Below are 115,108 nucleotides of genomic sequence, written 5' to 3'. Positions count from 1 at the left end.
GAGGTTGTAGAACCAACAACATTATTGGCAAATCCTGATTATCAGAAACTTGCAGAAAAATATGGGGTAAATTCGCCATACCAATTCAATGACAAAGAGTTGGTTAAGGGCGAAACCACCATCAGTAAGATTTTCGCCCCGACAGGTCAGAAAGCGTATTTTTCCAGTGGCACAGCACGAGGTGATTTTAAACAACGTGTTGATGTCCAGAATCAGGGGCGTGGTATGAAAGAGGGTGAGCTGGCAAAAGCATTGGGCGTAACTTTATTACACGTTAACTACTTAGCCAACTTTGCTGAACCGCATAGTAAAAAACCAGGTGTTTTAGCCTCATTATCCTCAAATGCCAAATCATCAATTGGTTATGTACCTGAGCTGGTGGCTGAGGATACAGCATTTCAGTTTGTGACAGATGCAGGGGCAAGAACTTTTACAACCAGTCGTAGACCGCGTCATACAGGTGCGGTGTACCTTTCAGATAATCTTGAAGCGAATCAGAATATTTTCCAGTCTGTAGAATCAACTTCTGCCGAATCGAAAAAGAAAGAAGCAATAGGCAATGCCACATCCGCAGTGGTTAGTGGTTTATTCTCTTTGGCTACAGGCAGTGGTATTGGGGGGCATAACAGTAAAAAAGCAACTTATGACGTATCACCAAACAGTGAGGAAGCATTTAAACAAACTTACGAAAATCTCATCAGCCAGAGTGCCACAGCAATGGCGGCTAAATTAGCCCAAAATAAATAACAGTAAAAATCCTAGGTTAATGTGAATGAGGTTTTGATCTATAACTCATACATGGCTAAGTTTAGAAAATTAGTGATCAGGATATCTTCGGATGTCCTTTTTTTATTTGACAATTAATATTGTCAAAAATAATATAAAAGCGATTTAAAAAAATGGATAACTGAAATGGAAATAAAAACAATCACCTTACCAACACGCCAGATAGATGTGGAAGTGTATGCACCTGCACAGTCTTCAGAAAAAGTCCCTGCAATTTTATTGCTGCATGAGTTGTTTGGCATACTGGATGTGTATCGGGAAGATGCGCAGGACTTGGCAAATCGTGGCTATCTGGTGTATGTACCCAATTTATTTAGTGGTGGTGCAGTCAAGTATTGTATTCGGGCAATGGTCAGTAAGGCTGGGCGAATCAATGCTGCCGATAGTGATATGAATAAAGAAATTCATGTGTTACTTGATGCGTTAAAAGCTGATCCACGTTCGAATGGTCGCCTGGGTATGTTGGGACAATGCCTAACGGGTGGTTATGTTATTCAAATGGCAAAGCGTGAGGATATGCTGGCACCTGTGGTTTATCATCATTCACTGGGAATTCAAGGTGCAGGTGTACCTAAAAAAGAATCTCTGGATGACATTCGCATTTTGCAGGGGCATTGGTCAAACGTTGATCCATTCTGTCCAGCAACCAAGCGCAACAAATTGATTCAGGAACTGGGTGATCGGGTTGAAGCCTATACCTATAACATGCCGCATGGTTTCCGCAGTGTCAGTCGTGGTCTACCTGAAGCAAAGGTGGTTTGGCAACGCACAGTTGAATTTTTTGATCGTGAATTAAAACAAAATACTGTATAAATGATATGCTTAGGTACATATCATGTATAAATATTGATTCTTATAGAAATAAAATGAGAGGGGAAAATGTCACATACATACGAATATGCAGGTTTTTGGATACGTCTATTGGCTTCAATTATTGACTCGATTATCCTGATCGTTGCTTTAATTCCGATTATGATGATTATCGCACCAAATGCTGCAAGTGGTTTTACAGGCTGGACATGGTCAGATTGGCTTGGTCAAATTATTGGTGCAGTTTTTTATATTGTATGTTGGGTAAAATTTGCAGGAACACCTGGAAAACGGTTATTACGTTTAAAGGTACTGGATGAAAAAACAGGCGAAAACTTGACGGTTGGGCAAGCCATTCTTCGTTATATCGGTTATTTCCCATCTACGCTTGTTTTCTTTCTCGGTTTTATCTGGATTGCATTCGATAGCAAAAAACAAGGTTGGCATGACAAAATCGCAAAAAGTGTAGTTGTACGTGAGCTATAACTTTAGATTTTCAAGATGAACACAAAAAAGTCGTCATGGTTGACGGCTTTTTTGTTTCTATCCGCATGAAAATAAATGAATTGAGAAGCTATGTCTCATAAATGATATATAAGTCTTTTAAGCTTTCACATAGAATAAAATCGCATTGATAAAAATGAGAACAACATGAGTTCAGAGGCACATTCAATCAGCTTAATTGCACCCGTGGTTTTATTGGCCGCGGCTGTGATTGCAGTCCCTATTTTTAAACGAATAGGTTTGGGTTCGGTACTGGGTTACTTAATTGCAGGCTTGATCATTGGGCCATTTGGTTTTGCATTTTTCCATGATTCTGCATCCATTTTACACATCGCAGAATTAGGGATTGTCATGTACCTGTTTGTGATTGGTCTGGAAATGCAGCCTTCACATTTATGGGGACTCAGACGCGAAATCTTTGGCCTAGGGACATTGCAGATTGTAGCCTGTGCGACAGCACTGACAGGTGTGGGACTATTATTTGGCTTCACATGGCAGGTGGCGTTTATTGGTGCGGCTGGTTTTGTACTCACTTCAACAGCAATTGTGATGCAGTTACTGGGAGATCGGGGTGATATTGCCCAGCCACAGGGCCAGAAGATTGTTGCCATTTTATTGTTTGAAGATTTATTGATTGTACCTTTATTGGCTATCGTGGCATTTATGGCACCCAACCATGTGGTGGAAACCACCTCCGCACGTTTGCAAAATATCGGCATTGGCCTGATTGCAATTGCAGGATTGATTGCAGCAGGTTACTGGTTGCTGAATCCTCTGTTTAGGTTATTGGCGGCTGCAAAGGCGCGGGAAGTCATGACGGCGGCGGCACTGTTGGTGGTACTGGGTGCAGCATTGCTGATGCAGGTCAGTGGTTTATCTATGGCGATGGGTGCTTTTCTTGCAGGTGTGTTGTTATCTGAATCAACATTCAGGCATCAAATCGAGGCGGATATTGAACCATTCCGAGGGCTGTTACTGGGCCTGTTTTTCCTCGGTGTCGGGATGTCACTCGACTTGTCCGTGGTTGCGCAAAACTGGCAGCTTATTCTAAGTGGTGTGTTGGCGATGATGTTTGCTAAGGCACTGATGATTTATATTGTTGCCCGTGTCAGCAAAAGCTCACATACCGAAGCACTGGATCGTGCATTGCTGATGGCTCAGGGTGGTGAATTTGCCTTTGTGTTGTTTGCTGCGGCTGTCAGTGCTCAGGTGATTGATAATACAATCAAGTCGAACCTGACCGCAATTATTGTACTTTCGATGGTGTTGACTCCAATTTTAGGGATTGTATTCAAGCGATTTACTCAAACTAAAGACGAAATTAATTTAGACAATGTCAATGTTGCAGAGGGGCTTAATGGCAGTATTCTAATGATTGGTTTTGGCCGTTTTGGGCAGGTGACCAGTCAATTGCTGCTGGCAAGAGGTGTCGATGTCACCATTATTGATAATGACATTGACATGATTCAAAACGCGGAAAAATTTGGTTTTAAAATCTATTATGGTGATGGTTGCCGTCTGGATATTCTGCATGCATCGGGGGCGGCTACGGCACAGGCTATCGTGGTGTGTGTCGATAGTAAAGAAACCACCAATCGAATTGTGGAGCTGGTGACGCATGAATTTCCACTGGCCAAGCTGCTGGTACGTTCTTATGACCGTGAACACTCACTTTATCTAGTCAAGCAAAAAGTTGATTATATGATTCGTGAAACCTTTGAATCAGCAATCAAGTTTGGTGGCGTGATTTTGCAACAATTGGGTGTCGATGAAGATGAGGTACAGCGTATTAGTGAAGAAATTCGTGAGCGTGATAATGAACGTTTCGAAACTGAAATTGCTGCGGATGATGTTTATGCAGGTGTGGGGTTGCAATATACCCATGTACATCCACGTCCAACTGCACCGTTAATTCGACCTAAGCAGGCTGGACGCATTTTAAATGATGAAGAGGCACAGAAAGAGTTAGAGGAAAAATAACGGTTAGCTAATTATATTCTTAAATAAGCCTTAGGATACTAAGGCTTATTTTTTTAGTTTCAACCTGAATAAGATTAAAACAAAAATACCTAAGATCAATCCCCAAAAAGCTGAACCAATCCCCCAGAACTGCACTCCAGAAGCACTGCATAAAAAAGTCAGCAGCGCAGCTTCACGTTCCTCTACATTGGCAAAGGCAATTGCAACATTATGGCTAATGGTTGCGAACAGAGCAATTCCTGCTAAAGCCACAATAAAGATTTGTGGAAACGACATCAGCAAGCTGACCAGTGTTGCTGCAAACAGTCCCATCAAAATATAGAACACACCGCAACTGATGCCTGCAATATAACGTTTGGCTGGGTCGGGGTGAACCTGATCATCCAGACTGACAGCCGCACTAATCGCGGCCAGATTTATCGAAAAACAGCCAAACGGTGCAAAGATGGTATGGGCAACTCCAGTCCAGCCGACCAGTTGATTGACATGCGGTTGATAGCCATAACTCTTGATCATGGCAATGCCTGGCAAGTTCTGTGAGGTCATATTAATCACAAACAATGGTAAAGCTAGACCGAGTAAGGCAGACCATGAAAATGCAGGTTGCATCCAGACAGGTTGTGCCAAAGACCATGTGATGGAATGAAATTGAAAATCGACAAATAATGGGCAAATGATCGCCCCTAAAATTACCGTGAGGACGATGCTGTAACGAGGAAATAACTTTTTCGAGACCAGATAAATCAGTAGCATACTCAGGATAAAGCCCAGATGAGTTTGCATGCTGCTAAAAATCTGGATGCCAAATTTTAGCAGGATACCCGCCAGCATGGCACAGGTCAGGCTTTGCGGAATATGCGCCAATAATTTTTGAAAAATTCCAGAAAATCCGACTATTGCAATCGCAATCCCACAAAGCAGAAAAGCACCAATCGCTTCATATAGATCATAATGGCCTGTAGATGCGATAATCAACGCAATCCCAGGGGTCGACCATGCAGTTGCCACAGGATATTTATATTTCCACGACAGAATTAAGCCTGATAGACCAATCGCCAGACCCAATGCCCAAAACCATGAGCTGATTTGAGCAGTAGTTGCCCCTAGAGATTGAGCACCCTGTATCACCAAGACAGCAGAAACGCTAATCCCGATCAGAAAGGTGATAAAACCAGCAAATACGGCAGGAATGGAAAAATCTTGAATAAGGCGTTGCATCTATGCATCTATACTTGATTAAAATTTGTTGAAAAGTATATCGTTAATATCAGCTAAATCGTAGTTCTAAAATGATTGGATAAATTGATCATTCGACCCAACGTGGCATTAAGTCAGCGTTGAAGTTGCGAGTTTAAGACCAAAACCAAAAAACAGGATGCCAACCAGACAAATACCACTTGCTGCCAGTTTAAGGTTATGTTTAAAGAAAGCTGCCAATTTAATACCAGAAAAGATCAAGGCGGTTAAATAACTAAAGCTAATCAATTGCAGAATAATCGCCAGAATTAAAAAACTTAATGCAGGATAGACATAGTCTGGCTCGACGAACTGCACAAAGAAAGATAGGAAAAATAGGATGGCTTTAGGATTAAGCAGGCTGATACTCAGTGCAGTACGGTAGGGGTGGACTTGATCTAATTGAGGTAAATCAGCCATTTCTGTATGCTGTTGTGGTTTGTTCCATGTTTGATAGGCACCCTGTAACAACTTAAACCCTAAATAAGCTAAGTAGGCACCACCAATTATTTTTAGAATGACAAATAAAATAGGAAAGGTTTTTAAAAGTGAAGCTGCTCCAAAAATAGTGAGCAGGATTAAAATAGAATCGCCTGTTAATACGCCCAATGCTCCCCAAAAGCCTGTTTGGATACCATAACGTGAGGCAATCGACATCACATATAATGAGTTTGGTCCAGGTAATAAGATGATCAACACTGTACCAATGATGTAAGTGGTTAAATCTATTATACCAAACACAATAAACTCATTAAAAACCGATTTTTGCTATAGTAACAAAAATCGGTTTTTTATAGGTGAAAAATCGACTAATTATGGCTTGATTTCAGCATCAATTCCAAATGATTGGCGCAATAGTAGGCTGAGCTGGTCACGCGCCTTGATAAAGCCATCAATACCGCTTTGCAGTAACTGGAAAGCCATTAAATCCTGCTCAAGTTCAGCCTTAAAGCTTTCCTTGGTCTGGGTAGGGCGTTCAATTTTTTCCGCCTGTTGTGCGGCTTCGCTGCTGAGTTGGGCAGCAACTGTTTGTTGATCTTGATCCAGTTGTGCCAATAAATTTGGCGCAATGGTCAATAAATCACAACCTGCCAAGCCTAAAACTTGCACTGTGCTGCGGAAGCTTGCACCCATCACCTGGGTTGGAATGCCGTGTTGTTTGTAGTAGTTATAGATTTTCTTAACTGATAATACACCAGGGTCTTTTTCAATTGGATATTGATCAACGCCCTCAGCTTTTTTATACCAGTCCAGAATACGACCAACAAATGGGGAAATCAGCGTGACTTTGGCATCAGCACAGGCTTGGGCTTGATGTAAGCCAAACAACAAAGTCAGATTACACGGAATTCCCTCAGCTTCCAGCACTTTAGCTGCCTGAATGCCTTCCCATGTTGACGCAATCTTAATCAGGATACGTGACTGCTCAATACCATAGCCCTGATAAAGCTTGGATAATTCACGTGCTTTTGCAATCGTTGCTTCGGTGTCATAAGACAGTGAAGCATCCACCTCAGTTGATACACGTCCATCAATCAGCTTTAAAATTTCAACACCAAATTTCACAGTCAAAATATCAATGGTGCGTTCAATCAGTTCATCACCCTGATAATTTTCCTGTTTTGCCTGTGCATAGGCATCTTCAATCAGTTCTTTACTTTCTGGCTGTTCAGCAGCAGCCGTGATCAGTGATGGATTGGTGGTGGCATCCAAAGGGCGAAATTTTTCAATTGCTTCCAGATCACTACTATCAGCAACCACAGTGGTTAAATTCTTTAATTGATATAATGCAGATTCAGTCATTGGTATAGATTTCTTGCTAAACAATATTATTGGTAACTTCTGTTATAGCACAATCTTCGTGAAAACAAAGCATCGCTTTAATCTCAGATTAAGATTCATACATTCATTATTTATTTTCGAGTTGGCGTTGTGTCCGAATATGCTCAATTAAGAAGCGTGCTGCTGCACCCAAGTCGCTTTCACGACTCCAGACCAAATCCACATAATATTCAAATTTTGGGGTGAAATCATAAAGTTCCATGATTTTTAACTTTTTCTTTAATTCAGGATTTTCATTAAACATTTCCAGTGGTAAAACCCCCCAACCCAAGTTCCGCACAATCATCATACAGGCAGAGTGATGGTTATCAGTACGCCAATAATCTTTGGAAAATAACAGCTCAGGTTTAATGGTATGGTCTCGGCTGGCCACCACAATCTGGCGGGTTTGCACCATTTGCTCAAATGATACTTGTTTGAATTGAGCAAGAGGATGATGTTTTGCAATAACAGGAACCAAAGCCTCTCTTTTTAATTCAACAAACTGTTCACGACTATCTAAATGCTCCCGTTCAAACATCAGTGCCAACTGGGCAGTCTGATCAAGCAGCATTTGTAGGGCATCTTCCTGTGGCGCAGACACAATATTCAGGACGAGGCTGGGAAAGTGTTGCTCAAGCAGGGTGATGTAATCTGTCCAGTTGGTGTGCAGTAGCTCAGAAACCACCACAATATTTAATGTGGATTCCAGTCCAGTACTGAGTGCATGGGCATGTTGTTTCCATTGATTCATTTCAATCAACAGTTGCTGGGTTTTTTCATACAGCACCATTGCCTCGGCCGTAGGCACTGGTTCACGTCCAACCCGTTCAAATAAATTCAGGTTCAGGTCGATTTCCAGATTGGCAATCGACATACTCACCGCAGAGGGAACCTTACCGAGTTTACGGGCAGCGGCAGAAAATGAACCCGTTTCAATGACGGTTTGAAACATGAGAAGTTGTTCTTGATTAATATTCATCTGTCAAAACTAATCTATCAAAGAAAGTGAAAGAACCTGATTGGATTAATCAAAATTATAAAAATAAAATGCACATTATCCAAACAACAGAGTGTTATAGAAATGTTGATCTCCAAGAGAAGACTCGTTCATGCGATGAGCTATGAAGTGATTTTATTGGTCATCATCGCAATTGCGTTAAGTTTTATTTTTAATATGCCTTTAGAAGTGACTGGTATTCTAGGTGTGATTATGGCGGCTATTTCCGTAGTCTGGAACATGATTTTTAACCATTATTTCGAGAAAATAGAATATAAATATCAGTGGCAAAGAACTATTCCAGTCCGTATTTTGCATGCGGTTGGTTTTGAGGGTGGTTTGATGCTTGTGACCATTCCGATCATTGCTTATATGATGAAGATGAGTTTCCTTGAAGCCCTGATTCTGGATTTTGGTTTGACCATGTGTATTCTGGTTTATACGTTTATCTTCCAGTGGTGTTATGATCTGATTGAAGAACGTTTCTTTCCTGATGCCAAATTCGCATCCTAACTATTAAGAGAAGCATTCTTTGAATTTTCAAAGAATGCTTCTCTATATTTATAAATAGCCTAAGCATTAAGTAAAGTTTGAACTCTCTTTAATTAAAATCGCAATAGATCAGACGGAAAAACTCGATCGTCTCATTAAAAATAATCTATAGAATTTTCTATTTAATTAAAATTGATCAAAGTGGCAAATAGAAAAATAATTTTAGGTCAAACCAATAAGATCAAAATCGGTTATATATGGATAGTATAGAGAATGGGAAAAGGTATGAAAAATTTAAAAGGAAAAACCATTGTACTGACAGGTGCATCAGGTGGGATTGGTGAACAGGCTGCCATTCAACTGGCTGCATTGGGTGCCAAAATGTGTTTAATCGCCCGTCGTAAAGATGAATTGGAACGAGTGCAGCAGGTAATTCAGCAGCAAGGCGGTCAAGCATGGATTTATCCTGTGGATATTACTCAGGAAGATGATGCAAAAAGCTGTATTGAACAAATATTAAATGAGCATACAAAGGTTGATGTTCTGGTAAATAATGCTGCTCGCTCGATACGCCGTCCGATTATTCAGGCACTGGATCGGCTACATGATTTTGAGCGTACCATGCAAATCAACTATTTTGCTGCCGTCCGTATGACATTGGGTTTATTGCCACATTTTCTGGAAAATGGTGGAGGGCATGTGATTAATATCTCCACCATGTCCACCCAAGTTCCCATTCCGTTATTTTCAGCGTATTTAGCCAGTAAATCGGCACTAGAATCATTTTCGCGCTCCTTAAAAATGGAACTAGGCGATCAGGGAATTGATGTGAGTATTGTTTATTTCCCAATGGTACGCACGCCGATGTCATCTAAAACAACGATTTATAAACATATGCGAATGCTGGATACCTCTACTGCGGCAGGATGGATTGTCAAGGCAGTACAGCAAAAGTCCTATCGTATCACCAGTACCAGTGGCGCAATTGCTAATGCTTTGCTGAATACTGCACCTGCTACGGTTATGAATTTAACCCGCCCCTTATTTCGTTTGATGGATCAACAGTTAGAGAAAAAATTAAAGGATAAATCCAGTTAGTCTTCTTTCTGGATTCATATCCACACAAAAAGCATCATGCTAAACTAGGTCAATTGTCCTTTAAATTGCACGATTTTCTCTATGTTTCAACAAGAAATCTCTCAATTAAACCTACAACAATTCAAAGCAGGCGAAAAACGCTGGATCGGTTCATTGCTGGGGTCATCTGCTGCATTATTATTTAAAGAAATTGCCACGCAAAGCTCAAATCTCTATGTGATTGTGGCAAGGAATAACCAGCATCTTGCCCAACTGGAAAGTGAACTGGAATTTTATGGCATCAAGCCCACCATTTTCCCTGATTGGGAGATTTTGCCCTATGACCGTTTGTCTCCGCATCAAGATATTGTCTCAGAGCGTTTAGCAATTCTTTCCAATATGCCACAAAAAGGCATTTTACTGATTTCAGCAAGCACACTTGCTCAACGGGTTGCGCCATACTCATGGGTAGTGGGTGAACACTTTGATATTAAAGTGGGGCAAAAGCTTGATTTAGAGACACAGAAAAAACAGTTGGTACAAGCAGGGTATCGGTTAGTTGATACGGTGTATGATCACGGCGAATTTGCGGTTCGTGGCAGCATCATGGATATTTATGCCTCTGGTCAAGAACAACCGATTCGTATTGACTTATTTGATGATGAAATTGATAGCCTAAAATTCTTCGATCCAGAAACGCAGCGCACCACAGAATCCTTAAAGAACTTTACCGTTTTACCAGCTAAGGAATTCCCGCTTAAAGAGGGACGATCTATCTTTAGAGATCGTTATGCGGAAAGTTTTCCAACAGCGAATCCCAAGAAAAATCCAATTTATCAGGATGTCCTAGAGGGTATTGCGACCCCAGGTCTGGAATTTTACCTACCATTATTCTTTGATAAAAAGCTGATGGAAGCGCAAAGCACCCTCACAACCTACTTACCAAAGAATTGCGTTGTCATTACAAATAATGAAGTTGAAGATGAACTCATCAACTTCTGGAAAGAAGTGGTTCGTCGTTATGAGGATCGTCGCCATAACATCGATCAACCGATTCTGCCCCCCGAAGAATTATTTTTGATGCCAAATCATGTATTACAGGCATTAAATCAATTTGCAAGAATATTGGCATCAGCCGAGGCATTTGAAGCCAAAGCAGGTGTGCTCAATCTGGCTGCTGAACAACCACCCAAACTTGCAGTTGATCCTAAAAAGCAACAGCCTTTTGAGGCAGTGAAACATTATGTTGATCAAGCTAGACATCCAGTTTTATTGGTTGCGGAAAGTGCAGGCCGCCGTGAAACTTTAAAAGATGCTTTGCGTGCGGTATTAGGTGAAATTCAAACCGTAGACAGTTTTGCCCAGTTCCAGAAAGACCAGTTACAGGTTGCCATTACCAGCGCGCCTTTGGATCGGGGCTTGTTGCTCAGCCATCAGCTTTCGGTAATTTCGGAAAATCAGCTCTATGAACATCGTGTAGTACAGCGTCGTCGTAAACGCCAGCAGGAAGTGTCTGAAGAATTTTTGATTCGCAGTCTGACTGAACTGAGTATTGGTGCGCCTGTGGTGCATATTGATCACGGTGTTGGACGTTATGCAGGCTTGATGACGCTGGAAATTGATCAGCAGGATCATGAGTTTTTACAGCTTGATTATGCCGATGGTGCAAAAGTTTATGTGCCTGTGACCAATTTACACCTTATCAGTCGTTATAGTGGTGGTGATCCTGATCTGGCACCATTACATAAACTGGGTACTGATACATGGAGCAAGGCCAAGCGTAAAGCACTGGAACAAATCCATGATGTTGCGGCTGAGTTGCTGCATATTCAGGCACGTCGTCAGTCCAAGCCAGGTTATGCATTTGAAATGGATCATACCGCTTATATGCAATTTGCCAGTGGCTTTGCTTATGAAGAAACCCTAGACCAAGCCAATGCGATTGAAGCGACTTTACATGATATGCAACTCGCCAAACCGATGGATCGTCTGGTTTGTGGTGATGTTGGTTTTGGTAAAACAGAAGTCGCCATGCGAGCTGCATTTGTGGCAGTACAAAATAATAAACAGGTGGCTGTGCTGGTTCCAACAACGCTGTTGGCACAACAACATTATGAATCATTTCGGGATCGTTTTGCTGATACAGCAGTGCGTATCGAGGTGTTGTCCCGTTTTGGCAGTAATAAAACCCATCTCAAGATTATTGAGGATTTAGCGGATGGCAAAGTGGATATCGTGGTGGGAACACACAAGATTCTGCAAGAAAATATACAATTTAAGAATCTTGGCTTAATGATTGTCGATGAAGAACATCGTTTTGGGGTGCGGGATAAGGAACGGATCAAGGCATTGCGTGCTGATGTGGATATGTTGACTTTAACTGCGACACCGATTCCACGTACCTTAAATATGGCATTTTCTGGGATGCGTGATCTCTCCATTATTGCGACACCACCTGCACGACGTTTAGCGGTGAAAACCTTTGTACAGGAACACACGGATGACTCGATCAAGGAAGCGATTCTGCGTGAACTGTTGCGTGGTGGTCAGGTCTATTTGCTGCATAATGAAGTGGAAACCATTGAACGAGCAGCTGAAACGATCCGTCATCTAGTGCCAGAAGCACGAGTGGCAGTGGCGCATGGGCAAATGCGTGAACGTGAACTGGAACAAGTGATGCAGCAGTTCTACCATAAGGATTATAACGTTCTGGTTTGTTCAACCATTATTGAAACAGGGATTGATGTTCCAAATGCCAATACCATTATTATTGAACGTGCAGACAAACTGGGTCTGGCCCAGTTGCATCAATTGCGTGGCCGTGTCGGACGTTCACATCATCAGGCCTATGCCTATTTGCTGGTGCCATCGATCAAACACCTGAAAGGCGATGCAGAAAAACGTCTGGATGCCATTCAACGGGCATCAACTTTAGGCGCTGGATTTATGCTGGCAACCGAAGATCTGGAAATCCGTGGTGCAGGTGAATTACTGGGTGAACAGCAAAGCGGCTCGATGCAGGCGATTGGCTATAGCCTATATATGGAAATGCTGGAAAAAGCCACTAAAGCCATTCAAAAAGGCAAGACTCCGAACTTCGATGCGCCATTGTCATTGACGGCTGAAATCAACCTGCACATGCCAGCCTTGATTCCTGATGATTATCTGGGTGATGTACATCAACGCTTATTGTTCTATAAACGCATCAGTAACACCGATACGCAGGAAAAACTCGATAACATCCGTATGGAGTTGATTGACCGTTTTGGTATTCCACCACAACCCGTTAAGCAACTATTCAGCGTTCATCAAATACGTTTAAGGGCAGAGCAACTGGGCATTACCAAAGTGGATATCAATAGCAATGGCGGTTATATCGAATTTTCGCCCGATACACCCGTGCAGGCGATCAGCATTATTCAGCTTATGCAGAAAAATCCGACCTACTACCGTATGGAAGGTGGTCAGCGCCTGAAAGTGATGGTACAACTGGCTGAATATGACAAACGTATTCAGTTTATCGTTGAACTACTGAATAAATTGCTGGGTGAGTTGCATAGTTAGTTGAAAAATAGATTGATGTTTAATTAAGCGAATATAGGTTTGTCGGTGAAAAATAACCATTTTTTGATCGGATGTTGTGCCAATAAATGAGGAAAATCATTGTTATTTGTAATCAAACAGGTTACTAATAATATTCACATCAAAACTGATGTGATAGTATTGATCATCATTATTCTGCATCATTTATAAAGATATGTTTAGTTTGCATCCACAACTTGCTCAAGATACATTTTTTGTAGGCGACTTCCCGCTTTCAACATGTCGTTTAATGAATGATATGCAATTTCCCTGGTTGATCCTTGTACCACGTGTACCAGGTATTACAGAACTATATGAACTCAGCCAGGCAGATCAGGAACAGTTTCTACGTGAGTCAAGCTGGTTATCCAGCCAGCTCGCCCGTGTATTCCGTGCGGATAAGATGAATGTTGCCGCTCTGGGAAATGTGGTTCCACAGCTGCATTTTCACCATGTCGTGCGCTATCAGAATGATGTGGCATGGCCTAAACCTGTTTGGGGTACGCCAGCAGTACCTTATAGCAATGATGTATTGGCACATATGCGCCAGACCCTAATGCTTGCATTACGCGGTCAGGGTGATATGCCGTTTGACTGGCGCATGGACTGAGCCAGAAAGAAAATAGAATAAAAGCCGTATTCTATAATAAGAAAAGGAGGACGGAGTGCCACTAGATAGGTTAATTGATAAAGAACCTAGACAGTTCGCTTACTTTCATCGATTGATGGGATATTCGATCTTGTCGCTGATTTTGGTCATCTATACTTTTACCTCTACCAGTGCTAGCTATCAACTTTATATCCTCCCTTTGTTATTGGTCTATTTCCTGTTCTGTCCTAAACTGGAAAAGTGGCTGCAATATAAATATGACAAAGTCACTGAAAAGAATGTTCTCTTTGCCTGTGAAGCCATTATTGTTGCCATTGTTCTTGCAGGTCTGCATTTAAGTCTTGTCCCTACGTTTACCATTTTATTTGCCTTATTGTATGTTGGTCTGAATAATAAGATTTCCCTACCAATTGGCTGCCTGATCGGGCTGATTGGTGTGCTGGTTTTTTATTTCTGTACTTTTTTTATCTTTGATGCGGAAGAATACTTTGAGCCAACCAATCCTGAACTGACCGTTGTGAGCTTGCTTGGCCTGATGATGTTCATTGTGATTGGTAACTACTATCAGCATCGTCGTCTCAATATTCTGGGACAGCAACGCCAGCATTACCATAATCAAATGACACGCTATATTGCATTTGCCAACCAGCTTAGTCGTTATGCGCCACTTCAGTTATGGCAATCGATTATGCGGGGTGAGGCTGAGGCAAAAATTGAATATAAACGTAAAAAATTAACGGTTTTCTTCTCAGACATTCAAGGTTTCACTGAACTCTCAGAAACACTTATTCCAGATGATCTAGCTTTCCTGCTCAATGATTATCTCAGCCATATGACTGAAATTGCCAAGCAATATGAGGCAACCGTGGATAAGTTTATGGGAGATGCGATCCTCATTTTCTTTGGTGATCCAAACTCACAGGGCGTGGAGCAGGATGCGAAATCCTGTCTGGAAATGGCAATTTCCATGCGCCAGCAAATGAAACTGTTGCGTGAACGCTGGAAGAAAATGGGCTATCCAGCCTTGCATATCCGCATGGGGATTAGTACAGGTTACTGTCACGTTGGGAACTATGGGGCTTCACACCGTATGGCCTATACCATTGTGGGACGTGATGTAAACCTGGCGGCACGTTTACAGTCTGCTGCGGAAGTGGATGAAATCCTGATTGCGGATGACACACATCAGCTGATTAAAAATGAATTTCTTTGTGTACCTAAAGTACCAATTTACTTAAAAGGAATTCAGGGACCTGTAAAAACCTGGCAGGTGATGGAAAAATTCACTGGCAAGAAATCAGATACCCAAAAATGGTTTGATTTTGAATATAAGGGTTTTCATTTAGTGCTTAATTTAGAAGAAGTACAAAATTATGAATATCCTGAATTGGTTGAAATTCTTGAAAAAATGATAGACCGAATTAAAAAGCAGCAGAAGATTACCAATGCACAGGGAATTCCAAAACTGACTCTGGATGATGAAGTAAGATAATAAATTTTCAGGAAATTATATTTTGATCATTGATCTAGTGTAAATGTATTTCACATAAATGATCAAATTGTGCAGCCAGAGACGCGAGCGTTGTTACTTTTAATTGTTGAATCAGGATGTTCTGAGCATCCTGGATCGCATGATCTAGTGCCGCATTAACCACTTGTTCAACCAGACATTCTGGATTCTCTCTTTCATTTCCAATGGCGAAAATCGTAGGTTCACCCACAGCCTGATAAATGTCCCATAAGGTGATTTTTTCCAAGTCCGCTGTCAATTGCCAACCTCCACCTGCACCTTTTTCTGAGTGTACAAAACCTGCCTTTTTTAAACCTGACATGGTACGTCTAACCACCACTGGATTAGTTGAAAGCATCTGTGCAATTTCATCGGAGGTAAAGGTTTTTTTCTGTCTGGCCATGTGTAACAGCACATGAAGCATTCGGGAAAGTTTACTGTCGGTGCGCATGAAATCAATAGATGAAATGGTAAAAAGTAACTGTTAATGTAACATCAAAAGTTGCAAATTAAAATGAAAAGTATTAATGTAACTTTAAAAGTTACATATAGGTGATTCTCATGCAGTACGATGTTGCAATTATTGGTGGTAGTTATGCAGGGCTAGCTGCGGCAATGCCATTGGCCAGGGCACGCAGAAATGTGGTGATTATTGATGCAGCACAAAGACGAAATCGTTTTGCTGAATATTCACATGGTTTCTTAACACAGGATGGTACAAGAGCTAGTGAAATTGCTCAAATCGCAAAAGAGCAGGTATTGCCCTATAAGACAGTTCAGTGGGAAGCTGGAAGTGTAAAACGTATAGAAAAGGTGAGTGATGGTTTTGCTGTGTGTATTGATGCCAATCGTTCAGTCACGGCAAGGCGATTGATCATTGCGGCTGGAATTACTGATCAACTGCCTGAAATTTCGGGTTTGGCTGAACGCTGGGGAAAAACCATTTTCCATTGTCCTTACTGTCATGGCTATGAACTTAATCAAGGTAAAATTGGAATTATCGCAAGTTCAGAACATTCAGCCCATATGGCAATGATGCTTCCAGATTGGGGTAAGACGACCATCTTTATCAATGAGTATCCCGTACCAGATGAGTTGTTTGTTCAACTCAAGGCAAGAGGGGTGCATATTGAAAACAGGGCAATCCAAAAAATTACAGGGCAGAGTGATGTTGTGTTGGCAGATGGCTCAGTTATTCAATTGGACGGTATATTTGCAACAACAAAATGCATGATTGCTCAAGACTGGATATTCAAGCTCGGCTGTGAAATTGAGCAGAATGCAATGGGTGAGGCGATTAAAACCAATAGCATGAAAGAAACATCTGTGGCAGGTATTTTTGCCTGTGGTGATGTTGCACGTTTAGGTAGTTCAGTGCCTTTGGCGGTTGGTGATGGCACCATGGCGGGCGCAGCCGCACACCGATCCCTAATTTTCGGTTAAACAAAAAAGCTAGAGATCAACTCTAGCTTTTTCAGTTCTTTGAAAGCATGTCCGTTTAATGATTTTCCGAAGCGTGGTTGATGGTGTATTTAGGGATTTCGATCTCTAAATCTTCATCAACAATCTCAACCTGACAAGACAGGCGGGAATCAGGTTCCAGACCCCATGCGCGGTCAAGCAAGTCAGCTTCAACGTCATTCATTTCCTCAAGGCTGTCAAAACCTTTACGGACAATCACATGGCATGTGGTACAGGCACATGACATATCACAGGCATGCTCAATCTTAATGCCTTGCTTGAGTAGGCTTTGGCATAAATTGGCATTTTGTTCGACTTCAAATTCAGCCCCTTCAGGGCAGATTTGAGGATGCGGAAGAACTTTAATACGTGGCATATTGATCACCTATACCTTTAATTTGAGTTTGACCAATCTTCAAGTTTTGTACCTTTTAAGGCATGGTCAATATGTCGGTTCATACGAAGTGCGGCAAAGGCATCACTGTGAATTTTAAGCTGTTGAACAGCCTGTTCAATTGCTGCAAGATCATTGGTCTTGAGACGTGCCTTTAGGGCTTCTGCTGCAAGAATGAGATCACGAGCCTGCTGTTGGGTGAGTAGATCGGTATCCGCTTTTAACGCCTGTTCCAAAGCTTCCAGTTCACGTTGGGCTTCAACCTTGGTTTCCTGCAAGTGGCGAAGATTTTTATCTTCCTCTGCATGTTGGAAACCCTCTACCAGTAAACGTTCTGTATCCGCTGTGGATAGACCATAGGATGGCTTGATGTCAATCTGTGCTTGTACACCAGAAGTGGTTTCTTTGGCAGATACAGTGAGTAGGCCATCTGCATCTACCTGAAAGGTGACTTCAATACGGGCCTGACCCGCAGTCATCGGTGGAATACTATGCAATACAAAACGACCCAGTGAACGGCAATGTTCAACCAGATCACGTTCACCTTGTACTACATGAATCAACATGGCGGTTTGTCCATCTTGATAGGTGGTAAATTCTTGACGGCGTGCAACAGGAATTGCTGTATTGCGTGAAATCAGACGTTCAACCAAACCGCCCATGGTTTCAAGGCCAAGAGAGAGCGGAGTCACATCAAGCAGTAATGAACCATCCTGGCTATTCCCAATGAGCTGATTTGCGGTAATTGATGCGCCAATGGCAACCACTTCATCTGGGTTGATAGTACAGAGTGGTTCACGTTCAAATAATTCACGTACCGCTTTCTGTACCGCGTACGAGCGAGTAGAACCACCCACCAAAACCACATGCTCAATCTCATCCAGTTGAAGCTTAGCATCGCGTAATACACGTTTACACACACTCATGGTTTTATCGAGTGCAACCTGAATGATTGATTCAAAAGTAGGACGGTCTAAAGTGAGTTGATCATCCAGCAGCTTTAATTTAGCAGACTCATGATCTGTTAAATATTCTTTGGCCTGACGTGCTGCAACGATAAAAACAGCATATTCTTCATCGCTTAATGCTTCAATATTGAGTTGTTTTTTTGCCCATTTAACAATTAAACGGTCAAGGTCATCACCACCCAATGCTGTGTGTCCACCTGTTGCCAGAACTTCAAACACACCTTGTGAAAAACGCAGGATGGAGACGTCAAAAGTACCGCCACCTAAATCGTAAATCACATAATTACGGTCTGTACTGAGATTGGTGTCCTGATCCAAACCATAGGCAACCGCGGCAGCCGTTGGTTCATTCAGTAAGCGCAAAACATTTAAACCCGCAAGCTGGGCTGCATCACGAGTTGCTTGACGTTGTGCTTCATCAAAATAGGCAGGAACGGTGATCACTGCACCATTCACAGGATTGTTCAGGCTTGCTTCTGCACGGTCTTTTAACTGTTTTAGTATTTCAGCAGAAATTTCAACAGGTGTTTTACGGCCAGCAACCGTTTCAAATGCTGGCATTTCATTTTCTGCACCAACAAGTGTGTATGGATGCTGAAATTTGACATCAGCCTGTGAGCGACCCATAAAACGTTTCACTGAAACGATGGTGTTTTTCGGGTCAGTCAACATAAATGGTTTGGCTTCATAGCCAAATGTGGTTGCATCCTTTGCATAATGAACAATAGAGGGGAGCAGAACCCGACCTTTGTTATCCTGTAGAACTTTCGGTTTTCCCGATAGCACTGTCGCCACTAAAGAGTGGGTTGTCCCCAGGTCAATGCCAATCGCAATACGATGTTGATGCGGGGCAGTCGATTGACCAGGTTCAGCAATTTGCAAAAGTGCCATGCGTGCGGTATCCCTTAAATAATCGGTAATAACGTCCTTGAGGAACGATTGAAGTTCCGCAAAGGACGTCTAAAAATCATCGTCCAGATCGAAGCTATCTTCTTCGTCCAGCATACGATCTTCAGCTTTATCAATATCATTCATCACGCGTTGGAAGAAGCGTAGCTTACGAACGGTATCACGTGCCTCAGCCCAGTCTTCATCCGCATAATCAATCTTGAACTCTCGGACTAGGCCATCAATCCATTGTTGTACATCAACTTTTAATGTGCGTAGCTGGTCTGTTGATGTGGCTTCGTCAAGCTGTTCACGCATTTCAAGTGCGGATTGCAGAAACTCAAAATCATTGATGGATTGGTCAAGATGGTGGTCTTGTTTTTTTAAGGCAAGCAAATACGCAGCACGGCTATCCACTTGTGAGAGCACTTTATAGGCTTGGTTGATTTCACTTGACTTGATCAATGCCTGATCTTTGTCAGTGGCTTTGTCTGGATGATATTGCTGTTGCAAACTTAAAAACTGTTTTTTTAAAGCTGCTAAATCTATATCGAGTGCTTCTGGTAATTGGAACAACTCAAAATGATTCATGGGAGATGAATTCCGCTATTGATAAATACGTTAAAACAGTGCGGAACACACTGTTTTGACGAAAAATAAAGAGGGTGTATAAAGTTAAACAGTAAATGATTCACCGCAACCACATTCACCTTTTTGATTTGGGTTGTTAAACTCAAAGCCTTCGTTTAGACCATTTTTGACATAATCCATCTCTAAACCATTGAGATAAACCAGACTTTTAGGATCAACAAAAACTTTAACACCGAGTTGTTCAAAGACTTGATCATGTGTATCGACATCATCGACAAACTCAAGCACATAAGCCAACCCAGAACAACCCGAAGTTTTCACACCGATACGAATGCCTTCACCCTTACCACGGTTTTGCAGGTAATTGCTGATGTGAGTCGCAGCATTTTCAGTTAAATGGATCATGAAAACTCCAATGTTTGATCAATGGTCAATTTAAGCTTTGGCTTTCTTACCGCGATAGTCTTCAATCGCAGCTTTAATCGCATCTTCAGCCAATACAGAGCAGTGTACCTTGACTGGTGGAAGTGCAAGTTCAGTTGCAATGTCAATGTTCTTGATTGCCTGAGCTTCATCAAGGGTCTTGCCCTTTAACCATTCAGTTACAAGAGAACTGGACGCAATTGCAGAACCACAACCGTAGGTTTTGAAGCGAGCTTCTTCAATTACGCCATTGTCATCGACTTGAATTTGTAAACGCATCACGTCACCACAGGCAGGCGCACCGACCATACCCGTGCCCACGTTTTCCGCATTTTTGTCTAAAACACCAACATTACGAGGATTTTCGTAATGATCAATTACCTTTTCGCTATAAGCCATGTCGCTTCTCCAAACCTCGGGGTCAGCCTAATATTAATATGAGGGTTAAAACACTGTTTTCAATGAAGAGTTCAATTAAAAGCTCAATGAATTAGTGTTCAGCCCATTCAACTGTTGAAAGGTCGATACCTTCTTTGTACATATCCCAAAGCGGAGAAAGTTCACGCAATTTCTCTACAGCAGCCTTGGTAAGGGTCAATACGTGGTCAATATCTGCTTCAGTGGTGTATTTACCAAAACTGAAACGGATTGAGCTGTGCGCCAACTCATCAGATAAACCTAAAGCACGCAATACGTATGATGGTTCTAAAGTGGCAGATGTACATGCAGAACCACTTGAAACAGCGAGGTCTTTCAGTGCCATCATCAACGATTCACCTTCAACGAAGTTAAAGCTGACATTGAGGTAATTTGCAACGTTTTGTGTTGGATGACCATTTAAGAACACTTGTTCAAGGTCTTGAAAGCCATTCCAGAGTTTGTCACGTAATTTGCGAATGCGTTCCTGTTCTGCCTGCATGGTCTTGCCTGCAATTTCAAACGCTTCACCCATGCCGACAATCTGGTGAGTTGCTAAAGTACCAGAACGCATGCCACGTTCATGACCACCACCGTGCATTTGCGCTTTTAGGCGAACACGTGGGCTACGGCGAACAAAAAGGGCACCGATGCCTTTAGGACCATAAGCTTTATGACCAGAGAAACTCATCAGGTCCACTTTCATGGTGGAAAGGTCAATTTCAACTTTACCAGCAGCCTGTGCCGCATCAACGTGCAAGAATGTCTTGTTGGCACGGGTGAGTTCACCAATTGCAGCAACATCAGTCACAGTACCGATTTCGTTGTTGACCATCATCAGTGACACAAGAATGGTATCTGGGCGTAATGCTGCTTTCACCATCTCAGGTGTAATTAAACCTGTACGTGGTTCTGGCTCTAAATAGGTAATTTCGAAACCTTGTTCTTCAAGCTCGCGGCAAGTATCCAGCACTGCTTTGTGTTCGATTTTACTGGTAATAATGTGTTTGCCCTTTGAACCATAGAACTGGGCAATTCCTTTAAGTGCCAAGTTGTCAGATTCAGTTGCACCAGAAGTCCAGACAATTTCACGGGGATCAGCTTTAACTAGGTTTGCAACCTGCTCACGAGCATACTCAACTTTCTCTTCAGCCTGCCAACCATAAGCATGCGAGCGTGATGCTGGATTACCGAATGTCCCTTCGAACGTTAAACATTCCATCATACGTTCTGCAACTTCAGGGAGCACAGGTGTGGTTGCTGCGTAATCAAGATAAATTGGACGTTTCATGTCAAATACCTGTAACCGATAGAAGGGCTGAATCTAAACTTGCTGAATTTTGACGCAGGGCAACGGTTTGAACATTGTCACGTGAAATTAGGTCAGCAAGGGTGATTTTCGCAAGATAATCGGCAATATGGTGGGAGAGTTCTTGCCATAAGTCGTGTGTTAAACACATTGCACCATTTTGGCAGTTACCTTTATGGTCACAACGGGTCGCATCGACAGTTTCATTTACAGCTTCAATAATTTCTAGCACCGTGATTTCACTTGCATGTCGAGCAAGGTGATATCCACCATTTGCACCACGAACGCTTGAAACTAACCCATGACGCTTAAGTTTTGCGAATAACTGTTCTAGATAAGCGACTGAGATGGATTGGCGAGCTGCTATTTCCGCAAGCGTGATCGTTTGTTCAGTTGGCTGCAAAGCTAAATCAAGTAGAGCAGTCACTGCGTAACGACCGCGAGTTGTAAGACGCATGATTCGGTACACATGGTTAGACTAGATGACTAAATTTTATGAATTCCGACTAAAATAGTCAAGTTTTAAATTGTCATTATGAGTGTGAAAAGTGAAATATTATGAAATTATTGTATCCACATATTATAAACAAAAAAGGCAATAAAAATAAAGCTCAATACAGCAAAGCCAATATTGATCAGGCGCTGGCGTTTTTGCATGCGGTGAATACGGTTCTGGTATTGTTTTGTCTCAACCAGTAAAGTGTTGATTTCAGAACGTTGCTGGTCAATTTTATCAAGCAGTGGGGCAATGCGCTGTTGGGAAGCAACGGCTTCGGCATCATTCTCAAAGTGGTTGAACCATTCACGCCAGTTGACCAAAATTCTAGACAGGGTGAGGTGCTGTAATACATCGGTCAGATCTGCGGTAAGTTCGGACTTACCCATAATCCGCATGTTGTATAGACTTTGCTGATTGCTAAAGATGAAAATTTTAATTAGGTCAATCAGTGTGGTGTTGATCTCAATATCAATCAGACGGTCATTGGCGGCAAGGTCGAATAGAATACCTTTTTCTGTGAACTGAATGTAAAAATCAAAGAAAGGGATGTAGCTATTTATCCTGATGGTAGTTTTTTTCTGGATCAGTTTCTGTGCCTGTAAACGCAGGGTGGCATCGTGGGTTAAAATAAAGGAAAAAAAAGTCTCTAAAGCAATCAATGTCACATTTAGCCATAAATGTTTGGATTTTGAGCTTTCATTCATTGATTGATTTTTCCTTACCAATATCGCTATAAAACAACAAGACTTGTAAGCCTGAGCATCCTTACTCAATTATTAAAAATAATTTACAGGTCTTTGTTGCTTTGTAGAACAGTTTTATAAAACGATCAAGTCTTAATTTTGATATTATAAAAACATTTTTATGGTTAAATACGACATACTGTTTGTAAAGTGCTTGGGAGCAATGGTCAATGGATAACTCGAACATAGAAAATCCGAATGAAGAAGCTGAGGTGAAAACTAAGCCAAAATCAAAGAGTTCGAAGAAATCTGCACTCGATTTCAAAAAGTATACACAACAAATCTGGCTGGCGGGTTTAGGTGCTTTTTCACGTGCTGAAGAAGAGGGAAATAAATTATTTGACTCCCTAGTCAAAGTCGGTGAGGAACTGGAATCCAAGACGGTGGACTTTGCAGACAATACCGTAGGCAAGGTCACAGAGAAAGCCAAAGAGTCAGTGACTGACACCAAGGACAAGGTGGAAAAAATCCTGGACACTGGTGTCAACCATTCCTTAAATCGCATTGGTTTGGTGACCCCAAAAGACCTCCAGCATATTGAACAGCTTCTGGTTCAGCTTCATATCAAGGTGGATGCCTTAATCGAAGAAAATAATCAACTTAAGGCCAAATTGAATAAAAAGTAAAAAAAAGCGCAGATACTCATCTGTTTATGTCGTATTTCAGTATTTATTTTGGCTAAAAGGTCTTTCTAGTATTGCGTTCTCCCCTAAAGCATTGCTATAAAGGCGGCATGGCCTTTTAAACTATAGCCTTGGATCTTAACAAACGATATTAAGAGGATATTTTTTATCATGAATAAATCAGAATTAATTGATGCGATTGCTGAAAAAGGGGGAGTATCTAAGTCGGATGCTGGTAAGGCACTCGATGCAACAATTGCGTCAATCACTGAAGCACTTAAAAACGGTGACACGGTTACTTTAGTTGGTTTTGGTACTTTTAGCGTTAAAGAACGTGCTGCACGTACTGGCCGCAATCCTAAAACGGGTGAAGAGCTTCAAATTAAAGCAAGCAAAGTGCCTAGCTTTAAACCAGGTAAGGGTTTAAAAGATTCAGTTGCGTAATCTTTTTAAATCAATAAACGCACCGTTTCGGGTGCGTTTTTTATTTATTGAATGAAAAATTTGCTTTGAGCCTTATTCTGCATTCATTCGCTTTGTTTTTTCAGTTAAAATTGCCCCGAAATAAAATATTGGAATTCTTATGGAATCGTTTCGTACAGTCATTAAGGGTTGGCTTGGCAAAGTCCTGTTAGTTTTGTTTTTGACCCCTTTGGCACTTGTAGGTATTGAAGGATATTTTAGTGGTAGCAATAAGGCAGACGTTGCGAAATCGGTTAACGGTCAGGATATTTCTAATAAAGAATTAGAAAGTGCAACCAAAAATTATAAAGATCAATATTTATCATTGGTTAAGGGTGATGAATCACTGCTCAACCTGCCTGTGATTCAGCAAAAGGCACTGGATGCGCTGGTTGCGCGTAGCTTGCTTTTGCAGCAGGCTGAAAAACTCGGTATTTCTTTAAGCGATGTACAGCTTGAGCAAATGTTGGCTCAACAGCCGAGTTTTCAGGAAAATGGCAAGTTTTCCCAGCAGCTCTATGAAAATTACCTGCGTTCAGTGGGCATGACCAATCAGGGGCTGATTGCCAGCCTGCGTCAGGACCATGCCTTGAAAATGATTTCAACCACCTTGATGGATTATGCATTGGTGAGTCAGTCAGACCTACAGCAATTGGCTAACTTGCAGACAGAACAGCGTACCCTGCATTTGGCAAGCATCAAGCTGGATGATTATAAAAAGGGTGTAACTGCTTCCAGTCAGGAAATCACGGATTACTACAACAAGCATAAAAATGAATTCAAGCAGGTTGCAAGTGTTGATGTGGATTATGTGGTTTTAAGCCCAGCATTACTTCCTGCGACCAATCTTGCAGTAACAGATGCCGATTTACAGCAAGCGTATAAGGCATTTGTTGAAAAACAGCAAAAAGATGTAAAACGTGAAGTTAAACATATTTTGATCACCACAGATGCCCGTGATGATGCTGCGGCTCAAAAGCTTGCCAATGAGGTCTATGCAAAAATTCAGGCAGGCATGATATTTGCTGATGCCGCTGCCCAGTTTTCTGATGATCCAGGCTCTAAAACTCAGGGCGGTTTGGTGGCGACCTATGCACCAGGTGTTTTCTCTGCTGATTTTGACAATGCAGTCAATGCATTAAAGAATGGTGAAATTTCAAAGCCTGTTAAAACCCAATATGGTTATCACATTATTGAAGCAAATTCTCCAATGGTGAAATTGCCATCGTTTGAAGCAGAAAAGGTACGTTTAACTGTTGAGGTTGAGAAAGCCAAACTGGCGAATTTATTCAGTGATACGGTCAATAGCCTGAATGAAATGGTGGTTGGTAGTGATTCTCTGGATGCAGTTGCACAGGAAGTAAAAGGTGCCCGTGTTGAATCTGTTAAAGGTGTAACCTTAACCACTGAGAACCCATATTTAAGCGATTTGAATGTTAAAGCCAAATTGTTTAATGATGATGTGAAGAATGGTGATCGTAACGCATCTTCAAATATTCAGTTGGCAAATGGCGATACCATCTGGATTAAAGTCCGTGACTATCATCCAGCAGGGATCAAGCCATTGGCACAGGCCACAGCAGAAGTAAAGGCGAAAGTGGTTGAAGAGAAAGCCTATAAAGCTGCTCAGGCAAAAATTGCCAGCATCCTTGCTGATTTTAAAACGCAACCTGCTGCACAGGTGGTTGCGAAATCACAAGTAACCTTTGAAGATGCAGGTACATATGCACGTTCACAAGGCTTAAAGCGTGCGATTGAGCGCGCGGCATTTAGTATCCCAGCACCAGGCAAAGAGGGTATGTGGACTGCTACAACAGCTAAACTGCCAAACGAACTGGTGATCGTTGCTGTTTCCAATGTGAACACCAGTATTGCGAGTGAGTTGCCACCAGAACAAATGCATGAGTTGAGCAAACTCTATCAACAGTTCCGTGGTCAACAGATTTTGGAAGACTATACTGAATATTTAAAATCCAAGGCGAAGATCAAATGAGTTTGTTCTAAGTATAAAAAAGCCAGTTTTCATAAACTGGCTTTTTTATTGGAGGAAGTTGGTTATTTTTTCTGAATAAATTTCGCTTCCTCAGATTGAGGATACTGGCTAAGCAACTTGGCCTTATACTGGTTTGCCAAGGCTGTATTTTTATCTACATCTTTTGCAATGCTATACAGTTGATAAACTGCACGTGAAGCTTTTGCCGAGTTAGGATAGCGTGTGGCAACAATATTGTAATTCTGCTTGGCTGCCTTATAGTCCACAGGCTCAACAGCTAAATAGAACTCAGCCAGCCAAAAATAGGCATTGCCCACATAAATACCATTCGGATGGTTTTTAATAAAGTTTTGCATTGGCTGAATTGCCTTTTTAGCGCCACCTTGTTTATATGCATCTAATGCAACCGTATAAGCTGCTTTTTCGAGTTCAATCTGGTTATTGGTGGTGTTTGTTGTTGCCGTATTTGTCTGTGGCTGTACAGCAGCAGGGGCCTGTGTCTGGGCTTGAGGTTTAGGTGTCACAGCCGCTACTGGAGGCGGGGTGGGTGCTATTACGGATGCTGTCCCCTCTGTTCCAGCCTGAGCGGTATCTGTAGCACCATTTTCTTCGGTGTTTTCTTCTGGTGGATCAATTTTCTGTGAAAGTAGCTCCAGACGCTGGTCTAAATCTGTATAGCGGTTTGCAAGCTCTTTCTTGAGCTGTTCAATCGCATTGTCATGTTCTTCTAACTGGCCGCGTAATTTACGAATTTCTTCTTCAAGTTTTTGATTCTTTTGCATGATTTCCCAGTTTAAACTTGGAGAACCTGCAACAACGTTATTGGCTTGCTGTTGGCTTAGGGCACGAGATTCAATCGGGACATTGGCATATAAATGCGTACTGCTGAGTAGCGCAATAAAAAGTATAGAATGCTTTTTTAGCATGAAAATTCATCCATAAAGTTGAAAAATAAAGCTGTGGGCGAACAAGTCTTCATTTTTTACTTGCAACACACCGAATACACGTTTTTGATTTAGCCATTAAAACAGCAACTCGTTTAAATGCAATAAGCATTTACAATCTTCAAGCACTTTTGAAGAGAATTAGAGGGCTGTTGTTTAATGTTTATACAGCTTTTAAGTCAGTTATAAAGACGTAGCAGCAGGATTGATGATGAATTAGGCAGTTGAATTAAAAACTTACTGAAAAACAGAGACAAGTCTTGCAACTCAGGTAAAAATCTCTATACTTTGTCAGGCAATGGTAGCCCTGCTGGTAGCTTCGCAATTGTACTCTACGAACCCCGCCAGGACCGGAAGGTAGCAACGGTAGTAGAACTATGATGTGCCGAAGTCATGCTGGTAGGGTTGCCACCAATCACTCTTCTTCGCTCGTTCGGGCAACCGCTTTCATAATTACATCCATATCGAAACCACGGTATTGTAAAAAACGAATTTGTTTTGCCTTTATTTTTGGATCCTTGGTTACAGCCTTTCCAAATTTTTTAACCTTGAGCTGATACGCTTGTTCATACCAGTCAATATCCTGAAGTTCTTCTGTAATCAGTTCAGTATCGAGCTGCTTGGCCTTTAATGTCTGTTTGATGCGTTGTAAGCCTTTTCCTTTGCGAATTTGGCTGGCCAAAGTTTGTTCGGCAACGCGTTGGTCACTCTGATAGTTTTGCTCAGCTAATTCCTCCACCAGATTTGCCACCTCATCTGGATGAACTGCATATTGATTGAGTTTTGCGATTAACTCAGCTTGTGAGTAGTCACGGCGGGTCAGTAGGGCAAAGGCATAGGAGCGTAGTCTCTGACCTGTCAGGGTTTTGGGCTTTTCAGCTTTTTCCGAATTCAACATATTTTCCTCATGAAAGAAAAACGCCCCGTAGGGCGTTCTAGCTTAGCTTTCTAACAAGTCTGGTTCTTCTGCATCTTCAGTTTGTGCGGCTTCAGTATTGTTTTTGGTGAGAAGCTGCTCACGAATAAGCTTTTCAATTTCCTGAGCCATTTGTGGGTTTTCTTCAAAATGGCGAATCACGTTATTTTTACCCTGACCAATTTTGTTGCCTTGATAAGAGTACCATGCACCCGCCTTTTGTACGATTTCCTGCTGTACCGCAAGGTCTACAAGTTCACCGAGTTGATTGGTGCCTTTGCCATACATAATCTGGAACACTGCTTCACGGAAAGGAGGCGCCATTTTGTTCTTCACGACCTTAACCCTGGTTTCAGAACCCACAATTTCATCGCCTTCCTTAACCTGGCCAATACGGCGAATGTCCAGACGTACAGATGCGTAGAATTTTAGTGCGTTACCACCTGTTGTGGTTTCAGGGCTACCGAACATTACACCAATCTTCATACGAATCTGGTTAATGAAGATCACCATGCAGTTGGAACGTTTTGCATTACCCGTGATTTTACGTAATGCCTGACTCATCAAGCGTGCCTGCAAGCCCATATGTGAGTCACCCATCTCGCCTTCAATTTCAGCTTTAGGGGTTAACGCAGCAACAGAGTCGACAACGATTAAGTCAATTGCGCCTGAACGAACCAGCATGTCGGCAATTTCCAGCGCCTGTTCACCATGATCTGGCTGTGATACCAGCAGGTTGTCAATATCAACACCTAATTTACGCGCATACTGCGGGTCTAGGGCATGTTCCGCATCAATAAAGGCGCAGGTGCCACCATTTTTCTGACACTGTGCAATCGCTTGTAGTGTCATGGTGGTTTTACCTGAAGATTCAGGACCATAAATCTCAATGATACGGCCTTTTGGTAATCCGCCAATGCCGAGTGCGATATCCAGTGTTAAAGAACCTGTGGAAACAGCCTCAACTGCCTGTACCGTATTGTCACCGAGGCGCATCACCGTATTTTTACCAAACTGTTTTTCAATCTGGCTTAATGCAGCTTGTAACGCCTTGCTTTTATTATCATCCATCTCAAAACCTCAAAACTTTATCTTCTTAACGACTAACCCAAGTGGATGTATTGAATCTCAACTTGTTGGGACTTGAGTATAGTGGCAGATTCTCATTGTTTATTCTACATCTGATCTGTGTCTGTACGACACAAGATGACGCGTCCATTATTGTAAAAATTACTCGTCATGGTAAGACCATGATTGAGCATTTTCATGTTTAAAACGATTGATATCACGACGGTCTTTTTTACTTGGTCGGTGATCTGGTCGCGCTAGATTATGCATTTTTCGCTGTGAGGCATGCAACTCCCGACGTTCAATACTTTCTGTCGTTTCTTCATAAAGCTGCTGGGCAATTGGTGCGCCACCACGTACCGCAGAAAGAGCCTTGATGATCACGGTTTTTTTCTCAAAACCCTGCTGGATGGTGAGTTCCATGCCAATACGCACGTCTTTGGACACCTTGACGCGTTCATTCTGGTGATGGACTTTAGCGCCCTCTATGGCAGCCTTGGCAAGGGAGCGTGTCTTAAAAAAACGCGCTGCCCAAAGCCACTTATCAATGCGCATGGCATCCATGCTTGCTGGTTCATGCTGTTTTGGCATCTGTATCCTGTAGTTTAATATCAAGATAATCGACAAGTTCAGTTAGATGGTCGAGTGCAGGGTAAGGAAGTTCTGTTGCCGCTCTTGCAGGCTTTGCGCTTGAGGGCTGTAGAATACTGAATAGTTGCGAGATGCCAAAGTCTTCTGCGCCTTTGAGTACCGCAACGGTGTCATCCACAAAAACAGCCTGGGCTGGATTAAAGGGATACAGTTGTTGCAGCTTTTGCCAAAATGCAACTTCCTCCTTGGCATGTCCCAGTTCCTCACTGCTGACCATTACTTCAAAATAGGGGCTTAACTCGATATTTTCAAGTTTAAGCTGTAGCCCCGCGTGGTCAGCATTGGTCAGTAACCAGCAGCGATAGCCCCGATTTTTGAGTTGTTGCAAAAGTTGATGACAGCCTATACGGGCACGAATTTTTTCCCGATGTTCGTATTGGAGTTGTAATACATCAACACCAACTTTCGCCGTCCAGTACGCCGAAGAATACCAAGATAGTGTATGCTTATGCTGTTGGTAGAACTGAAACAGGGTTTGTTGGCTCTGTTGCAGACTGCATTGATGGACATGGGCATGTCGCTCTGGCAAACAATGGTTCCAGATGAAATCATCAAAGGCTAGGTCGAGTAATGTGCCATCCATGTCAAACATGACAATAGGCTGCTGTAAATCTGAATATGACATAAGGTTGATCTATGTTTATTAAAACGCTTGCCCCACAGGATCAGTTGATTTCGCAACTTGTGCCAATCATGGCGCAGGCAAGTCAAATATTGCTGGAAGAATACCAAAGTTATTGTGCGGGTTGCGAGTTTAATATTCAGGAAAAAAGTGATGATTCACCTGTGACACAGGCTGACCTCAAGATAAACCGCTTTTTATTAAAGCACTTGGCGGAAATAACCCCCGATTTGCCTGTGTTGTCAGAAGAAAGTGATTATTCTGCCCGAGCTGCATGGCAACGTTGCTGGATGCTTGATCCCCTTGATGGAACCAAGGAGTTTATCCATGAGCGTGATGAATTTACCATCAACCTGAGCCTGATTGAAAACAGTCAAACCACTTTCGCGATTATTGCGGTGCCATCTGAGCAGGTGATGTATATCGGTTATACCTCCCAACAGCCTTATAAATACAGTTTTAGCCGCCAGCAATGGTCGCAGTACCAGATTGAAGAACATGTGGCTGAAGCAGCGATTCAAATTGGTCTGAGTCATAATAGTAAGAATCCAAAGTACAAAAACTTTATTGAACCGATTTTGCAGTATCGTGAGGTTATTCGTCGTGAGGCAGGCAGTGCCTATAAATTCTGTATGATGCTGGAGGGGGAGATTGATATTTATCCGCGCTTTCATCCAACCTCTGAATGGGACACCAGTTCAGGACAGGCTTTTCTGGAAAGTATTGGTGGTGGTTTGATGACACTGGATGGCAAGCCATTTCAGTACAACCAGCGTGAGACTGTGCTGAACAAGGGTTTTATCGCCTTTAGAGATCAGGATTGCAAAAAAATTGCTTATGATGCCTTGAGTCATTCAGGCATTTTAGATTGAGAGTTGAGCAGCTCATGGTATAGTGGGCTAAATTCTCATCTTTTATAAATTGTAATATGGCCCTGCATTTATTGCCAAAAAGCATGTTTGAAGCAATTGATTTACTTCCCGATGCTTCAACCCCTGTGACTCTATTTACCCGCCACTCGCTACGTGAATTAGTAAATGGTCAGGGTTTGGCGGGCTATGATCTACAGTTGACTGAACAGGGTCGGGAGCTTGCCTATGCATGGGGACAATATTTAATTCAGAATACAGATCGGGCCATTCAGCACTGTATTTCAAGCCCAATCCAGCGTTGCGTGGATACCGCCGCATTGATGATAGAGGGTGCTGATCGCATCCATAAAGTGGTCAATACCCATACCATTGAAATTGTTGAACAGCGCTTGCTGGTTGAACCAGGCAGCTTTGTGCTGGACATTCAACAGGCTGCGCCTTATTTCCGTAAACAGGGTGCCTTGGGGTTTATCAATAGTTTTGTCAATAATGCCTTGCCAGGGATGAAACACCCCATTACAGGCGTATTTGATGTCCTTGAACTGCTTTATCATACCCATCCCACTCGACAGAATGGATTAAGTCTGGCTGTGAGTCATGACACCATTCTGGCTGCGATTGTTGCGGTCATTTCAGGTAACAAACAAATTGAACAGTCCGATTGGCCTGACATGATGGAGGGGCTGTTTGTCTGGTTTGAGGGAGAGGACTTTGTCAACAGCAAGTTGAAATGGATTTGGCGTGGTGAAAGGCAGGAACTCACCATTAAGGATTTTCAGAATCAATAAGCCTAATAAGTATGAAAGAGAATAAGCAATATAAATTCATTATTATCAGCGGGATTAATAATTTCTAAAGCATAATAAATTACTTACAACACTCAAAAAATAATAAAAAGTTTACTTTTAAAAAGTTGTTTCTTTCGTCATTATAGGCAGATAAAAAGATAAGATTGACGCATAATCGGATAAAAATATGTCATTAAACACAATTTATTTATGGGAGCCAGAAATCTTTACAGGCAAGGTTCCCAGCGAAGATGACTCATATCAGGTGGCATTTGAATTACATCAACAATATAGTCATATCCCAAGTCATGGCAAAACTCTAAAGGCTTGGCTGACTTCATTTGCAAATAAAGTTTGTGATCCCCTGTATCAAGCCTATTTTTCAGAACATACCCAGAAATGGGTGCAGCAGATCAGGCATAAATTTGATCAGGAAACGTGTGCTGTCGTCCAGCTCGATGCCTTGGAGCAGGTTGAGCAGAATGATGCCATGTATCGGGTCTTTTATGAGGCGGTGCATGAAACAGGCGTGGGCTTTTATGAACCGAATTATAATGTTTGGGCAATTGGTGAGCTACAGTCGCCAGAAAATGCGGTTGTGATGATGCTACAGCCTTATTTACTCAAACCTTTGGAGATCAAACAGGAACCTGCATCTGTATCATCTGGGCCTCAATCTCAAGTCGAAGCGGTTGTTGAATTAAGCCAGTTTCCCATTCCACAAAATATGCCAGAGGCTGAACAGCTCATTAGTCAATGGTTTGAACACCAAAGTTATACCAAAAACCTTGAACTTAGTGTTTTTAATGTCGCACATGACTTTATTTCCAATTGGGGAAATCTGGGAAAACCACAATTAGCTAAAGATACAGGGTATCGCTGCTTTTTGCTTACTCAAGAACAGGTAGGAATTTTCTATCAATTAAAAATGGTGCTTAGAAAACTGACCATTAGTCCGATGTTGTCATTTGCAATGGATTTTACCGACCATTTCATTCCCCAACATTTACAGGAACAGTTGCCTGAACGTTTGATTTTCCGCTTGCGTTCTATGGATGTGCATAAAAATACAGGATTGAAAAATAGTACTGAACCGTGTTTTGCATTAACGGGACGCTGGGATACACAGACTGATATTCAGGAATTTTTCCAAAACCTTGATGCCTATATTAATTTTATCTTCTCAAATTTGGGGCAGGGCAGGCTGGAAACTTTACAGGCTTGGGCTTATGGCGATATGCCAGCAGATATTAAGATTGATTTGGACTTTCGCTTTGAGTTGATGATGATCGCCTTGAGTCAGGACGAAGATTATCTGGGTAAACGTTACCAGCATCATAAAACATTGTTAACCCTGAATAAGGCTCGGGTTCATGATCTGGGACTATTGGAAGACAGCTATAAGTTTTGCCAAAAGTTGATCAAGATCGTTAAGGATGAGGAAACAGCTTTACAGCCCTATGAAGCTAAAAGTTAGGACAATAAAAAAGCCCGAAAAACGGGCTTTTTTACATGCAACAAATTAGTTAGCTAGCGCTTTAACTTGAGCATTTAAGCGGCTCTTATGACGAGCAGCTTTATTTTTGTGGATGATGCCTTTATCAGCCATGCGGTCGATTACAGGAACAGCTTTTTTGTAAGCTTCTGTAGCAACTGCATAATCACCAGCAGCGATTGCATTTACTGTACGTTTGATGTAAGTACGAACCATAGAACGCAAGCTTGCGTTGTGTTTGCGTGCTTTAACGTTTTGACGAGCACGTTTTTTAGCTTGAGCAGAGTTTGCCACTCGTGCACTCCTTGAAAATAAGTTGGTCTGGGCGGGCTGAAGTTTAAACCAACAAAATTGGAAACATTCACCAGCCCGTAAACAAGTGCCATATTTTGAGGAAACTACGCCGTGAAGTCAAGCCTTGTAATGTCTTTAACTACATTTAACAGGTGATAATCTTGCAAGAAAACGTTACATTAACCCTAGTTATAACTTGAGTGATATAAAAATGAAAAGAGGTGATAAAAAAGCAATCGTGATTGGTGCAACGGGTCTGGTTGGCCAGGCCTTGGTGGAGCGGTTGCAACAATCAGATGATTTTAGTTCAATCACGGTTGTAGTGAGAAAAAATTCAGATATATTAAAATCTTATAGTAAAGTAACACAGCTTATTCTGGAGGATTTTCTTTTGTTGAATGATGAGGATGTTAGTTCACATACCCATGCGTTTAGCTGCTTGGGAAGCACCATTAAACAGGCGGGTTCAAAAGAAAAATTTTATGCAATTGATTATGAAATCAATGCACACTTTGCTGATCTGGTTCAGGATAAAAATATTCATTTATTGGTTGTCAGTGCCTTGGGAGCGAATGCTAAATCGCCAATTTTCTACAATAAGGTAAAGGGCGAATTGGAAGAATATCTCAAAAGCCTCTCAATTTATAAACTTTCAATTTTCCAGCCTTCATTGTTGATTGGTAAGCGCAGTGAAGTAAGGGTGTTGGAAGATATGGCTCAGACCGTATATAAACTGGTTGAAAAAGCCTGGATCAAGCCGTTTAAAGTTAAGCCTGTATCCGCCGAACAATTGGCGCATACTATGCTGGTCGCAGCCCAGACCCAAACAGCTGCATTTAAGCTGTATGATAATTTGAGTATACAACAAACCCAATAATGGAGAACTTCAGTGGCAACAATCCCTTTTGTAACCTGTGACCTGTTAGATGACAATCCTGAGAAAGACCTGCAAGTGGTCACACCAAGCCTAGATGGAAAATTCTTTAAAAGTTATGGTGCGCGTAAAACCTTTGGTGGGCAGGTTGTAACAGTCAAGTGTTTTGAAGATAACTCACGTGTAAAAGAGCTATTGGCAACTGATGGTGCAGGTAAGGTGCTGGTTGTGGATGGTGGTGCTTCCATGCGTTGCGCCCTGATGGGTGACCTGATTGCAGAATCGGCGGTGAAGAACCACTGGAATGGAGTGGTGATTTATGGCTGTGTACGTGATGTGGATGCAATTGCTGAACTTGATTTAGGTGTGCATGCATTGGCTGCAATTCCACAAAAAAGTAATCGTAAAGGCATAGGTGAAGTCGATATCACATTGTATTTTGGTGGTGTAACAATCAGTTCTGGTGATTATATCTATGCAGATAATAACGGAATTGTGATTGCTAAAGAAAAGTTAGTCGACTGTTAAAAGGATCGCGATATGCTGAAAATGGTGAATCATCAAATTAAGGTTTTACAATCTGTTGCCGCAAGCCTGATTGAGGGTGGGCGGGGTGTGATGGGGACACCACAACCTAAGCAGCCAGCAAAACCTTTAAAGTTATATGAATTTGAGGGTTCACCATTTTGCCGCCGTGTTCGTGAGGTCATTACCTTGCTGAATCTGGATGTGGAAATTTATCCATGTCCTAAAGGTGGGAAGAAGTATCGCCAAATTGTAAAAGATAAAGGTGGAAAAAAACAGTTTCCATTTTTAATTGATGAAAATACAGGGACTCAACTTTATGAGTCACAAGAGATTATTCATTACCTATTCAAGCATTATGGTAAAACAGGGCAAACTCCAAGAAAGTTCAGCCACTATCCAAAACTTCCGTATATTTCGGCTTTGGCTTCAGTTGCCAATGTGGGACGTGGTATATGGATTGAGCAGCAGATTATAGATCGTCCTGCACCAGAAAAGTTATTAGAGTTGTGGAGCTTTGAGGCAAGTCCCTATACACGTCTGGTTCGTGAAGTATTAACGGAATTAGAACTCCCTTATGTACTACATAATGTACCAAAAGAACGCTGGCAAGATATGGGACCTGCGGTTTTACGTCTGAAACCAGGCCACTATATTCCACTGCCTAATGGTAAGCGTGAAAAAGTGGTGGAGGTGATGGGGCGTGATATTCAGGTGCCATATCTGGTTGATCCAAACACAGGCGTGAAGATGTTTGAGTCAGCCAAGATTGTTGAGTACCTGAAAAAGCAGTACGGAAAATAAATGATAAGAAAGCATCTGTTCAGGATGCTTTTTTTATATGGAAATGATGATGTCAGTTGCTTATGATAAGTGTTTAACGGTTTAATAATACCCTCAAGGTAATGGAATTAATAGATGTTAAGCCAGTTTACAAGCTTATTTAAAAGCAATAAGGAATCACCTGAACAGTTGTTCTTAAAAGAGCATGATTTAGAATTTAACTCAGAGAAAGGGCCTATTCTAAATGGTCGGGTACTCAATGAATTGGATTCTCGTTTAGTTTACTTTTCAAACCGCAAGCTAGATAATTTTAATAACTTAGCGAAACTTTTTGAAATTACACCACAGATCAATGAAAAAATTGATCTGGAAATTCATTCACAACGTTTTGTCGAGCGTTTAGGAAATACAGAAGAGAATCTAAAAGAGTTGAAGAAAATTATCAAAGTTTTGAATGATTATTATGTAAAGTTTCAAAAGAGCTAAATAGCCTAAGTATAAATTTGGTTGGCTAGATGTAAAGCAGAAACAAAAAAACTTATTCCCCAAAGACGAATAGCGAAAAATATAATAATAGATAAATGTCTTTCTTCACCTGCTAAAAAGTGAAGTAGTACAAAACATAACCCAAAAAATAGGAAGATGTTTATAATAAACAACCACATATTTTAATATCCATTATTGATTTGGTAGTGTATTTTACTAGTTATCATATAAGGTAAACAAATACAGGAAGAAAGAAAATAGATAAAATTAAAGTTAAATACATAGCTCATCGTAAAAAATGAAACACTACAAAGGACGCTATTTAATACTCTTTTATAACCTTGTAGGCTTTCAACGGGATATTTGGTTAAAGCCTTTTTAAAAGATAATTCCGCAAGATAAAATCCAAACAAAAATAATAGAACCAATAAAACTGGATGCCAGGCACCTATATAAAAAAGTTGATCAAATAAGAAAGACTGCATAGGATAAATGTTTTTATTGGTATTTTTTTACTTAACCATAATTATAATAAAAAAGGGACTAAATCCAAAGACCCAGCCCCTTGTTGATCAGGTTAGCGATTATTTTTCAATAATTGCAACAACACCTTGACCACCAGCAGCACAGATCGAAACTAAAACGCGACCTGAACCTTTTTGGTTAAGTAACTTCGCAGCAGTCGCGATGATACGACCACCTGTTGCAGCAAATGGGTGACCCGCAGCTAAAGAAGAACCATTCACGTTGAGTTTGCTACGATCAATAGAACCTAAAGGTGCATCCAGGCCTAAACGCTCTTTACAGAATTTCTCATCTTCCCAAGCTTTTAGGGTAGAAAGAACTTGTGATGCAAATGCTTCATGGATTTCATAGTAGTCGAAATCTTGAAGTTTAAGACCAGCACGCTCAAGCATACGTGGAACTGCATAAGCAGGAGCCATCAATAAACCTTCTTTCTTGCCAACGAAGTCAACCGCAGCAGTTTCAGAGAAAGTTAGGTAGGCAAGAACTTCGTGACCATTTGCCTTAGCCCATTCTTCAGAAGCCAACAGTACACAAGAAGCACCATCAGTTAATGGAGTAGAGTTACCAGCTGTCATTGTTGCAGCTTCACCCTTACCAAAAACTGGTTTTAATTTTGCTAATTTCTCAACACTAGAGTCAGCACGTAAGTTGTTGTCACGGCTTAAACCCAGGAACGGTGTGATGAGGTCATCGAAGAAACCTTCTTCGTATGCTTTCGCCATTTTCTGGTGAGAAGAAGCGGCTAAGGCATCTTGATCTTCACGGGTAATGCCCCATTCTAACGCTGTAATGGCAGCGTGGTCACCCATTGCAAGACCTGTACGTGGTTCACCATTCTTAGGCGCATCCATCAAGTCTTTAAGGTTGATTTTTTTCAATGCCTTTAAGCGGTCTTTACCTGTTTTAGCAATGTTCAACTCAAGCAAAGCTTTACGTAAACCGTCACCAAAAGCGATCGGTGCGTCAGAAGTTGTATCTACACCACCTGCGATACCCACTTCGATTTGACCCAAAGCGATTTTGTTTGCAACAAGGAAAGCTGCCTGTAAACCAGTACCACATGCTTGCTGAATGTCATAAGCTGGAGTTTCTGGTGCAAGCTGAGTGTTTAAAACACACTCACGAGTCATGTTGAAGTCACGGCTGTGTTTTAATACCGCACCTGCAACCACTTCACCTAAACGTTGGCCTTGTAGGTTAAAACGCTCAACTAAGCCGTTTAATGCCGCGGTGAACATATCCATGTTTGAAGCAGTGAAATATGCGCCGTTTGAACGAGCGAATGGAATACGGTTACCGCCAATAATGGCAACACGGCGAACAGTGTTTTGGCTCATGCTTTTATCCTGTTGAACAGAAGGTTTGGTTGTTTTAGCTGTTGCTGCTTTTGTAGAAGTAGAAGAAGCAGTGCTTTTGGTACTACGACTTGTAGAACGAGTACGCGTCGTTTTTGGTGTCGTACTTGCTGCTTTAGAAGTTGTGTCAGCACTTTTACCTGTGGTAGAAGTAGCTTTTGATGTATTTGACACAGTTTCCTGAGCAGAATTCTCGACTGCTGGATTTTCTTGAGTTGTTTTGCTCATAAGGCTTTTCCAAGCATAATTGCGATATTCTTATTATAACCATAGCATATTTACAATGCAGCTGTATTGACTAGAATGACGTTGGAGACCGCATTCAGGTCAAGACATCCAGACATGAACTCAAGTATGATTTGCTGTGAGTCAATCAGACCCTGATTCCATGTTATTTTGCCAACATGATTCATGTATCTGTAAAAAATTCATTTGTATGAGAGATAATAACCATGACCGATCAATACCAGGCATTTACACAATCACCTTTGGGTAAATTTGTTGTAAAAAATTTAGGTTTACCATCACCAGTTGCGTTAGATCGTTTCGAGAGTGCTCAACCTGTTGTGAATGGTGCAGTATTGCTTGGCGCAGCGCCATCAAGTACAATTTCTGCTGCGATTGCTCAAGTTCTTAGCAACATCCACGCAGATAGCTATGTGGGCAACAACGTTGAATTACAACAAACTGCTGCAAAAGTAGGTTTAAATCTTCGTCCTTTGAATGCAGATGACAAAGAATCTAAGTTCAAGGCAGTGGTATTTGATGCTTCTGGTATCAAGGATTCTGAACAGTTAAAAGAGTTGTACAACTTCTTCAACCCAATCGCACGTCAGATTTCAAGTTCAGGTCGTGTGATTGTGATCGGTACGACTCCTGAAACAGCGAAAACTGTAAAACAGGCAATTGCTCAGCGCGCGCTTGAAGGTTTTGTTAAATCTGCTGGTAAAGAGTTCAAGAAAGGTATCACTGCTCAAGTGGTTTATGTAGATCAAGGTGCAGAAGCAAACCTTGAGTCAACTTTACGTTTCTTGATTTCTCCACGTTCAGCTTACGTTTCTGGTCAAGTGATCCGTGTTTCTAAAGCAGAAACAGTGAAATTAGACTGGGCAAAACCACTTGCTGGTAAAACAGCGTTGGTGACTGGTGCAAGCCGTGGTATTGGTGAAGCGATTGCACACGTTCTTGCTCGTGATGGCGCACACGTGATTTGTCTGGATGTTCCACAACAACAAGCTGATCTTGAGCGCGTTGCGGGTGAAATTGGTGGTTCAGTATTGGCAATCGACATTACTGCTGCCGATGCTGGTGAGAAAATCAAAACTGCCGCTGCTAAACAAGGCGGTTTGGATGTGATTGTTCACAATGCTGGTATTACCCGTGACAAAACTTTGGCAAACATGAAGCCAGAGCTTTGGGATTTGGTAATCAACATCAACTTGTCTGCAATTGAGCGTGTTAACGATTACTTACTTTCAAATGATGGTTTAAATGCAAATGGTCGTATCGTTTGTGTATCATCAATCAGTGGTATTGCAGGTAACCTAGGCCAAACAAACTACGCTGTTTCTAAAGCAGGCGTGATTGGTTTAGTGAAATTTACTGCCCCTACATTAAAGAATGGTATTACGATCAATGCTGTTGCGCCTGGTTTCATTGAAACTCAGATGACTGCTGCGATTCCATTCGCGATTCGTGAGGCTGGTCGTCGTATGAACTCGATGAACCAGGGTGGTCAACCTGTCGATGTGGCAGAGGCGATTGCATGGTTTGCATCTACAGGTTCAACAGGTGTGACTGGTAACGTTGTTCGCGTATGTGGTCAAAGCTTGTTGGGTGCGTAAGCATTAACGTTTTGAAAGGGGGTGCTTTTGCATCCCTTTTTTATAAAAATTATTGAAAGGTCCATTATGAATACACGTCATTTTAGTCAATTGCCAAAACCTTATTTAGCTTATCCAAAAGTCATTCAGGGTTTAATTTTTAAAAAGCCAAAAGGTGAGAAAGTATTGCCGCAGGTAGAATACGTGGTGGATACCCTAAAGATTGATACCAAACATTTAGAAAGCTATAACGAGATTTGTGGTTTTAAAAATGATGGTTTTGTACCAGCCATATATCTGGCTGTATTGTCTCAAAGCCTGCAAATGCACATGATGACCAGCGAAGCATTTCCATTTGCGATTTTAGGTTTGGTGCATATTCGTAACCAGATCAAGCAAACACGCAAAATTGGTGTGAATGAGCAAATCACCCTGTCTTGTAAATTTGGTGAGCTGAAGCCACATGACAAAGGCTTGCAATTTGACTTCATTACCACTGCCAAAGTGGGCAATGAAGTAGTGGCAGAAAGTTTAACCACGTATTTGTCACGTCAAAAAACTGAGAAAAAAGCAGGCGAGAAAGCCAAAGATACCAAAGAACCAGCTTATCAGCCAAAAGCAGAGTGGAATGTTGCTGAAAATACGGGTCGCCGTTATGCAGCGATTTCAGGCGACTTTAACCTGATCCATATTCATGCAGTCACTGCAAAAGCGTTTGGCTTTAAACAGGCGATTGCACATGGTATGTGGAGTAAGGCAAAAGCATTGGCAAGCCTTGATCTGGCAGATGCCTATGAAGCAGATGTATGGTTTAAATTACCAATGTATCTTCCATCAAAAGTTGAGTTTCTAACTGCAACTCAGGGCAAGGAAACTGATTTCTTGATTCGTAATGTGAAATCTCAGAAACCTCACGTTGCAGGTACAGTAAAAGCACTTTAATACGAAATCGTATTTTAAATTATCCCTTTTGTTCGCAAGAGGGGTATTCTAAAAACATAACGATCATAAGGATGTGGGCTGTGATTAAAGAGATTTTATTTGCCGATACACATAATTATCATGGCAAGGTTGATGAGCGTTTCACTGATCTGGCTACACAGTTTAGCCGTTTTCAGGATGCACGCAGCCATCAGGGTGGCGCGGCACTGGTGGTCTATTTTCAAGGCCAGAAAGTTGTCGATATTTTTACGGGTAAGAAATCTCAAGATCAAGATTGGCAAGTAGATACATTGTCGATGTGCTATTCGACAGGTAAGGGCATACTGGCAACACTTGCACATATCTTGGTGAGTGAACGTTTGCTTGATTACGATACGCCAATTGCACAGTACTGGCCTGAGTTTGCTCAAAATGGCAAAGCCAACATCACCTTGCGTCATGTCCTGTCCCATCAAAGTGGTTTGTTTGATATTCGCAATGTGATTGATACAGCAACGGAAATGCTGGATTGGCCGCATATGCTGGATGTCATTGCCAAAGCGACACCTCGTTTTGCAGCAGGGCAGAGTTTTGCGTATCAGCCGCTTACTTATGGATGGATTGTCGGTGGTGTGATTGAAAAAGCTGCCAAGCAACCGCTGAGCTGGTTAATGCAACGTTATTTGGTTCAACCACTTGAATTGAATGGTGCTTATTTTGGCGTACCTGCTTCTGAGCTGGATCGGGTTGCTCGTTTGCTGGAAAAACCAAAATCAGTAGTTACACCTAAACCACAAACCAAGAAAAGCGATCAACCACGTAAGGTTTCATTGTCAGAAAAACTATTGGAAATTTCTGGGCAAAGCCCGCAAGATTTTCAGGATGCCATGATTCCGAAAGGCATGCGTAACTTTAGCTTTTATAGTGATGCAGGCCTACAAGCCGTGATTCCTGCCGCCAATGGGGTGTTTACAGCAGATAGTCTTGCCAGAGTTTATGCAATGCTTGCCAATCAAGGGCAGTGGAATGGACAGCAATTGATTCGTCCAGAAGTGTTTAAGCAGTTAAGTACAGTACAATCGAAAGCCCGTGATCGTGTGATGCCAATTCCAATGCACTGGCGTTTGGGTTATCACCGTATTTTAACGATGGGTAAGCGTTCACCACATGGCTTTGGACATATGGGCTTTAATGGTTCAGGTGCATGGTGTGATCCTGACCGTGAACTCAGTTTCGCTTATACGCATAATTTTAGTACCACTTCTGCAACAGGTGATTATCGTTTATGGGGCTTGAGTCAGGAGGCCTTGCGCTGTGCTGATGAAATATTGACGGGTAGAAAAGGCTGGTTTTAACAATAAGAGAGGGCGTATGAGAATCCCTCTATTTATTTTTTATTTAAACAAGATATTGCGCCTTAATAAAGCTTGTTACATCATAGTTAATAATGGATAATCCTTGTTGAATGCGTTGGGTAATATCTTTTAAAAGGTAGGTATCATTGTCATTTTTTTCACAATATACTGAATCTAGTGTAGAAATAATACCAAATCCAGGGCATATATTTAATGTTTGTCTTTTTGTTCCAAAAAATTCATTATTAAGTTCTGTTTGCTTATTTTCATCAATAATAATAATTTTTTCATTTACTAAGTAACTAACTAGATCATGTATCTCACTTCTTGCATGTTGACGTATTAAATTCTTGTTTTCTTTCCAAAATTGGATATATGATTTTGAATCAAGTTGGTTCTTAGGCGTTTTGAACCAAACAAGATTAGATGTCATAAAACCAAAATGAAAATTGGGATGATCACTCCATTTAGAGTTAGTTACTTTGCTAAAATCAGGGTTTTTACTATAAAAAGATTTTGCTTGGCTTTGCGTATCACCAAAATATAAGCTTAAATTGATATCCCATCCTTTTGAATCTTGATCTAGTATTAGACCTATTTTTTGAATTGAATGGAGATTGGATGGTGTTTCTATGTAGTATCCCCAGCCATTATGGTATTTAACCATGTTCTCATCAATTGCAATTTCTTTGAGAATATTAAAAATTCGCCGTTCTAATAGTTTATGACTAGATTTACATAGTTTAAAGCTATCATAAGGATTTAGTTTTGGAAAATTATGGTCAATGTAGTTCAAAAAATCATTGATCATCATTTTTTCAGGCCCATTTAATGTTTCAAATGTTAACAATGTATTTAAATTTTTGATAATTTTTTTCCATTCAAGAATAATGGGTTTCTGCAAAACTTTTGTTTCTTCAGCTAAATTCTCTTTTGAGGGGTTTAATTGACTAAACCAAATATGATCAGAATTAGGCTTATTTTCAATAATTAGTGTGAGTTGAGAACCAAATGAAATTAAACCATCATAACGTGCATTTCTCTTTGTTGATTGTACGGTAAAGTTTGAGGTTGGCTTTTCATCAGTAATTAAAATAGAACCTAAAAAATTTGTTTCGATGCTAGGATTTCCTTTTTGTGTCTCAAAATTCCAGTCGATATCATTTAATAGATTAAGTAAATTGATATTGTATTCATTATTATTTTCTTGTTCAACATAGTTGATAAAAGAAGAAAAAACATGAAAAGAATATTTTAATAAAATAAGATATGCTCGTGTAAGTTGGTCTTCATGTGAAGAATCCTTGCTCATATAAGTGTTAAAACAATTAAGACGCTCCATTTGAAATTCCTCTTAGAAAAATAGTATTTAAATTTTGTTAAGATGTAGCTGGATTTTATAACCCAAACCAACTGTTAATTCAGCTCCACAAATTTTATTCTCAATCAAACACTGTAATAGCTCAGTCGCCTGTTGATACCCGATTAAAAATTTTCTTTGTAAGCTTGAAACAGAAATGTATTCGACTTCTTGAACAAATAAAATTGCCTGTTGTAATAAATCCTCATTATTTTGCATATTGATTTTCCTGTGTTAAACGAATCAAAATCATACTGACATTATCAAAAGCATGGTTTTGATGGAGGGCAGTTTTCATATTTAATAACCATGTTTTTAATGGGGTTTCAGGCATTAAAGGCTTCCAGTGATTGCATTCCAACACATCATGCACACCATCGCTACAAATCAAGAGAGCATCTCCCTCAACCAAATATTCCTCTTTGGGGGAAAATTCGGGAACTTCATGTAAAGAATCTACACAAAAACAATAGTTCAGCATGTAATAGAAACTGGCATATTGTTCATTTTCTTTAACTTCTGCTTCACCATTTTTCTGCATTTCTGTCAGAAAATTATGGTCTTGGGTCAGGGCATACCAGTGTTGATTATGGCTGCTAAATAAATAGACTCGATTGTCCCCCAAATGTTGAATATTGACAAAACCAAATGGGCTAGAGGGTGTAACAACTGCCAAGGTGGCACTAGAACCATAAGTCTTTGGATTGCCTGCTAAATGCTGGCTTAAATCATCTTGAACGTGTTTTAAATGAATCCGTTGCTGAGTTTGGGTTTGTTGTAAAACACTGTTTAAAACGCATTTTGATGCCTGCTCCGCTTTCGGGCTAGTGCTGATACCATCTGAAACAGCAGCACACCAATCATTATCTTTTTGGTAAAGATAGCGTTTACTGATAAAGCCATCATGCTGAATTACTTTATTTCCAATCAAGATTGCATCTTGTTGAATGGGTGATTTTGCTCGCCATGTTAAAGCCTGCGTTTCATAATAGAGATCAGTCACGGTGAGCCCTGATGAGGAGAAAGTGAGTAAGTTATAGCAATGGAAATATGAAGTGGTCAATCATATTTTTGGTTTTAAGTGGTTAATTTATAAAATAAATATTTTGTTAAGATAGTATAATGAAATAAGAGAAAATTGCACCGTGAACGGACTCTTAAAAGCGTAAAGTTGGTTTTTTCTTTCTTTAAGGGTATGGAATTTTATGCAAATCTTAAAAACTCATGTTGAGTTTTGCAGCGATTTGTTCCCGCAGACTCAAAGTGAAATAGAAAAATGGGGCGGGCAAATTTGGGGTGAAGATTTAGCAAAATATTTGATAAAACAACTCAATCAATTTGGAGTCATAACGAATGGCTATGTTGTAGAAGATTGGGGATATATCATTTATCTTGAAAATGAAAAATATCAGCCGATTTGGATTGGTTGTGGTCATTATGAAGAATATCATAATGGTTTCTTGATTTTTCTTAATCCATCTCAGCCGATTATACGTCAATGGATTTTTAAGAAAATTAATATTTCAGATCAATTGATTGAACTTGCAAATATTATTGATCGTATTCTGTATCAGAATTCTAATATTAAGCAAATTAAGTGGTGGGAGAATCATGGGAAATAAAAATCAGATAAGTAAATATTTTAAGATGGGTACAATAATTTGCTTGGGCTATATTTTATTTTCCTGTAGTCAATGGATTGTGGTGAGGGTTCAATCTGAAAAACAACTCAAAGAAGTATGTAGGAAAATCGAAAAAAATATGTCTAAAAATGACCTTTTTGATTTAGTTTCATCTTATCCAGATTTTAAAATGTATCATTCAGATAAAGACAGTATGATGTTTTATACTAAAAAATCTTTACCTGAAACGCCTATATGTCGTATGAATCTTAAAAATGCTAAGGTGGAAAAAGTAGACTTTGTTGATTATCGAAATTAAGGCACATTTATTCCAAACTGCCGTAAAATTCTACACAGTTGAATCATCGGTAAACCCATGAGTGTGGTTTGGTCATCGCCAATCATTTTTTCAAATAAACTAATACCTAAACGCTCACATTTAAAACTGCCTGCACAATGTAAAGGCTGATCAACTGCAATATAACGTTTAATTTCTGCAAGACTCAGTTGACGGAATTTAACCTGATAATGCTCAACCAAAGTGATTTCAAAATCAGAAGCTGCATGTTGAACACTGAGGGCTGTACTAAAAAATACGGTATTGCCTGAATTTGCCTGTAACTGCTGAATTGCATTTTCAACCGTTAACGGTTTACCAATAAAGTCATCAGGTGCATGTTCACGCCAAGCCACCTGATCAGAACCAATCACAATCGCGTTTGGATATTGTTTGGAAATGACATGGGCTTTTTCATAAGCCAAGCGTTTGGCTAAGTCATCGGCATGTGTTTCACCTTGTACTGATTCATCAATATCAGGTGAAATACAACGATAATCCAGACCTAAACGATCCATTAAATCTTTACGGGTTTGGCTGCTTGAAGCCAGAATCAATTCAAATTGGCTCATTAAACCGCATATTCCACAAGAATATTGAGGGGAACATAATGCAATACTGCATTATGGCAGGCATTGAGCTTGATCGGTGGGGCCTGGCCAGCCTGATAGGCTTCCACCCAACGGGTCACACAGATACACCAGAAATCTCCTGGTTTTAGCCCCGGAAAACCGACTTCAGGTAATGGCGTGATTAAATCGTTACCCACTTTTTGTGAAAAATTCAGGAAATCAGAAGTCATTTGGGCACACATGGTGTGCTGACCTAAATCTGTAACCGAAGTATGGCAAAAGCCATTACGAAAATAACCTGTAATGGGATCGTAACAACAACTGGCTAAAGGTTCGCCAAGTACGTTTAAACGATTAATCTTCGGATCTGGATGAATAGACATAAAACATTTTGCAGTTAAATAATGCCAAGTATTATCACCAAAATAGCAGCTTTCAACAGCTTTTCTGCAAAAAAACTCACCTTTATTTTTAAGAATCATTTAAAATTACGCCGTTTTTAAAATCAATTAGAGAGCCATCCATGAATTTTCAGCGCATGACTGATCTTGATTTAGCAGGTAAACGAGTTCTTATTCGTGAAGACTTAAATGTTCCTGTAAAAAATGGGAAAATTACCAGCGACGCACGTTTACGCGCTGCACTACCAACCATTAAAGCCGCTTTGGATAAAGGTGCAGCTGTGATGGTGTTTTCTCATCTTGGTCGTCCTGTAGAGGGTGAGCCAAAACCAGAACAATCACTTGCACCTGTTGCAGCTTATTTAAGTCAGGCATTGGGTCAGGATGTTCAGTTATTGACTGATTATTTAGATGGCGTTGAAGTTGCAGCAGGTCAGGTTGTATTGCTTGAAAACGTTCGTTTCAACCATGGCGAAAAGAAAAATAACGAAGAGCTTGCAAAGGAATATGCGGCACTTTGCGATGTATTCGTGATGGATGCATTTGGTACAGCCCACCGCGCCGAAGCTTCTACTGAGGGTGCAGCCCGTTTTGCTCAGGTTGCTGCGGCAGGCCCATTATTGGCGGCTGAGTTAGATGCGCTTGGTCGTGCAATGCAAACTCCTGAAAAACCAATGGTGGCAATTGTTGCAGGTTCTAAGGTATCAACCAAGCTTGATGTGTTAAATTCGCTTTCTACGATTTGTGATCAATTGATTGTCGGTGGTGGTATTGCCAATACATTCCTGGCTGCTGCTGGATTCAATGTCGGTAAATCACTTTACGAAGCTGATTTGGTCGATACTGCAAAACAAATCGCTGCAAAAGTGAGCGTACCATTGCCAACTGATGTTGTGGTTGCTGATGCCAGCCAAATCAATTTTGATGATTTCTTAAACTCTGCGGCAAATGCACAAGCCGTAGTGAAAAACGTTGCAGATGTGACTGACACTGACATGATTTTGGATGTAGGTCCTGAAACAGCGAAAGCATTTGCCGAGATCCTAAAAACTTCAAAAACCATTCTTTGGAATGGCCCAGTCGGTGTATTTGAGGTTGATCAATTTGGTGAAGGCACCAAGGCACTTTCATTGGCAATTGCTGAATCTGCTGGTTTTTCGATTGCGGGTGGTGGTGATACGCTTGCAGCCATTGATAAATATGCCGTGGCTGATCAAATTGGTTATATCTCAACAGGTGGTGGTGCATTCCTTGAGTTTGTTGAGGGTAAAACGCTTCCAGCAGTTGCAGTTTTGCTTGAGCGTGCGTAATCAGTATTTAATATTTGATTTATAAGCATGTTTTAAAAAGAAGAGTCGATGGAAATCGGCTCTTTTGTTTTTGGCGGGTATTGTGGTCATAAAAATGTCATATATCTGAAATATGCTTGTCACAACTTCAACCATTAACTGTGGAAAGCCGTGATGAAATTTAAATTAACCCTTGCCGCTTTAATCATTGCCCCGATCATGTTGACTGCATGTGCAAAGAAAGAAGAAGCGAAAAATGCTGAACAGCAAGAGCAGACAACTTCAGTCACACAAACGAGTCCAGAACAACAGGCTGCGATTGATGCCATTGATAAACCGAATTTAGATGAAAACCATACTGATGTTACGGAACAGGGTGCAGCTTCAGAAGTGGCTGTGAGCGAAGTTCAATAAGTGACGCAAATAAAAAAGCCGATGTTTAAACATCGGCTTTTTTATATTTATCCATTGGTTTTGCAGTAGAATGTCAAGGTTGTTTGATAGTCATCATCTTTTGCCAGAGAAGCGTTTTTACCAGTCAGTGTACCAATGACCCCTGCGGCAGCCTCAACCATTTTTCCTGTTTGCTCATCCACCACGCCTTTTAAAACTCCTTGGTATGCGGTTTTTTCATCAACCACGACAGGTGAGGTATTGCGGGTACAGGTTTTTTGTGCGGCACTGACCGCATTGTTTTTGGCAATCAGGCTGGTTTTACCAATGCCTGTGACTTCATATTGATTGTTTTCTTTTTGAATCGCCAAGGTATTGGTTGGGGTGGATGCACATGCAGTTAATCCAAGTGCCAAACCGCCAAGTAAAGACATAATAAAAGTTTTTTTCATTGCTTGTTCTCAAGTTACGACAGAATTGTATTATTTGAACATAGAATTTTTGAATGCTTTTGCAGGTTATGTACAGTTTGTGCTGATGCTCTGTTAAATTTCTCAAATTAATGATTAAGCAGGGATTGGACGTGGTGGAAATCATTCAGATTATGCTAATCTAGCGCAATCCTTGTGTTAGTTAGATTTATTTCAATGACGGACTCAAAAATAGAAATCATTCATCATAATATTCATCAACGTCAATCAATTGGACAACTTATTGAACCAGCGCCGAATACACAACAACTTGAAAAGGCGGTACAGGCCGCACTCACGGCGCCCGATCATCATCGTTTAAAACCAACACGTTTTGTGGTTGTGACGCCTGAACAGCGTGCCGCTTTTGGTGAGTACTTGGCAAAGGCTTTGGCCGATTTAGGTGAGACCGAGCCAGCACAGTTGGATCGCGTCAAGCAACATCCATTTCGTGCGCCTTTGCTGGTTCTGGCCTTAACCACCATTCAGGATCACCCAAAAGTCCCACATTTTGAACAGATTTTAAGTACAGGCGCTGCCATTCAAAATTTCCTGCTTTCTTTGCAGTCACAAGGTTTTGCCAGCATGTGGCGTTCAGGCGCGGTGGTTGAGTCTAACTGGCTAAAACAGCAATTGGACCTAAAGGAGCAGGACTTGATCTCAGGTATTATCTATGTGGGAACTGCGGCCAAAGCGATTGCACCACGTGCCGAAATAGAGAGTCAGGACTTTTTAAAAGTATGGCAGGCTACCTAAATCTTATTTGTAAATGATTAGAAATTTGTTTCAGGAAAAAAAATGACAGAGTTGAAGTTTAGCGATTTGATTGAACCCGTAGCTGTAGACCAGAAAACAGCATTAAGAATTACAGTGCTGGGTGGGGGGAGTTTTGGTACGGCGATGGCGAATCTGGCTGTGCGTAATGGCTGCGACACCATGATCTGGATTCGTGATGCGGCTGTTGCTGAGGAAATCAATCAAACGCATATCAACAAGCGCTATTTGCCTGATTACACACTGGAAACAGGTCTGTGTGCGGTTTCTGATCTGGAGTTGGCTGTACGTGACCGTGACATTATTTTGGTGGCGATTCCAAGTCATTCTTTCCGCGATGTGTTGAAGAAAATCGCGCCGTTTATTAGTGCGCAGGCAGTGGTTTCACTAACGAAAGGGATTGAAGCCAAAACCTTTAGTTTCATGAGTGATATCATCCGCGCGGAATTACCTGAAGTGCCTTATGGAGTTCTATCAGGGCCAAACCTGGCAAAAGAAATTATGGCGGGGATGCCATCAGGTACGGTGATTGCCAGTGAGTCTGAACTGGTTCGCTATGCGGTACAGCATGCCTTGCATAGTGCCTTGTTCCGTGTTTTTGGCAGTGATGATGTGCATGGTGTGGAACTGGGCGGCGCGCTAAAAAATATCTACGCGGTTGCAATGGGCATGGGCGCTGCCTATAACATTGGTGAAAATACCAAAAGTATGATCTTAACCCGTGCCTTGGCTGAAATGAGCCGATTTGCGGTGAAGCAGGGCGCGAATCCCTTGACATTTCTAGGGTTGTCAGGTGTGGGTGATTTATTTGCGACCTGTAACAGTCCATTAAGCCGTAACTATCAGATCGGTTTTGCCCTGGGTTCAGGTAAAACACTGGATCAGGCGACTAAAGAACTGGGACAAACCGCCGAGGGCATCAACACCATTGTGCAGGTGCGTACCAAGGCACAGGAGCTGGATGTGTATATGCCAATCACCAATGCCTTATATGAAGTGATTTTTGAAAATGCACCGCCAATGACCATTGCCTTGTCGTTAATGAAAAATGGCCATCGTAGTGATGTGGAATTTGTTTTACCTCATCATGAGGTTTAATCAAAAAATTGTCATCCAAAGTTGTTATGCTTTGAATCAAGAAAAAAATTAGAGAATGATTATGCAACTCACTTTAGTTCGTCACGGTGAAGCGTCTCCAGCAGTGAATGGAAATGATATGCAGCGCCCACTCACAGCGCGTGGGCATCAACAGGCTGAGCAAACAGGGGATTTTCTCAAAGATGTGATTCAGCCCGAGGTTTTTATTGTAAGTCCATTACTGCGCGCGCAGGAAACGCTAGAACATATCAAGGCACATTTTCAGGGCATTCCTGTGTTAATCTGCGATAAAATTAAACCCGATGATAACGCCAAAGATGCCATAGAATGGCTATCCAAACTTCCATATGAGTCGATTGCGGTGGTGTGTCACATGAATGTGGTGGCACATATTGCGGAACAATTGACCCATGAAAGCTTTAATCCATTTGCATTGGCTGAAGCACGTATTTATGATCAGGCTGTGATTGCGAATGGTTTATCAATGCAAAACAACCGTTTTACACCAACAATATAAATTTTATCTATCCTCAACAGGATAAGGATACTGAACACTGATGCTGTATATATGGATGCCCGAAACCAATGGAACATGGTATTGGTCGGCTGGGGAAAACTGGTTGCAGGCAAACAGTCTTGAACAACTCATTCAGGACCTGCAAGCGCATAGTGGAAAAGAGGCGGTGGTCTATTTTCCAAGCCGCAATGCCCAAATGTTGCAGCAACCCATGACAAAGGCGCATTACAAGCAATTGGGGCAGGAGGGCATTAAATATCTGTTAGAAGAGTTTGTGACCTTGCCGATTGATCAGATGAAAGTGGTACATCATTTTCAGCATGATCAGCTCAATATTTTAGGTGTTGCGCAATTTACCATTGAAACTTGGCAGCATGCACTCAGCCTTTTACCGATCCAGATTGTCGCTTTCTTGCCTGATTTTCTGATTCTGCCTGAGCCAGAACAAAATGAAGTGGTGCTGGTGAATCTGTATGACCATTTACTGGTGAGGGAAAATGTCTGGTCAGGTAACTCGGTTGATGATTTAGGGTTATTTCTGGAATTCCAGGCCCCAGAAACGCAATATAAATTTGCCAATCTCAGTGCAGGCCAACTGGACATTCTGGCAGTAGCATCTGATAAAGATCAACGTACCGAATTTAGCTACCAGTTTGAGCAGCTCCAAAGACCAAAGCAACATCCATTTAATGTGCTGCCAAAGGCAAAAAATGCCGATGTACAATGGTCAGGCTACTGGAAAGCCTCGGCAGCCATTCTATTGGCGGTGATTTTGGTGCAGTTGGGTTATGATGCCTTGCGCTGGTCAAAGTTGAGAAAGGTGGCGGATCAAACTGCTATACAGGCGATCGATCAATATAAACATTGGTTTGGCGAAAATACCCGTGTGACTGAGCAGAACATTAAAAGCCAGTTTGAAAGCCAGTTACGCATGAGCCAGCTTGGAGATACTCAGGCATTGTCCTTGCTCAGTCGGGTAGGACCAATCCTGATGCAGAAACAGATTGTTGCCCAACAGGTCAGTTATGATGCTTCAACATTGGCAATGTCGTTAAAGGCAAAATCGGCAAATGACTTGCAGGCGTTGGCACAGCAGTTGAATCAGCAGGGTTTTCAGGCGGAACTTGGAAATGTACAGGCGGATAGTGTCGGTGCGATTGGGATGGTCAAAGTAAAATAATGAAAGCGTTCACACAATTACAAAATAGTCTTGATCAGAAAGCTGAAGCACTGAATCAATATTTACAGAGCCTGTCGATCCGCGAGCGCGTGATGGTGGTTTTCACAACCGTTTTTTTAATCGTTGTGATTGTTGGTTCCGCCTTGTGGAAAATGCATGCCTTGGCAAACCAGCAACAAAAGCGTCTAAATGAGCTCAAGGATTTAACAGTCTGGATGCAGAGTAATGCCGCCACCATGAAGCCTGCCAATGATCTTGGGCTTTCCTCGGCGGATAAAATCCAGCGTACAGCACAGCAGCAAGGTCTGGCGGTTTCTTCGCAGCAAAATGGGGAACAGATTCAAATTGTTGCGGAACATCAGAATTATTCGGTACTGGCCAACTTTTTAATGCAACTGTCGCAGATGGGGTTGAGCATTGAAAAAATGGACATGGTTTCGAATGCGGGCCAGATTAAATTAACGGCAACAGTTCAGTAGACGCTAAAAATAACTCTCTGCCAAGCATGGCGTTTTGTGGAGCCTATGCCTATAATACGCTTACTTGAAAAATCAGTAGACTGTGATTGGTATGTTATATTCATTGGCCCGCCCTTTGTTGTTTACTTTGGCACCAGAGCGTGCACATGAACTCACACTCTCCATGCTTGATAAAGCGCATAAATTTGGCTTTATGCACCAGAAAGTTGCCGCTAAACCTGTAAAATGTATGGGCATTGAATTTCCAAACCCCGTTGGTCTTGCCGCTGGTCTGGATAAAAACGGTGCCCACATTGATGCATTGGCTGCATTGGGTTTTGGCTTTATTGAGATTGGTACCATTACCCCACGCCCACAGGCAGGCAATCCCCAGCCCCGTTTATTCCGCATTCCTGAAGCAAAGGCGATTATTAACCGCATGGGCTTTAACAATGACGGGGTGGAGCAACTGATTGAAAATGTAAAAGCCTCAAAATTCAAGGGTGTGCTAGGCATCAACATTGGTAAAAATGCCGATACACCTGTTGAGGATGCTGTTTCCGACTATTTGATCTGTCTGGAAAAGGTCTATAACTACGCATCCTATATCACTGTCAATATTTCATCTCCAAACACCAAGAACCTGCGCAGTTTACAAAGTGGTGATGCACTTACAGAGTTGCTACAAACCTTGAAAGGTCGCCAACTGGAACTTGCGCAACAATATCAGCATTATGTTCCTTTGGTACTTAAGGTTGCGCCAGATTTAACACCTGAAGACATTAATTTTATTGCAGTGCAATTACTGAAGTTCAAGATTGATGGCCTGATTGTCACCAACACCACACTTGGTCGTGATGGTGTGGAAAACCTGCCGAATGGCAATGAGGCGGGCGGTTTGTCGGGTGCGCCAGTATTTGAGAAAAGTACCGAATGTTTAAGCCAGTTTGCCGAAGTGCTGGATGGCCAGATTCCACTGATTGGGGTGGGTGGCATTCTATCGGGTGAGCAGGCTGTGGCAAAGCAACAGGCAGGCGCGAGCTTGGTTCAGGTTTATAGTGGGCTGATTTATGCTGGCCCAACATTGGTTAAAGACTGTGTTAATGCGATGACAGTGTGAAATGAACACGCTTGATATCATTATTCTGATCATCTTGCTCATTGGAGGGCTGAACGGTTTGCGTCAAGGATTTATCAAAGCCTTTGCGAACTTGGTCGGATGGATATTCGCATTGATCGTGGGGGCCAAATACGCCGTTATATTGGCGCCTGCAATGAGCAGCCTAAGCCAAGACCCTGTCGTGCAAAAAATTGCAGCTTTCGCTTTTATCGTACTGATCATTGTGGTGTGTACCTGGATTGTTTCTGCATTGCTGAATGGCCTCTTGAAAAGTTTGAAACTGGGCCCATTAAATCGTTTAGCAGGTGGCGCATTTGGTTCCCTGAAAGGTCTACTGATTGTTTTGGTCACCATGCAGGGCGTTGGCCCGTGGGTGGAAAGCTCCCCACACTGGAAACAGTCCAAATTTGTACAAATCCTATTACCCTATGCACCTTTAGCAACAGAAATCTCTAAAGATGCTGCAAATCAAGCTTTACATCAAATGACATCTGAAGGTGCCTTGTTACATCGCCCTTCAACTGAAATGGACGAGTCAGAACGTGCTGCGGTCGATCAGCGTTCTGATCATTCGACGAAAAATCCTTTTTATTAATTGGGGTTAAACCCCGTTCCTAGCTTGTCGCGAGGTTGCTATGTGTGGAGTTGTTGGGATAGCCGGTAAATCGCCAGTGAACCAAATGTTATTTGATGCTTTGACGATGTTGCAACATCGGGGACAGGATGCAGCGGGAATTGTCACTTGTCATCAAGGGCGTTTATTTCTCCGCAAGGATAATGGCATGGTGCGTGATGTGTTCCATACCCGTCATATGCGTGCATTGCTGGGTAACTACGGGATTGGGCACGTTCGTTATCCAACCGCGGGTTCATCCAGCAGTGCGGAGGCGCAGCCATTTTATGTGAACTCTCCATACGGCATTACCCTTGCACACAATGGTAACCTGACCAACGCCGAAGAAATTCATGAAGATCTGTTTAAGACAGATTTGCGTCACATGAATACCGACTCCGATTCGGAAGTTCTGTTGAATGTGTTTGCACATGAATTACAGAAAATTGGCACATTAAACCCGACACCAGCAGACATTTTTCATACTGTTTCCCGTGTACATGAGCGCTGTAAGGGTGCCTATGGGGTTGTGGCAATGATTACAGGTCATGGTCTGGTTGGTTTCCGCGATCCAAATGGGATTCGCCCACTGATTTATGGTTCACGTGAAACTGAACAGGGTACTGAATATATTATTGCCTCTGAATCAGTTGCGATTACCGCGCTTGGCTTTAAGATTGAGCGTGATATTGCGCCAGGTGAAGCGATTTTCATTGACAGCAAGGGCCAGTTATTCTCAAAACAGTGCGCAGTTGACCCTGAATACCGCCCTTGTATTTTTGAATATGTTTATTTTGCCCGTCCAGATGCCACGATTGATGGAATCTCGGTATATAAAGCCCGCTTGAAAATGGGTGAGAAACTTGCCCATAAAATCCTGAAAGAATGGGGTGAGCAACACGATATTGATGTGGTGATTCCAATTCCTGATACCAGCCGTACCTCTGCTTTGGAGTTGGCGAATATTCTGGGTGTAAAGTTCCGTGAAGGGTTTATGAAAAACCGTTATATCGGACGTACCTTTATTATGCCTGGTCAGCAGCAGCGTAAAAAATCAGTTCGTCAGAAACTGAATCCTGTGGAACTTGAGTTCAAGGACAAAAATGTTCTATTGGTGGATGATTCGATTGTACGCGGTACAACCTGTAATGAAATCATTCAGATGGCGCGTGATTCAGGGGCAAAAAAAGTATTCTTTGCTTCAGCCGCACCGATGGTGAAGTATCCAAACGTGTATGGCATTGATATGCCAGCAAAGTCTGAACTGATTGCATCTGAGCGTACCGTTGAGGAAATCCGCGAAATTATTGGTGCTGACCGTTTGATTTTCCAGGACTTGGAAGATTTGAAAAATGCGGTTCGTACCAGCAAGGTGCCTGATTTAAGAGAGTTTGACTGCTCTGTTTTTGATGGTGTCTATGTGGCGGGTGGCATCGACAAGGAATACCTTGCTGAACTTGAGCAAAAACGTAATGACACAGCAAAAAAGAAAGCCGATGGCTACATTGATGTAAATATTGATGCAGCTTCAGTGGACTTAACAGGGATTAAGGAAGAGTAAGCATTTTAATCTCTAGAAAAGCGGGAATTTCCCGCTTTTTTATTTTATGATACTGGAGGCGATGGAGCCTCTGACAGAAACAATGTAATAAGGAAAATTTACATTGAAAGAAATGAGCCATTATTTAATTGAAAATAAGAATATTGCATGGTCAGTCAGCTTTTGCCTGCTTGCCATGGCATTGACTGTCTTTATTCTCAACTTAATTTTGGGTTTGGTGGTACATTTCTTTGACTATACCCAGCCAATTTGGTGGCATGTTTTAAGTCCTTATTTCATCTGCCTATTATTCTTTGTCCTGATCTGGTCTGTCAGTGCTGAACTGTATGTGCTGCGCGAGGGCGGACATTCCCTGGCAAAACAACTAAAAGCACGCCGTCTGGTGTTTGATGAAAGTACCCCTGAAGAAAGTACCGCTTTAAAAGTAGTGGAGCAGGTTGCACGCAGCTTTGCGATTGATACCCCCGCAGTGTATGTATTGCCTGATGAGGTGGGGGTAAATGCGTTAACCGCTGGTTTCAGGTCACAGGATATCGTGATTATCTTGACCTGGGGGGCATTGCAGAATCTGGATGAACTTGAGCTTTATGGACTGTTGAGTTATGAGTTTAACCAGATTCTATCAGGTGAAGCAGTTGAGAATACCAAACTTAAAATTCTATATAGTGGTTTGACCACATTTAGCCAATGGGGCAGCAAACTTGCACAGGCAGGTTACAACCCCTATGCAACCTCATACCGTAATAAGTTTGAGACCATTTTTGTGGCAATCGGTGGGGTGATTTGGTTGATTGGTAGTCTGGGTATCCTGATCACCCGTTTAATTAAGTATCTCACCTTAAGTGGCCGAACCTTTCGCAATGACCTGAAAACCATGCGTTTGATGAATAACAACGCCAATATTCAAACCTTGCTACGAATTTATGTGCATCATTCAGGTTCCCAAATCCACAGTGCATACTCTGAGTCAATTTCGCATATGTGCTTTGCCAACTCACTGAGTCCGCAAAGCTGGATGAATATTCATCCAGGTATTAAAGATCGTATCTATGAGCTAAATCCAACGCTGTTACAGGATTTGCAACTGGAAAACCTGAGAAAATTACGCAATCGTCCGCTATTCAGTTTGTTTCGTTCCCTTGAAGAGGAAATAACCGATATGTCGGTGCCCTGGAGTTCGCCTCAGCCATTGCCATTGTTACGATTGTCACCGATTAGCTTTGCCTTGAATGATGCGATCAAGCCACTCAATCCTGAGATGCGGAAAAATAAAAAACGCCCAGAACTGATTCAGCGTGCCATGCAGACCGCGACAGGTTCAAGGGAAGTGATGGTGGCGATTTTGATGATCCGCCAGTACCGTGAGTTTATTCCACAGGATGCAGCGGTGAGTCATGCGATTGTGGATGCATTGTTAAATCTGGATGGACGGATTCATGTGCAGATTTTCCATGATGCCTGCAAGAACATTGGCCATATGCCCACCAGTATTGCACGTCAGTTTTTAACCAAACTGGCCTGTATTATTCAGGAGGATGGTGAGGTTGGCTTACTGGATGCACTATTGCTGGAACGCGTAAAATATGAATTGAACCTGATGCCAGCACATTTGCCCACAGCTTTTGAGGATGTGAAATCGCAAATTGTGCATTTGATTGATGCATTGCTGCATGTACAGCAAATTAACAGTCCAAATCAGCTTGAGGTCCGTGAACGGATTTTGCAGGAACTTCTTACACAGGAAGAGTTGCAAACCTATGCTGATATTTCGGATGAGCCACTAGATCTGGCTGAAATCCTGAATGATGTTTCAGGTTTATTGTTGCGTGACCGCCTTAATATTTTGGCGATTGCTGAACGATGCCTATGGAGTGACCGAATCATTACTCAAGATGAACTAGATGTTTTAGAGCTATTGTACTGGCGTTTGGGCTTTGATACCCGTGAAGTTGTTGAGCAAATGCAGAAAAAAAATAGCTTGATGATTATTTAAGATAAATTCACCAATTTTTAGTCCTAACATAATGTCAGGCTGGAATCTTAAAAGTCCCCATATTTTTAAAAACGTTACGTGACAATCACATAAAAATTGCCTATTTCAAGGTAAGCTTGCCGTTAATTTTTTTATTGAATTTTATATAGGTGCTTTCGAGTAAGTTATGGAACACATTGAAATTTTAAAGGCGCTATTTTTAGGGTTTATTGAAGGGCTGACAGAGTTCTTACCCATTTCAAGTACAGGACACCTGATTTTATTTGGTCATATGATCGACTTCCATTCAGACGATGGTCGTGTCTTTGAAGTCGTGATCCAACTTGGGGCAATTCTGGCAGTCTGCTGGTTATATCGCCAAAAAATTGTTGATCTATTAAAAGGTTTTTTTAGTGGTGATTCAGAGGCACGACACTTTGCTTTTAGTGTGCTGATTGCATTTTTCCCAGCCGTGATGATTGGGGTGTTTGCTGTTGATTTCATTAAAAGTGTTTTGTTTAGCCCACTTGTGGTGGCAGTTGCCTTGATTGTCGGTGGCCTCATCATTTTCTGGGTGGAGTCAATCAAGTTTGAGCATAAGACCACAGAGGCAACCAAGATCACCTATAAACAGGCTTTTCTTGTGGGGTGCGCGCAGTGTGTGGCGATGATTCCAGGAACATCACGTTCAGGTGCCACTATTGTGGGAGGAATGTTTTCAGGCCTATCACGTAAAGCTGCGACGGAGTTTTCTTTCTTTCTGGCCATGCCAACTATGCTGGGTGCGGCAACCTTTGACCTTATTCGTAATGCCGATGTACTGACACAGGACAATATGCTGAATATTGCGGTGGGATTTGTTGCTGCCTTTATTGCCGCATTATTGGTGGTGAGTGCCTTGGTGAAATTTGTTGAGCGTCATACCTTACGTGTATTTGCCTGGTATCGTATCGTGCTTGGCGTGATTTTATTATTCATTTTCCTTTAAAATTGAAACCCGTCTCTTTTGCAGAGATGTTAAAAGAGGCGGATTCGGTTAAAATTCCCATTCTTTATTTTTTCCAATATTTCATATTTTAAAACTGGTTCTAGCATAAGATGACAATAGCTAAAATGAATGCCCGAGACTTGATTATTGATCTACTTTTAGGGCTACAAGGTCGAGAGATCTCAATTAAACAAATTATTATTGCTGCCAAGCTTTTTGAGATTAGTGAAAACAGTATCCGCGTTGCCGTAACCCGTCTATCTGGTGATGGCGTGATCGAGGCGATTGAGCGCGGTGTCTATCAGTTCACGGTCCAGTCGCATGAATGGGCCAATGTGATGCTGAACCGTAAGAATGGGATTAAGCAAACCAAGAAATGGACGCATCAATATCTTGCGGTTTTTACAGGTGAGCTGGGACGAGTTGACCGTACTGCGCTGAACCGTCGTGAACGGGCATTAAAACGTTTTGGCTTTAAGGAGTTGGAGCAGGGGATTTATATTCGTCCCGACAATTTGGCGATTACATTTGATCATCTTTTTTCCGAGTTGAAAGCTTCAGGCTTGGAAATGACCGCCAAGATTTGCCAGATTAGTCATTTTGATGAAACAACTTTGGCAACGATTCCCACCTTATGGTCAACACAAACACTCAACCAGAACTATGAGAAATATAGCCAAATGATTCAGAAATGGTTGGCTACGGTTGACCGAATCTCATTGGAGGATGCCACGCGGGAATCACTATTATTGGGTCGCCAGACAATTTCTCTGCTCATGAACGATCCTTTATTACCTGAGGATTTTGTTGATGTACAGCTTAGGGAACAATTTGCCCTGAGTGTGCAACAACTGGATCAAACAGGTTTGGAACTGTGGCGCAAGTTTTATGAACTGAGTGTCGTGTAAATGCCAATTACAAATATTACTAAAAATTTAATTTTAATTTATTGACAGAAATATTACTTAATTTAAAATAAAGTGAAGAGTTGTGTAGTTTTATAAAAATACAAGAATTGCAGGATAGGATATGAACACACGTACGGCTATTAGTGATTTGTTCACACGGGAAGAAATCACGGAATTGACTGCCAAATCGGATCTGCATGGTAGCTGGGCTGTTGTGTCAACCTGGGCGGTGATTGGCGGAACCTTTGCCACTGTTGCTGGCTTTTGGGAATATTTGCCAAACTGGGGCAAGTTGCTAATATGTATTGTAGCTTTGGTTATTCTGGCTGGCCGTCAATTGGCGCTGGCTATCCTTACGCATGATGCTTCACATCAAAGCCTGTTTAAAACCAAATGGCTCAATGATACCTTAACTGACTGGTTGTGTGCCCGCCCAGTCTGGAATGACCTGCATAAGTACCGTAAGCATCATCTCCGCCATCACAGTAAAACATCAACAGTGGATGATCCAGATTTATCACTTGTCGCAGGGTTTCCAACCTCTAAAAAATCCCTCATGCGTAAATTCATGCGTGATTTATCGGGTGTGACTGGTTTTAAATTTGCGCTTGGGCGTGTGTTGATGGACGTTGAGAAAATGGAATGGACGGTTTCCAATGACCGTCGCTGGATTGCTCAAGAGGGACGGCACTGGTCTGATTATCCAAAGGCATTTATAAAAAACAGCGGTGGGGCCATTGCCACCAATGCTGCTTTATTTTCGGCACTTTGGGCAGCAGGACATCCCAAACTCTATGCGCTTTGGGTATTGGCCTATGTAACGCCGTTCCCACTGTTACTACGTGTTCGTTCCATGGCGGAACATGCAGGAATGGAAACCAGTAATAGTGCCTTGACCAATACACGTACCACTAAAGCAGGTTACATTGCGCGTGCCTTGGTTGCGCCAATTCATGTGAATTACCACAAAGAACACCATTTAATGGCGGCAGTGCCTTATTTTAGGTTGCCAAGAATGCACCAGATGTTACGTGAGCGTGGTCATGTTTCTGAACCACCAACCTATTGGCAAGTGTTGAATGAGCTTTCAGCAAAAGCAGATTAAAAATTGATGATCCTTGTTTTTGTTCAAGAGAAGTAGGTTACTGCCTGTTTCTTGAGTATAAATGCTGAAATGGATGATATAGGTTGTAGCATTATAGGTTTTGAGAGATATGGCAGCGAATAAACAGGAAATCATTGAGTTTCTGGCTCAGGAATTTTCACAGGCACTTAGAAAGAATATGATTGAAGAGATTACCCCTAAAGGGGCGCAATTGTTGTATCGGGTGGATCAGGATGACCTGCGTCCTGGTCAGACTGTTTCTGGGCCAACCCTGATGCTGGTGGCAGACTTTGTGTTGTATGTGGCAATCATTGGACATTTGGGATTGGTTAAAATGGCAGTCACCACTAACATGAATATCAATTTCTTTCGCAGGCCAGATGGGACACGGGATATCAGGGCAGTCTGCAAGTTGATTAAAGTTGGCAGAACCTTGGTGACAGGGGAAGTATGGCTATATTCTGTAGGTGATGAGGAACCAGTGGCGCATGTGATTGGGACCTATGCGCTTCCGCAAAAATCATAAGTTTTTAAAAATGATAAAGCGAAATACTTAAAAATCATAACAACATTTAAGTATGCGAAATAGTAAGAACATGCTACAACTAGAAATGTTCAAAGTTATTTGTTCTTACTATTTTCTATTGATATGACGATACCGCTCGACTTGACCCCTTTATCGCAACTTGAACTGAATCAAGAACATATCTTGGCGATTAAGCGTAATGATTTATTGCCTTTAATCACTGATCCCCATCGTTTGAATCATTATGCAGATCATTTGGTGCAGGCGCAAAGTGTCCTGTTGAATGGTGTCGATCCAAAGCTAAACCAGCAGCTCAGTGAAGTGATTACCCAGATTGTTCAGCAACTGTCACGCTCAAAAAATTATGTGGGCGGGCGAAAATTTAATGCACTGCAAAAATGGCTGGGGATTGATGTTGAATATGATGCTGGACAGGTCAAATATGTCAAAGACCTGGATCGTTTAATCAGTGAGGCAAATCACTTAAGCCAAAAGTTACAGATTGAAATTCAGAAATCGCAGTCACGTTTGCAGCAAGCCCTTGGTTTAAGGGAACAGATGGCGGCGTATATACAGGCTGCTGATGAGTTTTTAAAAGAATATCCCCAGTTTAGTAAACAGCAGGTACTTGATCATTTTGTTGAACGTCTATCTAAAAAAATCAATACATTACAAACTTTACAGACTAGCAATGATATTGCAATGAAACAGATGCAGTTGTCACAGCATTTATCTTTTAGCCTTTTAGACCGTTTTAAAGAGGCACAGCAGGTGTTGATTCCAGCGTGGCGTTATCATCTAGAGCAAAGTCGTGAGTCCAATTCAGTAAAGACCATTGAGCAGTTGGACAAAAGCCGAGAAGATTTAATCCAAAATCTGAAAAAATCATTACAGAAATAAGAGGGGAATATCATGTCAGATTCAGAACTTATAAAATCATCCAGCGAACTTGAAATTAGGCAGGAGCAGCGTTTTGAACAACTTAACTTAAAAGAGTTGGGCTTGCAGCCACAGGACTTTGCCGAGGTTATGGATGCGCATAAAGAACTTGCAGACATCAGTACCACTGTGGTGGCCGAATACGGTAAAAACATCGCCAATAAAACATCTACCTATACAGATGAGTTGTTGGGTTTGGTTCAAAATAAGGATTTAGATACAACAGGCCAAAAGCTCAATGAAGTGGTTCAAGTGGCTCAGCAATTGAATACGTCTAGTATTTTGAACAAGTCAAAAAGCTCAGGCTTTTTTGGTGGTTTGTTGAGTAGGTTTAAGAATGCCAAGCAAAGTTTTGACCAGCATTTTAATACCACCAAAGAACAGATTGATGTTTTGGTGAAAGAGATTGAAAGCTCGCAATCAGGTCTTAAGGCACGGGTGGGGACACTCGATAAGATGTTTGATGCGGTTCAGGATGAATATAAACAACTTGGTGTTTATATTGCTGCGGGGCAGTTGAAACAGCAGGACATCCAGCAACAAATTTCAAGCTTAACCACGCAAGAACAGGATCAGCAAACCACACAGCAGATTTATGACCTGAATCACTTGGCCAATAACCTTGAGAAAAGAGTCAGTGATTTACAGGTTCTACAGCAATCTGCGATGCAAACTTTGCCGATGATTCGGATTATCCAGTCAAATAACCTGATGTTGGTGGATAAGTTCTATGCGATCAAAAACATTACCTTGCCTGCATGGAAAAACCAGATTAGTTTGGCGATTTCATTGCAGGAGCAGAAGAACAGCGTGCAACTGGCAAAGGCGATTGATGATACTACCAATGAGTTACTGCGCCGTAATGCTGAACTATTGCATCAGAACTCAGTCGATACCGCTAAAGCGAATCAACGTTCAGTCATTGATGTGGAAACCCTTGAACATGTACAAAATACCCTCATTAAAACAGTAAACGACGTGATTCAAATCCAGAAAGAAGGGATGCAGAAACGTGCTGAAGCAACCACACGTTTGCGTGCATTACAGGATAGTTTGAATCATTTAGTTCTTGAAAATAGCGGGCAGAATCCCCCGAAAAATCTGAATTAGTAATCTTAAGAGGAAAGATCATTGTCGCCCATAGACGATTTGAGTGTACAGCCGATTGATCAGCGTTTAGATATTTTAAAGAAACGCCAACGTCACCTGATGATCTGGTTTTTCCTGACCAGCACATTGGCGGTTGTCATCATTGCATCCCTGTTTTTGCAAAAAGAGTTTATCTATCGTTTCTTTGATCTTTCCATGCATGTTCAGGCACTGGATTTGCCCTATCATGTGCAGGAACTCGTTCCCTTTAAACAGCCTGTTGATTATTTCTTTAATTTGCTGTCTTGGTTTGGCTGGCTGTTCCTTAAAATATTTGTCTCATTTATTGGCGCATTTTTACTGATCAGTTGGGCGAAGAAGCTGAGATTTTTTCAGCGTCGCTTTCAGGCATGGACCCAGCGAATTTTAGCATGGGTTATTGCCTTTATTCTGCTGTGGTCAGGTTTGAGTTATTTGCAATATGACTGGAAAGATGAAACCAAGAAGGCCTATCAGCAATGGATGAGCTATGAGAACAATATCGTTGAAAGCCAGATTGCGCAGGACCTACAGCAAGCTAATATTTCATCAACAGAAAAAGCTTATGTGTTGGCCCAAGTCGCTTTACTACATCAGCCCGTTGATCGAAAGACAGCAAATGTTTATGTGAGTCAGTTGATTGCTGCTGAAAAAAATAACCCAGTTCAGTTTAAAGAATATGATTTTAAACCTGAGCAGTTATGGGTCATGCAGCAGCAACTTTATGGCAAAAGTATCACCGCTTTGACACAACCACTGGATTTACGTGCGCAACAGGCAGAGCGTGTTTCACAAATCGTAAATGTGGTTCTATGGAGTATGATCCTTTTGGTTGCAGCTTTGAGTGCAATTCTATATATCCTCGCCAAGCATCTAAAAAATCGCCGTGCACGCATTAGTCAAAAGCTTGATGTTTATTAAGTCTTAATTCGGTTTATCCGATTAAACTCATAAAAACATACTGTTTTACCTATTCAATGGTTTTGCGTACTATAGCCTCATGAAATGAATTTAGCTGACTTAAACTGCTGAGAATTTGGAGATTTGCATGTTAGACCAAAATATTAAAACCCAGTTAAAAGCCTACCTTGAACGTTTAGAAAGCCCAATCGAGTTAGTCGCTGCTTTAGATGATTCTGACAAAGCCGCAAAAATCAAAGAGCTTGTGACTGAGATTGCTGAACTTTCCGACCAGGTTACGGCGCGTTTTGATGGTTCAAACGCTCGCCGTCCCAGCTTCGGTGTGGCCAAGGCAGGTGAACAACCCCGTGTATTCTTTGCTGGCCTGCCAATGGGACATGAGTTTACCTCCCTGATTCTGGCATTGTTGCAGGTGTCTGGCTATGCCCCTAAAGTCTCTGATGAAGTGTTAAACCAGATCAAGGGTCTAAACCTAACCGCCAACTTTGATGTGTTTGTATCGTTAAGCTGCCATAACTGTCCAGATGTGGTACAGGCACTGAACCTGATTGCAATCAACAATCCAAACACCACCGCCACCATGATTGATGGTTCTTTCTTTCAGGATGAGGTGGAGGAACGCAAAATCTTGGCCGTACCAATGGTGTTTCAGGACAATGAGCATATCGGTCAGGGCCGTATGACTTTGGAAGAAATAGTAGCGAAACTGGATACCAACTCAGCCGAGAAAGATGCAGTCAAACTCAATGCCAAAGATGCCTTTGATGTGCTGGTGATTGGTGGTGGTCCTGCAGGTGGTACAGCTGCAATCTATGCGGCACGTAAGGGTATCAAAACAGGCATCGTGGCTGAACGCTTTGGTGGTCAGGTCATGGACACCATGGACATTGAGAACTTTACCACGGTACAAAAAACTGTAGGTCCAAAGTTTGCCCAGGATATGGAAGCGCATGTACGTGAATATGGCGTGGACATCATGAACCTGCAACGTGTCAGCAAGATCACAGGCGCAGATCAAACTGCCAATGGTCTGGTTGAGGTTGAACTGGAAAATGGTGCCAAACTTGAATCGAAAACCATCATCCTTTCAACAGGTGCACGCTGGAGAGAGATGAATGTCCCAGGTGAGGCTGAATACCGTACCCGTGGTGTTGCGTACTGCCCACACTGTGATGGTCCACTGTTCAAGGGCAAACGTGTTGCGGTGATTGGTGGGGGTAACTCTGGTGTAGAAGCAGCAATTGACCTTGCAGGAATTGTGGAGCATGTGACTTTGGTTGAGTTTGACACCAAGCTTCGTGCTGACCAGGTATTGCAGGACAAGCTAAACAGTTTGCCAAACACCACCGTGATCCTGAATGCACTAAGCACAGAGGTTGTTGGTGATGGTTCACAGGTAACGGCATTGAAATACAAGGACCGTGCCACTGAGATTGAACATACAGTAGAGCTTGCAGGGATTTTCGTACAGATTGGCTTGTTGCCAAACACCGATTTCCTGAAGAACAGTGCGGTTGAGTTGAGCAACCGTGGTGAGGTTGTGATCAATGACCGTAATGAAACCAGTGTCAAGGGTGTGTTCGCCGCAGGTGACTGTACCACCGTGCCGTACAAGCAGATCATCATTGCCACGGGTGAGGGAGCCAAGGCATCACTGTCCGCCTTTGACTACATGATTCGTTCTGGTGTGTAAGTCTAATTGTAAATTACTGATAATTTGCCGATAGAAAAAAGCCTTGTCTAAAATTGACAAGGCTTTTTCGTTTATGCACTCATGCTCATGGCATCAATGGAAAGTTCTGCAACAGTTGGTTTTGGCTTTTCTGCGGTTAAACCCAGTTTGGCAAACAAGACCTGATCTTTTCCTTCACCAGCATTTGGTGTGGTCAGAAGCTTATCACCAGAGAATAGTGAATTCGCTCCAGCCATAAATGCCAATGCCTGATCAGAGTCGCTGAGTGACTCACGACCCGCAGATAAACGAATGTAACTGTGCGGCATAATGATACGCGCAACCGCAATGGTACGAATCCATTCGGTCACATCCAGCTTTTCAACATCGGCAAGTGGTGTGCCTTCAATCGGGACTAGCATGTTGATTGGCACAGATTCAGGGTGAACAGGCATGGTTGCAAGTTCATGCAGTAAACCAATACGGTCATTACGGCTTTCACCTAAACCAACAATCCCACCACTACAGACTTTCATACCTGCCTGACGCACATGGTCAAGCGTATTTAAACGATCATCAAAGGTACGGGTGCTGATAATATGTGAATAATATTCGCGGGAAGTATCGAGGTTATGGTTGTAATAATCCAAGCCTGCATCTTTTAAACGCTCTGCCTGAGACAGGTTTAGCATCCCCAAAGTCATACAGGTTTCCATGCCTAACGCTTTCACCTCACGGACCATTTCCAATACATAAGGCATGTCACGCTCATGTGGATTGCGCCATGCCGCACCCATGCAGAAACGGGAAGAACCAGACTCTTTTGCCGCCTGTGCCTCACGAATGACTTTATCCACTGCAATCCGCTTTTCCGCTTCGAGTTTTGAATCATAATGGGCCGATTGTGAGCAATACTTACAGTCTTCTGGACATTTACCTGTCTTGATTGAAAGCAGGGTGCTGACCTGAATGGTGTTTGCCTGAAAATGCTGACGATGAACGCCTTGCGCCTCAAATACTAAGTCTAGAAAGGGTTGATCATATAAAGCTTGGATTTCATCACGAGTCCAGTCATTACGTAAGGTCATTGTTATATCCATGATGATTGATTACAAACACTGAGATTCATCATACAGAAATCGTGCCAAAGCCAAAGGGCAAAAAGCATCATTTTTCCATGCCATGTATTGTCGCCTGTTGCAATTGCTGTTGGATTGCCCAGTCAATATGTACATTGACGATCTCATCGTGCCACATTTTTGCATCTTGCAATTGGCTTATGATTTCAGTCGAGTATGGCGCATTTCCAAGCCCGATTGCAATATTACGCTTAAAGGATTGGTAGCCTGTACGGCGTATTGGACTGCCCTCAGTATTGGTAAGAAAAGTCGCCTCATCCCATTGCCAGATATCCAGTAGGCTGATGTGATCTAGACCATGACGGGGATTAAAATCTGGAATGGATGCAGTTTTGGCAAAACTATTCCACGGGCAAATCAGTTGACAATCATCGCAGCCAAAAATACGGTTGCCTATGCCTGAACGTAATTCTTCTGGAATGATGCCTTTATATTCAATGGTTAAGTAGGCAATACATTTTCTGGCATCCAGCATATAAGGTTCAACAATCGCTTGGGTTGGGCAAATGTCGATACAGGCGGTACATGAACCGCAATGTGCAGTCGCAGGCTGATCAAAAGGCAATTCAAGCGAGGTGAATAATTCACCTAAAACAAAAAAGGAACCTGATTTTTTATGGATGAGTAGGGTATGTTTGCCTGTCCAACCCATACCCGCACTTTCAGCCAGAGATTTCTCAAAAATAGGGGCCGAGTCGGCAAACGGGCGTGATTCAAAATCGCCCACTTTTTCCCTGATTTGGGTGGCTAAGGTTTTAAGCCGTCCACGCATGATTTTATGATAATCACGCCCACGTGCATAACGCGCAATAATGGCTGAATTTGGTTCAAATGGTACATAACGGGGCTTGGGTGATGCCACAAGATAGTTCATTCGCACACAAATAATACTTTTTGTGCCAGGAACGAGCAATTTTGGATCAGCACGTTTTTCCAGATTTTCTTCCAAATAGTGCATATCTGCATGATAACCACGCTTTAAATATTCCTTAAAACGCGGCATTTGATCTTGAGCATCTGGTTTGGCAATGACACAATCAGAAAAGCCCAAAGCCAAAGCCTGTGCTTTTATCCACGCTTTAAGCTCTTGAGGATCAAGCTGTTGTAGCCTGATTTTTTGAGACAGTTTCTCAGATGATGTGGTAGAAGCCATAAACCAATAATAGGGGAAAACATGCAAGGTTCAGTTTACCATAGCCCAGTTTATGATAGCCAAAGTATTCAAGCATGGGAGCAACGCTGGTTTGCACAGCAAAACTCATCACTTGGCTTGATGCAGCAAGCAGCGTGGGCAATATCCCAACAACTGATTGAACAGTTTCAACAAAAAAATATTAAAACAATTGCAGTATGGTGCGGACAAGGCAACAACGCGGGTGATGGCTATTATATTGCGGCTTTTCTCAAACAGCATGGCTTTAAGGTGACTGTTTATGCAACAGAACTTGGTCAATCACCTGATTTAAAACAAGCTTATGAATATGCACAAGCGTATCAGGTCAACATTCAACGATTTCCATACCCCCCTCTAAATCTCCCCCCTGATAGGGTGGAGACTTCCACGTATTCAATACCTTATATAATCCATGAAGTTCCTCTCCTTTTTAAGGAGAGGTTAGGAGAGGTTGATTGTCATATTGATGCCTTGTTTGGCATTGGTTTAAACCGAGTACTTGATCAGCATTGGCAAACTATTATTGCATGCTTTAATGCACAAACTGGTTTAAAAGTTTCAATCGATATTCCAAGTGGGTTGCATGCCAATACAGGGCAGGCTTTACCCTGTGCAATTCAAGCAAATCAAACCTTTACCATTTTAGGATATAAGGCAGGGCTGTTTACTGGACAAGGCAAGGAATATGTCGGGCGAATACATTTAGTTAGCTTGATTCCAACTGATGCAGAATTAAAACCAATCGCCTATCTTTCCCCTGAAAAAATCGCTTTGCCTAAACGTCAGGCCTTTGGCCATAAAGGCAGTTATGGGCACGTGCTGGTCGTAGGTGGGCATGCGGATATGGGCGGAGCAGTGATGATGTCAGCTGAAGCTGCCTTTCATGCAGGTGCAGGAAAAGTCAGCGTGGTCTGTCATGCCAAACATCATCAGGCGATTTTGTCGCGTTCACCAAACATTATGGTGCGGGATATTAATGCATTGGATCAAGATGCAATCCAAACATTATTAAACCATGTGGATGCTGTCTGTTTTGGTATGGGGTTGGGGCGAGATGAATGGGCAGAACAGATTTATCAACAATGGTTTGATTCACTCAATCAAAGTTCGCATTTAGAGGTCGTGCTTGATGCGGATGGACTTTGGTTTCTGGCAAAGTATCAGCAAAAATTAAAACAGCATATTTATGCCACACCACACTCAGGTGAAGCTGCGACTTTGTTAGGTTGCAAGCCTGCTGATATTGAACAAGATCGAATCGCTGCAATTCAACAACTGCAACAAAAATATGCAGGGCAATGGGTATTGAAAGGTGCAGGTAGTTTAATTTTAGAAGATGAACTATTTATCTGTACACAAGGTAATGCAGGGATGGGAACAGGGGGTATGGGTGATGTGTTGGCAGGGATGATTGCCAGTTTAAAGGCCCAATTTCATCAACAGATCGCATTGCATGAAATTGTGAGTCTACATGCATACGCAGGAGACTTACTCGCTGAGAATGGCATGAGAGGTTTACAGGCACATGAAATGGGGAAATTGATTTATAAGGTCGTAAATCAATAAGCTAGCGTCTTCGACTACTAGAACGACTCCGCCCTCGCGCCATTCCGCCTAAAGCATTCAATACTGCCATTTTACTCATGCTTCCTGAAGCATGAGCATGGCAAATGGCAGCAGCAAGTGCATCAGCAGCATCGGCTTGTGGTTGAATGCTAAGATTGAGTAATTTCATTACCATCATTTGTACCTGTTCTTTTTCAGCGGCTCCATAGCCCACCACAGACTGTTTAATTTGACGTGCGGTGTATTCCGCTACATTTAAATCCAAATTCACCAGTGCTGCAATCGCAGCGCCACGTGCTTGACCAAGTTTTAAGGCAGAGTCAGGGTTTTGTGCCATAAACACTTGTTCGACCGCAGCTTCAGTTGGACCGTGAAATTTAACAATCCGCTCAACACCCGCAAAAATGCGTTTTAAACGCTCAGGCATTGCTTGTGTTTCGGTATGAATGGTTCCTGCATCAACAAAACGCAATTTGTTACCATCTTTTTCGATAATTCCATAACCTGTTAAACGTGAACCAGGATCAATACCAATAATGAGCGACATGAGGCACTAAAGAAATCAAAAAACTTCCAATATTGTTACATAATAGTTTTTTTACTGCATAATATTTTTGTAGTATTTTGAATTATAAGAAAATAGTTTTTTTATTGAGCATACAATCATTTATGTAAATTCTGGCTGAAGTACATTGAACTGGCTATAAAGCTGATTTATTGTTGAATTTGTACTTAAAATAAGCATTATTTTAATAATTAAGTGAAATTTCTAAAAATAGTTTGCATTATCCAGCCTATGGGCGTATAACGCTAACTCCCTAATGCGGGGTGGAGCAGTCTGGTAGCTCGTCGGGCTCATAACCCGAAGGTCGTTGGTTCAAATCCAGCCCCCGCATCCAAATTTTGTATATCGATATGAACAGATATTGATTGCGTGTTAAGAGAAAGCGTGTATAGTAAATAATAACTAGAAGAATAATACTGTTGATTCAGCAAATCTTAGATTTCGTAGTTTAACCAAACCTTTCGTTTTATCAGATTTAGTTTCAGAGTTTATTATTTCCAGTTAATTGCTGCTAAGCATCCAAAGTATTTTTGTATATAGGTTAATTTATGTCTAATTCTGTGACTGGTACAGTTAAATGGTTCAATGAAACTAAAGGTTTTGGTTTTATTCATGCCGATTCTGGGCAAGATGTATTTGCTCATTTCAGTGAAATCCAAAGCAATGGTTTCAAGGTTCTTCATGAAGGACAACGCGTATCATTTACTGTTGCTCAAGGTAAAAAAGGTCCTCAGGCAACGGGTATCACCGTAGTTGCCCAGAACTAATAAAATCTTTTGAAAAAAAGCTCACTTTGGTGAGCTTTTTTTATCTGAAAATTAAATGGATAGAATAAAAATATTCAGGTTCAGGATTATTTTTTAGAAAGTGCTGAATTTTGTCACATTTAGACCATATGGTTAAACTATTGTCCTAGTATGATCTACGACTTTTTGCTAATTTCATTTAATAGATTGTTTAGGCAAATTAGTAGTTGCAGTACATTAAATGAGCATTAGGTTATGGAAAACTTAGAGCAGTATACGCAAAAGGTTGAACAAGAAGTTCATGTACATTGTAAAAGATCTTTCGGCTCGTTGTTATTTAGTTTTGTTGTATTAATAGCAACTGGTCTATAAGAAAAAGAAAAGCGCTCTCGGGCGCTTTTCCTCAATGGAGCAGGTCATAAAGTTAAGCAAGTTTCTTAAACGTTTCGTATTGATAGGTTGCGATTTGCTCATCCCAGAACTGCTGCCATAGATCACAATATTCCAGGCAAATTTGGCGAATTGAGTCGTAGTCTGATTCTTCACAGGCTTGAGCCAATACAAACCATAAATCATCTTCATGGTCATCATCAGCTGCCTCCGCTGTTGCATCGTGGGATACACCATGCACATAGTAGTAGCCACTATCCACATCAAAACCAACTGCATGGGTCGCCTGACGAAGTGCTGGGCTAAATAAAATCACTTCTTCTTCAGCAACAGCCAACAATGCAGAAACGGCTTCATAGCGGTCAAAAGAATCCTCTAAATAACGACGTACCCGTTGGGCAATAATGGATGGCTGATAATCATTTCGTTCTGATTGGCTGAGCTCAAAGTCATTGAGAACGTCTTCAAACAGAGGATAGTGGGCATATTGTGGATTGCCTGAATAATAACCCTCTTGATCCAAGCCTGGGCGGAAGCCAAATTCATCAAGAATGTTCAGGTTGAGCAGGAAACGAGGGAACATTTTGGAACCAGACAAAAGGCGAGGTTCCAGTTGTTTGGTCTGGAACTGTGCCATGAGCAGGGCATCGGTAAATACCTGAACAATCGCATGACGGTATTCCAGATGGATATGCTTGAGCGTTTCCTTGTCAATTAAACCATCATTTAAAAGCTGGATAGCAGGGTGTTTGGAAACAGGATGATTTGAAATTTCTGCTCTCAGGGCGTTCAGAAAGTTCAAGTTCTTGTTCCATAGTTCAGCAGAAATACTATTTTTCATTCCGTCTATAGCATTCTGTCTAGGGCTGTCAAAATTTTCAAATTTTTTTGGCATAGTCTTGTACTCATGTATTAATAAATATTATTGCTTTTCCAATTATTTAGTTCGATTTCTTTGGTTGTTTATGAATATAACGAATTAGATCAACCAAACATCTTTTTATTGGATAATTTAAATATAAAATGATTTTTTTGTGAAATCAATTTATTAAATAGGCTAAAAAATGATAATATACGTTATTAATTAACTTAACTTTAAATAAAAGGTGAACTATTTCACGATATATTTAAAAATTTTTTAATTAGAAAAATTTTTTTACAAATCATCTTGTTTATATGTTCATTTTTGCTTAACTTAATAACAGAGACAGTGAAGAAATGTTTTATATTTTCTTAAATGCTCTTAAAATAAGATAAACAATACATAGTTGCCAGATTTATCCAGCATTTAAACTATGTCTAAATAATATATTAAGCTTTTTGATAGAATTTAAAAAGGATAATAAAATGTCTAAAAAAGAAGATATTATTGCAACGGCTCTTCGTCTCTTCAATTGCTATAGCTACAGTTCTGTCGGGGTAGATCGAATTATCAGTGAGTCTGGTGTTGCCAAGATGACGTTCTACAAGTACTTTCCCTCCAAAGAGAGCTTGATTGAGGAGTGTTTGTCCCGAAGAAATAAGAGTATTCAGGAAGCGATTGAGCAGGAAATTAGCCTGAAAGCAGAAGACGATTATTTGGGTAAAATCAAGGCTGTCTATTTTTGGCATTTAGCCTGGTTTAATTCAGATGATTTTCATGGATGCATGTTTCAAAAGGCTTCATTGGAGATATTGCAGCAATATCCATCGATTATTCGCCCGATTGTAGAATATAGGGAATGGTTGATGGGATTATTAGAGAATCTTTTTGAGAAAGCCAAAGTGTTTCAACCACATGTATTGACAGCAATGTATATTAATATTCTGGATGGTATGACAGCATATGCGAAAGTTAATAAAGACCATGCGAAAATTGAGGAGTGCTGGTATTACATTGAAAGATTGATTACTTTAGATGCGGCTTGATTTTTAAATAAATACAGTATTTCTAAATAAACTATTTTGTATAAATTAATATAAATAAATTCTTAATAATATTTTAAATAAAAATTAAAATAAAAAACCGAGGTATTCACCTCGGTTCTTTTGTACATCATGAAAAAGTTATTTTTCTACAAAAGCACGTTCAATAACATAATCACCCATAACACCCATACGTGGTGATTCAACCAGGCCATGTTGGTCTAGCAGGGCAGCCACATCTTTCAGGAATGCTGGGCTACCGCAGAGCATGGCACGGTCTGTCTCACGGTTAAAACGTGGTAAACCGATTTTTTCAAACAGTTCACCAGTTTCAATAGCAGTGGTGACACGACCTTGTGTATGGAATGGCTCGCGGGTTACGGTTGGGTAATAAACCAATTTATCCTTGATGCCCAGTTCTTCAAAAAATTCATTGTTTGGCAGTTCATTCAGGATTAAATCCTGATAGGCAAGCTCTGAAACATAGCGTGTACCATGAACCATGATCACTTTCTCAAACTTTTCGTAAGTTTCAGGATCACGAAGCAGAGAAAGGAAAGGAGCAAGACCTGTACCAGAAGATAAAAGGTATAAATTTTTACCTGGTAATAAATCGTCGTGTACGAGCGTTCCTGTTGGTTTTTTAGAAATCAGGATTTCATCGCCAACCTGTACTTTTTGTAAAATAGAAGTCAATGGACCGTCTTGTACTTTAATTGAGAAGAATTCCAGTTCTTCTTCATAATTCGCGCTTGCAATCGAATAAGCACGCATTAAAGGCTTGCCATTCACTTCAAGACCGATCATGACGAATTGACCATTTTTGAAACGTAGACTGGTGTCACGTGTTGTTTTAAAACTAAAAAGTGTGTCATTCCAGTGGTGAACATGAGTAATGCGTTCAACGTTAAAAGCAGCCATTCAAGGTCTCGATCACAGTTAAAAGAAACAGGTTGCTATTCTAATCTAAAATCATTCTCGATAAACTGAATATATTTAATTGTGTTTATAAGAAAAAGTGATGAGTAATTTAGTTGAGATGCCGATTATCGGCTACATGCATGCTCCCTACCGTGAAAAGTTTGGTATTCCGCGTCAGCCAAATCTGGTACAGGTCGAGTCTTATATAGAGATGGTGGCACCTTATAACGATATTCTGGCCTTTGAGGGAGTTGAGGCGTTTAGCCATTTATGGTTGTTGTGGCAGTTTCATGAGAATAAACAAAATGATAACGCTTCAAACCAAGTGGCTAAATTTCGTGCGCAGGTGAGACCACCACGCTTAGGTGGGAACCAGAAAATGGGGGTGTTTGCCACCCGAAGCATGTATCGTCCAGCACCAATCGGTCTATCCGTGGTGCAGTTTTTACGAGTAGAAAAGCAAGGGAAAAGCGTGCGACTTTATGTGATGGGTAGTGATTTACTACATGGCACACCGATTCTGGATATTAAACCTTATATCCAGTATTCGGATGCAGTGCCAGATGCAAGTAGTGGTTATGCTCAGGATGAACCTGTACGTAAATCAGTGATCTGGACAGAAACTGCACAAACACAACAACAGCAATTATTAAAGCAGGCTATTTTAAATAAAAAGGTATTCGATGAACTGGAACAGGTGTTATCTTTAGACCCTCGTCCTGCCTATCAGGAAGATGCTGAACGAGTCTATGGAATGTGTTTTGCAGACTTGAATGTTCGTTTTAAAGTCGATGAAAGCAATGTCACAGTCATTGCTGTGGAACAGGTAAGTTAAAAATATAAATCATAAATTTGGGGATTTGACGGTTATGCAAGCACAGGCAAAATTTGCAGGTTTTTCTTTTTCGATTGATGTAACGTGGTGTCTGGAACAATTACAAAAAGATGGACGAATTACGGAACGGGATAAACTGTTTATTCAAACCACTCATCGTCAAAAAGACCAGTTGAAATGGCATCCCTTACAGTGGATTGCCAATTTTAATTTAAAAGATCAACTCAATCCTGCCACAACCTTAACCTTGAATCGTTTATGTCAGTGGTTAGCTGAAAAAGCCGAAGTTCCCTTATTTATAATTGATCCGCTAAAAGCTGATGTGGCGGCATTAACCAGTGTTATGTCACAGGAGTTTGCAGTACGGAATCATATTCTGGCTGTTGAAGTTCATGCAGATCGGATTCTGATCGGTACAGATCAGCCTTTTTTAACGGAATGGCAAAATAATCTGGAGCGCAGTTTAGCGCCCAGAAAGATTGAACGGGTGTTACTCAATCCTGAGCAATTGCAACGTTACTTGGTTGAATACTACCAAGTCAGCCGTGCGGTCAGTTCCTCACAAAATACCAGTGCCTTTGACCGTGACAATAAAGGCGTTGAGGCCTTGTTACAGTTGGGCGATACCCAGAATCCCGATGCCAATGACCAGCATATTGTCAAATTGGTGGACTGGGTGCTGCAATTTGCCTTTGAACAAGGGGCCAGTGATATTCACCTTGAACCCCGAAAAGACAAGGGTAAGGTGCGTTTCCGTATCGATGGGGTGTTGCATACCATTTATAACATGCCTGCCAATACGCTGACTGCCGTGATTTCTCGTATTAAAATTTTGGGTCGAATGAATGTTGCGGAAAAGCGTAAACCGCAGGATGGACGTTTAAAAACACGTACCCCAAAAGGTCAGGAAACCGAATTGCGTCTATCGACCTTGCCAACTGCCTTTGGCGAAAAGCTGGTGATGCGTATTTTTGATCCAGAAGTGCTGGTACGCAGTTTTCAACAGTTGGGTTTTGAGGGGCATTTATTACAAAGCTGGCAGCAACTGACGCAACATAGTCATGGGATTATTCTGGTGACAGGGCCAACAGGTTCGGGTAAAACCACCACGCTATATTCATCACTCAAGCAACTGGCGACTGAACAGGTCAATGTCTGTACCATTGAGGACCCGATTGAAATGCTGGAACCCAGCTTTAACCAGATGCAGGTCAATCCCAATATTGAACTGGGTTTTGCCGATGGGGTACGTGCCTTAATGCGTCAAGACCCTGACATTATTATGGTCGGGGAAATTCGTGACCATGATACTGCCAATATGGCGATTCAGGCGGCACTGACAGGACATTTGGTACTTTCAACCCTGCATACCAATGATGCGCCATCCAGTTTGACCCGTCTGCATGATCTGGGGGTGCAGCCATTTTTAACCGCAGCCACGATTCTGGGTGTATTGGCACAACGTCTGGTGCGTCGCCTTTGTCCGCATTGCAAACAGCAAACTTCCATGAATGAGCAGGAATGGGAACACCTGACTTTTGACTATATGATGGATATGCCAACCACGATGTATAAGGCCGTTGGATGTGAAGTGTGTCGTCAGACAGGTTATAAGGGACGTGTCGGTATTTATGAGTTTATGCCAGTCAGTCTGGAGTTGAAATCCATCATTAGTGCGAATGGCACACTGGATCATTTACGTGCACAAGCCAAGAAAGAGGGCATTGAACCTTTGCGTATTGCAGGGGCGCGTAAGGTGATTGAGGGCGTGACCACATTGGAAGAAGTGCTTCGGGTGGTGCCATTAAGCTAAGTTTTTTCATCGCCTAAGATTCACCTCATCTTGTTTTGTTTTAATGACTCCATCGAGATGATCAACAAAGATGAGGAATTTAAAATGAACGTATTTTCTAAAGTTGCTGTAATTGCAGGTTTGGTTGGTGCAACAACATTTGCGGTTGCGAATACGACGGCAGTCAATCAGCAGGCATTGGCGCCTACACAAATCACTACGGTGAAACAGGCATTGACCTTAAAGGATGACACCCCTGTTCAGCTTAAGGGCTATGTGGTCAAGGCAACAGGTGATGAGAAATATCAGTTTAGCGACCAGACAGGCAGCATCACCGTCGATATTGATGATGATTTATGGCAAGGGCAGCCTGTTTCTGCCAAAACACCTGTAACCATTATCGGTGAAATCGACATCGACTATAAACCGACCAAGCGTGTAGAAGTGGATGTAGATCAGGTGAAATTCTAATCACTGCAATATTGTCAAAAAAACCACATGATCAGCATGTGGTTTTTTTGCATGTGATTTATTTTAAAGGCATGATGGATGGGGATGGATCAGATGAGAGGGTGGCTTTATGCGAATTTTATTGGCTGAGGATGATGCCTCTCAGGCAGAAAGTATCAAGGACTGGCTGGAGCTGGATGGCTATAGCGTCGACTGGGTAGAGCGCGGGGATCATGCGATACTGGCGGTTGAGCAGCATCAATATGATTGTATCCTGCTGGATCGCGGTTTGCCCAAGGCTTCGGGGGATGACATTCTAAAAAGCATTCGCCATCAAAATTCCAATACGCCTGTCATTTTTATTACCGCCAAAGATGCCATTCATGATCGGGTGGAGGGGCTGGATTTGGGTGCCAATGATTATCTGGTCAAACCGTTTAATCTGGAAGAATTGTCGGCACGGGTGCGCTCACAACTGCGGCAACATCAGACTCAGGCAGGCCAATATTTGACTTTTGCCAATCTACAGCTTGATCCGCAAGCCAAAACATTGATGCAGGCAGGTCAAGTCATCAACCTGACAGCAAAGGAATTTCAGATTTTACATAAATTAATGCAAAAGCCAGAACACATCCTGACCCGTGAGCAACTGGAAGAATCGCTGTATGCTTGGGGTGAGGAAATCGAGAGTAATGCCATCGAGGTGTATATCTACCAGATTCGCAAGAAAATTGGCGGGCAATATATCAAAACCATTCGTGGTTTAGGCTATCGCATGCATCAGGATTAAGCTTATGAAAGTGGTGTCGCTACAAAGCAGGCTAATTAAAACCTCACTGATCAGTTCAGTGATTGCGGGTTCTGTGGCATTGCTTTTATTTGTGGTGATTTCAATCTATCAAACCATGCAGGTCCAAGATGAAATCATGGATGAAATCTCGGATATGTTACTGATTGCTGATCTGACCTCAACATCAGGGCAGCAGATTGATGAGCTGAGTGACCAGTTTGATATCCAGTATCGCCTCAGCTACCAGCAACAGATTCTGACCCAGTCTGAGGATTTCCAGCTTGAGCAACAGTATTACACCTTGAATACAGGCGATGATCAGTATGGCTTTATCTGGCAGGAGCGACAGCTCTGGCGTAGTTATCGGGTGGAAGATCACCAGTCCCACATGCAGGTGTTGCTGTTACAACCTTTGGGTGATCGCTTTAAAGAATTGATGCATAGCTTTGCTGGCTATTCTCTCATTCTGATTATGCTTTGGCTGATGCAGTGGATCATACTGCATTTTCTGGTCAAACGACAGTTTAGGGCGATTCATCAATTATCCGATCAAATCTCAGAGAAAAATGCAGATGATCTAACGCCAATCCAGTCTTCCAGCATTAAATTTAAGGAATTGCAGCCGATGTTAGGGCAGTTAAATCATTTGTTGCAACGTCTGGATCAGTCGCTAAAAGCCGAACAGCGTTTTACTGCGGATGCTTCGCATGAGCTGCGTTCGCCCTTATCTGCGATTCAGATGCGTTTACAGCTTTTACAACGTAAATATCCAGAACGCGCCAGTGATTTTGCCTCCATGCAACAGGATATTAGCCGAGGGACCCAAACGCTGGAAAATTTGCTTCTGCTGGCACGTTTAGACCCTGAACATGCTGAGAACCTGCCCAAGGCACATTTTGCCTTGCACACAGTGATTGACGAGGCGATTCAGGCTTTAACACCCTTTATCAAGGAAAAAGCAATCCAGATTCAGCAGCAGATTCCAGTAGCCGAACAGGACAATAGGATTGTTGCCAATCAACAACTGATTTTTACCTGTATCCGTAATGTGCTGGATAATGCCATACGCTATACGCCAGCAAAAGGCTGTGTTTATCTCAGCCTGAATAAACAGGGGCAGTCTCTGGAAATGAGCATTGAAAATGAGGGGCAAGGCATTGATCCAGAAGTCTTGCAGCATCTTGGAGAACGTTTTTATCGTGCTTTGGGAACCAAGACACAGGGATCGGGTTTAGGCTTATCCATTTGTAGGAAAATTATTGAACTACACCATGGGCAAATGGAATTGCTGCCATCCTCATATGGCGGATTAAAAGTCGTGGTCAGATTGCTTACCTAAAGCTTTATTCTGGTTTTTTAGGTGAATTAAAAAGCAGTACGCGCTGACATACTGCTATTTCCACGTTTATTATTATCCGATTATTATTATTATTTTACTTGGTTAAAATCAGACGGTTGTTACGAGTGAGGCGTAGGCGATACTCTTCACCAGCGTGCATAATGCGAATTTCACGGCCTAGGGCAAATAGGTTGTTTGAATGCAACATTGGTAATGATTGAGTTGCATCAGTGCTACGAGTGAATAGGTTGAATGGTGCGTTCATTTGTTATGCTCCGTGGTGTATTATCTAACGTTTTAAATGATAATCATTATCGAATAGGCCTGTCAATGTAAATTTAAATAATTTACAAAATCATTTATAAGTTTTTTTCAGAACGATGTGCAAATTGATGAATGACAGGGATTTACTCTGTAGAGATGAGGGATGTGGGCTGTGATAGCAAAGAATGTCATTGATGTTGCGATTGCAATTTTATTGCATAAATCCAAGGTATTGGTGGGGTGGCGTCAAGCCAATCAACATCAGGGCAATAAGCATGAATTTCCTGGGGGCAAGGTTGAGCAGGGAGAAACGCCTGAGCAGACCTGCCGCAGGGAAATTTATGAAGAGGTGGGCATTGGCTTAAAGGACTGGCATCGTTTTGATGTGATTCGCCATGAATATGATGATGTGATTGTGAACCTGCATCTATTCCATGCCTATGTACCAGATGAATTGCTGGAACTGATTCACCAGCCTTGGGCTTGGTACAGTCGTGACCAACTGAAAGAATTAAATTTTCCTAAAGCCAATGATGTGATTCTGCAACGTTTGATGTGGCCACATCTGATTAAGGTGAATGAACAGTTGGCCAAACTCCCGCAGCAGGAAAGTCTATTTTATTGGCGGACACAGGATGAAAATATTGATGCCATTGAGCAGCAGTTAGAAACACTCACTGATGAGCAGCATCAAAAACTCATTGTGAATTTTGAAATCTGGAATCAGCTGGATTCAGCATTTCAGGAAAAAATTAACACGGTTCATCTAAAACAATCACAGCTGATGGGATTAAAGAAAGGTGAATTAATTGTAGGGAAACGTTTTATTGCAGCGTGTCATGATGCAGTTTCATTGCAACATGCACATCAGATTGGCTGTGATGCGGTGCTTTTAAGTCCTGTGAATATAACCGAGACGCATCCTGAAGCGAAAGTATTGGGATGGGAGGGTTTCGCTGAACTCGCTGGAAAAAGTGATATTCCTGTTTTTGCTTTGGGTGGTGTTGCGCCTACAGATTTGGAACAAGCCCAAAAACATCATGCTTATGGACTTGCGGGGATTCGCCAGTTTGAATCAATCCAGTAACAAGGCTCTAAAGTGACTGAATTGCTTTTTTCGCTTCCTGTGCCTTGACTGGATGATTGCGTGCTTCGCTGGCACGAAGCACAATTGTCCAAAGCTGCTTTTTCATGGCATTGCTCTGTGCATAGCTTAAACCGCGGCGTGCCAAAGCCTCGGCATTGGCATACTCTTTTCGCTGGTTGGCGATTAGACCCAGATATAAATAGGTTTCAGAAGCCTGCGGTGCGATCCGTTGGGCTTGAAGTGCATAACGTTCTGCTTCCGCAAGTTGCTGACTTTTATAAGCGGTCTGGGTTTTTTGCATCAGGGTCCTAAAGGCGGGGAGTTGAGCACCATCATTACTAAACTTCTGCTGCACCTTTTGTTCAGGTACCACAACCTGTGGAGTCACGGTTTGCCGCTTAATCTCTTTTTGGTCATATGGAATGACTTTTACACCAGAAGCAGGCGGAGTCACTTTTTTCTTCTGCGTATTCGTGCCTGCTGGTGGATTGATAGGTTTAGTGGTCGTGACTTTTTCTGGGGTGGCGGTACAGCCAGCCAGTACAAGTACACCAATTGCGAAAGTTATTTTCTTGATCATGTCCAAATCCCTGTAGAAATTAATTTTCACCGCTGTAGCTACCACTGGAAATGATGCGTGTTGGCGTATGATTTGATAAATCATTGTCCATCTGGTTTTCGCTTTCCCGAATATAGTTGTTTATGCCATCATCATGATCATTTTCTGATGTACCACCCTGAGGCATATAGGTTGGTTCAACTTCATAATGAGATTGACCGCAAACCGTTGCACGGCGAGGTACAGTTTGACGAAGCAATGGAATATACAATGCGCCATCACAGCCCTCGGCAGAAAGGTCACCGCTGGCGCTATCAATCCACTGCCATTGAACGTTGTCGGTTTGACGAAGATTTACAGGTTCCTGACGAAGCTGTTTCATGACATTGGTCCAGACTGGCAATGCACCAGAGGAACCTGTCAGACCAGTAACCTTGTTGTCATCCAGCCCTAACCAGACCACAGCGACATGATTACCAGAATAACCCGCGAACCATGAATCCCGTGTATCGTTGGTTGTCCCTGATTTTCCTGCAAGATTCAGTGATTCAGGCAAGCTGCCATAGGCAGAGCGGCCTGTACCTGAACGCATGACTTGTTGTAAGCCATAATTCAGGATGTAGGCGGCGGCAGGGTCAATGGTTTGCTGTACATTCAAACCATAACGCTCTAATAAATGTCCTTTTGCATCCACAACAGTACGGATAGAACGGGTAGGGTATTTAAAGCCGCCTGTCGCGAAGTTTCCATAAACACTCAGCACTTCCATTGGTGACATATTCACCGCACCCAGATAAATGGATGGATAGGCTGGAATATCTGAACTTACCCCAAACTGTCTGAGCTTATTTGTGAATGTAGATAGGCCAAACTCGTTCGCCAAACGTACAGTAGAAAGGTTGTATGAGTTTGCCAAAGCCTGCTGCATTGGAACCACACCATGCTCACCACCACTATAATTTTTGGGTGTCCAGTTTTTATCACCATCAATTGGAATACTGACGGCTGTATCTTCAATTGGGCTTGCCCATGTATAACGGCCTGACTCAAGTGCATTTAAATAAATGATCGGCTTTAATAAAGAACCTACCTGACGTTTAGCATCCACTGTACGGTTAAAACCTGTAAAGTCCTGAGTCGATCCCACAGCGGCAACCAGTTCACCATTGTCTGGATGAGCGACAAGAATGGCACCCTGTAAGTTCTTTAAACGGGCAGGATTGGCATTCGCCAGACGATCAACTGAATTTTTAAACGCATTTTGCACCTGAATCTGTGTGATTGGATCCAGGGTGGTAAAAATTCTTAAACCCTGATTGGTAATGTCACTTTCCTGATATTCAGTGCGTAGCTGACGACGGACAATATCAAGGAAATCAGGGAATTTCGCAGGTCCTAAAGTCGGTTTGCTTACTACATTCAAAGGACGTGCAATTTCATCCTGATATTCCGCCTCACTGAGATAGCCCATGACTTTCATGTTGTTCAGCACAACATCACGGCGTTTTTTTGCCGCCTCAGGATTACGCCAAGGGTTATATAAAGAAGGGCCTTGTACTAGTCCAACCAAATAGGCTTGTTGGGAAATATTCAGTTCACGTAAAGGTAAACCAAAATAAAACTGTGAAGCCAGACCATAACCATTGATGGAATAACTGCCATTTTGACCTAAATTCACTTCATTCAGATAGGTTTCAAGAATTTCATCCTTGCTGTAATGCAGTTCAATCAATAACGCCATCAGGGCTTCATTGACTTTACGTTTCAGTGTCTTTTCAGGGGAAAGATAAAAGTTTTTCACCAACTGCTGTGTGAGGGTTGATCCACCTTGGCGTTTACCACCCGTAACATTGCTGACTAGAGCACGTGCGGTACCGCGAACTGAAATACCATGATGATGATAGAAGTTGCGATCCTCAGTTGAGATCAAGGCCTCAATCAGCGTTTTCGGTACTTTATCCAGTTTAATGAGTACGCGGTCTTCATTATGCTGTGGGTAAATACCACCAATCAATAAAGGTTCCAGCCGTGCAATGCCTGTGCTTGATGGTTTGGTTGAGCGGATTTCACCGACCTGCCCATTCAGGAAACCAATTTCAAGCACCTGTTCAGGTTCATTGCTGTCACCATAGTCAAAACCACGTGTATGTACATACATCTGGTTGCCTTGGGTGACATAGCTACCTGATTTTTCATAGTTTGCGGTATTTTTATAACCCAGTAATTTCAGTTCCTGAATGAAGTTTTCCTGAGTAATTGGCGCATTTGCATAGATTTCTAGAGGACGAGCAAATACCTTGGCTGGAATATCCCAGCGCTGACCTTCAAACTTATTGCGAATAATATTATCCAGACGGATCAGATAGATACTAAAGGCAATAAAAACACCAATCACTAAAATGGAAAAAATTAGCGCAAGAAAACCGATACCACGTTCACACTTCATAGATTTGCGTTAAAATCAAAACAATGGGGCTAATGATGCGATAGCTTATGCGCAATTTGCAATCGTAAAACTGTGAATAAATAGCAACATGCAATAAAAACTTTAAGAATGTGTTGACATTAAGTGGGTAAAAAAACAACGAATAGACATTTTTATACTTTTTAATCAATCGTCAACGAAATTCTGATAGTTAATGATATGATAGTCAGGAAGCGCAGCGGAGCTGAATTATTCGTGCAAATTTCACATAAATCCTTTCGAAATATTGGTTTGATTGGGCGACCAGATAAAGATTCTGTAGTAGAAACCTTATGTTTGATTCATGATCACTTGATCACCTTAGGTTTAAATCCTGTCTTTGATCAGGAAACAGCGAAACTCGTACCTTATAGCCATGGACAGACTGTCAGCCGTAATTTATTGGGCGAAGTCGTGGATTTAGTGATTGTGGTGGGCGGTGATGGTTCACTACTCCATGCTGCACGCGCCTTGGTTCGATACAATACTCCTGTGATTGGTATTAACCGTGGGCGACTGGGCTTTTTAACCGACATTAAACCTGCCGAAGCAATCTTTAAGCTAGATCAGGTGTTGCAGGGACATTTTCAACTAGATCGCCGTTTCCTGCTGGAAATGGAAATTCGATCCAATGGTGAAACCATTTATGATGCAATTGCATTAAATGACGTGGTTCTACATTCTGGACGATCAGTCCATATGATTGACTTCGAACTCAGTATTGATGGGCAATATGTCTATCGCCAGCACAGCGATGGTTTAATTGTTTCCACACCAACGGGTTCGACAGCATATGCATTGTCTGGTGGTGGACCTATTTTGCATCCAAGTATGGATGCGATTGCATTGGTGCCCATGCATCCGCATACTTTGTCCTCTCGTCCGATTGTGGTTGGTGGACAAAGTGAGATTAAAATTACCATTCGTGAAAATCGGGTTTTACCCATGGTCAGCGCCGATGGACAACACAGCGTTGCATTAAATGTGGGTGACACTGTGCATATTCGCAAACATCCGTTTAAACTAAGCTTATTACATCCGCCTGGGTACGATTTTTATATGGCTTGCCGTACCAAACTGGGCTGGAATCAAGATTTCGAATCTTTTCAACAGGATGACTCATGAATATTGAACAAATGCTCGCTGTTTTAAATCCTGAAATTGTTGAGCGCTTAAAGACAGCCGTTGAAATTGGCAAATGGCCAAATGGTATTGCATTGACCAAAGAACAACGTGAAACCTGTATGCAGGCTGTTTATGCATGGGAAATGAAACATTTACCAGAAGAACAGCGTAGTGGCTATATTGATCGTGGTACAAAAGAAGAGGGTGAGGAATGTGATGATGATCATCACAAGCATGAACCTGAATTTAAACCGATTCGATTTGTTTAAATTAAAGACCCAGTAAAAACACTGGGTTTTTTAATGAATGAAGCCTAAATTTTTCGACTTTCCCAAAGCTCTTTTGCTTTAACCATCGCCTCATCAAAACTACTGGCCACACCCATCGTATATAAAGCGATTCCCATGGTCTCAGTGACAGCCATTTCACCATATTCATGTTGCTGCTGACCTAACCAGACTGCCTTAAACACTTCAAGATCGAGTTCTTCTTCAATCGGGCTACGTTCAGGTGTCAGTTTGGGTAATTCATACTCATATAACTCACCATTTTTAATCCCACAAATAAGGGTTTTTGCATCAGGGTTACGCTCAAATTCACCTCCTTCACCTTTAATCACCGCACTATTTTGATAGCCTAAACGGAAAGCGGTGTGTTGGTGCGATGTACGATAAGCTGGATGGAAAATGGCTTGCAAGGTTGCTTTGGCATTAAAAGGATTAATTAAACGTGCAAGGGTGTGAATAGGTGAACGTAAGCCCATGACATTTCGGAGTGAAATGAGTTCGCTCAGAATCGGTGAGATGACCTCAAGAGGTAAGAATGCAAAATGATGTTGTTGTAATTGATCACGGACATCTTGTTCATTTTGACAAATCGAATAGCCTAAGTATTGTAAAACTTGTTCCGTATACACACGGTTAATGGTATGACCTGATGCACCATGCATCACTATTCTATAGCCATGATGTGCCAGTGTTAAGGCTGCCAATAAAAACCACGGATAATGTTTACGTTTCCCTGCGTATGATGACCAATCCAGATCAACATCCAGCGGTTGAAAATTAAGTTGATCACGTATTGCCTGAACAAAACCAGCCAGTTCATCGACAGATTCTTCCTTAACACGTAATAACATCAAAAAAGCACCCAACTGAACATCAAGCACTTCATTTTTTAAGATCATGCTAAAAGCCTGATAGGCCTCATTATAAGTTAGTGAACGCGCACCTGTCTTACCCTTACCAATGATTCGTATGTATTGGGCGAAAGGATGTTCAGCATCTTTATAAATATTGCGTTTGGTATTCATGATCGTATTTGCAGTCATGGTGAAGAATTAAAATTAATATGACATAAAAGTGATGCATTTAGCGTAAAAAATCAGAGGTTCTGTTTATTCAATAAGCAATTGGGTCTCGAAAATAATGGCTACAAACAAAATTATTGACCGAATCAGTCGGGTGATTTGATGCAAAAGGGACATGACATCCTACCTAAAAATCATTAGCATGGCTGCGAAGCAAATTTTCAAGAAAAATGAAAGCGAAAGGAAATAAAGATGTTAGCTTACGATGCAGATTTGGAACTCTTCCGTGACAACTTTAAACGTTTTATGAGTGAACACATTGCACCTCATTATGAAAAATGGGAACGCGAGGGCATTATGCCGCGTTCTGTCTGGACATTGTTGGGTGAAAATGGCTTCCTGTGCGTAGACGTGCCAGAAGAATATGGTGGTTATGGCGTACCAACCCATTATTCATTGATGTTGGTTGAAGAATCTGCGCGTGCTGGTTATTGTGCCTTATCAACTGGTATTTCGTGTCACTCTGAAATTGCTGCACCTTATATCCAACATATTGGGTCAGAAGAGCAGAAACAGTACTGGTTGCCAAAAATGGTGTCTGGTGAAGTGGTTGGGGCAATTGGTATGACTGAGCCTGGTGCTGGTTCAGACTTGCAGGCAATGCGTACCAGTGCAATTTTGCAGGGTGATCATTATGTGTTAAATGGTTCTAAAACCTTTATCTCAAATGGTCAGCATGCTGATGTTGTGGTTCTGGCAGTGAAGACTGATCCACAGGCCCGTGCCAAAGGTGTATCACTGATGTTGGTTGATACACATCTAGATGGTTTTAAGAAAGGCACTAATCTGGACAAGATTGGTTTGCATTCACAAGATACCTCAGAGCTTTTCTTTGATAATGTGAAAGTACCTAAAGACCAGTTATTGGGCAATGCAGGTTCAGGTTTTGCTTATTTAATGCAGGAATTACCACGTGAGCGTACTGCTATCGCATCGACAGCTCTTGGTGCCATTCGTGGTGCAATTGATATGGCAACCGCTTATGTAAAAGAGCGTCAGGCGTTTGGTCAGGCAATCGCCCAGTTCCAGAACACACGTTTCGTATTGGCTCAGGCGAAGATTGATGAATTGGCAACTGCCGCTTTCTATAATCAAAACGTGGCTTTATATAATGAGGGCAAACTGGATGTTGAAACTGCGGCTGCACTCAAGAGCTTCAGTACTGACATGCAAATGAAAGTTGCTGACAACTTGCTTCAGTTATTTGGTGGCTATGGTTATATGACTGAATATCCAATTTCACGCTTCTTTGTTGATGCACGTATCCAGCGTATTTACGGTGGTACCAATGAAATCATGAAGGAAATCGTGGCACGTGGATTGATTGGTAAAGCTTAATTAATCTTGATAAATCAGCCTGCTTTCGAGCAGGCTGATTTATGATAGATACTATTTTTCTATTGGGGTATGCACCACAGGATAGCTTTGTTGTTTTGGCAATTTCTGTAATGCCTGATTGATTTTAATGAGAAACGCATCTGCCTGATCCTGATTAGGCCAATTTTTATTATATTCACTTCTTTTTTGAATATTTACACCGCAACCTCGGACTTCCATATTGTCAGGATTAAACGACCAGTCATGTGGATTTTTTAAGGTCACATCCAGAGTACTTCCACAACTTTGCCACAACCTGATAAATTCATTTGTTGATTGGGGAGAGAACCCATCAGCAGGATAAACAGAAAAACCTTTCATTTGTGAATTAAAGAATTGAATAAACATATAAGATGGCATTCCACCCCAAATGATTGCCGTATCAGGCGGTAGCTGGATATCAGTCAAATCTTTTTCATTTAATGGCTGTGTTTGCTGTTCTTTCTGAAAAGAATGCTGAGCTTTATATTTTAGCTTGCTCTGTGGTGGCACCGTAATTCCACGTACTTGAGTCGTTGTTGTGGTGATGTAGTAAGGTGAGGTGTCACGGCTGCAACCTGTAGGGTTATAGCATCCAATACAGCCCGTTAATTGAATGCTGGCAAGACTAAGTATAGAAAATAGAATGATTTTATTCATTATTTTATTGCATTAAAGAGAATATTGAATAAATTATATCCCAAGCTTTCCTAAAGAAATGTTGAGATTTGAGAGCAAAATAATCTTCCTCCCAAGATCAATTCCATATTAAGGTTTTATTGCCTCATCAAATAAGGTCGAGCAGCTTTTGCCATCTTTACAACCTGCCAACATGATGGCTTTAGGTAAACTGGCATAGAGATTGGTTAAATGCTGTTCCGCTGGGTGTTTAAAATTCCAGAATAAAAATTGCTCGGAACGCTGTGCCTGAAAGTTTTGATAAAAACTGTCCTGTTGGGAACGATCACTATTCGCTGGACCTTTATCTTCATGCGTGCCAACTGTGGTCATCAGCATGGCATGGGTATTTTCAGGTTTTTGCTTAAGCCAGTTTGCCTGTTGTTTAAATAGTACTTGATTATCGAACCATAAAGAGGGGCTTGCTGCGATATAGCGTTGAAAACTCTGTGGTTGGGTAAAGAAAGCATGTAATACAAACAATCCACCAAATGAATGTCCAAACAGGCTTTGTTGTTGTGGATTGACCTTAATACGTGAATTAATTGCTGGTTTAAGCTCTTTTTCAATAAACTGAATGAACTGGTCTGCACCACCATATTGATATTTAGCCTGTTTTTGCACATCTTCCGATGCTTTGGGTGTGTAGTCTAAAGCACGTTTTTCGACAGCAAAGGTTTTCTCGTCAGGATAGCCAATAGCGACAATCGCAACAGGAGCCAAGCCAAGACGATTTGCGCCAGCACCTACAGATTTGGCAATGTTGGCAGCACTGTCAAAGCTTGCATTGCCATCGAGTACATAAAGCACAGGGAAGCCTTGCGTTGGAGTCTCAGTATTGGGAACTGAAACCTGAATCAGGTAATCATGTGATGTGTATTTTGATTTCAGGATAAAGCTTTGTTGGGTTAGGGCATTGACTTGTAAAGCTGAATTGCCAGAAGTCGTTGAAGATGGTTGGGCAAAGCTCAGTTGAGTACTGATCATTAAGGAGAAAGTCAAAATACTGAGACGTTTTAACATGGCTTATTCACGAGAACTGAAATTTAGCATGAAATATATAATGAAAATCATTATCAATAAAGTTGAATCATGAAAAGAGTTAAAACTCAGCGTGTTTAATAGCTTAAAGTCTTGTTATACTAGCCCAGATAACCAATTCATAGATGAATTGTAATCCATTCTTATAGATGATTTTGCTGAGGCTGCATTCAATGGTAAACGATGGACAAAACACATCGACTTCACTCAATTTAGAACAAATTCGTAACGATATTGATAGTGTTGATCAACAAATCCAGGAATTACTCAATCGCCGTGCCACATTGGCTGAAGCCGTAGCCAAGGCGAAGTTTGCAGCCGAAGACAACCCACTGTTTTATCGCCCTGAACGTGAAGCGCAGGTGCTGCGTAAAGTGATGGAGCGCAATCAGGGGCCATTGTCCGATGCGACCATGGCACGCTTGTTCCGTGAAATCATGTCGGCATGTCTGGCACTTGAAGCCCCACAAAGTATCGCATTTTTAGGACCAGAAGGAACCTATACCCACTCCGCGGTGCTGAAACATTTTGGCAAAGATGCGGTGGTACGTCCATTGCCAACCATTGACGAAGTGTTCCGTGAAGTTGAAGCGGGCAGTGCCCATTATGGGGTGGTTCCAGTCGAGAACTCATCAGAAGGAATTGTCAACCATACGCTGGACTGTTTTAAGGCATCGACTTTAAACGTGATTGGTGAGGTTGAACTTCGTATTCATCATCAATTCCTTGTGTCTGAAAATACCCGTAAAGATAGCATTAAGCAGATTTATGCGCATCAGCAAACTTTGGCACAGTGTCGTAAATGGTTAGATGCACATTATCCTGGGGTAGAGCGTGTAGCCTTAAATTCAAATGCGGAAGCAGCTCGCCGTATTCGTAATGAATGGCATTCGGCTGCAATCGCCTCTGATATCGCAGCCAGCATGTACAACCTTGAGATTTTGTATAGCAACATTGAAGATAATCCTGAAAATACCACACGTTTCCTTGTGATTGGTCGTGAGAAAATTCCACAAAGTGGCAATGATAAAACCTCATTGTTGATTTCAGCACATGATCGTGCAGGGGCATTGCTGGAAATTCTTGCACCATTTGCCAAGCATCAAATCAGCCTGACCAGTATTGAAACCCGTCCAGCCTTACCTGAAAAATGGGCCTATGTATTCTTTATTGATCTGGAAGGGCATATTGATCAAGACAATGTGGCGGCTGCACTGGATGAAATCCGTCCGATGGTCAAAGAGTTGCGTGTATTGGGTTCTTATCCAATCGCTGTTTTATAAAACTGTTTTATCATATGGATAGATGCCTAAGTGATCTATCCATATCAAAATCGTCTCATTAGGCAAACATCTTTTATGTCTCAAGCATCTGTTTCTAAAGTATTGTTTAAAAAAGTTGCATTTATTGGACTTGGGCTGATTGGGTCAAGTCTTGCGCGTGTGATTGTGGCAGAACAGCTTGCATCTGAAATTGTCGCTTCAACACGCTCAAAAAAAACATTGGAAGATGCCAAAGCATTGGGATTGATTCAGCAGGGTTACACAAATCCTGAGGAAGCGGTTCAGGGTGCGGATTTAATTGTTTTGGCATTGCCTGTTCGTGCTACGCAAAAAGTGTTGGAACAGATCAAACCTTATCTTGCAGAGAATGTCATCATTACCGATGTAGGCAGTACCAAAGGCAATGTCGTCGATGCAGCCAAAGCAGTGTTTGGTGAAAATTTGCCTGTTGGTTTTGTACCTGGGCACCCAATTGCAGGTGCGGAACATACAGGTGTACATGCAGGTAAAGTCGATTTATTTGCCAATCATAAAGTGATTTTAACGCCATTGCCAAGTAGTGCAGATTGGGCAGTGCAGAAACTGATCCAGCTTTGGTCTGCGGCAAAAGCAGAAGTGATTTGTATGGATGTGTCGAAACATGATGAAGTGTTGGCACATACCAGTCATTTACCACATTTGATGGCATTCAACTTGGTCGAGCAACTGGCCAACCGTGAAGATAATCTAGATATTTTCCGCTATGCGGCGGGTGGTTTTCGGGATTTTTCTCGGATTGCGGCTAGTGATCCACAGATGTGGCATGACATTTTCTTTGCTAATAAAACCGCAATTCTAAATGCGGTTGCTGGCTTTGAACAGCAACTTTCTGTTTTAAAGCAACTGATTGAAAATGAAGATTCTCAGGCGTTGATGGGGCTGCTTGGACATGCGCAAGCGGCACGCCAACACTTTAACCATATGTTAGCCAAAAAACCTTTGATGGAGAAAAACAAGGTGACACAGCAATTTACCATTTTACCAGGCAAGAAAACATTTACAGGTAAATTCACCGTGCCAGGTGACAAGTCAGTGTCACATCGCTCCATCATGTTTGGTGCGATTGCTGAGGGTACAACCCATGTGACTGGCTTCCTTGAGGGTGAAGATGCGTTGGCAACCTTACAGGCATTCCGTGATATGGGTGTCAGCATCGAAGGCCCAAAAAATGGTGAGGTGACCATTCATGGTGTAGGCATGCAAGGTCTAAAAGCGCCTGCTAGCGCATTGTATATGGGTAACTCAGGCACAAGTATGCGTCTGCTATCTGGTATGTTGTCAGCACAAAAGTTTGATTCGGTGATGACAGGTGATGCGTCATTGTCTAAACGTCCAATGGAGCGTATTGCCAAACCATTACGTTTAATGGGTGCACAAATCCAGACTACAGGTGAGAAAGGCACACCACCAGTCAGCATTACAGGCAGTCAAAATTTAAAAGCGATTCAATATGATTTGCCAATGGCTTCGGCTCAAGTCAAATCGGGGATTTTATTGGCAGGTTTATGGGCTGAGGGTGAAACTTCGGTAACTGAACCTGAACCGACTCGTGACCATACTGAGCGTATGTTACGTGCTTTTGGTTATGAGGTAAAAACCGAGGGCAATAAAATCTCACTTATGGGTGGTGGCAAGCTAATTGGAACAAATATTCAAGTTCCATCAGATATTTCATCCGCTGCATTCTTTATGGTCGGTGCTGCGATTACTGAGGGTGCTGATGTGCTCCTTGAAGCAGTGGGCATCAACCCAACTCGTACAGGTGTGATTGAAATCCTCAAGCAAATGGGGGCGGACATCAGTGTTGAAAATGAACGTATTGCGGGCGGTGAGCCGATTGCCGATATTCATATCAAGGGGTCTCGTACACTCAAAGGGATTCATATGCCTGAAGATCAAGTGCCTTTGGCGATTGATGAATTTCCTGCCTTGTTTATTGCGGCGGCTTGTGCGGAAGGTCAAACAGTATTGACTGGCGCTGCGGAACTTCGCGTGAAAGAATCTGACCGTATTCAGGTGATGGCGGATGGTTTGAAAGTCATGGGTATTGACTGCACCCCAACTGATGACGGCATTATCATTGATGGGAAGGGTAAGTCTGGTGACTGGTCAGCAATCTTCGCAGGCGGAGAAATTGAATCGCACCACGATCACCGTATTGCCATGAGTTTTAGTATTGCAGGGTTACGTACTTCTGGTGAAATTACCATTCACGGTACGGAAACAGTGGCAACCAGTTTCCCAACCTTTACTGAACTTGCCAATGCGGCAGGTCTGGATTTACAGGTTGTAGATCAATAGGCGAATTGGAAAATGCAGTGTTTGGCTTGTTCAAATGCTGCATTTCTTATTTAGTTATCAATAAAAACAAGTTGTTTATCACTGCAATAAAACGTTTAAATAATAAAAATGTTGGGTTTGGATATGTACATATCTAATCAGGTCTAAATTTATCAATTTAGCAAAAGAAGTAAGACAATCGGCTAATCAATTAAAGACAATTGTATATATAATAATTCTTACCGAACTAGTAGGCTTTATTCTGTGATCCAGAGTAAAAACATAAAAATAGAGGGAATACCATGAAAACATTGCAATTTATAGCAGATTGCCCTAAACATGGGGTGATTGATCATCCACCCAATGAATGCTATATCACGCAAGAATACGTGGCTGCACTACTGTATAAGCAACTGGAACAATATGGTTTTGATGCTCAGCATATCCGTCATGAGCATGAGAAAATCGAGGTTCGTATCGATAACCATCAGCTTCCACTCTCTATCTTATGTTCGCAGCAAGATACTGAGGGACATATCTTATGTCAGATTTCCGCAAATCCTCAGCAGGAACAGGCTTGGTTTGAAAAGATTGAGACACAAAGCATTATTCGCCAATTGGCTCAGGCGGTTGAAAATAGCTTAAAGGCTGAACATAGCTTTTCACAGTTTATTTGGAAAAGTTAAGCCCATTTTGTCAATAAAATCTTAAATGAAGTGACTTAACAGCATCGTTGTTTAGACGTATGGTGTATATTTGTTTGAACACTTTATTTAAGGGTATGGGTGCATGACACAGGTTGATTTTTCTAAATTATCACCACAAATGGTTTGGCAGCATTTTGAAACCCTGTGTACGATTCCCCGACCATCCAAACACGAACAACAACTACGCCAACATTTAAAGAATTGGGCGGAACAGCGTAACCTAGAAACTTATATTGATGATATTGGTAATTTAATTATTCGCAAAGCCGCAACGGCTGGTAAAGAACAGGTTGCAGGTGTGATTTTGCAGGGGCATCTGGATATGGTGACGCAGGCAAATCGCGGTACGCAACATGATTTTTTTAAAGATCCCATTCAACCTATACTCAAAGACGGCTGGCTGATTGCCGAAAATACCACTTTAGGTGCGGACAATGGGATTGGCGTAGCACTTGCATTGGCTGTATTGGAATCAAACGATATTGCACATGGACCAATTGAAGTCCTTTTAACCGTTGATGAGGAAGCGGGCATGAGTGGCGCTCGTTTACTTGAAGCAGGCATATTAAAAGGGCAGTGGTTATTTAATATTGATACTGAAGAATGGGGCGAACTCTATCTCGGTTGTGCTGGCAGTATTGATGTTGAGGTACAACAAACTCTTGAGTATGTGACTGCACCCACAAATACCATTTGTGTTGATCTCATGGTTTCTGGCTTAAAGGGTGGACATTCAGGTGTTGATATTCATTTAGGTCGTGGCAATGCCAATGTGATTTTGGCGAATTTTTTAAATAAATATTTTGTCCAAACAAATGCCCGATTGGTTGGGTTCGTGGGGGGAACTGCCCGCAATGCCATTCCACGAGAAGCGGTGGCAACCATCGCAATTGAAGCAGAAAAATTAGCAGAATTGGAAAAAATTATTGCACAAACACAAGCTGAATGGCGACAAAAACTACAAGGCATTGATGATCTGGTTCAAATCACAATTCAACAAAATCCGAATCAAATAAATAAAGTCATTGCGTTGTATCAGCAGCAGGCTTGGTTGCAGGGATTGGCAACTTGTCCTTATGGCGTTAAGGAAATGAGTCAGGCTTTACCCGATGTGGTTGAGACATCTAATAATATTGGCGTGGTCAGACTCACTAAAGACGAAGCAAAGACTTTAATTATGGTTCGTTCGATGGTGAATCAAGAGGCTGTAAACTTTGCCCAGAATATTCAGCAGCACTTTGTAAATTTTAATATTCAATCTGAATTAACGCCGTTGGTGTCAGGTTGGACACCCAATCCAGATTCGGCTGCATTGAAGTGTCTGCAACAGGCCTATCAATCCGCATTTGAAATTGAACCTAACTTGAAAGTGATTCATGCAGGTTTGGAATGTGGCATTATTGCAGAGCATTATCCTGATTTACAGATGGTTTCATTTGGCCCAGACATTCAGGGCGCACATGCCCCAGGTGAACGAGTAAAAGTAGATACGGTCGAAAAATGCTGGAAGTTATTGGTGACAGCTTTGGAAGCTGTTAAATAAAACTATAATAAAAGAAGCCCATTGATGGGCTTCTAAACTTTGACATTGACTTGAAATCGACTTTTATCCAGCTCGATAAACTCAATTTCACAATCAATAAATTTTTCAATCATGGTAGCTTGGGTAAGAGTATGCTCGCTAATACATTGCGCAGTAAACGTACCACCTTGACCAAGCGCTAAAGGTAACAGCAATTGATCTGCTAAATATTCATCTATAACTGCTTTGGAAAACTGATAAGATTTAACTTGTTCAGCTAAATGATTGGCAATTTGTTCAGCACTTTTACGCATTTCACCTAATGCCGTAAATAATTGCGTATGGTGCTCATGCTCAACCCTGACATAAACCGTATTGCCCTGACTGATTCCATTTAGGAAAAATTGCTGTTGATGATCAAGTTTTAACTTTTTATCTAAGGTTGCCAATTCTCTTTGGGCAATATCATGCGCTAAATTCAAAACCGCAGCATGAGCCTCAATGCGTGGGGATTGACCATATTGGCATAAATCTAAAGCATGTCGTTGTTGCCACGAGTGAATGGTGATCTGAATCTGTCCAGCACCAATCGGAAAGAAGCCCGCCTTTTCCAGTTTAAAATCAACATCAATCCCGATCTTTTTTAAACAAGGTAAAAAACAATGCTCAATAAAATCCGCTGTTGGCGCAAGTGGATTATGCGTACCGCCTGAAATAGTGATTTCGCTGGCTTGATCTTGTAAAAGTAATGCAGGCAATAAAGTTTGTAAAACCAGTGTGGTACTGCCTGCCGAGCCAATCTGGAATTGATATTTTCCGCTTTGCACATGCTGTGGCGCAAAGTACAAACGCTGGCTATGCAGTTCTGCACCCTCGACATAGGCCTGACTGATTTGCTGTGAAGCTTGTACACAGACCAGATGCTGACGCATTAAACCTGGTTTTTTACGCCCAGCCCGAATGTTGATCAGCTCAAATGCCTGACCTGTAATCATTGAAAGGGCAAGGGCAGTTCGTAAAATCTGACCACCACCTTCGCCTTGTGAACCATCAATCTGGATGGCTGCTGGCATATTTGCCAAAGCTTTATTCACGTCTATTTTTCCTTATTTTCTAACGAAATGAACATACTGTCAGTACATGGTAATGCGAAGTAACGTGTCACTTTGCTTTTGGCAAAGGGTTGCAAGGTGCATGGTGCTGAGCCTGATGAGTGAATCAATGCACGGCTCACATACTGCCATAGCCGCCTGAATTATTTTCAATCCCTCAGATCGGAGTAAAGCAGGATCTTGTACTCGCCCAGTATGTCCAAACTGGTATTGTGAAATGACTTCACAAAATCTGTTGTCTATTCGACTAAATCAATCTGCCAATTTGCAGCCTGAATCTTAATATTGAGGTCACGTATTTTGGCACTAATATCATCTGCCTGTTTTTGCAAACTTGAAACAGGAATGACTTTTTGCCATTTAATTTCCCGTGCACTATAACGATCAGGTTCGCGATGAGTATTGGCAATGGCATCAATGAGAATCTTATGCTGTTCGGCATAATTATCCCGTAAGCTCAGTAGCGATAGCAATGTTTTCTCATCATCCAGTTTTGCCTGCGCGTTGGTTAAATGGATACGGCAAATCAATTGATTGCTTTCCTGAATTAAAGCAAACACTTGTTTGATCAATTCATTGGGATCTTCGCTTGGTTCATCACCATCCTGTACCAATACATTGGCGTTGATCCGTTGTTTTAATGAAGCGAGCTTTTTTTGTTGATCGCTTCGGAGTAAAAGTGCTTCTGCGAGTTTCATTTTTTATCTCTCTTTTCGATGGCTACACGTGCACTTTCAGGCAATAAATTATAAAGCTCATCAACTTCTTTGGGTTTCGTGATCATTTCTTCAATAATGAAGTTAATCATTTTAAAAAGTACTTCAGCAATTTCGGGAGTGTCATCAATGTTTATTTCACCAGGATGGACAGCATTGTTTCCAATTACTCGACAATAATCTAAGGCTTGCTGAATTTTTGTTGGCAGACCTTTAGAAACCAAAGATTTAATATCTTCATTGATATTATTACCTTTTTCGCCGAGTTCAGACATAAGTTGCTGAATTGCTAAACGTAGTAAAGCAGTTGCACCACGTGGAGATTTATAAAAAATTGATAATGCTTCATCAAAATAACTTTTGATGTTATTTGGCAAATCAGAATGAGGAATAACAATCGGTTGTTGTTCAGGAAAAATCATTTTTTCATTTTTCCAAATCGAAATGTTTTGGCATTTAACACATTGACAACAATCTGTATCTTTAAGGTCATAATATTGATTCCAAAGTGTAAATTTAGTTAGATACCACCTTTGTTCTGTATATACATTACAAAATACGCAATGAAATTGTGTTTCTTTAAATTTTGCAGGGAAATAGTTGTTCATAAATCAGCCCTTAATAATTAATGTTCCAAGTGTATAGGAAAAGAGGGATTTATTAATCATCCCTTTACACACACCACTTGTCGTAAGGTATACACCACTTCAACCAAATCTTTTTGTGCATTCATCACATCTTCAATCGGTTTATAAGCCGATGGAATCTCATCAATCACAGCAGCATCTTTACGGCATTCCACACCTTCAGTCTGTGCAACCTGATCTTCGACAGTAAAACGGCGTTTGGCTTCAGAACGACTCATCACACGACCTGCACCATGCGAACATGAACAGAATGATTCCTGATTTCCAAGCCCGCGCACGATAAAAGACTTCGCACCCATTGAACCTGGAATAATTCCATATTGTCCAAGTTTGGCACTTACAGCACCTTTGCGTGTCACCATCACTTCTTCACCGTAATGCTCTTCTTTTTGCACATAGTTATGGTGGCAGTTCACTGCTTCCAATTTGGCATTAAATGGTTTTGGAATAATTGTTGCCAAAGCCTTGATTGCGGCTTGCATCATGATTTCACGGTTTTTCATGGCAAAACGTTGTGCCCAACCCACCGCAAACCAGTAATCATCAAAATGTTCTGTACCCTCAACCAGATAAGCCAAGTCTTTATTTGGTAAGTTAATAAAATGCTTTTGCATATCCTTACGTGCCAGCTCAATAAAGTGATTACCAATGGCATTACCGACACCACGAGAACCTGAGTGCAGCATAATCCAAACGTGATCATGTTCATCCAGACAGATTTCCACAAAGTGGTTGCCTGTTCCTAAAGTTCCCAATTGTTTACGGTTATTGGTGTTTTTGAGGCGAGGGTGCTTGGCACAAATCAATTCAAAATCTGCAACAAGGTCAGCCCAAGCCTGATCCACCATTTCAGGTGGTGTTTCCCATGAACCTTTATCTCGACCACGTTTAGTCATTCCATGTGGAATCAAGCGTTCCAGTTCAGTACGCAAAGCATGTAAATTATCTGGCAAATCAGAAGCAGTCAGGTTGGTACGAGTTGCCATCATTCCACAACCAATATCGACACCCACAGCGGCAGGAATAATCGCGCCTTTAGTTGGAATTACACTTCCAATAGTTGCACCTAAACCAAAATGCACATCGGGCATCACTGCCATCCATTTATAAATAAATGGCATTTGGGCGGTTTGTAGCAATTGTTTTTTAGAATTATCATCAACGATAACACCATTTGTCCACATTTTTACAGGCATACTTTTTTCATTTTGCAGCACTTGGTAGGCGCGTTGTTGTTTTGCTTGCTCAATTTGAGCTTGTTGCTTAAGTTCTTCAACGACAGACATTTTCATTTTCCTTTCAAAGCCTGCCTGCCAAGCGTTTGCAGGCAGGTGATATCCACAATATCCCAGTGATGTTGTGTAATTATACTATTGCAGGCACCGTGCCAGTTTTTTATATGGCATGTTTTTATTTTTCAAGATATTGATTTTAAATAATTAAAAGAATTTTAAATGTCTATTTTTTATGTTGTTTTGATTGGTTTGATTTTTTTAAATATAAAAATAAATATATTTATATCTTTAATTATATTTTTGTAATGAGTTGGATTGCGTATTATAGCTGTGAAAATAGCGTTATTCCGCAATAAAACATGGTATAAATTTTGTTAAGACAATAGGATACGTCCCTACGATGATTTTTCTTCGTTATCTTTTTTCAATTCTATTATTTGTGGCAGGTGTGGTGTTTTTTGTCCAATCCTTGCTTGCTGGTTTTGATTGGATACTGTTTGCATTCAGTCTGGCGTGTTTTTTATTGGCGTATTGGATTAAGCCTAAACGAAAAAATCATCATCGAGATAATGCTTGGGATTGGCTGGATTTAATTGATTTTCCTGTAGAGATCATTTACTGGATCATCACTTTACCATTTCGCTTGTTGCGAGGAATATTTGACTTTTTATCCCCAGATATTCCTTAATTAAAATGTTATATCTCATTTATTTCAAATTTACTTTATTCAGTTGTCCTGTTGTATCCAGTGTGAATTGGTCAAAATCATTGGCTAAATAGAAATTGCCTTTATAAAATTGACTCACTTCATCAGCAATTGCCTGTTGTCCAGCATGATCCTGATGTCGAGGACTAAAATGGGTCAGGATTAAGCTGCTTAAATGTTGCTGTTGAGCAAATTCAGCCACCATTTTGGCAGAGCTGTGCATTGGGCTTTTGCCGACTTTATCCAAGGTTGTTTGTGTATAAGTCGATTCATGGATCAAGAGTTGTGCTGTCTGGCAGGCTTGGGTCAATAACTCTGGTTGGTCATTATCACCACCGACAATGGCATGAACCTGTTGAGTATGCGTCTGCAAATAATCTGCTGACTTTAGAATATTCCCATTAAATTCAATGTCTTTACCTTGCTTTAAATCTCCCCAAGCTTGGCCTTTGGGAACGCCAAGCTGTGTGAGCGCCTGAATGTCTAATTTTTGCTGGGTGTATTGCGCAATAATGCTAAAGGCAAAACTTGGCACACGATGGCTCAGTGAATGGGCTTGAATGGAAAGCTCATCTGTAATGTGTTGGGGTTGGATTGCATCATGGACATCAATAAATTTTAACGGATAGGGTAAATATAAATCAGTTAGTCGAGCAGTGGTTTCAACCCACTGCTGAATTTCTTTGGGTGCGATAATGGTTAATGGTTCAGCACGTCTATTCATACCCGCACTTGCCAATAAGCCAATCAAGCCATAACAATGATCTCCATGTACATGGGTAATGCAGATGGCAACCAGATTTTGTAAAGAAAGTTTGGTTCGCTGAATACGATGCTGTGTGGCTTCGCCTGCGTCAACGAGAATCCAGTCTTTATTCTTGCTGTTTCGTATGGCTAGGGCAGAAACATTGCGTGTCAGTGTTGGGACACCTGATGATGTGCCTAAAAAAGTAAAATGCAGCATATTATTGGAATTTTTCGGTTAAATACGTATTGTATATGATAGACAGTTATAAAATTTTATAGAAATGATGGCGAATGTAAAAAAAACCGTTGTGATTGGCTTTGTTGGTTCAACTTTAGATCAAGGAAAACGTCCAGATCGCTGGCAACGTTGGCGTCCAACAATGAGCTTATTGATGCATGAAGATTTAATTGTAGATGAACTGATCTTATTACACGATCGCCAACATCATAATCTGGTTAAATTTATAGCTGAGGATGCTCAGGAGCTTTCTCCACAAACCATCGTTTCAGGACACAAAATCAGTATCCGTGATCCGTGGGATTTTGCCGAGGTCTATGGTGCACTCTATGATTTTGTAAAATCCTATGTCTTTGACACTGAAAAAAATAATTATCTTTTACATATCACTACGGGAACGCATGTTGCGCAGATTTGTTGGTATTTGTTGGTGGATGCCAATTATTTACCTGCCAAACTGATTCAGAGTTCGCCTAATCAAAATAAAACACCAGAGGGTGAGTACCGCATTATTGATCTGGATTTATCTCGTTATGATGTATTAAAACAACGTTTTGCTGATGAACAACAACAAAACTGGCAACAACTCAAGGCCAATATTTCTACCTATAATCCTGCATTTAATCAACTGATTACCGAAGTTGAACTGGTTGCCACCCGTTCCAGTGCACCGATTCTCATTATGGGGGCAACGGGTGTAGGGAAATCACATTTAGCCAAACAGATTTTTCAGCTCAAGAAAGAAAAGTTTCATTTGAGTGGACGTTTTATTGATGTGAACTGTGCGACTTTACGTGGTGACAGTGCCATGTCGAGTCTATTTGGTCATATCAAGGGTGCATTTACAGGTGCGGCAGCTTCTCGTTCAGGTTTGCTCAAAAGTGCTGATCAAGGCATTTTATTTCTGGATGAAATTGGCGAATTAGGGCTGGATGAACAAGCCATGTTGCTGAAAGCTTTGGAAGATAAAACCTTTTTTCCAGTCGGCAGTGATAAAGAGGTTCAGGCTGATTTTCAGTTGATTGCAGGAACAAATCGGGATTTACGTCAGGAAGTACAGGCAGGCCGTTTCCGTGAAGATTTATGGGCGCGGCTGAATACATGGACATTTTTCTTGCCAAATTTAAAAGATCGTATTGAGGATATTGCCCCAAATATCGAGTTTGAATTGCAACGTTTTGCCGCAAATCATCAGCGTCAATTGCGTTTCCAGCGTGATGCCTTGGATGTGTACTTAAAATTTGCCAAGTCTAAAGAGGCATCGTGGCAAGGGAATTTTCGTGATTTAACGGCCAGTGTCACACGTTTGGCGACCTTGTCTCAAGGGGAGTTAATCCGAACAGAAACAGTGGAAAAAGAAATCCTGCGTTTGAAACAGCTTTGGTCTATACAAATGGAATCAAATAAAGAAAATCAACAGGATATTCTACTAAAATATTTAGATCAGTCTCAGATTATCGATATTGATGAGTTTGACCAGATTCAGCTACGTGGTGTACTGAAAGTTTGTGAACATGCCAAATCCATGGCAGATGCAGGGCGACAGCTTTTTGCTGCTTCTCGTCAGCAGCGCAATACCACCAATGACAGTGACCGAGTGAAAAAGTACTTGGCAAAGTTTGGGTTAAGTTGGAGTGATTTTTCGTAATCACTCCTTAAAAAAATTAATGGTTTTTGTTCTGGGGGCTAGAAGATAAAAACTCCAGATTCCAGAGTTTTTCTGCATGCCGTCCAATCCACCAAAAAGACACTGCCAGCAAGATAAAGAAAATGGCTTTATGCATACCATTCCAGAAGAATTCAAAATACTTGGTATAGAGATTAAGAAATAGAAAGGTGATACCAAAACCACGAGAGGTTGCATCATCGTGTTTTAAACCATAGACAATTGCAATAATGGCAACAAAGGCAAATAAAATTCCCCAATGCAGTAACTCATATTGCTTTACGTGATACCAGCTATTCAGGTCGCCATAATTGCCAAAGATCGACAGAATCCATAGAGCAATAAACAGATACAGCAAACCCATCACATAGGTAGAATGGGCAAAATCTGAAAACCGTACATGACGTTTAAATAACAAACTTAATCCAATTAATGCGCCACCAAACACTACAAAGCGTAATGGATAGTTCATGCCCAAATAATAGGCACCCCAACCCGACATATAGCCTGTTTCAGTGCCAAACCATGAACCGAGCGAAAGCAGGGAAAACACCCAAATCAGTTTGGATGGAAACCAAAAGGCGAGTGCAGCATAGATAATGGTTGAAAGCAGAAATAACAATGAAAAATGCCCACTACCTGTATCAATCGCTTGCCCAAAATAAGCCACTGCAACAGCCGTAGAAAGCACACCGCCAAAAATAATGGCTTCATTACTAAACTGATGTAAAGGTTTGGTTTTACGTCGACGGTATGCAAATAAATAAAAAGCAGCCGCAACAACAGCAAAAATCAGACAAGGAATAAGTTTTGAATCAACAAAGATTTTCTCGATCAGATTCATCAGGACATCATCAAGGGTAATCGCTGCAATGGCAATCACTGCACAGATCATCGAAATCCAGAATGAATACTTTGCCAGCCGTTCCCAGTCAAAGGAACGAATCGAAAAGCTATTGTTGAGATCTTTGGCAACGTCAGGTGTAATGGTGCCTTGTTGTCGCCAATACTCAATCGTATGTTTTAAAAAAAGCCCCTGTTTTTTATTTAATTTCATTAAAGAACCCTAATGCCGATTTATCGCTAGTGATATAACAGACATCAGGCCCAAAAGACGTAATTTTTGTTAGATTTGTTGTTAAATCGACACATTGAGAAAACGGGCAATCACTTGTTTGAGCTGTTTTAAATAGCCTGTAAAAAAGTGGTTGGCACCTGGCAAAATGGTAATCGGATGCTTTTGTGGCTTTGCCCAGGCGATCATATCTGAAAGCAGGGTAATATCGTCCTGTTCCCCATGAACAAATAAAATATCCCCGTCAATCGCTGGAGTGTTGTAATGACGCAACTCAATCACAGAACCTGTTGGCAAGCCACATAAAACCAGTTGTTTCGGGCGATGTTCTTCACTGAGTTGAGCCTGACATTTTGCTAGTACATGGGAACCAAAACTAAAACCGCCTGCATAAAATGTTAGACCTGCATGTTTCTCACGGGCATATTCAATCACCGCCATAATGTCATCAGTTTCACCATGACCTTGATTATGCGTACCTTCGCTGCCTCCTAAGCCACGAAAGCTTGGTCGATACACGATGCAGCCCATTTCATTAAAAATCTGCGCCAGCAACACAGGGACTTTGTGATTCGGTGTGCCACCTTGTAAAGGATGAGGATGACAAACCACTGCAAAACCTGTCACTTCACCTTTGGGTTGATCGACAAACATTTCGATTTGACCAACAGGCCCTTGAATAAAGATTTGCTCAGACATAAGAAATGGAATGAATAATGGAAGAATCCACTATTTTACCGATAAAACTGAACGAGAACACGAATTGGCATTAAAAATTATCAACTGTTATAGTTGGGTTTATTTAGCTTTACTTTGATTGATTATGCTTGCCTTAATTTCTCCAGCAAAAACTTTAGATTACGAAACAGCTTTACCAACAGATACTTATACGCAACCTCGTTTGTTACAACAGTCTCAACAATTGATTGAAGTGTGCCGCAAACTTTTGGCAACTGAAATTGCATCTCTCATGAGTGTAAGTGAGAAGATTGCAAACCTGAATGTTGAGCGTTTCCGTGACTGGAATGCAGACTTTGATTTTTCCAATGCACGTCAAGCCATGTTTGCCTTTAAAGGTGATGTCTATACAGGTTTAGATGCTTATCATCTCAATGATCAGGACATTGATTTTGCCCAACAGCATTTGCGGATGTTGTCTGGTCTTTATGGCTTGTTGCGTCCTTTGGATTTGATGATGCCATACCGTCTGGAAATGGGCACAAAACTACACAATACACGTGGACATAATTTATATGAGTTTTGGGGCAATATCATTACCGATCAGATCAATCAGGACTTAGCAAATATTGATGCGAAAGTATTGGTAAATTTAGCTTCTGACGAATATTATAAATCTGTAAATGAAAAGAAAATTCAGGCAGAGATTATCAAGCCTGTATTCTTGGATCAAAAGAATGGAAAATATAAAGTCATTAGTTTTTATGCGAAAAAAGCACGGGGTTTAATGGCAAGATATTTGATTGAAAATCAGGTTAATCAAATAGAACAATTAAAAGCATTTAACAGTGATGGATATTATTTTGATGCTGAAAGTTCATCAGCAAAAGAACTGGTCTTTAAGCGGGATGAACAACACGCAGCCTAAATGCATGGTAGGGGGATGAGATGCTCAGTAAGCAATATTTATTAAAACATGCGATCTCATCCGATCAGGTCTGTTTAAAAGGTAAACTGACTGAACCTCGCAGTTATGGTGTGTATGCATTGCCTCTGGATACGGATGGTACAAGGCGTTTTCGCTTTGGCAACCATCCTGTCCGCCAGCAGGAATTGACCCATGAATTTGGTGAATGTACCTTATTTAAACTGTTTCTTGAGCGTAAAGATGCCGAATCTTTGGCAAAATGGCTTAATACGGAAATTCAGTGATCATTGGCTATGCAGCAATATTTTCCAGCATTAGAACAATCATGGTTTGAACTACATCAGTATTACCATTTTTCTGAACCACAGAAAATGTTGAATAAACTGATCTCTGCTTATAGTGAAAAACAACGGGCTTATCATACAGTTCAGCATCTTTATGAATGTCTGAGTTTACTTGAATCTATTAAAAAGTATTTAAATGATGCACATGCAGTTGCCTTGGCACTCTGGTTTCATGATGCAGTTTATGATCCAAAAGCCAAAGATAATGAATTAAAAAGTGCTGAATTATTTGAACAATATTTGGCTGCTGATTTATCTCATCAAACGGTTATTAAAATTAAGCAATGGATTTTAGCCACACAAAAACATGCACCAACAGATGAATTGGATTTACAATTTTTATTGGATATTGATTTAGCCATTTTAGCTAGCTCGCCAGCACGTTTTGTAGAATATGAACAACAGATTCAACAGGAATATGCTTGGGTTGATCCTGAAATTTACTCAGTCAAAAGAAAAGAAGTCCTGAGACATTTCTATCAAACAGGACCACTTTATCAGACAGAATATTTTCAAATGAATTTTGAGCAACGGGCAAAAAGTAACTTAAAGAATATAATACAATAATTGGTTTGATTAACTCATTGGGTAAAAAGTGAAAGACTTAACATTGGAAGTGGCTGAGGGCAAGCTCAACATTCGTGTGGCAGCATGGATAGAACATGAGGATCAAATTTTAGTCTCGACTTTTCCTGATGGTTCAATTTCTTTGGTTGGTGGACGTTTAAGATTTTCTGAAACAACGCTTGATGGGATTCGACGGGAAGTCTTTGAGGAAACAGGAGAGCATTTTAATTCACCTGTACTTTTTGCCATTGTTGAAAATTTTTTTTATGACATTGCATCAGAACAACAATTCCATGAATTTCTTTATATTTACAAAGGGGAAATTCAACAGAAATCAGCTTATCTTGAAACTAATTCAACTGCTGTCGAAGTCATTTCATGGATGCCTAAAAGTAAAATCAAAATGCTAAAACCAGATGTTTTGCAAGAACTTGTTTTATTGCCGAGAGAAAGTGTTGTTCACCTTGTCAATATGGAATCACGCTAAAATTTGAAAATAATAAAAGGGCATGTTGGCCCTTTTATTTTAGATTTGATTTTTATTTAAAGAAATAGCCTGTTTCAGGCGAGCTTGCATTTGCCATACGTTTACGAGGCATACGACCTGCAAGATAAGCTTCACGACCTGCTTCAACCGCTTTCTTCATGGCAGACGCCATTAAGATCGGATTTTGAGCAGCCGCAATCGCTGTATTCATCAAGACACCGTCACAGCCCAATTCCATTGCAATGGCTGCATCACTGGCTGTACCGACACCTGCATCGACCAACACAGGTACTTTGGCATTTTCCTTGATAATTGAAATAGTGTGCGGATTGAGAATGCCTAAACCAGAACCAATCAGGCTACCTAAAGGCATGATTGCCACACAGCCCATGCTTTCAAGTTCCTGAGCGACAATCGGATCATCCGAGGTGTAGACCATGATCTCAAAACCATCATCAATCAAGGTTTGGGCCGCTTTCAGTGTTGCAGTGATGTTTGGATATAAGGTTTTCTCATCACCTAGAACTTCCAGCTTGACCAGATTGTGTCCATCTAAAAGTTCACGCGCCAGCATACAGGTACGGATTGCGCTATCCGCATCAAAGCAACCTGCGGTATTTGGCAGGATGGTATATTTTTCAGGTGGAATCACTGAAAGCAGGTTAGGTTGATCTGCATGTTGTCCGATATTTACACGACGAATTGCCACCGTAACAATCTCAGCGCCACTGGCCTGAATGGCTAAACCAGTTTCATCTAAATCTTTATATTTGCCTGTTCCGACCAATAAACGAGATTGGAAAGTACGTGAGCCAATAATTAAAGGGGAATCTTGCATGGGCTACTCCATTTTTAGCCGATTAGCCGCCACCAACAGCTTGAATGATTTCAATACGATCTTCGGGAGCAATTGTGGTTTGCTCAAGTTTACTTTTCGGAATGATCTGTTGATTTTTCTCCACAGCGAAGCGTTTGCCCTCTAAAGCCAACTCCTGAATCAATTGCTGTAGGTTTTCACAAGGCGTGTCAGTCAACTCGCCATTTAAATAGATGTGCATGATAAATCCTTATTTCGCATGCTTAAGCGCTTGCCATGCGAGCAAAAGCCAACCCACAATCATGAATGCACCACCAATCGGGGTGATAGCACCAAGAATTCTAGGTAAGCCGAGCGCCATAATGTACAACGAACCGCAGAAAAAAATGATGCCAATTTGCATCAAAATAAAAGAAGTCTTTATTGGGAAAGTTGGCGTGGTTTTATGGAGTACACCCAGAATCAGTAAGCCAAGCGCATGATAGAAAAAATATTGGGTTGCTGTGCTCCACCAAGCCAGTTGCTCAGGTGTGGCAAAAGATTTGAGTCCATGCGCACCAAAGGCTCCTAACATGACCGCAAGCGCGAGATTTAGCGAAGAGATTGCTATCCACATAATGATAATGGAACTAGAAATTTGATAAACAAACTTAACATATTCGGGTGTTTAAACAAAGCCAGATAAAACAAAAGGGCATGAAAGCCCTTGTGTTTGATGTAATCTTAACTCGCAGACATGGCGGTTTTGATTTTTTCCATTGCATTCTTTTCAAGCTGGCGAATACGTTCCGCAGAAACGTTATATTCGGCCGCAAGTTCATGTAAGGTAGACTTATCATCATCCAGCCAGCGACGCTGTAGAATGTTACGTGAACGGTCATCAAGCTGATCCATGGCTTCATGTAAGGCAGTGGTGCTTTGTTCCTCGTAATCTTCCTCTTCAATCAAGCGCGCAGGGTCGTAACGATTGTCTTCCAAATACAGTGCAGGGGCGGTATGTGGAGTATCATCGTCATCATCGCCCTGTGCTTCAAACGCAGCGTCATAAGCGGTTAAACGACCTTCCATTTCCAACACCTGCTCAGGTGTTACGTTTAAATCATTGGCAATTGAGCGTGCTTCTTCTAAGGTCAGTTTCTTACTTGATTTTTTTAGGCTGCGTAAGTTAAAGAATAATTTACGCTGTGCCTTGGTTGTGGCAATTTTAACAATGCGCCAGTTACGAATCACATATTCATGGATTTCGGCTTTAATCCAGTGCACAGCAAAAGAAACCAGACGAACCCCCATGTTTGGGTCGAAGCGTTTAACCGCTTTCATTAGTCCAAGGTTGCCTTCCTGAATCAGGTCACCTTGTGGAAGACCATAACCTGCATAGCTACGTGCAATATGTACCACAAAGCGTAGGTGTGACATCACCAATAATTTGGCTGCGTCGAGGTCCTGGTCATAATAGTAACGTTCGGCAAGTTCTTTTTCCTGCTCAGCCGTTAAAATTGGAATTTGATTGACAGTACTGATATATGCACCAAGGTTTACACCTGGCGCAGACAATGACAGGGGCATCAATTGATTGCTGCTGTCAGTAGTCATGGAGTCTCCTTATAGGATTATATTTAAGTCAACAATTTCATCTTAATGCGAATACGCTTCATCACTAAGGAAATTTGAGTATAGAAATGTAAATTTAATGCATTTATCTTTAGTCAGAGTTTAGCAAAGAATTACATAGATTCAATTAAATAGTGAAACTCATTCTCTGAAATTTTTTGAGGCTGGCATTGAAGTTGCTGGATTTGGCAATATCGTGTTACATCAATTTCACTATGTGGATCGGATGACTTGAGTAAAAATTGCTGTTTTTCGGATGACTTTTTTAAGGCACGTTTCAGCATCAACAGTGGCATTGGGCAGGGCTGCCCTAGGGCATCAATAATCTCAGGTGAACTGGAAATAAGAGTCATAATCGTTTAAACCGCTGAATACGTCATTATCTTAGCAAATTTTCGTGTGGTTTTAGAGGGGAAAATCTCATTAAAAAAACAGCTAAATGATTGAAGAAAACAGATAGAAACATTAGAAATAACTTAAAATAAATCTATTAATTATCATAAACCCATGTTAAGCTCGATGCGTTTTAGAAAGTGTTTAATTAAATTATATTAAACTCTATAACAAATGGATGTAACCGGAAATTGTTGATAGTTTTACAGAATGATTACAAGCTTTAAAATTATAAAAAATTTTAAAACCTTGTTGGCTCTGCTGTTTGCAACACCGGAAGGTCCTTATCTTTCAATATCTGAGGATTGACTTATGACAGCTCGTGAACAAGGCGTAGTAAAGTGGTTTAACGACACTAAAGGCTTTGGTTTTATTCAGCGTAATGGTGGTGATGACGTATTCGTTCATTTCCGCGCAATTATGGGTGATGGCCACCGTTCTTTACGTGACGGCCAACGCGTAGAATTCAGCGTAGTTCAAGGACAAAAAGGTTTCCAAGCTGAAAACGTTCAGCCTTTAGACTAATTTGTTGCTCTAACGCAATAAAAAACGCTCCAATCTTATTGGGGCGTTTTTATTTTTTATGGTTTATAATAGCGACTTTCTTTTGCTCATTGATGGTTCGAGTGCATATATGACATCTGGTTTTGAAACCTTAAATTTACATCCGCAGTTAAAAAAAGCGATTGATGCTTTGGGTTTTACACAAATGACCCCAATTCAGCAAAAGGTTTTAAAATATACGTTGGCAGGGCATGATGCCATTGGTCGAGCGCAAACGGGTACAGGCAAAACAGCGGCCTTTTTGATTAGCGTGATCAATGATCTTCTCAATAATCCCATTCAGGACCAGCGTTTTCGTGGCGAACCTCGTGCCTTAATTCTGGCACCGACACGTGAGTTGGCTTTACAGATTGAAAGTGATGCTCAGGCTTTAACAAAATTCTCAAATTTGCATCTGGTCACTTTGTTGGGTGGTGTGGATTTTGATAAGCAAAAGAAGATGCTGGACAAGAATTTTGTCGATATTATTGTTGCGACACCAGGGCGCTTGATTGACTTTGTTGAGCAAAAAGAAGTCTGGCTGGACCGAATCGAATTTTTAGTGATTGACGAAGCAGACCGCCTACTGGATATGGGCTTTATTCCTTCAGTAAAACGTATTGTGCGTTATTCGCCATTTAAGGAACAGCGTCAGACATTGATGTTCTCGGCAACGTTTAGCTACGATGTTCTCAATCTTGCACGCCAATGGTTATTTGAACCTGTTACGGTTGAGATTGAGCCTGAGCAGAAAACCAATGTGGATGTTGAGCAACGTGTGTATGTGGTTGAGAAAAAAGACAAGTACAAGCTTCTGCAAGACATTTTGCGTGATGAGCCTATTGATAAGGTCATGATCTTTGCGAACCGTCGGGATCAGGTTCGCCGTTTATATGACCATCTCAAGCGTGATGGTTATAAGGTTGGGATGTTGTCGGGTGAAATTGCCCAGGACAAGCGCTTAAAGATGCTGGACCAATTCAAGCAGGGCAAGCACAACATTATGATTGCCACCGATGTGGCAGGTCGTGGTATTCATGTCGATGGTGTGTCGCATGTGATTAATTTTACCTTGCCAGAGCAATCTGATGATTATGTACATCGTATTGGGCGTACAGGACGTGCAGGAGCGCAGGGCGTAAGTATTAGCTTCCTGTCTGAAGACGATGCTTTTTATTTACCAGAGATTGAAAAGGCGATTGGTAAAAAATTGCCTTTGACCCGTCTGGATGGATATTGTTAATTTTAATAAACCCAGTGTAAATACGGAAAAGACCAAATTATTCATAAATTTGGTCTTTTTTTATGGGAAAATACAATTCGTTTACCAGATTACATAAAAGATCAGGGATTTTTTTTGATTTCCTGTGATTAGTTGCTGAATTGAAATAAATCAGCATGTAGAATATGGCGCATTACCTGGGAGGATATTATGGCACTCATCTCAATGCGCCAGCTCTTGGATCACGCTGCGGAACATAACTACGGCGTACCAGCATTTAACGTAAACAACTTAGAACAAATGCGTGCAATCATGCTCGCTGCGGATGCAACAAACTCACCTGTAATCGTGCAGGCTTCGGCTGGTGCGCGTAAATACGCAGGTGCACCGTTCCTCCGCCACCTTATTTTGGCAGCGATTGAAGAATGGCCGCATATTCCTGTGGTAATGCATCAGGATCATGGTACAAGCCCTGATGTTTGTCAGCGTTCTATCCAGTTGGGTTTCAGCTCAGTCATGATGGATGGTTCATTGGGCGCGGATGGTAAGACACCAACCTCATACGATTACAACGTTGATGTAACGCGTCGCGTGGTTGCGATGGCGCATGCATGTGGTGTTTCAGTCGAAGGTGAGATTGGCTGTCTGGGTAGTCTTGAAACAGGTATGGCTGGTGAAGAAGATGGTGTTGGTGCGGAAGGTGTACTTGACCATTCTCAATTGCTGACTTCTGTTGAAGAGGCAACCTCGTTTGTGGCAGATACCAATGTTGATGCCTTGGCAATTGCTGTAGGTACTTCACATGGCGCGTACAAGTTTACTCGCCCACCTACAGGCGATATTCTGGCAATTGACCGTATTAAAGAAATTCATGCTGCACTGCCAAACACGCATCTTGTGATGCATGGTTCAAGCTCTGTACCACAGGAATGGTTGGCTGTGATTAACCAATACGGTGGTGATATTAAGGAAACTTACGGTGTGCCTGTAGAGCAGCTTGTGGAAGCAATCAAGCACGGTGTTCGTAAAATCAATATTGATACTGACTTGCGCTTGGCTTCAACGGGGGCAATGCGTCGTATGATGGCTGAAAAACCAAGCGAATTTGATCCACGTAAATTCTTTGGCGAGACAGTTGAAGCAATGAAGCAAATCTGTATCGATCGTTATGAAGCGTTTGGTACTGCAGGCAATGCTGACAAGATTCGTCCAATTTCTTTAGAGAAAATGGTTGATCGTTACAAATAATAATTTGTAGCTAAAAAAACAGCGGCATTTGCCGCTGTTTTTTCTTTATTGAGTAAATAAAGTGCCAGCTCTTATACAGGCTGGCATTTGCATTAAAGTAGCTGGATTATTTTTGTGGAGCTTTGGTGTCTAGGTTGGCATCTTTAATTTCAACATAGGCATTGGCACGAAGTTCACGTGTCCAGCTATCCACTTCGGTATCAAACTGACGTTCACCTAAAATCTGGCGAGCCATACGTTCCTGAACTTCCTTGGTCATGTCCTGCTGGCGAGTATCTGTAACCTGTAGGATATGCCACCCAAACTGGGTCTGAAATGGTTTGCTGACTTGTCCAACAGGTGTGTCTTTCATAACCTGTTCAAACTCTGGAACCATCATTCCTGGACTAACCCAGCCAAGACTACCACCATCACGGGCAGAACCTGTATCATTTGAATAGGTTGCGGCCAATGTTGCAAAATCTTCTCCTGCTTTTACACGCTTGTAAAGACTGTCAATCATTTGCTTGGCACGATCCAAGGTTACAACTTCTGATGGTTGAATCAGAATGTGGCGGGTCTGGTATTGAGAAACCAAGGCCTTTTGGTCATTCTGTTTGCGTTCAAGTAATTTAAGTACGTGGACGCCATCACGAACATTGATCAGTTCAGTGGTTTGACCTACTTTTAATGGGGTGATGCGCGCCGAAAGTTCGGTAGGAATATCAGACAGCGAGCGGAAACCCATATCTGCGCCATCAACCTTAACGGTTGAAGTGGACAGTTTTGAGCTAATCGCTTTAGGATCATCACTTGTAGCCAAAGCTTGTTTAACTTCTTGAGCGACTTTTTGGACTTCATCGGTATTTTCACCCGAAATACGCATATGAATGACGTGTGCCTGAATCCCTAAGGCAGCCTGGCCTTCAGGTGAGTTTAGGAAATTCTCAACATCATGGTCGCTGATTTTAATACGCGACATCACCTGTTGTTGACGCAGGCGACCAATTGCCAAATCTTCAGCAATTCGGTTGCGTAGATTTTCATAAGTACCAGGTGCAATAGCATCCAGTTTCTGTTGGAAAGCCTCTAATGTGCTGGCGCCTGATTGATTCGCAACTTTTAGTACGGCTGCATTCAGGCTTTTCTCGTCTGGTTTAATGCCATAGCGTTTGACCTGCTCTAACTGGGCTTGACGAACGATCAATTGGTCAAGTACCTGCATTTGTAAATACTGTTGAGGTGGAACCGTTTTATTTTGTGCTTTTAACTGGTGTTCCGTTTCCGCAATTCCTTGCTCTAAGTCACTTTTAAGAATAACACTATCGTCCACAATTGCGACAACCTCATCCGTAGGTTGGGCAAAGCTTTGCATTGATGAAGAAACTAGGGCAGCGAGAACAGTGGCTCTAAAGATATGTTGAAAGTGTTGTATCTTCATTAACGTTGTGTCCAAGATTGATTAATTTTGTTGAAACCTAAAACTCTATTTTCCAGAAGAGAGGCAAGCTTGTTGTTTAAGGCTCCTAGACCTTTCAGGGTAAACTCAGCCATAACCGCACGTTTTTTGCGAACATCTGGAGAGTTCGGATCATCCAGGTCGTTATAGTAGGAACGACCATAGACTGAAACAGCCCAACAGCAAGACTCATAATTGATGCCAAGCAGGTACTCACGCATTAAGTTATTGTCCAGATCATATTGGGCATGGCCCATAATACGCCAATTATCCTTTACAGGTTGTATAAAGGATGCAACAACCTGATCGTAATAATTCTGACGGTCAGGAATATTTTTACGGTAGAAATAGCCTAAGTTATATAGGTTGCCCTGATCGCCTGTATAGTAGGCTTGCACATCTCGCTGGGCATTGTCACCATTCGACATCCAGGCTGAATTGGCGTTAATGGTGAAATTCTGGTTGAGCTGACTGGACACACTCACAATTGGGCCTGTCTGACGCTGGGTGTCAAACTCGTCAGGCTGTTGGTTCAGGCTGACACGACGATCACTAAAATAATAGCTTTGACCAACACTGGCGCGGATACGCTCCAGACCTTCTGTATCCAATAGGCTATAGGTTACACCCAATGACAAAAAGTTGTTGTCATCCAGACGGTCATGGCCATAGAAACGGTAGGGGTTAAAAAGCTGGTCGTAGTTGATCGAGGCTGTGGTTGAGTCAAAGTTTGGATAATCATCCTGCTTTTTATAAGGTGAGTAGGCATAAAAAGCACGTGGTGAAATACTTTGCAGGTATTTACCCTCTTTTTCGAAAGTGACACCTGTTGCCAACGTAAACTGCGGTACAACAACGGATTTTTCCAGATCATCAGATTTGGAAAGACCAAGGCTTTCTT

At 41.6% G+C, this 115,108-nt stretch carries 120 protein-coding genes, 1 tRNA gene and 1 other RNA gene (2 of these 122 running past the window's edge); 71 read left to right on the top strand and 51 right to left on the bottom strand.

What is annotated here, in order from left to right; genetic code table 11:
- From QTA56_RS04645 to QTA56_RS04630, 4 genes are all read left to right on the top strand, one after another.
- A protein-coding gene (locus tag QTA56_RS04645) for a hypothetical protein (protein ID WP_267979756.1) crosses the window boundary here: on the top strand, positions 1-747 show its 3' portion. The gene continues 321 nt to the left of window position 1, outside the view; 747 of the gene's 1,068 nt are visible here — the last part of the coding sequence; its start codon lies beyond the left edge, outside the window; the stop codon is at positions 745-747.
- A gap of 165 nt (positions 748-912) precedes the next feature.
- The gene (locus QTA56_RS04640) at positions 913-1,599 is read left to right on the top strand and encodes a dienelactone hydrolase family protein (protein ID WP_267979755.1); all 687 of its coding nucleotides are present in this window, start codon (positions 913-915) and stop codon (positions 1,597-1,599) included.
- A gap of 66 nt (positions 1,600-1,665) precedes the next feature.
- Positions 1,666-2,082, top strand: coding sequence for an RDD family protein (locus QTA56_RS04635; protein ID WP_004680975.1), 417 nt, complete (start codon positions 1,666-1,668; stop codon positions 2,080-2,082).
- A gap of 165 nt (positions 2,083-2,247) precedes the next feature.
- Positions 2,248-4,080, top strand: a complete 1,833-nt coding sequence (locus QTA56_RS04630; protein ID WP_267979754.1) for a monovalent cation:proton antiporter-2 (CPA2) family protein — start codon at positions 2,248-2,250, stop codon at positions 4,078-4,080.
- Positions 4,081-4,125: 45 nt separating this feature from the next.
- Here QTA56_RS04630 and QTA56_RS04625 read toward each other — a convergent pair whose 3' ends face one another.
- The 4 genes from QTA56_RS04625 to aceR form a co-directional block, all read right to left on the bottom strand.
- Positions 4,126-5,298 carry a benzoate/H(+) symporter BenE family transporter gene (locus tag QTA56_RS04625; RefSeq protein ID WP_267979753.1) on the bottom strand — a complete coding sequence of 391 codons (1,173 nt, stop codon included), beginning with the start codon at positions 5,296-5,298 and terminating at the stop codon, positions 4,126-4,128.
- Positions 5,299-5,406: 108 nt separating this feature from the next.
- The gene (gene leuE / locus QTA56_RS04620; protein ID WP_267979752.1) at positions 5,407-6,057 is read right to left on the bottom strand and encodes a leucine efflux protein LeuE; all 651 of its coding nucleotides are present in this window, start codon (positions 6,055-6,057) and stop codon (positions 5,407-5,409) included.
- A 72-nt stretch (positions 6,058-6,129) separates the two neighbouring features.
- Positions 6,130-7,119 carry a transaldolase gene (gene tal / locus QTA56_RS04615; RefSeq protein WP_267979751.1) on the bottom strand — a complete coding sequence of 330 codons (990 nt, stop codon included), beginning with the start codon at positions 7,117-7,119 and terminating at the stop codon, positions 6,130-6,132.
- A 106-nt stretch (positions 7,120-7,225) separates the two neighbouring features.
- Positions 7,226-8,119 (bottom strand): HTH-type transcriptional regulator AceR, encoded by an 894-nt coding sequence (gene aceR / locus QTA56_RS04610; protein WP_267979750.1) that lies wholly within the window; start codon positions 8,117-8,119, stop codon positions 7,226-7,228.
- Between the two features lie 102 nt (positions 8,120-8,221).
- Between aceR and aceI the strand changes: the two genes are divergently transcribed.
- The 5 genes from aceI (at position 8,222) to QTA56_RS04585 (ending at position 15,390) form a co-directional block, all read left to right on the top strand.
- Entirely contained in the window at positions 8,222-8,650 is a 429-nt protein-coding gene (gene aceI / locus QTA56_RS04605) for a chlorhexidine efflux PACE transporter AceI (protein ID WP_267979749.1), read from the top strand.
- A gap of 264 nt (positions 8,651-8,914) precedes the next feature.
- Positions 8,915-9,727 (top strand): SDR family NAD(P)-dependent oxidoreductase, encoded by an 813-nt coding sequence (locus QTA56_RS04600; protein ID WP_267979748.1) that lies wholly within the window; start codon positions 8,915-8,917, stop codon positions 9,725-9,727.
- 81 nt (positions 9,728-9,808) lie between these two features.
- Positions 9,809-13,270: a transcription-repair coupling factor gene (gene mfd / locus QTA56_RS04595; RefSeq protein WP_267979747.1), complete on the top strand. Its 3,462-nt coding sequence runs from the start codon at positions 9,809-9,811 to the stop codon at positions 13,268-13,270.
- 193 nt (positions 13,271-13,463) lie between these two features.
- On the top strand, positions 13,464-13,898 hold the full coding sequence (locus tag QTA56_RS04590; RefSeq protein ID WP_004759860.1) for an HIT domain-containing protein: 435 nt from the start codon (positions 13,464-13,466) through the stop codon (positions 13,896-13,898).
- A 55-nt stretch (positions 13,899-13,953) separates the two neighbouring features.
- Complete coding sequence (locus QTA56_RS04585; RefSeq protein WP_267979746.1) at positions 13,954-15,390, top strand: adenylate/guanylate cyclase domain-containing protein; 1,437 nt, start codon at positions 13,954-13,956, stop codon at positions 15,388-15,390.
- Positions 15,391-15,424: 34 nt separating this feature from the next.
- Here the strand turns inward: QTA56_RS04585 and QTA56_RS04580 are convergent, their stop codons facing one another.
- The gene (locus QTA56_RS04580) at positions 15,425-15,859 is read right to left on the bottom strand and encodes an Rrf2 family transcriptional regulator (protein WP_267979745.1); all 435 of its coding nucleotides are present in this window, start codon (positions 15,857-15,859) and stop codon (positions 15,425-15,427) included.
- 110 nt (positions 15,860-15,969) lie between these two features.
- Between QTA56_RS04580 and QTA56_RS04575 the strand changes: the two genes are divergently transcribed.
- Positions 15,970-16,851: an NAD(P)/FAD-dependent oxidoreductase gene (locus QTA56_RS04575; RefSeq protein ID WP_267979744.1), complete on the top strand. Its 882-nt coding sequence runs from the start codon at positions 15,970-15,972 to the stop codon at positions 16,849-16,851.
- Positions 16,852-16,906: 55 nt separating this feature from the next.
- Here QTA56_RS04575 and fdx read toward each other — a convergent pair whose 3' ends face one another.
- The 8 genes from fdx to QTA56_RS04535 all read right to left on the bottom strand — a co-directional run bounded on the left by fdx (position 16,907) and on the right by QTA56_RS04535 (position 23,062).
- Positions 16,907-17,245: an ISC system 2Fe-2S type ferredoxin gene (gene fdx / locus QTA56_RS04570; protein ID WP_267979743.1), complete on the bottom strand. Its 339-nt coding sequence runs from the start codon at positions 17,243-17,245 to the stop codon at positions 16,907-16,909.
- 17 nt (positions 17,246-17,262) lie between these two features.
- Entirely contained in the window at positions 17,263-19,122 is a 1,860-nt protein-coding gene (gene hscA, locus QTA56_RS04565; RefSeq protein ID WP_267979742.1) for a Fe-S protein assembly chaperone HscA, read from the bottom strand.
- 69 nt (positions 19,123-19,191) lie between these two features.
- The gene (gene hscB, locus QTA56_RS04560) at positions 19,192-19,710 is read right to left on the bottom strand and encodes a Fe-S protein assembly co-chaperone HscB (protein WP_267979741.1); all 519 of its coding nucleotides are present in this window, start codon (positions 19,708-19,710) and stop codon (positions 19,192-19,194) included.
- Positions 19,711-19,794: 84 nt separating this feature from the next.
- Positions 19,795-20,115, bottom strand: coding sequence for an iron-sulfur cluster assembly protein IscA (gene iscA / locus QTA56_RS04555; protein ID WP_267979740.1), 321 nt, complete (start codon positions 20,113-20,115; stop codon positions 19,795-19,797).
- Positions 20,116-20,145: 30 nt separating this feature from the next.
- Positions 20,146-20,532 (bottom strand): Fe-S cluster assembly scaffold IscU, encoded by a 387-nt coding sequence (iscU, locus tag QTA56_RS04550; protein ID WP_004639432.1) that lies wholly within the window; start codon positions 20,530-20,532, stop codon positions 20,146-20,148.
- Between the two features lie 91 nt (positions 20,533-20,623).
- Entirely contained in the window at positions 20,624-21,841 is a 1,218-nt protein-coding gene (locus tag QTA56_RS04545) for an IscS subfamily cysteine desulfurase (RefSeq protein WP_267979739.1), read from the bottom strand.
- A gap of 1 nt (position 21,842) precedes the next feature.
- Complete coding sequence (locus tag QTA56_RS04540; protein WP_267979738.1) at positions 21,843-22,316, bottom strand: Rrf2 family transcriptional regulator; 474 nt, start codon at positions 22,314-22,316, stop codon at positions 21,843-21,845.
- Positions 22,317-22,423: 107 nt separating this feature from the next.
- The gene (locus tag QTA56_RS04535; RefSeq protein WP_267979737.1) at positions 22,424-23,062 is read right to left on the bottom strand and encodes a hypothetical protein; all 639 of its coding nucleotides are present in this window, start codon (positions 23,060-23,062) and stop codon (positions 22,424-22,426) included.
- A 209-nt stretch (positions 23,063-23,271) separates the two neighbouring features.
- Between QTA56_RS04535 and QTA56_RS04530 the strand changes: the two genes are divergently transcribed.
- The 3 genes from QTA56_RS04530 to QTA56_RS04520 all read left to right on the top strand — a co-directional run bounded on the left by QTA56_RS04530 (position 23,272) and on the right by QTA56_RS04520 (position 26,179).
- Positions 23,272-23,727, top strand: a complete 456-nt coding sequence (locus QTA56_RS04530) for a phasin family protein (RefSeq protein ID WP_004807968.1) — start codon at positions 23,272-23,274, stop codon at positions 23,725-23,727.
- Between the two features lie 168 nt (positions 23,728-23,895).
- Positions 23,896-24,168 (top strand): HU family DNA-binding protein, encoded by a 273-nt coding sequence (locus QTA56_RS04525; protein ID WP_004759870.1) that lies wholly within the window; start codon positions 23,896-23,898, stop codon positions 24,166-24,168.
- A 139-nt stretch (positions 24,169-24,307) separates the two neighbouring features.
- Positions 24,308-26,179 (top strand): SurA N-terminal domain-containing protein, encoded by a 1,872-nt coding sequence (locus QTA56_RS04520; RefSeq protein ID WP_267979736.1) that lies wholly within the window; start codon positions 24,308-24,310, stop codon positions 26,177-26,179.
- Positions 26,180-26,241: 62 nt separating this feature from the next.
- On the opposite strand, the gene QTA56_RS04515 is transcribed toward QTA56_RS04520, so the two are convergent.
- Complete coding sequence (locus QTA56_RS04515) at positions 26,242-27,105, bottom strand: YbgF trimerization domain-containing protein (protein ID WP_267979735.1); 864 nt, start codon at positions 27,103-27,105, stop codon at positions 26,242-26,244.
- Positions 27,106-27,431: 326 nt separating this feature from the next.
- Between QTA56_RS04515 and ffs the strand changes: the two genes are divergently transcribed.
- Positions 27,432-27,528: signal recognition particle sRNA small type (gene ffs / locus QTA56_RS04510), an RNA gene on the top strand.
- Between the two features lie 10 nt (positions 27,529-27,538).
- Here ffs and QTA56_RS04505 read toward each other — a convergent pair.
- The 4 genes from QTA56_RS04505 to QTA56_RS04490 all read right to left on the bottom strand — a co-directional run bounded on the left by QTA56_RS04505 (position 27,539) and on the right by QTA56_RS04490 (position 30,383).
- Complete coding sequence (locus tag QTA56_RS04505) at positions 27,539-28,021, bottom strand: regulatory protein RecX (protein WP_267979734.1); 483 nt, start codon at positions 28,019-28,021, stop codon at positions 27,539-27,541.
- Between the two features lie 42 nt (positions 28,022-28,063).
- The gene (gene recA / locus QTA56_RS04500) at positions 28,064-29,110 is read right to left on the bottom strand and encodes a recombinase RecA (protein WP_267979733.1); all 1,047 of its coding nucleotides are present in this window, start codon (positions 29,108-29,110) and stop codon (positions 28,064-28,066) included.
- A gap of 159 nt (positions 29,111-29,269) precedes the next feature.
- Positions 29,270-29,698 carry an RNA-binding S4 domain-containing protein gene (locus QTA56_RS04495; protein WP_267979732.1) on the bottom strand — a complete coding sequence of 143 codons (429 nt, stop codon included), beginning with the start codon at positions 29,696-29,698 and terminating at the stop codon, positions 29,270-29,272.
- On the bottom strand, positions 29,682-30,383 hold the full coding sequence (locus QTA56_RS04490; protein WP_267979731.1) for an HAD-IA family hydrolase: 702 nt from the start codon (positions 30,381-30,383) through the stop codon (positions 29,682-29,684). The genes QTA56_RS04495 and QTA56_RS04490 overlap by 17 nt, the downstream gene beginning before the upstream one ends.
- Positions 30,384-30,394: 11 nt before the next feature.
- On the opposite strand from QTA56_RS04490, the gene QTA56_RS04485 reads away from it, so the two are divergent.
- The 3 genes from QTA56_RS04485 to QTA56_RS04475 all read left to right on the top strand — a co-directional run bounded on the left by QTA56_RS04485 (position 30,395) and on the right by QTA56_RS04475 (position 33,517).
- Positions 30,395-31,252 carry a 3'(2'),5'-bisphosphate nucleotidase CysQ family protein gene (locus QTA56_RS04485; RefSeq protein WP_267979730.1) on the top strand — a complete coding sequence of 286 codons (858 nt, stop codon included), beginning with the start codon at positions 30,395-30,397 and terminating at the stop codon, positions 31,250-31,252.
- 56 nt (positions 31,253-31,308) lie between these two features.
- Complete coding sequence (locus QTA56_RS04480; RefSeq protein ID WP_267979729.1) at positions 31,309-32,040, top strand: histidine phosphatase family protein; 732 nt, start codon at positions 31,309-31,311, stop codon at positions 32,038-32,040.
- 187 nt (positions 32,041-32,227) lie between these two features.
- Positions 32,228-33,517 carry a hypothetical protein gene (locus QTA56_RS04475; RefSeq protein ID WP_267979728.1) on the top strand — a complete coding sequence of 430 codons (1,290 nt, stop codon included), beginning with the start codon at positions 32,228-32,230 and terminating at the stop codon, positions 33,515-33,517.
- Positions 33,518-33,562: 45 nt separating this feature from the next.
- Here QTA56_RS04475 and rpsT read toward each other — a convergent pair whose 3' ends face one another.
- Positions 33,563-33,829: a 30S ribosomal protein S20 gene (gene rpsT / locus QTA56_RS04470; protein ID WP_267979727.1), complete on the bottom strand. Its 267-nt coding sequence runs from the start codon at positions 33,827-33,829 to the stop codon at positions 33,563-33,565.
- 211 nt (positions 33,830-34,040) lie between these two features.
- On the opposite strand from rpsT, the gene QTA56_RS04465 reads away from it, so the two are divergent.
- The 4 genes from QTA56_RS04465 (at position 34,041) to QTA56_RS04450 (ending at position 36,497) form a co-directional block, all read left to right on the top strand.
- The gene (locus QTA56_RS04465) at positions 34,041-34,706 is read left to right on the top strand and encodes an NAD(P)H-binding protein (RefSeq protein ID WP_267979726.1); all 666 of its coding nucleotides are present in this window, start codon (positions 34,041-34,043) and stop codon (positions 34,704-34,706) included.
- A gap of 12 nt (positions 34,707-34,718) precedes the next feature.
- Positions 34,719-35,231 carry a ribonuclease E activity regulator RraA gene (gene rraA / locus QTA56_RS04460; protein WP_267979725.1) on the top strand — a complete coding sequence of 171 codons (513 nt, stop codon included), beginning with the start codon at positions 34,719-34,721 and terminating at the stop codon, positions 35,229-35,231.
- Between the two features lie 12 nt (positions 35,232-35,243).
- Entirely contained in the window at positions 35,244-36,032 is a 789-nt protein-coding gene (locus QTA56_RS04455) for a glutathione S-transferase N-terminal domain-containing protein (RefSeq protein ID WP_267979724.1), read from the top strand.
- A gap of 114 nt (positions 36,033-36,146) precedes the next feature.
- Positions 36,147-36,497, top strand: a complete 351-nt coding sequence (locus QTA56_RS04450) for a hypothetical protein (protein ID WP_267979723.1) — start codon at positions 36,147-36,149, stop codon at positions 36,495-36,497.
- 584 nt (positions 36,498-37,081) lie between these two features.
- Here QTA56_RS04450 and QTA56_RS04445 read toward each other — a convergent pair.
- Positions 37,082-38,608, bottom strand: a complete 1,527-nt coding sequence (locus tag QTA56_RS04445; protein ID WP_267979722.1) for an acetyl-CoA C-acetyltransferase — start codon at positions 38,606-38,608, stop codon at positions 37,082-37,084.
- Between the two features lie 224 nt (positions 38,609-38,832).
- Here QTA56_RS04445 and QTA56_RS04440 point away from each other — a divergent pair, with 224 nt between their 5' ends.
- The 3 genes from QTA56_RS04440 to QTA56_RS04430 all read left to right on the top strand — a co-directional run bounded on the left by QTA56_RS04440 (position 38,833) and on the right by QTA56_RS04430 (position 42,479).
- A complete protein-coding gene (locus QTA56_RS04440; protein ID WP_267979721.1) occupies positions 38,833-40,224 on the top strand; it encodes a 3-oxoacyl-ACP reductase in 1,392 nt (463 codons plus the stop codon).
- A 66-nt stretch (positions 40,225-40,290) separates the two neighbouring features.
- Positions 40,291-41,145 carry a MaoC family dehydratase gene (locus tag QTA56_RS04435; protein ID WP_267979720.1) on the top strand — a complete coding sequence of 285 codons (855 nt, stop codon included), beginning with the start codon at positions 40,291-40,293 and terminating at the stop codon, positions 41,143-41,145.
- An 80-nt stretch (positions 41,146-41,225) separates the two neighbouring features.
- Positions 41,226-42,479, top strand: coding sequence for a serine hydrolase domain-containing protein (locus QTA56_RS04430; RefSeq protein ID WP_267979719.1), 1,254 nt, complete (start codon positions 41,226-41,228; stop codon positions 42,477-42,479).
- Positions 42,480-42,522: 43 nt separating this feature from the next.
- Here the strand turns inward: QTA56_RS04430 and QTA56_RS04425 are convergent, their stop codons facing one another.
- From QTA56_RS04425 to QTA56_RS04415, 3 genes are read right to left on the bottom strand one after another with little or no spacing between them, the layout of a single operon-like run.
- Positions 42,523-43,821 carry a hypothetical protein gene (locus QTA56_RS04425; protein WP_267979718.1) on the bottom strand — a complete coding sequence of 433 codons (1,299 nt, stop codon included), beginning with the start codon at positions 43,819-43,821 and terminating at the stop codon, positions 42,523-42,525.
- A gap of 27 nt (positions 43,822-43,848) precedes the next feature.
- Positions 43,849-44,058 carry a DNA translocase FtsK gene (locus QTA56_RS04420; protein WP_267979717.1) on the bottom strand — a complete coding sequence of 70 codons (210 nt, stop codon included), beginning with the start codon at positions 44,056-44,058 and terminating at the stop codon, positions 43,849-43,851.
- A complete protein-coding gene (locus QTA56_RS04415) occupies positions 44,048-44,842 on the bottom strand; it encodes a PP2C family protein-serine/threonine phosphatase (RefSeq protein ID WP_267979716.1) in 795 nt (264 codons plus the stop codon). Before QTA56_RS04415 ends, QTA56_RS04420 begins: the two co-directional genes overlap by 11 nt.
- Before the next feature lie 202 nt (positions 44,843-45,044).
- Between QTA56_RS04415 and QTA56_RS04410 the strand changes: the two genes are divergently transcribed.
- Together QTA56_RS04410 and QTA56_RS04405 are read left to right on the top strand one after the other, a co-directional pair.
- Entirely contained in the window at positions 45,045-45,461 is a 417-nt protein-coding gene (locus tag QTA56_RS04410; protein ID WP_267979715.1) for a hypothetical protein, read from the top strand.
- Positions 45,451-45,780, top strand: a complete 330-nt coding sequence (locus QTA56_RS04405; protein WP_267979714.1) for a hypothetical protein — start codon at positions 45,451-45,453, stop codon at positions 45,778-45,780. The genes QTA56_RS04410 and QTA56_RS04405 overlap by 11 nt, the downstream gene beginning before the upstream one ends.
- Here QTA56_RS04405 and QTA56_RS04400 read toward each other — a convergent pair.
- Together QTA56_RS04400 and QTA56_RS04395 are read right to left on the bottom strand one after the other, a co-directional pair.
- On the bottom strand, positions 45,777-46,370 hold the full coding sequence (locus QTA56_RS04400; protein ID WP_267979713.1) for a Maf family protein: 594 nt from the start codon (positions 46,368-46,370) through the stop codon (positions 45,777-45,779). The two genes, QTA56_RS04405 and QTA56_RS04400, sit on opposite strands and share 4 nt — an antisense overlap.
- On the bottom strand, positions 46,370-46,753 hold the full coding sequence (locus QTA56_RS04395) for a DUF2237 family protein (protein WP_267979712.1): 384 nt from the start codon (positions 46,751-46,753) through the stop codon (positions 46,370-46,372). Before QTA56_RS04395 ends, QTA56_RS04400 begins: the two co-directional genes overlap by 1 nt.
- 140 nt (positions 46,754-46,893) lie before the next feature.
- Between QTA56_RS04395 and QTA56_RS04390 the strand changes: the two genes are divergently transcribed.
- Both QTA56_RS04390 and QTA56_RS04385 read left to right on the top strand, forming a co-directional pair.
- Positions 46,894-48,081, top strand: coding sequence for a phosphoglycerate kinase (locus tag QTA56_RS04390; RefSeq protein WP_267979711.1), 1,188 nt, complete (start codon positions 46,894-46,896; stop codon positions 48,079-48,081).
- Between the two features lie 153 nt (positions 48,082-48,234).
- Entirely contained in the window at positions 48,235-48,474 is a 240-nt protein-coding gene (locus QTA56_RS04385; protein ID WP_267979710.1) for a hypothetical protein, read from the top strand.
- A gap of 47 nt (positions 48,475-48,521) precedes the next feature.
- On the opposite strand, the gene QTA56_RS04380 is transcribed toward QTA56_RS04385, so the two are convergent.
- On the bottom strand, positions 48,522-48,905 hold the full coding sequence (locus QTA56_RS04380) for a hypothetical protein (protein WP_267979709.1): 384 nt from the start codon (positions 48,903-48,905) through the stop codon (positions 48,522-48,524).
- 195 nt (positions 48,906-49,100) lie between these two features.
- Here QTA56_RS04380 and QTA56_RS04375 point away from each other — a divergent pair, with 195 nt between their 5' ends.
- The 17 genes from QTA56_RS04375 (at position 49,101) to ahpF (ending at position 66,424) form a co-directional block, all read left to right on the top strand.
- The gene (locus QTA56_RS04375; protein WP_267979708.1) at positions 49,101-49,679 is read left to right on the top strand and encodes a nitroreductase family protein; all 579 of its coding nucleotides are present in this window, start codon (positions 49,101-49,103) and stop codon (positions 49,677-49,679) included.
- Positions 49,680-49,721: 42 nt separating this feature from the next.
- The gene (locus QTA56_RS04370; protein ID WP_267979707.1) at positions 49,722-50,795 is read left to right on the top strand and encodes an NAD(P)H-dependent glycerol-3-phosphate dehydrogenase; all 1,074 of its coding nucleotides are present in this window, start codon (positions 49,722-49,724) and stop codon (positions 50,793-50,795) included.
- Positions 50,796-50,856: 61 nt separating this feature from the next.
- Positions 50,857-51,312, top strand: coding sequence for a phosphohistidine phosphatase SixA (sixA, locus tag QTA56_RS04365; RefSeq protein ID WP_267979706.1), 456 nt, complete (start codon positions 50,857-50,859; stop codon positions 51,310-51,312).
- Positions 51,313-51,352: 40 nt separating this feature from the next.
- Positions 51,353-52,492: a type II secretion system protein GspL gene (gspL, locus tag QTA56_RS04360; protein WP_267979705.1), complete on the top strand. Its 1,140-nt coding sequence runs from the start codon at positions 51,353-51,355 to the stop codon at positions 52,490-52,492.
- Entirely contained in the window at positions 52,492-52,971 is a 480-nt protein-coding gene (locus QTA56_RS04355) for a type II secretion system protein M (protein ID WP_267979704.1), read from the top strand. The genes gspL and QTA56_RS04355 overlap by 1 nt, the downstream gene beginning before the upstream one ends.
- 91 nt (positions 52,972-53,062) lie before the next feature.
- Positions 53,063-54,070, top strand: coding sequence for a quinone-dependent dihydroorotate dehydrogenase (locus tag QTA56_RS04350; protein WP_267979703.1), 1,008 nt, complete (start codon positions 53,063-53,065; stop codon positions 54,068-54,070).
- Position 54,071: 1 nt separating this feature from the next.
- On the top strand, positions 54,072-54,665 hold the full coding sequence (locus QTA56_RS04345) for a CvpA family protein (RefSeq protein WP_267979702.1): 594 nt from the start codon (positions 54,072-54,074) through the stop codon (positions 54,663-54,665).
- Between the two features lie 40 nt (positions 54,666-54,705).
- Positions 54,706-56,244 (top strand): amidophosphoribosyltransferase, encoded by a 1,539-nt coding sequence (gene purF / locus QTA56_RS04340; RefSeq protein ID WP_004677488.1) that lies wholly within the window; start codon positions 54,706-54,708, stop codon positions 56,242-56,244.
- A gap of 103 nt (positions 56,245-56,347) precedes the next feature.
- Positions 56,348-58,237, top strand: a complete 1,890-nt coding sequence (locus QTA56_RS04335) for a M48 family metalloprotease (RefSeq protein WP_267979701.1) — start codon at positions 56,348-56,350, stop codon at positions 58,235-58,237.
- 166 nt (positions 58,238-58,403) lie between these two features.
- The gene (locus QTA56_RS04330; protein ID WP_267979700.1) at positions 58,404-59,204 is read left to right on the top strand and encodes an undecaprenyl-diphosphate phosphatase; all 801 of its coding nucleotides are present in this window, start codon (positions 58,404-58,406) and stop codon (positions 59,202-59,204) included.
- Between the two features lie 110 nt (positions 59,205-59,314).
- A complete protein-coding gene (locus tag QTA56_RS04325; RefSeq protein WP_267979699.1) occupies positions 59,315-60,112 on the top strand; it encodes a PaaX family transcriptional regulator C-terminal domain-containing protein in 798 nt (265 codons plus the stop codon).
- Positions 60,113-60,233: 121 nt separating this feature from the next.
- Positions 60,234-61,217: a fatty acid desaturase family protein gene (locus QTA56_RS04320; RefSeq protein WP_267979698.1), complete on the top strand. Its 984-nt coding sequence runs from the start codon at positions 60,234-60,236 to the stop codon at positions 61,215-61,217.
- 109 nt (positions 61,218-61,326) lie between these two features.
- Positions 61,327-61,743 (top strand): PaaI family thioesterase, encoded by a 417-nt coding sequence (locus tag QTA56_RS04315; protein ID WP_267979697.1) that lies wholly within the window; start codon positions 61,327-61,329, stop codon positions 61,741-61,743.
- Positions 61,744-61,866: 123 nt separating this feature from the next.
- Positions 61,867-62,643: a tellurium resistance protein gene (locus QTA56_RS04310; RefSeq protein ID WP_267979696.1), complete on the top strand. Its 777-nt coding sequence runs from the start codon at positions 61,867-61,869 to the stop codon at positions 62,641-62,643.
- A 12-nt stretch (positions 62,644-62,655) separates the two neighbouring features.
- On the top strand, positions 62,656-63,792 hold the full coding sequence (locus QTA56_RS04305) for a toxic anion resistance protein (RefSeq protein WP_267979695.1): 1,137 nt from the start codon (positions 62,656-62,658) through the stop codon (positions 63,790-63,792).
- A gap of 21 nt (positions 63,793-63,813) precedes the next feature.
- The gene (locus QTA56_RS04300) at positions 63,814-64,731 is read left to right on the top strand and encodes a hypothetical protein (protein ID WP_267979694.1); all 918 of its coding nucleotides are present in this window, start codon (positions 63,814-63,816) and stop codon (positions 64,729-64,731) included.
- A gap of 127 nt (positions 64,732-64,858) precedes the next feature.
- On the top strand, positions 64,859-66,424 hold the full coding sequence (gene ahpF / locus QTA56_RS04295; protein ID WP_267979693.1) for an alkyl hydroperoxide reductase subunit F: 1,566 nt from the start codon (positions 64,859-64,861) through the stop codon (positions 66,422-66,424).
- Positions 66,425-66,495: 71 nt separating this feature from the next.
- Here the strand turns inward: ahpF and bioB are convergent, their stop codons facing one another.
- Positions 66,496-67,491: a biotin synthase BioB gene (gene bioB / locus QTA56_RS04290; protein WP_267979692.1), complete on the bottom strand. Its 996-nt coding sequence runs from the start codon at positions 67,489-67,491 to the stop codon at positions 66,496-66,498.
- A 79-nt stretch (positions 67,492-67,570) separates the two neighbouring features.
- Positions 67,571-68,695 (bottom strand): tRNA epoxyqueuosine(34) reductase QueG, encoded by a 1,125-nt coding sequence (gene queG, locus QTA56_RS04285; RefSeq protein ID WP_267979691.1) that lies wholly within the window; start codon positions 68,693-68,695, stop codon positions 67,571-67,573.
- Positions 68,696-68,716: 21 nt separating this feature from the next.
- Here queG and QTA56_RS04280 point away from each other — a divergent pair, with 21 nt between their 5' ends.
- Positions 68,717-70,282 (top strand): NAD(P)H-hydrate dehydratase, encoded by a 1,566-nt coding sequence (locus QTA56_RS04280; protein ID WP_267979690.1) that lies wholly within the window; start codon positions 68,717-68,719, stop codon positions 70,280-70,282.
- A gap of 1 nt (position 70,283) precedes the next feature.
- On the opposite strand, the gene ruvC is transcribed toward QTA56_RS04280, so the two are convergent.
- Positions 70,284-70,829, bottom strand: coding sequence for a crossover junction endodeoxyribonuclease RuvC (gene ruvC, locus QTA56_RS04275; protein ID WP_267979689.1), 546 nt, complete (start codon positions 70,827-70,829; stop codon positions 70,284-70,286).
- Between the two features lie 275 nt (positions 70,830-71,104).
- Between ruvC and QTA56_RS04270 the strand changes: the two genes are divergently transcribed.
- A tRNA-Met gene (locus QTA56_RS04270) sits at positions 71,105-71,181 on the top strand.
- A gap of 214 nt (positions 71,182-71,395) precedes the next feature.
- Entirely contained in the window at positions 71,396-71,614 is a 219-nt protein-coding gene (locus QTA56_RS04265) for a cold-shock protein (RefSeq protein ID WP_004679548.1), read from the top strand.
- Between the two features lie 403 nt (positions 71,615-72,017).
- On the opposite strand, the gene QTA56_RS04260 is transcribed toward QTA56_RS04265, so the two are convergent.
- Positions 72,018-72,878, bottom strand: a complete 861-nt coding sequence (locus tag QTA56_RS04260) for a hypothetical protein (RefSeq protein WP_267979688.1) — start codon at positions 72,876-72,878, stop codon at positions 72,018-72,020.
- A gap of 452 nt (positions 72,879-73,330) precedes the next feature.
- Between QTA56_RS04260 and QTA56_RS04255 the strand changes: the two genes are divergently transcribed.
- Complete coding sequence (locus QTA56_RS04255) at positions 73,331-73,891, top strand: TetR/AcrR family transcriptional regulator (RefSeq protein WP_267979687.1); 561 nt, start codon at positions 73,331-73,333, stop codon at positions 73,889-73,891.
- A gap of 138 nt (positions 73,892-74,029) precedes the next feature.
- Here the strand turns inward: QTA56_RS04255 and QTA56_RS04250 are convergent, their stop codons facing one another.
- Positions 74,030-74,809 (bottom strand): ferredoxin--NADP reductase, encoded by a 780-nt coding sequence (locus QTA56_RS04250; protein WP_004679719.1) that lies wholly within the window; start codon positions 74,807-74,809, stop codon positions 74,030-74,032.
- Between the two features lie 100 nt (positions 74,810-74,909).
- On the opposite strand from QTA56_RS04250, the gene tsaA reads away from it, so the two are divergent.
- From tsaA to QTA56_RS04225, 5 genes are all read left to right on the top strand, one after another.
- A complete protein-coding gene (tsaA, locus tag QTA56_RS04245) occupies positions 74,910-75,644 on the top strand; it encodes a tRNA (N6-threonylcarbamoyladenosine(37)-N6)-methyltransferase TrmO (RefSeq protein WP_267979686.1) in 735 nt (244 codons plus the stop codon).
- A gap of 34 nt (positions 75,645-75,678) precedes the next feature.
- Entirely contained in the window at positions 75,679-77,457 is a 1,779-nt protein-coding gene (tfpB, locus tag QTA56_RS04240; RefSeq protein ID WP_267979685.1) for a type IV pilus assembly ATPase TfpB, read from the top strand.
- Between the two features lie 84 nt (positions 77,458-77,541).
- Positions 77,542-77,907, top strand: a complete 366-nt coding sequence (locus QTA56_RS04235; RefSeq protein ID WP_267979684.1) for a NirD/YgiW/YdeI family stress tolerance protein — start codon at positions 77,542-77,544, stop codon at positions 77,905-77,907.
- A 109-nt stretch (positions 77,908-78,016) separates the two neighbouring features.
- Positions 78,017-78,676 (top strand): response regulator transcription factor, encoded by a 660-nt coding sequence (locus QTA56_RS04230; RefSeq protein ID WP_267979683.1) that lies wholly within the window; start codon positions 78,017-78,019, stop codon positions 78,674-78,676.
- Between the two features lie 4 nt (positions 78,677-78,680).
- A complete protein-coding gene (locus QTA56_RS04225; protein WP_267979682.1) occupies positions 78,681-80,015 on the top strand; it encodes a sensor histidine kinase in 1,335 nt (444 codons plus the stop codon).
- A 94-nt stretch (positions 80,016-80,109) separates the two neighbouring features.
- Here QTA56_RS04225 and hemP read toward each other — a convergent pair whose 3' ends face one another.
- Entirely contained in the window at positions 80,110-80,280 is a 171-nt protein-coding gene (hemP, locus tag QTA56_RS04220) for a hemin uptake protein HemP (RefSeq protein ID WP_004679713.1), read from the bottom strand.
- 162 nt (positions 80,281-80,442) lie between these two features.
- Between hemP and QTA56_RS04215 the strand changes: the two genes are divergently transcribed.
- A complete protein-coding gene (locus QTA56_RS04215) occupies positions 80,443-81,366 on the top strand; it encodes a thiamine phosphate synthase (protein ID WP_267979681.1) in 924 nt (307 codons plus the stop codon).
- Positions 81,367-81,373: 7 nt separating this feature from the next.
- On the opposite strand, the gene QTA56_RS04210 is transcribed toward QTA56_RS04215, so the two are convergent.
- On the bottom strand, positions 81,374-81,946 hold the full coding sequence (locus tag QTA56_RS04210; RefSeq protein WP_267979680.1) for a tetratricopeptide repeat protein: 573 nt from the start codon (positions 81,944-81,946) through the stop codon (positions 81,374-81,376).
- 19 nt (positions 81,947-81,965) lie between these two features.
- The gene (gene mrcB, locus QTA56_RS04205; RefSeq protein ID WP_267979679.1) at positions 81,966-84,371 is read right to left on the bottom strand and encodes a penicillin-binding protein 1B; all 2,406 of its coding nucleotides are present in this window, start codon (positions 84,369-84,371) and stop codon (positions 81,966-81,968) included.
- 234 nt (positions 84,372-84,605) lie between these two features.
- On the opposite strand from mrcB, the gene QTA56_RS04200 reads away from it, so the two are divergent.
- Positions 84,606-85,514, top strand: coding sequence for an NAD(+) kinase (locus tag QTA56_RS04200; RefSeq protein WP_004679704.1), 909 nt, complete (start codon positions 84,606-84,608; stop codon positions 85,512-85,514).
- Positions 85,511-85,783, top strand: a complete 273-nt coding sequence (locus QTA56_RS04195; protein ID WP_004679703.1) for a YeaC family protein — start codon at positions 85,511-85,513, stop codon at positions 85,781-85,783. Before QTA56_RS04200 ends, QTA56_RS04195 begins: the two co-directional genes overlap by 4 nt.
- 44 nt (positions 85,784-85,827) lie before the next feature.
- Here the strand turns inward: QTA56_RS04195 and QTA56_RS04190 are convergent, their stop codons facing one another.
- Entirely contained in the window at positions 85,828-86,826 is a 999-nt protein-coding gene (locus QTA56_RS04190) for a glycosyl transferase family protein (RefSeq protein WP_267979678.1), read from the bottom strand.
- 249 nt (positions 86,827-87,075) lie between these two features.
- Here QTA56_RS04190 and QTA56_RS04185 point away from each other — a divergent pair, with 249 nt between their 5' ends.
- Positions 87,076-88,221, top strand: coding sequence for an acyl-CoA dehydrogenase family protein (locus QTA56_RS04185; RefSeq protein WP_267979677.1), 1,146 nt, complete (start codon positions 87,076-87,078; stop codon positions 88,219-88,221).
- 51 nt (positions 88,222-88,272) lie between these two features.
- Here QTA56_RS04185 and QTA56_RS04180 read toward each other — a convergent pair whose 3' ends face one another.
- Entirely contained in the window at positions 88,273-88,899 is a 627-nt protein-coding gene (locus tag QTA56_RS04180) for a hypothetical protein (protein WP_267979676.1), read from the bottom strand.
- A 108-nt stretch (positions 88,900-89,007) separates the two neighbouring features.
- A complete protein-coding gene (locus tag QTA56_RS04175) occupies positions 89,008-89,940 on the bottom strand; it encodes an alpha/beta hydrolase (RefSeq protein WP_267979675.1) in 933 nt (310 codons plus the stop codon).
- A 191-nt stretch (positions 89,941-90,131) separates the two neighbouring features.
- On the opposite strand from QTA56_RS04175, the gene pheA reads away from it, so the two are divergent.
- The 4 genes from pheA (at position 90,132) to QTA56_RS04155 (ending at position 95,810) form a co-directional block, all read left to right on the top strand.
- Positions 90,132-91,241, top strand: coding sequence for a prephenate dehydratase (pheA, locus tag QTA56_RS04170; RefSeq protein ID WP_267979674.1), 1,110 nt, complete (start codon positions 90,132-90,134; stop codon positions 91,239-91,241).
- Positions 91,242-91,316: 75 nt separating this feature from the next.
- On the top strand, positions 91,317-93,581 hold the full coding sequence (locus QTA56_RS04165; protein ID WP_267979673.1) for a bifunctional prephenate dehydrogenase/3-phosphoshikimate 1-carboxyvinyltransferase: 2,265 nt from the start codon (positions 91,317-91,319) through the stop codon (positions 93,579-93,581).
- Positions 93,582-93,862: 281 nt separating this feature from the next.
- Complete coding sequence (locus tag QTA56_RS04160) at positions 93,863-94,246, top strand: hypothetical protein (protein ID WP_267979672.1); 384 nt, start codon at positions 93,863-93,865, stop codon at positions 94,244-94,246.
- 103 nt (positions 94,247-94,349) lie between these two features.
- Positions 94,350-95,810: an aminoacyl-histidine dipeptidase gene (locus QTA56_RS04155; protein ID WP_267979671.1), complete on the top strand. Its 1,461-nt coding sequence runs from the start codon at positions 94,350-94,352 to the stop codon at positions 95,808-95,810.
- Between the two features lie 32 nt (positions 95,811-95,842).
- Here QTA56_RS04155 and rtcA read toward each other — a convergent pair whose 3' ends face one another.
- From rtcA to QTA56_RS04135, 4 genes are all read right to left on the bottom strand, one after another.
- The gene (gene rtcA, locus QTA56_RS04150) at positions 95,843-96,883 is read right to left on the bottom strand and encodes an RNA 3'-terminal phosphate cyclase (protein ID WP_267979670.1); all 1,041 of its coding nucleotides are present in this window, start codon (positions 96,881-96,883) and stop codon (positions 95,843-95,845) included.
- A gap of 257 nt (positions 96,884-97,140) precedes the next feature.
- Positions 97,141-97,599 (bottom strand): DIP1984 family protein, encoded by a 459-nt coding sequence (locus tag QTA56_RS04145; protein WP_267979669.1) that lies wholly within the window; start codon positions 97,597-97,599, stop codon positions 97,141-97,143.
- Complete coding sequence (locus tag QTA56_RS04140) at positions 97,596-98,225, bottom strand: DUF4145 domain-containing protein (RefSeq protein WP_267979668.1); 630 nt, start codon at positions 98,223-98,225, stop codon at positions 97,596-97,598. The genes QTA56_RS04145 and QTA56_RS04140 overlap by 4 nt, the downstream gene beginning before the upstream one ends.
- Before the next feature lie 56 nt (positions 98,226-98,281).
- Complete coding sequence (locus QTA56_RS04135) at positions 98,282-99,550, bottom strand: RtcB family protein (protein ID WP_267979667.1); 1,269 nt, start codon at positions 99,548-99,550, stop codon at positions 98,282-98,284.
- 349 nt (positions 99,551-99,899) lie between these two features.
- On the opposite strand from QTA56_RS04135, the gene QTA56_RS04130 reads away from it, so the two are divergent.
- On the top strand, positions 99,900-100,187 hold the full coding sequence (locus QTA56_RS04130; protein ID WP_267979666.1) for a hypothetical protein: 288 nt from the start codon (positions 99,900-99,902) through the stop codon (positions 100,185-100,187).
- A 19-nt stretch (positions 100,188-100,206) separates the two neighbouring features.
- On the opposite strand, the gene QTA56_RS04125 is transcribed toward QTA56_RS04130, so the two are convergent.
- Positions 100,207-101,169 carry a ribonuclease Z gene (locus tag QTA56_RS04125; RefSeq protein WP_267979665.1) on the bottom strand — a complete coding sequence of 321 codons (963 nt, stop codon included), beginning with the start codon at positions 101,167-101,169 and terminating at the stop codon, positions 100,207-100,209.
- Positions 101,170-101,236: 67 nt separating this feature from the next.
- Between QTA56_RS04125 and rtcR the strand changes: the two genes are divergently transcribed.
- The gene (gene rtcR, locus QTA56_RS04120) at positions 101,237-102,838 is read left to right on the top strand and encodes an RNA repair transcriptional activator RtcR (protein WP_267979664.1); all 1,602 of its coding nucleotides are present in this window, start codon (positions 101,237-101,239) and stop codon (positions 102,836-102,838) included.
- Between the two features lie 16 nt (positions 102,839-102,854).
- On the opposite strand, the gene QTA56_RS04115 is transcribed toward rtcR, so the two are convergent.
- Together QTA56_RS04115 and QTA56_RS04110 are read right to left on the bottom strand one after the other, a co-directional pair.
- The gene (locus QTA56_RS04115) at positions 102,855-103,913 is read right to left on the bottom strand and encodes a DUF2157 domain-containing protein (protein WP_267979663.1); all 1,059 of its coding nucleotides are present in this window, start codon (positions 103,911-103,913) and stop codon (positions 102,855-102,857) included.
- An 81-nt stretch (positions 103,914-103,994) separates the two neighbouring features.
- A complete protein-coding gene (locus tag QTA56_RS04110) occupies positions 103,995-104,630 on the bottom strand; it encodes an alpha/beta hydrolase (protein WP_267979662.1) in 636 nt (211 codons plus the stop codon).
- A 124-nt stretch (positions 104,631-104,754) separates the two neighbouring features.
- Between QTA56_RS04110 and yaaA the strand changes: the two genes are divergently transcribed.
- Genes yaaA through QTA56_RS04090 form a run of 4 tightly spaced genes read left to right on the top strand, consistent with a single transcriptional unit; the run spans position 104,755 to position 106,935 of the window.
- Complete coding sequence (gene yaaA, locus QTA56_RS04105) at positions 104,755-105,537, top strand: peroxide stress protein YaaA (RefSeq protein WP_267979661.1); 783 nt, start codon at positions 104,755-104,757, stop codon at positions 105,535-105,537.
- 20 nt (positions 105,538-105,557) lie between these two features.
- Positions 105,558-105,821, top strand: coding sequence for a hypothetical protein (locus QTA56_RS04100; RefSeq protein ID WP_267979660.1), 264 nt, complete (start codon positions 105,558-105,560; stop codon positions 105,819-105,821).
- Between the two features lie 9 nt (positions 105,822-105,830).
- Positions 105,831-106,448: an HD domain-containing protein gene (locus QTA56_RS04095; RefSeq protein ID WP_267979659.1), complete on the top strand. Its 618-nt coding sequence runs from the start codon at positions 105,831-105,833 to the stop codon at positions 106,446-106,448.
- Positions 106,449-106,476: 28 nt separating this feature from the next.
- On the top strand, positions 106,477-106,935 hold the full coding sequence (locus tag QTA56_RS04090; RefSeq protein ID WP_326498143.1) for an NUDIX domain-containing protein: 459 nt from the start codon (positions 106,477-106,479) through the stop codon (positions 106,933-106,935).
- Between the two features lie 52 nt (positions 106,936-106,987).
- On the opposite strand, the gene QTA56_RS04085 is transcribed toward QTA56_RS04090, so the two are convergent.
- The 5 genes from QTA56_RS04085 to QTA56_RS04065 all read right to left on the bottom strand — a co-directional run bounded on the left by QTA56_RS04085 (position 106,988) and on the right by QTA56_RS04065 (position 109,716).
- Positions 106,988-107,773, bottom strand: a complete 786-nt coding sequence (locus QTA56_RS04085; protein ID WP_267979658.1) for a thiazole synthase — start codon at positions 107,771-107,773, stop codon at positions 106,988-106,990.
- Positions 107,774-107,795: 22 nt separating this feature from the next.
- Complete coding sequence (gene thiS, locus QTA56_RS04080) at positions 107,796-107,993, bottom strand: sulfur carrier protein ThiS (RefSeq protein WP_267979657.1); 198 nt, start codon at positions 107,991-107,993, stop codon at positions 107,796-107,798.
- Positions 107,994-108,002: 9 nt separating this feature from the next.
- Entirely contained in the window at positions 108,003-108,368 is a 366-nt protein-coding gene (locus QTA56_RS04075; RefSeq protein WP_267979656.1) for a DUF423 domain-containing protein, read from the bottom strand.
- A gap of 107 nt (positions 108,369-108,475) precedes the next feature.
- Positions 108,476-109,345 (bottom strand): RNA polymerase sigma factor RpoH, encoded by an 870-nt coding sequence (gene rpoH / locus QTA56_RS04070; protein WP_004679525.1) that lies wholly within the window; start codon positions 109,343-109,345, stop codon positions 108,476-108,478.
- Between the two features lie 131 nt (positions 109,346-109,476).
- Positions 109,477-109,716, bottom strand: a complete 240-nt coding sequence (locus tag QTA56_RS04065) for a sulfurtransferase TusA family protein (protein WP_267979655.1) — start codon at positions 109,714-109,716, stop codon at positions 109,477-109,479.
- A gap of 352 nt (positions 109,717-110,068) precedes the next feature.
- Between QTA56_RS04065 and QTA56_RS04060 the strand changes: the two genes are divergently transcribed.
- The 3 genes from QTA56_RS04060 (at position 110,069) to fba (ending at position 112,769) form a co-directional block, all read left to right on the top strand.
- A complete protein-coding gene (locus QTA56_RS04060) occupies positions 110,069-110,281 on the top strand; it encodes a cold-shock protein (RefSeq protein ID WP_004653893.1) in 213 nt (70 codons plus the stop codon).
- 109 nt (positions 110,282-110,390) lie between these two features.
- Positions 110,391-111,542 (top strand): ATP-dependent RNA helicase RhlB, encoded by a 1,152-nt coding sequence (gene rhlB / locus QTA56_RS04055; RefSeq protein ID WP_267979654.1) that lies wholly within the window; start codon positions 110,391-110,393, stop codon positions 111,540-111,542.
- 189 nt (positions 111,543-111,731) lie between these two features.
- A complete protein-coding gene (gene fba / locus QTA56_RS04050; RefSeq protein ID WP_267979653.1) occupies positions 111,732-112,769 on the top strand; it encodes a class II fructose-bisphosphate aldolase in 1,038 nt (345 codons plus the stop codon).
- 106 nt (positions 112,770-112,875) lie between these two features.
- On the opposite strand, the gene QTA56_RS04045 is transcribed toward fba, so the two are convergent.
- Both QTA56_RS04045 and QTA56_RS04040 read right to left on the bottom strand, forming a co-directional pair.
- The gene (locus tag QTA56_RS04045) at positions 112,876-114,189 is read right to left on the bottom strand and encodes a peptidylprolyl isomerase (protein WP_267979652.1); all 1,314 of its coding nucleotides are present in this window, start codon (positions 114,187-114,189) and stop codon (positions 112,876-112,878) included.
- Positions 114,189-115,108, bottom strand: partial view of an LPS-assembly protein LptD gene (locus QTA56_RS04040; protein WP_267979651.1) — the final stretch only. 1,555 nt of this gene lie beyond the right edge of the window; only the last 920 of its 2,475 coding nucleotides appear in the window; its start codon lies beyond the right edge, outside the window — the gene reads right to left on this strand; it ends in the stop codon at positions 114,189-114,191. Before QTA56_RS04040 ends, QTA56_RS04045 begins: the two co-directional genes overlap by 1 nt.

Source organism: Acinetobacter thutiue (genome assembly GCF_030385805.1).
Classification (GTDB): domain Bacteria; phylum Pseudomonadota; class Gammaproteobacteria; order Pseudomonadales; family Moraxellaceae; genus Acinetobacter; species Acinetobacter corruptisaponis.
This window is presented reverse-complemented; position numbering and strand designations above follow the sequence as displayed.

Bases quoted from the DNA above. Each gene is read 5' to 3' on its own strand.
- QTA56_RS04445 (WP_267979722.1), bottom strand. From the start codon at position 38,608: ATGAGCAAAACAACTCAAGAAAATCCAGCAGTCGAGAATTCTGCTCAG.
- QTA56_RS04250 (WP_004679719.1), bottom strand. From the start codon at position 74,809: ATGGCTGCTTTTAACGTTGAACGCATTACTCATGTTCACCACTGGAAT.
- QTA56_RS04320 (WP_267979698.1), top strand. From the start codon at position 60,234: ATGAACACACGTACGGCTATTAGTGATTTGTTCACACGGGAAGAAATC.
- QTA56_RS04420 (WP_267979717.1), bottom strand. From the start codon at position 44,058: ATGCAAAATAATGAGGATTTATTACAACAGGCAATTTTATTTGTTCAA.
- QTA56_RS04095 (WP_267979659.1), top strand. From the start codon at position 105,831: ATGCAGCAATATTTTCCAGCATTAGAACAATCATGGTTTGAACTACAT.
- QTA56_RS04280 (WP_267979690.1), top strand. From the start codon at position 68,717: ATGCAAGGTTCAGTTTACCATAGCCCAGTTTATGATAGCCAAAGTATT.
- QTA56_RS04455 (WP_267979724.1), top strand. From the start codon at position 35,244: ATGCTGAAAATGGTGAATCATCAAATTAAGGTTTTACAATCTGTTGCC.
- QTA56_RS04600 (WP_267979748.1), top strand. From the start codon at position 8,915: ATGAAAAATTTAAAAGGAAAAACCATTGTACTGACAGGTGCATCAGGT.
- bioB (WP_267979692.1), bottom strand. From the start codon at position 67,491: ATGACCTTACGTAATGACTGGACTCGTGATGAAATCCAAGCTTTATAT.
- QTA56_RS04130 (WP_267979666.1), top strand. From the start codon at position 99,900: ATGATTTTTCTTCGTTATCTTTTTTCAATTCTATTATTTGTGGCAGGT.
- hscB (WP_267979741.1), bottom strand. From the start codon at position 19,710: ATGAATCATTTTGAGTTGTTCCAATTACCAGAAGCACTCGATATAGAT.
- QTA56_RS04345 (WP_267979702.1), top strand. From the start codon at position 54,072: ATGAACACGCTTGATATCATTATTCTGATCATCTTGCTCATTGGAGGG.
- QTA56_RS04385 (WP_267979710.1), top strand. From the start codon at position 48,235: ATGAAATTTAAATTAACCCTTGCCGCTTTAATCATTGCCCCGATCATG.
- QTA56_RS04575 (WP_267979744.1), top strand. From the start codon at position 15,970: ATGCAGTACGATGTTGCAATTATTGGTGGTAGTTATGCAGGGCTAGCT.
- QTA56_RS04180 (WP_267979676.1), bottom strand. From the start codon at position 88,899: ATGAATAAAATCATTCTATTTTCTATACTTAGTCTTGCCAGCATTCAA.
- QTA56_RS04465 (WP_267979726.1), top strand. From the start codon at position 34,041: ATGAAAAGAGGTGATAAAAAAGCAATCGTGATTGGTGCAACGGGTCTG.
- QTA56_RS04175 (WP_267979675.1), bottom strand. From the start codon at position 89,940: ATGTTAAAACGTCTCAGTATTTTGACTTTCTCCTTAATGATCAGTACT.
- QTA56_RS04635 (WP_004680975.1), top strand. From the start codon at position 1,666: ATGTCACATACATACGAATATGCAGGTTTTTGGATACGTCTATTGGCT.
- QTA56_RS04265 (WP_004679548.1), top strand. From the start codon at position 71,396: ATGTCTAATTCTGTGACTGGTACAGTTAAATGGTTCAATGAAACTAAA.
- recA (WP_267979733.1), bottom strand. From the start codon at position 29,110: ATGGATGATAATAAAAGCAAGGCGTTACAAGCTGCATTAAGCCAGATT.
- QTA56_RS04495 (WP_267979732.1), bottom strand. From the start codon at position 29,698: ATGCCAAAACAGCATGAACCAGCAAGCATGGATGCCATGCGCATTGAT.
- QTA56_RS04125 (WP_267979665.1), bottom strand. From the start codon at position 101,169: ATGCTGCATTTTACTTTTTTAGGCACATCATCAGGTGTCCCAACACTG.
- QTA56_RS04350 (WP_267979703.1), top strand. From the start codon at position 53,063: ATGTTATATTCATTGGCCCGCCCTTTGTTGTTTACTTTGGCACCAGAG.
- QTA56_RS04405 (WP_267979714.1), top strand. From the start codon at position 45,451: ATGGGAAATAAAAATCAGATAAGTAAATATTTTAAGATGGGTACAATA.
- QTA56_RS04410 (WP_267979715.1), top strand. From the start codon at position 45,045: ATGCAAATCTTAAAAACTCATGTTGAGTTTTGCAGCGATTTGTTCCCG.
- tal (WP_267979751.1), bottom strand. From the start codon at position 7,119: ATGACTGAATCTGCATTATATCAATTAAAGAATTTAACCACTGTGGTT.
- ruvC (WP_267979689.1), bottom strand. From the start codon at position 70,829: ATGTCGCTCATTATTGGTATTGATCCTGGTTCACGTTTAACAGGTTAT.
- QTA56_RS04425 (WP_267979718.1), bottom strand. From the start codon at position 43,821: ATGGAGCGTCTTAATTGTTTTAACACTTATATGAGCAAGGATTCTTCA.
- hscA (WP_267979742.1), bottom strand. From the start codon at position 19,122: ATGGCACTTTTGCAAATTGCTGAACCTGGTCAATCGACTGCCCCGCAT.
- QTA56_RS04135 (WP_267979667.1), bottom strand. From the start codon at position 99,550: ATGTCTGTCGTTGAAGAACTTAAGCAACAAGCTCAAATTGAGCAAGCA.
- QTA56_RS04525 (WP_004759870.1), top strand. From the start codon at position 23,896: ATGAATAAATCAGAATTAATTGATGCGATTGCTGAAAAAGGGGGAGTA.
- iscA (WP_267979740.1), bottom strand. From the start codon at position 20,115: ATGATCCATTTAACTGAAAATGCTGCGACTCACATCAGCAATTACCTG.
- QTA56_RS04325 (WP_267979699.1), top strand. From the start codon at position 59,315: ATGACAATAGCTAAAATGAATGCCCGAGACTTGATTATTGATCTACTT.
- QTA56_RS04310 (WP_267979696.1), top strand. From the start codon at position 61,867: ATGACGATACCGCTCGACTTGACCCCTTTATCGCAACTTGAACTGAAT.
- QTA56_RS04155 (WP_267979671.1), top strand. From the start codon at position 94,350: ATGACACAGGTTGATTTTTCTAAATTATCACCACAAATGGTTTGGCAG.
- QTA56_RS04065 (WP_267979655.1), bottom strand. From the start codon at position 109,716: ATGACTCTTATTTCCAGTTCACCTGAGATTATTGATGCCCTAGGGCAG.
- QTA56_RS04160 (WP_267979672.1), top strand. From the start codon at position 93,863: ATGAAAACATTGCAATTTATAGCAGATTGCCCTAAACATGGGGTGATT.
- yaaA (WP_267979661.1), top strand. From the start codon at position 104,755: ATGCTTGCCTTAATTTCTCCAGCAAAAACTTTAGATTACGAAACAGCT.
- QTA56_RS04255 (WP_267979687.1), top strand. From the start codon at position 73,331: ATGTCTAAAAAAGAAGATATTATTGCAACGGCTCTTCGTCTCTTCAAT.
- QTA56_RS04235 (WP_267979684.1), top strand. From the start codon at position 77,542: ATGAACGTATTTTCTAAAGTTGCTGTAATTGCAGGTTTGGTTGGTGCA.
- QTA56_RS04505 (WP_267979734.1), bottom strand. From the start codon at position 28,021: ATGTTGAATTCGGAAAAAGCTGAAAAGCCCAAAACCCTGACAGGTCAG.
- QTA56_RS04370 (WP_267979707.1), top strand. From the start codon at position 49,722: ATGACAGAGTTGAAGTTTAGCGATTTGATTGAACCCGTAGCTGTAGAC.
- QTA56_RS04540 (WP_267979738.1), bottom strand. From the start codon at position 22,316: ATGCGTCTTACAACTCGCGGTCGTTACGCAGTGACTGCTCTACTTGAT.
- QTA56_RS04475 (WP_267979728.1), top strand. From the start codon at position 32,228: ATGTCATTAAACACAATTTATTTATGGGAGCCAGAAATCTTTACAGGC.
- fba (WP_267979653.1), top strand. From the start codon at position 111,732: ATGGCACTCATCTCAATGCGCCAGCTCTTGGATCACGCTGCGGAACAT.
- QTA56_RS04230 (WP_267979683.1), top strand. From the start codon at position 78,017: ATGCGAATTTTATTGGCTGAGGATGATGCCTCTCAGGCAGAAAGTATC.
- QTA56_RS04075 (WP_267979656.1), bottom strand. From the start codon at position 108,368: ATGTGGATAGCAATCTCTTCGCTAAATCTCGCGCTTGCGGTCATGTTA.
- QTA56_RS04330 (WP_267979700.1), top strand. From the start codon at position 58,404: ATGGAACACATTGAAATTTTAAAGGCGCTATTTTTAGGGTTTATTGAA.
- QTA56_RS04305 (WP_267979695.1), top strand. From the start codon at position 62,656: ATGTCAGATTCAGAACTTATAAAATCATCCAGCGAACTTGAAATTAGG.
- queG (WP_267979691.1), bottom strand. From the start codon at position 68,695: ATGGCTTCTACCACATCATCTGAGAAACTGTCTCAAAAAATCAGGCTA.
- QTA56_RS04060 (WP_004653893.1), top strand. From the start codon at position 110,069: ATGACAGCTCGTGAACAAGGCGTAGTAAAGTGGTTTAACGACACTAAA.
- QTA56_RS04630 (WP_267979754.1), top strand. From the start codon at position 2,248: ATGAGTTCAGAGGCACATTCAATCAGCTTAATTGCACCCGTGGTTTTA.
- QTA56_RS04490 (WP_267979731.1), bottom strand. From the start codon at position 30,383: ATGTCATATTCAGATTTACAGCAGCCTATTGTCATGTTTGACATGGAT.
- sixA (WP_267979706.1), top strand. From the start codon at position 50,857: ATGCAACTCACTTTAGTTCGTCACGGTGAAGCGTCTCCAGCAGTGAAT.
- tfpB (WP_267979685.1), top strand. From the start codon at position 75,679: ATGCAAGCACAGGCAAAATTTGCAGGTTTTTCTTTTTCGATTGATGTA.
- mrcB (WP_267979679.1), bottom strand. From the start codon at position 84,371: ATGAAGTGTGAACGTGGTATCGGTTTTCTTGCGCTAATTTTTTCCATT.
- QTA56_RS04110 (WP_267979662.1), bottom strand. From the start codon at position 104,630: ATGTCTGAGCAAATCTTTATTCAAGGGCCTGTTGGTCAAATCGAAATG.
- ahpF (WP_267979693.1), top strand. From the start codon at position 64,859: ATGTTAGACCAAAATATTAAAACCCAGTTAAAAGCCTACCTTGAACGT.
- QTA56_RS04145 (WP_267979669.1), bottom strand. From the start codon at position 97,599: ATGAAACTCGCAGAAGCACTTTTACTCCGAAGCGATCAACAAAAAAAG.
- QTA56_RS04215 (WP_267979681.1), top strand. From the start codon at position 80,443: ATGTGGGCTGTGATAGCAAAGAATGTCATTGATGTTGCGATTGCAATT.
- QTA56_RS04140 (WP_267979668.1), bottom strand. From the start codon at position 98,225: ATGAACAACTATTTCCCTGCAAAATTTAAAGAAACACAATTTCATTGC.
- purF (WP_004677488.1), top strand. From the start codon at position 54,706: ATGTGTGGAGTTGTTGGGATAGCCGGTAAATCGCCAGTGAACCAAATG.
- QTA56_RS04435 (WP_267979720.1), top strand. From the start codon at position 40,291: ATGAATACACGTCATTTTAGTCAATTGCCAAAACCTTATTTAGCTTAT.
- QTA56_RS04530 (WP_004807968.1), top strand. From the start codon at position 23,272: ATGGATAACTCGAACATAGAAAATCCGAATGAAGAAGCTGAGGTGAAA.
- QTA56_RS04590 (WP_004759860.1), top strand. From the start codon at position 13,464: ATGTTTAGTTTGCATCCACAACTTGCTCAAGATACATTTTTTGTAGGC.
- QTA56_RS04195 (WP_004679703.1), top strand. From the start codon at position 85,511: ATGAATATTGAACAAATGCTCGCTGTTTTAAATCCTGAAATTGTTGAG.
- QTA56_RS04375 (WP_267979708.1), top strand. From the start codon at position 49,101: ATGACGGACTCAAAAATAGAAATCATTCATCATAATATTCATCAACGT.
- mfd (WP_267979747.1), top strand. From the start codon at position 9,809: ATGTTTCAACAAGAAATCTCTCAATTAAACCTACAACAATTCAAAGCA.
- QTA56_RS04315 (WP_267979697.1), top strand. From the start codon at position 61,327: ATGGCAGCGAATAAACAGGAAATCATTGAGTTTCTGGCTCAGGAATTT.
- QTA56_RS04260 (WP_267979688.1), bottom strand. From the start codon at position 72,878: ATGCCAAAAAAATTTGAAAATTTTGACAGCCCTAGACAGAATGCTATA.
- QTA56_RS04115 (WP_267979663.1), bottom strand. From the start codon at position 103,913: ATGAAATTAAATAAAAAACAGGGGCTTTTTTTAAAACATACGATTGAG.
- QTA56_RS04210 (WP_267979680.1), bottom strand. From the start codon at position 81,946: ATGATCAAGAAAATAACTTTCGCAATTGGTGTACTTGTACTGGCTGGC.
- aceR (WP_267979750.1), bottom strand. From the start codon at position 8,119: ATGAATATTAATCAAGAACAACTTCTCATGTTTCAAACCGTCATTGAA.
- QTA56_RS04355 (WP_267979704.1), top strand. From the start codon at position 52,492: ATGAAAGCGTTCACACAATTACAAAATAGTCTTGATCAGAAAGCTGAA.
- QTA56_RS04485 (WP_267979730.1), top strand. From the start codon at position 30,395: ATGTTTATTAAAACGCTTGCCCCACAGGATCAGTTGATTTCGCAACTT.
- QTA56_RS04625 (WP_267979753.1), bottom strand. From the start codon at position 5,298: ATGCAACGCCTTATTCAAGATTTTTCCATTCCTGCCGTATTTGCTGGT.
- QTA56_RS04190 (WP_267979678.1), bottom strand. From the start codon at position 86,826: ATGAATACCAAACGCAATATTTATAAAGATGCTGAACATCCTTTCGCC.
- QTA56_RS04045 (WP_267979652.1), bottom strand. From the start codon at position 114,189: ATGAAGATACAACACTTTCAACATATCTTTAGAGCCACTGTTCTCGCT.
- QTA56_RS04380 (WP_267979709.1), bottom strand. From the start codon at position 48,905: ATGAAAAAAACTTTTATTATGTCTTTACTTGGCGGTTTGGCACTTGGA.
- QTA56_RS04480 (WP_267979729.1), top strand. From the start codon at position 31,309: ATGGCCCTGCATTTATTGCCAAAAAGCATGTTTGAAGCAATTGATTTA.
- QTA56_RS04580 (WP_267979745.1), bottom strand. From the start codon at position 15,859: ATGCGCACCGACAGTAAACTTTCCCGAATGCTTCATGTGCTGTTACAC.
- rpoH (WP_004679525.1), bottom strand. From the start codon at position 109,345: ATGACTACTGACAGCAGCAATCAATTGATGCCCCTGTCATTGTCTGCG.
- pheA (WP_267979674.1), top strand. From the start codon at position 90,132: ATGGTAAACGATGGACAAAACACATCGACTTCACTCAATTTAGAACAA.
- QTA56_RS04085 (WP_267979658.1), bottom strand. From the start codon at position 107,773: ATGCAAGATTCCCCTTTAATTATTGGCTCACGTACTTTCCAATCTCGT.
- thiS (WP_267979657.1), bottom strand. From the start codon at position 107,993: ATGCACATCTATTTAAATGGCGAGTTGACTGACACGCCTTGTGAAAAC.
- QTA56_RS04395 (WP_267979712.1), bottom strand. From the start codon at position 46,753: ATGTCTATTCATCCAGATCCGAAGATTAATCGTTTAAACGTACTTGGC.
- QTA56_RS04520 (WP_267979736.1), top strand. From the start codon at position 24,308: ATGGAATCGTTTCGTACAGTCATTAAGGGTTGGCTTGGCAAAGTCCTG.
- QTA56_RS04440 (WP_267979721.1), top strand. From the start codon at position 38,833: ATGACCGATCAATACCAGGCATTTACACAATCACCTTTGGGTAAATTT.
- QTA56_RS04400 (WP_267979713.1), bottom strand. From the start codon at position 46,370: ATGAGCCAATTTGAATTGATTCTGGCTTCAAGCAGCCAAACCCGTAAA.
- QTA56_RS04185 (WP_267979677.1), top strand. From the start codon at position 87,076: ATGTTAGCTTACGATGCAGATTTGGAACTCTTCCGTGACAACTTTAAA.
- QTA56_RS04515 (WP_267979735.1), bottom strand. From the start codon at position 27,105: ATGCTAAAAAAGCATTCTATACTTTTTATTGCGCTACTCAGCAGTACG.
- QTA56_RS04100 (WP_267979660.1), top strand. From the start codon at position 105,558: ATGCTCAGTAAGCAATATTTATTAAAACATGCGATCTCATCCGATCAG.
- iscU (WP_004639432.1), bottom strand. From the start codon at position 20,532: ATGGCTTATAGCGAAAAGGTAATTGATCATTACGAAAATCCTCGTAAT.
- QTA56_RS04165 (WP_267979673.1), top strand. From the start codon at position 91,317: ATGTCTCAAGCATCTGTTTCTAAAGTATTGTTTAAAAAAGTTGCATTT.
- QTA56_RS04545 (WP_267979739.1), bottom strand. From the start codon at position 21,841: ATGAAACGTCCAATTTATCTTGATTACGCAGCAACCACACCTGTGCTC.
- QTA56_RS04225 (WP_267979682.1), top strand. From the start codon at position 78,681: ATGAAAGTGGTGTCGCTACAAAGCAGGCTAATTAAAACCTCACTGATC.
- gspL (WP_267979705.1), top strand. From the start codon at position 51,353: ATGCTGTATATATGGATGCCCGAAACCAATGGAACATGGTATTGGTCG.
- tsaA (WP_267979686.1), top strand. From the start codon at position 74,910: ATGAGTAATTTAGTTGAGATGCCGATTATCGGCTACATGCATGCTCCC.
- QTA56_RS04390 (WP_267979711.1), top strand. From the start codon at position 46,894: ATGAATTTTCAGCGCATGACTGATCTTGATTTAGCAGGTAAACGAGTT.
- QTA56_RS04450 (WP_267979723.1), top strand. From the start codon at position 36,147: ATGTTAAGCCAGTTTACAAGCTTATTTAAAAGCAATAAGGAATCACCT.
- QTA56_RS04640 (WP_267979755.1), top strand. From the start codon at position 913: ATGGAAATAAAAACAATCACCTTACCAACACGCCAGATAGATGTGGAA.
- rhlB (WP_267979654.1), top strand. From the start codon at position 110,391: ATGACATCTGGTTTTGAAACCTTAAATTTACATCCGCAGTTAAAAAAA.
- QTA56_RS04535 (WP_267979737.1), bottom strand. From the start codon at position 23,062: ATGAATGAAAGCTCAAAATCCAAACATTTATGGCTAAATGTGACATTG.
- aceI (WP_267979749.1), top strand. From the start codon at position 8,222: ATGTTGATCTCCAAGAGAAGACTCGTTCATGCGATGAGCTATGAAGTG.
- hemP (WP_004679713.1), bottom strand. From the start codon at position 80,280: ATGAACGCACCATTCAACCTATTCACTCGTAGCACTGATGCAACTCAA.
- fdx (WP_267979743.1), bottom strand. From the start codon at position 17,245: ATGCCACGTATTAAAGTTCTTCCGCATCCTCAAATCTGCCCTGAAGGG.
- rtcR (WP_267979664.1), top strand. From the start codon at position 101,237: ATGGCGAATGTAAAAAAAACCGTTGTGATTGGCTTTGTTGGTTCAACT.